This window comes from Pelagicoccus sp. SDUM812003, from assembly GCF_031127815.1.
In the GTDB taxonomy this organism is placed as follows: Bacteria; Verrucomicrobiota; Verrucomicrobiia; order Opitutales; family Opitutaceae; genus Pelagicoccus.
The window spans coordinates 1-115343 of record NZ_JARXHY010000002.1; the positions used below are offsets into that span (position 1 = coordinate 1).

Here is a 115343-nt window from a genome sequence, read left to right on the forward strand (position 1 = left end):
ACCCAGATGACTTGATATACAAAAGTCGTGAACTCCTTTATATTATTAACTTGCAGTGCCTTCTCATGGAAGTCGGTCCATACAACTCGGGCCAATCGCCCGAGTTGTGGCAGCAGCAAGGACATATCTCCACAACTTCCAGCACAACGGTTTCTGTGCTATCGCGTATGACCTTCACGTTCGACGAAAAATGAATGAACGAAAGATAACCGCAGGAACCCAGATTTTGTTTGGTTCCCCAGCAAAGCCGATTGGCAAAGTTATGGTTGACGAGATTCGACAAGTCATCAACCAAACCGAGGGAATCCATGAGGCGTATTTACCACAGTGTTACATTCTTGGCGACGAAGAAGCGTCACAGGTGTTGGTACTCGGATTGAAGAAAAGTTACGATGTCAAAGAAGTATTAGAAGAGTCGGGGCCTAAGATTCAGATGCTTTTCGGAGAAGGACGTTTTCTAGACATTCTACCTTTCAGATACGGTTCAGTTCCACCCGAAGCCAAACAGGTTATTTGCGTCGAACCTAAAGAGGAAAAAGAGAAGAAATGGTGGGAAATATGGAAATAAAAAGAAAGTCGAACAAGTCGTTCGATACAACTCGGGCCAAGCGCCCCGAGTTGTGGACGCAGCAAGTTGAAATCTACCATTACTCTTTCTCTACGGGCCTCTAGGCCCTCGCGTATCAGATCGACCTTATACAAAAATAGAAAAATGACAACAAGCGTAATGCTAGCCTTCCTGGCTACTTCAGCAATTCTCGCAGTAACTCCCGGTCCCGACAATCTGTTTGTCATGTCTCAAGCTGCCATGCATGGAAGAAAATCTGGAATAGTCGTTACTCTAGGACTATGTACTGGACTAATCGTACATAGCATAGCCGTGGCGCTCGGGATCGCCGTGATATTTCAGACATCTGCTACTGCGTTCACAGCCCTAAAAATTTTCGGAGGTGTTTACCTGCTCTATCTCGCCTGGAAAGCGTTCAAATCCTCAGAACACCGCATGAAGGATGAAATGAAGCCTTCAGCAACAACAAAGACACTATATATTCGTGGCATAGTCATGAATATCACAAACCCAAAGGTTTCGATATTTTTTCTAGCGTTTCTACCACAGTTCACAGACCCGAGCAGAGGAAGCGTTTCACTCCAGGTGTTAGCTTTAGGAGCACTATTCATAGTGGCTACATTCATTATCTTTGGAACCATTTCTACCCTATCGGGGCTACTCCATGAAATATTTAAAAAATCAGAGCGCGCTCAAAAGTTTATAAATCGTATTGCTGGATTTGTATTCGTTGGACTCGCAGCAAAACTTGTCACAGCAAAACAATAAAATGGTCTAGCCAGTCGTCTCATAAAACTCCTGCCAGCGCTCCGCGCAGACCTGCTCTTATGGCTTATATGCTAGATATTTAATCTAAATATAAAATTCGATGAAACACGAAACCGTAAAAGTACAGTGCTCCACACCTACCCCAGGTAAGAAGCCCACACGAATCCTGAAATGGAAATACGAAAGTATTTCCGCCGCGATCATCAAAATCCTAAGCGCGAGGGCCAACTCTGGAGTCAGGTTTTCGGAGCTCTCTGGTCTAGTCGAGAATCTGATAGGCGATGAAGTGATGAAGGAGCTTGGCTCCGCAAGCTGGTACACAACAACGGTGAAGCTAGATTTGGAAGCCAAAGGGATAGTGCAGAGGGTACCGGGATCATCACCACAGGTGATCAAATTGAGCGATAAAGCCAGTCGTGGGCCACAACGGGCAATATAAAAACTAAGAAGGAATCCAACCAAGGAAGAAAGAAGCCTGCCCTAACTAGTCATTCCATCGATTTCCGGACGACGCTTCGCGCTGACTACGCGTATGGCTTCCAAATTCGAAGAATTATGACAAAATATACCGGTACAGCGATGGTGGCGTATCTCGCAGTCACACTACTTCCCTTTTGCTGGTGCCTCACTTCTGGCTATGTTTCAGATCATTCTGAATTGCCGGAAGGGCTTAGTTCGGTTGAGAAACTATTTCTTGGCAAGTGGGCGGGCAGCAAGGAAAGACTAAAATGGGAGATTGATCGAAAGCCTGACAGGTCGTTCGAAATCGTTATGGAAGAAGTCGATCCAACGGACCCGAGTGTCACCTACCATAATTACGCCACAGGTGAATGGAGCGTGAGAGGAGATTCATACTACTGCGAATGGAAACACTGGGTTGGTGACGAAGGAGACTTCAGCGGCATCATGATCGAAAAAGTCGCAGAAGTGATGGACGACCGAGTCGTGACAGTCAGCGACGGCGGATCGAAGAACACCGAGTTGAGAGTGGAGTTTTTTCAGATGCCAGGCTGGAGCTTGAAGAAGGAATGAGCACGAATCAGTCAGTCCATACAAAATCCAGCCAGCGCTCCGTGTTTGCCGACTCGCGTGAACTCCATGAGGCCTTCGCATCCAAAACGTGATTGTAAGATGAATACAATACTTAAAGCCTCTAGTGTCATCATCCTCGTGATTCATGGCACGATTCACTTGCTTGGTTTCGTCAAGGCGTTTGAATACGCTGAGTTGAAAGAACTTAATCTCCCTGTCACCAAAAAACAGGGATTGGTATGGCTACTGACATTTGTCATCTTTCTCCTTTCAGCGACACTCTTGGTATTGAATCTTGAAATCTGGAAGCTCTCTGCCCTTTTCGCGGCATTGCTATCACAGATTGTGATCCTTACTTCTTGGGCTGACGCGAAATTCGGATCGATCATCAATGTCTTGGTTGTCATCCTTCTAGGCCTGACTTTTCTTTTCTAGAAAGTCATTGCTACGATCACAATTCGCAAAGCTGATTGGAGAGCTAGAGCAAAAATAGAGAATCAGACATTCACAACTTTACAAAAACGAATTGAGAAAGTAAGCGTCCAACGCGTTCCAGACTAATTTTTCAGGTCACATCCTTCGTCTTTCAGTTCATTCGGTGGAGGCCGTTTCGAGGACACTTCGATGTTGTGTTGTCGATGAAGGGTAAAACGCAACTGACGCTACCGATGAGAATGCTCGCAAACCAAGACAGGTCGTGTATGCCAGTTGGTGCGGCCTGAGACGAAGGGGAATGATGAATACGGTTTTTGTAGCGCTAGCGGCTCTTTGCTGGGGTCTGTCAGGCGGCATTGCAGCAATGCTAATGTCCCGCGGTTGGGATGCGTTCGTAGTCGCTCTACTTCGCGCTTCGATCGGACTTCTTTTCTTCGTCGTATGGCTGACGCTACGGCCATCCGAAAACGGCATGAAAGACCTCCGCCTCTGGGGTTGGTCGGCAATGGCCGGCGTAGGGGTTGCAGGCAACTTCGCATTCTATTTCCTTAGCATATCGGAAGGGAGCGTCGCAGTAGCGTCTACCCTCATGTACTGCGCCCCAGTCTTCGTTTTCCTCGTTTCTTTCGCCCTTAAGCTGGAGCGTCCAACACCGATCAAATGGGCTTCTATAGGCATTGTAATCTTTGGGATCGTATTGCTCACGCGCGTCTACAGTATCTCGCCAGAGGAGTTGTCACTTCTAGGCGCGGGCGCCGGACTGCTTTCAGGGCTTTCTTACGCTGTCTTCATTCTTAGTTTCAAGTTCGCTTCATCGCACGGCAGCGCCCAAGCGATTCTCACAATCGCATTCTCGGTAGTGGTCGTAACCCTCTTTGGGCCAGCGGAGGGAAATCGACTCCTCGTCGCATTCAGTTCTGCAAATTGGATTCTATTCGTAGCTCTGGGGACGCTTGGGGCGGGCGTATCGTTTATTCTCTATGTCGTCGGGCTCAAGCGAACCGCGCCATCCGTAGCCTCGATAGTCGCCACGATAGAGCCAATTTCCGCGTCAGTATTTGGGGTGCTGATTCTGAATGAAAACCTGACCAGACCGCAGATCGTCGGCATGATCCTCATTCTAGCAGCGGTTACCAGCTTGAGCGGGCGTTCGGGTTCACGATCCAACTAGCGCTGTTCCAGATAGCTCCTCGTCATGAAAATCCGGATACAATATCTCCAAGAACAAACACACAGTCGTGCTACTGCTCGATCGATCCATTCGCCCAAGGAACGACTGCCTAAGCCTATTCCCAGCCCATAAGATCGGAGAGAAATGCGGTCAGCTCCGCAGCATTGATGCGTGACTGGGCGCGATTCGGATGATATGAGGCTCCAAATCCGACGGAACCCTGAGCGGAAAGCTCGAGGAAGCTGATTCGATCCGGGGCGATCGGTGTTATCTTGGCGAGCACGCTTTCCAAAGCTGCTCTCAGCTCAGGGTGGTTGTTCATCGGTCCCTGAAGCACGACAAGTTGAGCATCGTCGTAGCGTTCAAGAACCTTCGCCGCGAAATCCACATAGGACGAAACAAAACGCTCAGCATCGACCCCTGTGGTGCTAAAATCGTTGGTTCCCAGATTTATGCAAACGACATCTGGTACGAATCTTTCGAAATCCCATTGGTAGCGATCATTTAGGTAAAAGGTATTTGGATACACGTCAGGCATCGTATTCTCGCTACCTTCTCTCGGGCCATCGTAGTTTCTCACCATGCCGATTCCGGAGCGCGATACCACGAGGAAATCCGCATCAAGCGCCCGCGCTGTCAAACCGCTGTACCCCAGCGAGAAGTTTTCCGTGGACGCCTTGAATGGCTCGCTCGGGTCATCCACTTCCACTCCGTATCCGCAGGTGATCGAGTCGCCGATAAACTCGATCTTCCGGTCGTTCTGGGAGCCCCATTCCAGAGCCTCCCCGCCCGCTGGCAGTAGGAAACCACCGAAACGGGTCAACCCGAGGAAGCACTCGGTGATGCGCATAATCTCCACGGTGTGTTCGCCGGGGGCAAGCCCTTCGGCGATAAGGTAGCGTCCATCCTCGCTATCGAGTCGAAACTTAGGCTGACGCTCGCCGTCGACCCAGGCTTGAGCGTAATTCTCACCAGAGTCATCGTCGATCAGGACCGTTAGGGAGGTACCCTCAAAGCGCAGACGCGCTCTCGCTCCACTGTATCCCACGAGCACTCTGCCCTCATCGTCAACTTCCCATCTACCGCTGTATTCGATTTTGGGATCCGTAGCGGAAAGCCGTATCGGCTGTTGCGCATTCGCCATTTCGAGATGGGCGCAAGACTGCCCCATCACAAGGAGGGCAACCGCTAGCGAAAGCGCGTAGAGTGGTCTTAAAGTCATCAGCTAAAGAAGGTCGGGGTTCTTGAGTCTCGATGTATTGAGACGAGCGCCGAGAACGTTTGCAATCAGAAGATTGTAAGATATTTTGGATACTATTTGAGATTTTTCATGGAAAACGCAATCCGGAGGAGCTACCCGCACGCGACTCTCTCCGAAGTCACGGAGCTTACTTGAACTGTATCGCGGCGGAAACCGGAGTCATTCCCTCCGCTTCCACAATCAAAGTGGCGATTCCTTTCGCCTCTGGTTTTCCCCGCACGATAGCAAGGCATAGGCCATTGAAAGCCTCTCGTTCCGTCGATTGAAACTCGACCATACTCGTCGGGTCGCCGTTGTCGGTCGCCACGATCTCCGCGGGACCTTCGATGCTGAAACTCAGCGGAGTCTTAGCGTTTCGCACGAAGTTTCCATGCTCATCGTGGACGCTTACCGAAACGAACGATAGGTCTTCGCCATCTCCTTCGATGATCGCTCTGTCCGCTTTCACCTTAAGAAGCGCGGGCTGACCGGTTGTCTTGACCTCCGCGCTCGCCCATTTTTCGCCGTTCTTGTAGCTGATCACTTTCAATTCGCCTGGCTCGTAGACGACATCATCCCATCGCAGTCGGTATTCGAACTCGCCTTTGATCTTTCGGCCTAGGGATCGACCATTGAGAAAAAGCTCCGCTTCGTCTCCCGAAGTGAACACGTGCACCGGCGTGACCTCTCCTTCGCGACCACGCCAGTTCCAGTGCGGCAGAATGTGGGCCATCGGGTAGTCCGGCCGCCAATACGACTGATAGAGATAGAATCGATCCTTCTTGAAGCCAGCCAGATCGATGACGCCGAAGTAGGAGCTTCGAGCCGAATAGTAGGGCGTCGGCTCGCCGAGGTAGTCCCAGCCGCTCCATACGAAGCCGCCGCCGACGTAAGGATGCCTGTCGAGCGACCGGAAAACCTTGTCGGCGGAGGATCCAAACTGCGCGGTATAGAGCTCGTACGAGCTAACGTGAGCGGTTTGCGGATCGCCCCCCGCCCCATCGGCGACTGGAGCGCTGAATCCTTCAGCGACGGGAAACAGGTACTCGCCACGCGAGCTCACAGCAGCCGCGTTTTCGCTGCTGACAATCAACTTATCCGGATACTTGTCATGAAAGTCAGGATACAGCGGCGGCGTATTGATCCCTTTCAGGTGGGCGTAAGCGGGTGCGTTGCGAATGCCCTCCCCCTGGTAGTTCAAGGTTATGGAGTCCATCACTGCCGTGATCGGCATATGCGGCTTGGCGAAGTTGAACGAAGCAGCGGTCGGACGAGTCGGATCCTCCTGCTTGGTGATTTCGTGCAGTCGCTGCGCCACAGCGGCGCCGTCTTCGCCGGTATATTGCTCGCCTACTTCGTTTCCGATGCTCCACATGATGACCGACGGATGATTTCGGTCTCGGCGCAGGAATGCCCGCAGATCTGGCTCGGACCAATCGGGAAAGATCAGATGAAAGTCGAGAGGGGTTTTCTTGCGTTCCCAGACGTCGTAGATCTCGTTGATCACGAGGATTCCCATGCGATCGCACAGCTCCAGCAACTCGCGGGCTGGTGGGTTGTGCGCCATGCGCACCGCGTTGCAGCCGAGCTCCTGCAGCGTTTCGAGTTGGCGTTCGGCCGCTCGCACGTTGAACGCCGCCCCGAGCGCCCCCAAATCATGGTGCTGGTTGACGCCCTTGAATTCGACTGGCTCTCCATTGATGAAAAAACCTTTCCTGCCATCGAATTCGATACTCCGAATGCCAAAAGGCGTCTCATAGCGATCCACCATCTTCTTCCCATCTTTTACCGTGGTGATCGCCAGATAGCGGTTGGGGCTTTGCGTGGCGTACGGTCCCCAGAGACGCGGGTTTTCTATATCTACGAATCCCTGCACGGTTTGAGACCCACCCGCACCGATTTGCACTTCCAAGGAGGGAAACATGGCGACCGCATCGCCCTCCGCGCGACCCATGCCGTCCAAAGCGTAGAGCGCGGTCTCTACCTTGGCTTTGGCGGACCTCTGGGAATCGTTTTCCAATACGACCTCCAGCTCTACCCTGGCCTTGGCGTGGGAGACCTCAGGAGTGGTCACATAGGTGCCCCAGTGAGCCACGTGCAGGGGGGCTGTCTTGGTGAGCCAGACATTTCGATAGATGCCGCCTCCAGGGTACCAGCGCGAGGAATGTGGAGGATTGTCGATGCGAATCGCCAGCTGGTTTGCCCCGCCGAAATTGACATAAGGTGTAAGGTCGAGTCGAAACGAGGCGTAACCATAAGGCCACCCGCCGACGAGCTCACCGTTTAGCCAGACCATGGCGTAGGACATGGCTCCGTCGATATCGAGGAAGATCCTTTTGCTTTCGTCGGAAGCCGGAATCTCCAAGTCCTTGCGGTACCAAGCGACTCCGGGACTGGGCAAGCGCCCCATACCGCCGCCGACAGGCGCCTCGTCTCCCTCCATGAATGGTCCTTTGATCGCCCAATCATGCGGCAGCGTGACCTTCTCCCACGAGCTGTCGTCAAATCCATCCTGGACGAACGGAAATTCGCTCCCCGGGCTCTTTCCGGTCGGTCGGGCGTGTCGTTGCTTCGGGTCCGAGATAAACGGATTCGCTGAGGGAAGGATCCACTCCTTTAGCACCGGCTGCTTCGCCTCCACCCCTATCGCTTCGGTCGGCTCGGCATCAGCCTGCTTTCCGTCCTCCGTTTCGGTCACCTCGGGTCGAACGTCGTAAATGAGCCTATCCGATTCCTCCACGGAATCGTACTTCATGAATCGCCAATCGGCGTTGATCGAGATCCGTTCTCGCGGCGAGTCGACTGGAGAGCTCGCCTCCAGCCAGGAGATCGAAACAATCGGCAGAAAGCACGATACGAGAAAAAACAACGCAGTAGAAAAACGCTTCATAATGCAAGGGGGGGTAATTGGGGGCAGGTGATCGAGTACCAGGAAAAACCATCGTTTCCTGTAGAATGAAACAAAGCTAGGTCAAAGAACCTTCAGAGCTGCTCGAAAGCTGGGGAATCTCAAGAAACCACAAACTCGCTGCGGCGTCCTTCGATTTGAAGGGAGGCGCGACTAGACGTTGACCAACGGGCTTTGAAAGACAGCCAACTCCCGCCGCGCCGCTGCCAGCGAGGGGGGGACGATCAGTGCGGGCAACGATCGACCTACGGAGCTCGCCCAGCTGACGCTGGACCGAGGAAGCTTGGAGATAGCTCGCCAGCATGCAGGGCCCACTTGTCCACCACCACGCCGGAATCGACCAAAATGAGCCTCAGCCGATGATCTCCCGCTTCCTCGATGGTCACCTGGCAACGAAGGCCTGCTGCTCCCGCGAGCACTTCATCGCTCCAGTTTCCTTCCTTCGAGGTGCGGTTCACGCTCAGAAGACGCGGCTCGCCATCGTCGATCTGCAGACCCAGCCGGAGGCTAGCTCCTTCCTTGACCGGAAAGGTGGGCACGAGGTCGACATAAAAGGTGTATTCGCCCGATTTAGACACATCGAAGGCGTATTCGACGTACGGAGCGTTTCGCAGCTCATCCTCCTTGCGAAGGCTCTGCCACGAGACCGGAAATCCGGAAATGGAGCTGCCCGAGCGCCCTAGCCCATGAATCACTCGCCAACTGGCCGACTGGACGTTGCCTGATGCGTCAAAGGATTCCGCCTCGCGTTGCACCTCCGGTCGCGTCGACTCATCGGATCGAGCGCCGCGGATCGGCAAGGCGGCCCGCGTTCGCTCGCTAATTTCGCCAGCTGCCACCAACGAGGGTTCGGGCAGAATCACGGGCGACAATCGGTAGGAGCGCCACATGTTGTCGGCGGGTTCCTCCGCCATCATGAAACGCCATTTTCCACCAGCGATCTCTTCGTTGAAAAAGCGGGTCAACTCGTTCAGCTCCGCATCCGCGTCGCGAGCCAAGCGGCCATGAATCCTCGCCGCCTCAGGATCCGCGTTGAAGAGCCTGCCGTATTGCTCCGCGTGGAAATATCGACGGTTCGCCAAGGCCGAGGCCTTGATCGGATACTCCACCAGCTGGAAGTACGCGTCTCGGTTGTCATGGTCCACGTTCGATTTTGCTTCCTCGCACTTGGCCACCATGGCATCGAAGGCGCTCAATCGGTCGCGGATTTCGGACTCCGTCAAAGGGCTCCCCTGAGCTCGTCGATGAGGCAACCACCATTGCAGGTGCTCGGGCTTCCTGCGGAAATTTAGCTCGTAGTAGTCCTCCAACGCTGCGGCGATCAATTCGCTCTGAGCGTTTCCAAAGGTTTGCTCAGACCAATCGGAGAGGAAGTCGGGCAACGTATCCAGATTCCAACGATCGATATCCCAGGCCATCTGCAGGAAAAGGTCCATGCCGATTTCGCCCGGTTTGATATCGCCTACGTTGGCGATCCAATACTCCTGAGCCCCGAGACGATAAGCCTTGTTCATCTCCTCCCAAACCAATGCGGGCGGTATGCTGTATAGCCAGAGATACGCCATGGGCGAGCCGAGATAGGACAAGTGGTAGTAAACGCCCGACCCTCCGCTCCGCATACGTTCCGCATCGTTGGGAAATCTGCGTATGTATCCATGATTATCATCCGGCCACACGATAGTCACGTCATCCGGCACCTCCAATCCCGCCTGATAAAGCTCTAGAACCTCCTTGTAAGGGGTGAACACCTGCGGCACGTCCTCGACGTTCCGATCCACGTGCTTCTGCAAGAGCTGGCGCTGGTCCTCGATGATCCGCTGCAGAAGGGCTACCTTATCCTCAACGCTCTCTCCAGCGGTGATACCGGAATCGTGGATGCCGCGCATCCCAAGCGTATAAACGTTCTCGTAGCCGCCATTCTCCTTGAGTCGCTCTTCCCAGTAGGCCGAAACGCCTTCTCGGTTTGTCGCGTAGTTGTAGTCCCCTTTAGGGGCGGTCCATTCGGTAACGTTGTTTCGCAGCATGGGCTCCGCGTGAGAGGAGGACATCACGATGGCGTAGCGATCCGCTACGACCTTGTTTTCCGGATACAAGTTGAAGGCCTTCGTTACTTCGTGCATCGCCGGCCAGAGCGTGTTCGCTTTCAGGCGAAGCATCAGCTCGAACACGCGCTCGTAGGTTTTCGGTCCTATATCCCCTAGCTCCTTTTCGAAGTTGCGGCTCGCCCAAGGATGAAGCCCCCAGTCTTCGTCGTTGATAAAAATACCTCTGTACTTGACCGATGGCGGACCGAATCGACGCACGCCCTTCCGTATCCAAATTTCACTCATCTGCCGAGGAGCAACGTCGGCCCACCAGTACCAAGGGGAAACGCCGATCGCTCGGCTGAGCTCATACAGTCCATAGGCTGTGCCTCGTCGATCGCTTCCCACCACTGCGAGCCCGTTTTCAACTCCCTTTTCCGGCTGATCGATCGAGACGATAAGAAACGACTCCCACGCTCCATCGAGCTCGCTCACATCGATTTTCCCCGCTTCCTTCAGCGCATCGATAACTGGAGAACGCCCCAAGGTGCCTACGTACAATACGGCGTTCGCACGCTGGGCTCCGGTTTCGGTCCGCAACGCCACCCCCGACACGCGACGGACGTCTTGGGCGAAATCGCGCGCCGCGATCGAAACCACCTCCGCATCCTCATCGGAATACGCCAGCAGGGCGCTCTGATTGGCTGCTACCAAAGGGAACGCGTCGTCGGTTTCCGTATCGGAAACCCACTCGGCCCCATTCGCGGAGGGGTAAAAAAGCGCGAGGCCGGCGAGCAGCAAGCATGCGAAAACGACTGGGGTGCGAGACAAGATGAAGCGATTTAGCATAGCGGGATCAGGAGTAGAGCCCAAGCCCACCTGTATCGCTGGCGATTGTCAGACGTTTTCCCCTCTTCCAGTAAGGTTTTTTACAAATCGGAGAAGAGCAACGACGGGCGCAATCGAGCCACTAGATCTCTACTCGGCAGAAATGACGATCTGACCTGCGGCAAGATCGTCACCAGTCGCCTTGAGCACGATTTCGCCCTGGCCGCCCGTGCTTTGCACGATGACTTGAGCCAAGCCATTGAAGGCCTTTCGACGGTACTGCTCAGGCTCGGTCATCACCCCGATAAAAGCTGGCGGGAAACTTGCCACGTTCTCACGCTCGCTCCATTCGCGGAATGGCTTCGCCTCGAGGCGCAACACGTTTCCTGTGTCCAACAAACCGATACCGCGCAAATCGAGGTCCACGGTGGCCTGCTCTCGGCTCGCTCCTTCGTAGAGCGTTTCACCATTGAGCACGGCTCGCTGATCCTGCCCGATCGCGGAGATCAGCAGTCGGGCGCTCTGATTGCCTGCCAAGTCGGGTCGGTCGAATCGCGTTTCGTAGACTACGGGCTGATCTGTCACCGAAGCGGCGGGAGCCTCCCAGCCTCCCAGTGAAATCATGGACGCTTCGGGCACGAACCGATCGGGCTCGTGAGAGGAGGGATTTCCATTTCCGACGCCGATGATCTCCCCCGGTCCGTCAACCTCGAACCAAGCCATATTGTCGGCGACCGGCACGATGTCTCCCCTTTCATCGATGATGCGGACCTCGATCACTGCGAGGTCTTTGCCGTCCGCCGTAATGGTGGAGCGATCCGCGACCAGCTCGAGCGCCGCAGGCTCGCCAGTCGTGCGGCGTAGGGTTTCTTCAACCGCTTCTCCATCTCGATAGCCGACCGCTTTCAATTCGCCGGGTTCGTAAGTGACCTCCCATGCGAGATGATCGTTAAGCGGCATTTTCTTTCGTCCTTGGGATTCCCCGTTCACGAAGAGCTCCACCTCGTCATAGTTCGAGTGAGCCCGCACTTCGATGCTCTCACCCTCGCGTCCCGGCCAGTTCCAATGCGGAAAAATGTGCAGAACCGGTTCATCCGACCACCACGCCTTCAGGTAGAAATAACCATCCTTCGGGAATCCGCAGTTGTCCAGAATGCCGAACTGCGAGAGGACCGCTGGCCACTCGTAAGGCGTCGGCTCACCGCGATAGTCGAATCCCGTCCAGAAAAACACCCCAGCGGTGTAGTCGCGCTCCGCGTAAAATCGCCAGCCAAGCTCGGCGTTTCCACCTGAGGACCCATCTTCCTTTGGCGGCTGGTGGGCCAGGCTCGCGTCTTCGACGTAGATGCCTCGCGTCTGCTGCGTAGTCGTTTCTTCAGTACCGATGATGATCTGCTTGGGGTACTCGCGGTGCTGCTTGTCGACATCGCCATGGCGAATGTAGTTGACCCCCATGGCTTCGACCGCGGTCGAAATTCCGCCCCACCCTCCGCTGATCGCAGCGGTGATCGGGCGCGTAGGATCAAGTCGCTGGGCGAAATCCTGCATGCGCTGGGTGATACGGGCTCCGAGAATGTTACCCTCGATCGCCCATTCCTCGTTTCCGATGGACCATACGATCACGCTGGGATGGTTGCGACCGCGCAGGATCAAGTGCTCGAGCTGCTCCAGGTGGTATTCGTTGATGCCCATCAGTCGCGTCTCATCGATCACCAGCATGCCTAGGCGATCACAGGCCTTGAGGAGTTCCGGCGAAGCATGGTGATGGGAAACTCGATACGCGTTGCTTCCCATTTCCTTGAGTTTGAGGATACGAAAATCCTGCATGGCGTCGGGCAAAGCGGCCCCGATTCCAGCGTGGTCATGGTGGTTGTTCGTTCCTTTTAGCTTCACAGAGCGGCCGTTGAGGAAGAAGCCTTCATCGGGATCGAAACGTATTTCACGCACGCCAAAGGTCGTCTCGTAGCGATCGAACAATTTCCCGGACTCGTCCAAGACCTCAGTGACAAGCGTATAGAGATGCGGTGTATCCAAATCCCAAAGACGGGGTTTCGTAAGGGAGAGCGTATCCGAAATCGTCGTCGTCTCTCCCGCGGCGAGCGTCTCCTTGCCGGACTTGGCGCGAGCGACTTCCTTTCCAGAAGCATCGAGGATAGACTGGCTCACCCGAAAACGCTTGTCGTCAAAATACTCGTTCTCGATCGTGGTCTCCACGGAAACGGTGGCCTTCGAACCGCGAAGCTCAGTCGTCACATAAGTCCCGTAGCGGGCAACGTGCAGCGGATCGGTTTTCAGCAGATAGGCATGGCGATATATGCCCGCGCCCTCGTAGTACCAACCCTCTTCCATGCTGGCGTCGGCCCGCACGGCGACGACGTTTTTTCCGCCGTAGTTCAGGTATTCGCTGATATCGTAGCTCTGAGAAACGAAGCCGCTCGGCTCCTGCCCCACGAAAAACCCGTTAACGAAGACCGCTGCATTGCGATAGATCCCACCGAATTCGATGCGTATCCGCTTTCCAAGGTCGTCTTGGGAAATGTCGATCTCTCGGCGGTACCAACCGACGCTGCTTTCCGGAAAACCGGGCCCCACCGTCTTGAAGCCATGGCTGTAGCTCGCCGAGGCATCGAACCCCATCTCGACCGCCCAGTCGTGCGGCAGGTCGAGCGTGCGCCAAGCGCGATCGTCGAAAGCGGGATCCGCTGGACCATCGCCATATCCGGTCTTCGCCAGATATGAAAAGTAGCCCTTCGCATGGCCGAAATCCTGATCCCTGTCGGTGGCGTGGCCTAGGGCGAATCGCCATCCATCATCGATTTGCATGCGAACGCGTTCCGCGAAAACGGAAGATTGGCCAAACAGGAAGCAGAGCAGCGCAAGACTGCCAACGAGAGAGCGATAGGAATTCATGGAATCGGGGTTAACGATAAATCACAAACCATGGCAGTTGTGAAGCTGAGTCAACGTCAGCGCCCAAGCCGTCACTAATTGCGTACGGGCTTAGCAGCTTTTGCGTATTCGCCTGCAGGCCGACTTCAGGCTACGGTCCGCCGTTGATAGCGACTCTTGCATTCTCCGAGGTCTCGAAAGTCTTCAGATAGTCATGCCAATCTTCTGCGTTCTCGAAATCGCTGTGTCGCTCCCAGGCGAAGCCGAAGGCGAACTCAAGATCCCGTCCGTCGAGCTTCGCTGTCAGGAGGGAATCGCCGTGCTCGGTAGCCTGCTTCTGATAGCGCACCGAACCCGCCTCGTAACCGGAGATCAGACGTACGCCGGTCGCCAGCCAGTAGCCATCCATACTGTCCCACAAGGAAAGGGCTTCTCCACCCGTGGTGATGCTGGCATTTTGAGCTTGTGCCACCAATCCGACCGAAACCTCCATTTCATCGAGGACCTCTTCGTCGCCCTGAAAATGCGAGCGGGCCTGGCAGAGGTAGGAACCTTCCTCCAAGTAGATCGTCTTGAACTCGCGCAGGTTTCGGCCGTCGATATCGTATTCATACTCTAGCGACAGCGAAAGGTAGCCTGGCTCGGTGTTTTTGACATGCACTGCCTTGTAGACGTTCGCGGTATAGAAGTCGCCTCTGAACCACACTCCGGTGCCTCCACAGCCACGCGAGGCGCCGACCTTGAAGGCATCGTAGCCTTCGCCCGAGTCTTGGTGGTAGCTGCCCTCTCCGGCAAATTCCATTTCGTACCACTTTCTGACAATCGGTTCGGAAACGCGCTTGGTCCATACGTCGATGCCGCTGTCTTCCGTCGATTCGCGAAGAGCCGGCCCATAGGCGCGGAAGGCAATCTTGTCGTTTTCCCAAGCCACGTCATCGGCTCGTCGCGGGACGATGTAGGCTCCGACGGGGCGGTTCAGCTTTCCAGAATCCACGATCTTCTGGGCCTCGCCATAGAGTTCGCTGATGGTTTTTTTCGGTTTGGCTCCCAGGGCTTTGAGAATCTCCGAACCAGCCAGCAATACCGCGCCGGCGCCATAGGCCTGAGTATCCTCCGCCGAAATGTTGTCACGCGGGTCGAAACCAACTGGTTGCACGTAGCCCACCATGCCCGAACTTTGGATACGCGTCTTCAAGCCGTTCCAACCGTTGACCACGTTCGGCCAGTAGGTCTCGCGGTCAAGCAGTCCACGGTTGATTCCCCAAGCTAGACCGTAGACGAAAAATCCAGTGCCGCTCGCCTCGCCAGTTTTCACTTGCTGCGGGTCTCGCAAGCTCGGTCTCCACAACCCGTCCGGTTGCTGCGCCGCGACAACACCTTCGGTCATCTCCAGAAAGAGGTTTTCATAAAACGGATAGGAAAGATCGTCTTCAGGCAGTACGTCGAGAAGCAAGGCAAGTCCGCCATACACCCAACCGTTTCCGCGACTCCAGAAGATCTTCTTGCCACGTTCAGTGCGCTGATCAATGAAGCGCGAATCCCTGAAAAAGAGCTTTTCCTCAGGATCCCAGAGCTCGTCGTACGTCACACGATACTCGTAGTCCATAAAACGTAGATACTTCTCATCGCCGGTGATCTTCCACAAGCGCGCCAGCGTGGGCGGCGACATGTATAGGGCATCGCACCAAGTCCATCGATCCACAATGCGATCGTCCCACTCGCCTTCGCCAAACCAGCGTTCCTCCTGCAGCGGATTCGCGACCACGAAATCCAGCACATTCTGGCTCGGCTGCATACGATATGCCTTGTCCGTATCCATCATATAGATATCCAGCCAAGCGTGGCCGACCGCGTGGTCATCGGCGTGATACGGGCGATTGGAGAGGGTCCAGCCCGCTCGTTCGCCGTAGTCGATCACGTGGGCCAAATACTTGGGGTCGCCGGTAGCGTTTGAAAGAGCCAGAAGGCCATCGTAATAGGGAGCTTGGTGCCACCAACGGATGCCTAGCCACTCCACGGGATTCTCCAGATGCCAGTCGGCGGTCTTGAGCAGCGTTTTTTCGACCTGCTGCCTCTTGAGATCGGGCGCGGCGTTAGCAAACGAGCAAAGAGCGAATAAGGCGGTGGTTGCGAAAACGCATTTTTTCAAATCCATAACAACTTTAGGGTATGAGGGGTTAAGGTGGCCTAAGCCTGCCGATGTGGGACGTGGAGGCCAGCAAATCCGGCCCATTCGACGTGAATCTTACCGTTCGAAAACGAAAAACGACTTCTACCTGGCTTAGCGGCCCATCCAACCACCATCCACAACCAGGACTTCTCCGTTCACGTAGCTCGCCGCCTCGCTGCAGAGGAAAACGGTGGGCCCCTTGAAGTCCTCAGGTTCTCCCCAGCGGCCCGCCGGGATGCGCTTCAATATAGCCTCGCCACGCTCCGGGTCGTCCCGCAGCGCCTCGGTATTGTCCGTAGCGATATAGCCGGGAGCGATGGCGTTCACGTTCACGCCCTTGGACGCCCATTCGTTGGAAAGAGCTTTCGCCAGCTGTCCGATCGCGCCTTTGCTGGCTGCGTATCCAGGAACCATGATTCCTCCCTGAAACGTAAGTAGTGACGCGGTGAATACGATTTTTCCGCTCCCGCGCTCGACCATTCCACGACCAATCTCTCGCGAAAGATACCACTGAGCGTTGAGATTCACATTGATAACCTTGTCCCAGTCGTCATCTGGGTGCTCCGCTGCGGGAGCCCGGCGGATCGTTCCAGCGTTGTTGATCAGGATGTCCGGCACGCCTTGTTCTTCGACCACCTTGGCGGCGAAGGATTTCACTGCAGCCATCTCGCTGAAGTCGCATTGGTACGCGACGAACGATCGACCCAGAGCCTTGACCGCCTTTTCGATATCGCTCCCCTCTGCTTCGAGACTCTGCGATACCCCGATAATATCCGCTCCCGCCTCGGCAAGCGCTTCCGCCATACCGAAGCCGATACCGCGTTTGCAGCCCGTGACGAGAGCCGTTTTTCCTTTCAGTGAAAATCGATCTGCGATGCTCATTTTTTCCTCCTTGGAATCTGGATACGGCCAGGAACCCTCTGAAGGAAGGGACTCCCTGCCGAACCTCTGCACTCTTGGCGATGCGATCAGGCACGCGCTGACGCGCGAACCGACGCACAAGCGATACCATGCTATGCGCCCAAGAACGCGGCAACCCCTTTCTTTGAGAGAAGCCTGTCGGATGACGCTTACAGTATGAAAGCTCGCCCCGCCGAGCTCCGGCTACCCTAGAGCGCCACCAGCAGCGCCGGCGCTACCGATCGCGCCGGGATCGGCTCCGGTTCGAACGCGATCCTCTAGAAGCCCCAAAGAATCGAGACGGCGGTCGGGCGAAAACTAAATGATGAATTCGATTCTCTCGATAGTCCCTTCTCGTCGAAAGACAGAGGCGCTTCTGTCGCTGTCCAAGGTAGCCCCCTCGACCTCATCTGTCGCGCCATCCGACGCGAATACCTTGACCATTCGTCGACCGCTTCTGGTGACGATGAAAAGGCACTGGCAGAGCGTCAGAGCAAACGAACCTGCCGGTATCGTCACACTGCGCGAGCTGCCATTTGCTGCGACGTACGTGAACTCCGTTGGTTCAGAGAGAAAATCGTCCTCCCGCAGCAGCTCGGGCTTGCAGGAGATGCGTCCCTCTTCCAAGGCGATTCCCAATTCGCGCCATCGGACCAGCAAGTCCTCCTTCACCTGCCCGGTCATTCCCGGCTGCTGAGCTCCGGCATGGCGTGGCGTGTGCGAATAGGCGTCGATGGGAAAGGCTCCGTAGGCTCGAGCGGACTTGTCCAACCCAAGTCCCGCCTGCGTTTCGTAGTAGGCATCCTTTAGGCGCCGATAGGCGCCGCCGTCAGCCTGGTCGGCGAAGCGTTGGCAATTCTCCTGCAGGGCGAGGATAAGCTTGGAAACCATGTGCCAATAGATGCTGCCCAGCCCTTCGTAGGCGAAGAAGGTGCCAGAGCGGCCGAGGAACCGTCGATGATCGAACGCCTCCTCGAATACCGAGACGCAATCTTCGATCTCCTGCGCCTCGAACGATACATCCTCCTCGCCCTTCAGCGCCGCCAAGGCCTCCCTCAAGTCCGCGCTGTTGCGAAACCTTCCGTTGAAGCGAAAGTCTCCGTTCGTATCCTTTTTCAAGATACGTTTCTCTCCATCTTCCGCGAGCTGCCTCAGCAATCGGCTTTTCGACACCTGCTCCGGTGAAAGTCGATTCTTCTCCAAAAAGCGAGGTAGTTGCCTGTCTGGATACAGCATGTAGCTGCGAACGTCCTCGCGATACAGGGCGCTTTTTCTGAGACAATGCGCCAAACGATCCACTTGATCCAAGGTCAAGCGTCCCGAACTAAGCATGGCTACTTGCCCCTCCAGCATTTCCGGCAGCTCCTCGATCGCGGCCTCCTGCGCGGCTGCGTCAAAGGAAAGCAAGCGATAGGACTGGGCCAAGCCATCGTCCCTCAGAGCTCCGTCGATGCTGGCCGCCAGGAATCGCTTCGCGATCGAGAGGTAGTTTGAAATATAGTCGAATGCGAACCGCTGTCGTTCCGCGGAAAACGACTTTCCGTAAAGCTCGGATCGGAAGGCGCTGGAGCTTTCTCCCAACTCACGCATCAGAGCGAAGCGGCGCTTCGCATCGAAGCCTTTGTCCAGGTCGGTGGCGTACGCCTCGAAAATGCGCGACTGGGAAGCCAGCTGTTCGGCGAGCAAAGCGTTCAGTTGGCAGCCGTCTTCAGGTCTTCTACCCTCAAGCAGCCCTTCGAGGAAGTTCACGTAGCGATAGGTGTAGCAGAGCGTGACCACCGACACGCCGTAGCCCACCAGAGCATTGTTGGCATCGTTCCACTCCGGCCGCTGAGTATTCATCCATATGCCGCCGTCGGGTATGAAATTCGAGAGTTTCGCAAGCAAAGGAGCCAGCAGCTTCTCCAGTAGCGTGGCTGAGACCACATGGCCATTCGCGTCTCTGAGCAGCTTGCCGTCAGACCCGATCGTATCCGCGAGCGATAGCAGTTCCTCCGCCGCCTCCTCGTCGTAGTCCACCGTCGAGCGCGGATCGGCGAGGATCTGCTCGAAGCTGCGAATCTTGTAAGGGACATGCGCATACACGTAGGACTCGTCGCCGAAATTCCTAGCCAATTCCCCTGGGAAGAACTTTTCGGACGCTTCGAGCAGCTTGAGCAGGTATACCACCTGATGGTCTCCCCAGTACCCGATATTCGACCAGGGCTCGTCCGGTTCGATCACCTCCCAGTCAAACCCGTCCCTCGTGACGCGATACGGATTGTATCCATCCGCTGTCGACACGTTGAGAAAGCGCGATATCATGCCCTTGAGGTATCCGGGAAACGAATACCCTAGCGGCTCCCAGTTCTGAAAGATATCGCGCCAGTTTCCCTGATAGGAGAGGATCGGGTTTCCGTCTTCGTCCTCGGTATTGATTGAGAATCGATTCCACGGCCGGCTCGGATCTCCATGCCTGCGGCTGAAGCTCAGCGGCAAATACTCTCGCCCGATACGCGTCAGGTCGTCGGAACGCTGCCCTTCCAGCCAGTTTCGCAAGGCGAACAGCGAGCAGCGATCGCCTAATTCGCTCAGGGACTCGCGCACTTCCGTCCAGAGATTGCGATTGCAGTGGAGCAGGTGCTTTTCGAAGTCGGCAACCGAGATTTCGTATCCACCATCGAATACGCCGCCCCTCATGATGTTGAACAACGCGTTGGACTGGTGACGCAAATCGCGCAAGGCGTTTCCGCTTTTCTGCAGGCCATCCGCTCTCGCGATCTTCTTCACCAAAGCTCGGGCGTTGCGCTCGATATCGTCGTCAACCGCCTGAGCAGCGAGTTCGCCCGTAGCCAATCGCCTACGCAAGGCCTCGATGGCGCAAGCGTCCTGATTGATGTCGGTCACGATTTTCCATTCTCGCGAACCTTTGCCAGAAAGCTCGAAACTCCGCTCCTGCAGGAAGGCGCAGCGTCGCCCGCGGATGTCCGCCTCGGCCTGCAGGCTCCTCCCTTCCCGAAAGGCGCGAAGCTGCTCGCTGCACAGCAGCGTTTTCGCCCCATCCCGCTGCGGACTCCAAGCGACCGTAGCTTTGAGCCCTTCGCTCGGCTCGGCCTTGTCAGTAGGAATCGAACTCAAATAGTAGACGCCTATGCCCGCATCCTCGATCCACTCGCCCTTCTTGTAGGCGTCCGCGAGGTTGCTGAACTGATTGACGAAAGCCTGATCGAGGCCGTAGGGCAGCAGGTTCTGGAGTCCATCGAGCACGCGCAGTCTCCTCCGCTGAGAGCCGAGGTTCTCCAGCACGGCGCTGCGAACGAAACCGAACCTGGGGCTGAACGTCCATTCGTAGATGAAGCGAAGCTCGAACTCGCCATGCGTCTCCTCGAATCGCGCTTTGGTGCCGAGACCGTTCTTGTAGAGGTTTCGCTGTATCCCGCTTTCCGATACAATCGAAGCGAACGGCTCCCAGAGCGCCGATTTTCCGCTCTCGTCGACCTGGATGGCGGTCACACTGCCCGTCACGTTCCACGTGTCGAAAAGCTTGTCCTGAGTGACATAGGGGAACAAGGCATTGTCGGGGTCGCGTCGCCCCGCCGTCACCGAACCGTTGCTGCCCAGGAACATCCACTGATCGGACGAACTGACGAGATTCATCAGAAACGGCGGCATTTGATCAACCTTTTCGATCAGATAAAAGCGCTCCCCACCAATGTCTCGGAAGGGTCCGCTGGGAGACGGATTGTTCGCTTCGGCCAGCTCGGCCTGATCGCGATCTCGGATGCTTGTTGTAATCACGGGCATGGAAAATTCGGGGTTAGCAAGCGGAGAGCGACCTCTCCTTGAACATCGGCCACCCTCTTTTAAGATGCACTTTGATGCAATCCTAAAATGAAGAGAAATCGCCCGCCTCTTCGTGCCCAACGAGCGGCGAGCGAGTTTTTCCCTGTGAACGCTTCAGTCTAGCCGCCTCCAGGAGGGCCAGCCAGGAGCAGCTTCACTTTTTGATCTTGGTCAGCTTGGAGCCTTCTAGGGAGAGGTTGTACATGAGGCCCTTGTTGCCGAAAACGAACGCCACCACGGGCTCGTTGATGGTCTTGGTATCGATTTCGCCGCCCGCCCCGATATTGGCGATGGCTACGCTGCCGTCGACGCCCACTTCCCATCCTTCGCTGTTGCGAAAGGCGTTCAACGCGGCCTTGTCCAGGAAGAGCAGGATCTGTCGTCGGCTCTGCACGCCGAGCTGAAATCCGATCGAAGCGCTGGCGGTGCTGTAGTATTCGACCTTCTTGCCGTCGATGATCAAGGCGCCCTCGCCATATTCGCCGCCGATGCCAATCCCGGCCTTGCCTACGCTTGGAAAAACGAGCATCGCCTCCGCGTCCTTGGCCAGCTTTTTGCCGGCGCTGGTGTGTTCATAGAATTCCTCGATCGCTTCGTCGATCTTGGCGTCGAGCACCCGTTTCTTGGCGGCGAAGGTCGAGCTTACCAGCGATAGAGCGAGAAAAGCGCAGAGTGCGGAGGTGATCGTTTTCATTGTCGATATCTGTTTCATGTTGTTGATGGGAGGCTATCTAGGCGAAAGGTCAATGACCGGAGAAACGCGGGTTTGATCCCAATTACGCTTCCGAGCAAGCCCACAGGTGAAACCGGTCACCATCCGAGCGACGACTTGCTCGTCGTGGGCTGCGCCTCAGCGCTCGCATTCGGACAACGTCACCTGGCGGCGCAACTCCAGCCCTCCACGTGAAAACAGGCGCCTTCACCTACGCCAGCTAGAGAGCGTCCCTATCCTGCGGTCGCTGGAAAACGAAGAAGGGAGGCCTTCCAACAGACCTCCCTTCAAGATATTGTCCTATTGCTAAACTGCTTAATTCACGTTCGTAATGATGAGGCTGCTCGGAACCGCTGGCGCGGAAGCGTCCGCTGGCCAATCCTGGATAGCCCCGATGATTTCGAACTTGTCGAACACCGCGGTGGATACGCTGCTGGAGCCGCCAGCGAGAGCTAGACCGACGAAATACGGTTCGCCCAGTTCGACGCTGTCGGAGGCGAGCTCCGTCCACGTGCTTCCATCTGCCGAGCCAAAGAGCGTCACGTTCGAGCCTACCCGCTTCATGCGCAGGTAGCTGTAGGAAGAACCTGCCGCGTCGAGCGTCTGCGCGTTCGTCTGCCCTGCTCTACTCTCCCGCGACCGGTATTCGATCGATCCATCCGCGGCGACCAGCAAGGAGCTTTGGACGGAGCGTCCGTAGAGAGCGGAGCGCAGCATGATGCCGGCTACCGTTTCGCCAGAAGCCGCGTCGAGCGAGGCGAGACGGACTCGTACATCGACATCTCCCGACACCAGGGCGTGATAGTAGCGATGAGAATCAGAGATTCCGCCAATCACCCCGAGGTCGTCCGTCACCGTGAAGCTGTCGCTGGCAAGGTCGTAGCTGACCGAACCATTGGGGGAGCTATGGTCCGTCGACACGTCACGCATGCCATCCACGAGCTGCGAATCGGTTGGAGCCGAGCCCACGTTGATGACCTGAGAATCCGTGGAGGTGGCATCGTTGCCCGCCGCTTGAGCGACCGCGGCGAGCGTGCGGGCGCCTTCGGAAGCGGTCACGCTGATCGCGAACGGAGCGTCGGAAGAGCTGCCTACCGCCTCGCCATCGAGCGTGTAGCTCACGCTGGAGAACTTGGAAAGATCGGAAGAGCTGATGCTGACCTCGAACGCTTCGCCGCTGCGAGCTCCGTTTCCAACAAACGACACGGCCAGGTCGATCGCTGGCGCCACGTACTCATTGACCAAAACCGACATCTGGGAAATGGAAACATCCTCCCCGTCGTCAACGCTCACGGTGATGATCGCGGTACCGGACTGGTTGGCCAAAGGGGTGATGGTCAAGGTGCGCGTCGATCCCGTTCCTTCCAGAACAAGTCCGCTGCTGTCAACCACAGTTGTATTATCCGAATGAATACTTACAATCAGATCGCCTACTTCAGATTCGACATCGCCGATCGTGAACGAAATCGGTCCGTAGGTTTCGTTTTCCTCGATCGTGATGTCGCTCAACGCGCTCACGGTCGGGGCTAGATTGTCGTAGAAGGTCGCTACATTGGTAAAGCCGGAGTTGCCGAATTCATTGTAGGCGTTCACTCGATACGCGTAGCTCGTGCCAGACTCGACATTCGAATCCACGAACACGGCGACGTCCGCCTCGGTAGTGCCGATCAGCGACCAATCGCCGCCTTCGACGGATCGCTCCACATTGAAGCCGCTTTCATTGTCTGAATTGTCGGTCCACGAAAGCTGCGCCTGGAGGGCGAACGCGGAACTGGTAAGTGCGCCCAGCGCTAGCGAGGCAGCAGCAAGCCCGCGCCCCAGCCGTCTGCCGGCGGAGCCGAGGGTGAAACATTCGCGCGGCTCTTCATAGCCCGTACGCGAATAAAAGGGTCCAAGAACTGAATTTTGCATGACCCCCGAAAACGGGGGCACGCCAATATACTGGAGGCAATTTCGTAAACTTGAAGTCTAGCCCCGATCACGCGTGAGGATCTTCCACAGTAGGCATTGTCATTACTATGACTCGATCCCTTGAGGCATATTCCCCAGTCTCCCCTTCAGCGCCTTCTCCCTCCCTCTCCTAGGTTCGAAGCCAGCAAACGAACGATCCGTTCCGTATCATTCCAACCGATACATGAGTCCGTAATGGATTTCCCGAACACTCTCGCCACGCCATCCCTTAGGCCCTGTTGACCCTCGACCAGATTGCTTTCCAGCATGAGACCTGCGATGCCTCCCTGTCCCGCCGCAAACTGCTGAGCGACGGCTTGGGCGACACCCTCCTGTCGACGGTGGTCCTTGGCGGAGTTTCCATGCGAGCAGTCGACCACTACCGGACGCTGCAGGTCGGGGCGACGCGCGGCTTCAACCGTTTGGTTGACACAGGATTGGTGGAAGTTGGGCCCGGAGCTACCGCCGCGCAAAATGACGTGTGTGGCGGGATTTCCGGAAGACTGCAACCAGCAGGGCATCCCTCGATCGCTCACGCCGAAATAGCTGTGCGGCTGAGCAGCCGACAATACCGCGTTCAAAGCCGATTTCGGGTCTCCGTCCATGCCGTTTTTCATGCCGATCGGCATGGTCATGCTACTGGCCATTTCTCGATGCAACTGGGATTCCACCGTGCGCGAGCCGATCGAGCCGTAGCTGATCGCATCTTCAAGATAGGGCGCCAGCATGGGGTTAAGAAACTCCGTGGCGCATCCGACTCCACTGTCCGCGAGGTGCGTCAACAGCCGACGCGCCATCGAAAGGCCGTCCATCGCTGGGCCCCTCTCTGCTCCCATCAGCGGGTCGTAGATCAAGCCCTTCCATCCCAGCACGCTGCGCGGCTTCTCGAAATAGCACCGCATCACCAGCAGCACGCGATCGCTCACCTCCTCCGCCAGCTTCCCGAGCTTCTCCGCATAAACAACCGCTGCGTCCACGTCATCGATCGAGCAGGGACCGCTCACCACGAGCAGTCGATCTCGGTCTCGGCCGCTCAGAATATTCGCGATTTGGGATCGGGTCCGCTCGACTTGAGCCCGCGCTGCTTCGCTCAGCGGTATGTCTCGTCTCAGTCTGGATGGCGATACGAGCTCGACCGGCGGCGGAGTGGCGAGGCGTTTCGCTTCGACGGCGGACGATCGTTCCTCCGCGGCGTTGGGTGCAATGTCACATTTCATGGTAGGGATGGTTTGTCTTGATACGTTAGAGGGAGATGGAAACGCGAAAAGCCCTGGGATTCACAGTGAATACCCAGGGCTTTTCGCGTCGAAATCGATGTGTTGGTTTTAACTACACGCTCTTACGCTCCTGGGCCTTTCCAGAAGTAATAAAACCAAAAATAGCTGAAGGACGCGGAACGCATAGATGAGCTCCACTAAGCGCCTCGCACCTCGCGAGGTCAAGCCTTCAGCGCGCCCCGCCCACCTACGCAGGGCTCCGAAAATCGCCTAGGGCCAGCGCGGTTTCCCCGAGCGAATCCGCAGCGCGAGCCGCTTTCTCCGTTGCCAAACCCGTTTCCTAAGATTCTCATCCCCAACGCGTATGACGGAAAAGCGACTCTATCTGCACACCTCCAACCGAGCGGAAAACCTCGCTCGGAGGATCGTCGAAGTCGCCTCGGAATCCCCGCTTCCCTCCCTTCTCTCGCGCGAAACCGTCATGACCCTCAATCCCGGTATCGCCCGGTGGCTGCAATTCGAGATCGCCAAGCGGACCGGTGTCTCCTTCAGCTGGGACTTCCCCTTGCCCGGAAAGCTTTTCCGGCGCCTGCTCGAGGGATTCGCTCCTGGCTTCGACGCCCTCGGAGCGTTTCCCGAAGCGCTCGCTCGCTGGCACCTTTGCGATCTGCTTTCGAATCTGGAGGACCAGCCGCGCTTCGCCACTTTGCGGGCCTACTGCCAAAGCCCCTCCCCCATCCGGCGCCTCGGCCTAGCGGGCCGCCTCGCCAAACTCTACGACGAGTACCTGGTCTACCGTCCCGACGAGCTGGTCAAATGGGAGGACGAGCCCCAGCATCGCCACTGGCAGGCGGAACTGTGGCGGCGCCTGCTCAAGCGCATCTACCCGCAGGCGGAAACGCCTCCGCATATCGCCCGCATCTGGAGTCGCCTCAGTCGCGGAGCCAATCCCATCGCTCCCCAGATTTGGCCGGAGCGTCTCTTCCTGTTCGGCATATCCTCTCTCGCTCCACTGTATCTAGATTTCTTGGACAAGGTTTCTCAGCGCATCCCGGTCCACATCTTTCTCCTGCAGCCGTCCGACCTCTACTGGGCTGACCTGAAAACCAGCAAGGACATGCAGCGCATCGTGCAGCGCGCCGCGAGCCAGAGTGACGATTCCTGGGGCATCGACCCTGCGGACTGGCTTTTCGAAACCGGCAACCCGCTGCTACCGGCTCTCGGAAAACAAGGGCAGATGTTCCTCGACCTTCTCATCGACCGAGACCCCATACAGGACGACAGCCAATTCAGCGAACCGGAGTCCGTCAGCCAACTGACCGCCCTCCAGTCGGATCTCTTCACGATCACTCGTCGCTCGGCGCCCTCTGGAGACCAACCCTATCCAGCCTACGACGGCACCCTGCAGATCCATCGCTGCACGACCAAGCGGCGCGAAGTAGAAACGCTATGGGACTACCTCGTGCATCGTCTCGACAGCTCTCCGGACCTTCACCCTGGCGATATCATGGTGATGGCGCCGGACATCAACCAGTATCGCTCCCACATCGACGCCGTTTTCAAAAGCAAACGCGGCACGTCATTGGATATTCCCTACAGTATCGCCGACGCCCCGAATCGCATCCATTCGAGCTTGCTGTCCGGTCTAGCCGATATCCTCAGATCCAGCTCCGAGGAGGCAAGCTCTCGCTCCATCCTCTCCCTATTGGAAACGCCATTGCTTCGCGAGGCCTTCTCGTTCTCCGACATCGATATCGAGAGCATCGAATTTTGGATACGCGAGCTTGGCATTACTTGGGGATGGGACGCCCAGGACCGGCAGAGCCACCACGCTTTCGGCACCGATCTGGGCACTTGGAAGGAGCTGGAGCAGCGCCTCGTCAGCGGGCTCTTTTTCGGAAACGAACAAGCGCTGCCGAACGCCTATCTCTCCTACAACGAACTCGAGGCGGACCTTCGCGACACCGCGGGCCGCTTCACCGAATGCCTGTGTCTGCTGCGAACATTCAGGGAGGGCTACTGGCAAACCCGGGGCATTTCAGGCTGGCAGCAGCGACTCCTCTCCCACCTGGAAAACCTGAGAACTCCGCTCGAGAGCTGGGAGCAGCAGTATCGCGAGGCGGTCGCCTTGATCCGCGAGGCCCTGCCCGACCTGGATTCCGTTTTCGCAACCGGAGCCGAGGCCTACCAAGCGGTTCTGGAAAAAATCGAAAACGCTCCTTCCAGCGGCGGCTACCTTAGCGGTGGAGTGACCTTCTGCTCCTTGAAGCCGATGCGTTCCATCCCGAGCGACACCGTCTGCGTGATCGGGCTCAACCGCCTCGACTTTCCGAAAAGAAATACGCGGCTGAGCTTCGATCTGCTCGCCCAGGCGCCGCGCAAGGGCGATCGCAATTCCAGAGAGGAATATCGCCAGTTCTTTCTCGAAACCATTCTCTCCGCCCGATCCCAGCTTTATCTGAGCTACCTCGGCCTGTCCTCCAGCAGCGACACGGTTCGCGAACCCTCCGTAGTTTTGGAGGAACTACAGGCCTACCTCAAGGAGGCCATGAGCGATCAGGACTTCAAATCCATCCATTTCACGCAAAAACGGCAGTCCTACGATCGGGACTACTTCACTTCGGACCGCCTCTACACCTACGACGCCGATCGCGCCAAGCTGGCTGCCGAACTCCACTCGCCGCAAGCTGAAACCGCCCCTGCGCCGACAAATTCAGCCCCCCGCGAGCTGGACGAGCCAATCGAGCTCGAGGAGCTAATTTCCTTCTTCAAAGACCCCGCTCGCTATTTCGTTTCCAAGGTCAGTCAAGCCCGGCTCAATCGCATCGAGGATCCGCTACCAGAACACGATAAACTGCGCGAAACCGCGCTCGACGCCTATCTGATCAGAGATTTCTTCGCGGAGCGCCTATCCGCCGGCGAATCGATCGACGACTCATCGCTGGCCCGCTTCGCGAGTCGCAAGCGCCTTCCTCCGGGCCTTCTTCAAAAGCCAGTCTTTACAGAGGAGCTCGAACTGGCCCAGCGGGCCGCTGCAGCGCTCGATCCATGCCCAGCTCCCCCGAGCCTGCGCCTGCTACTCCTTGAACGCTCTGCCTTGAGCGGAAGAGTCCAGCTCGATGCTAAAAGCGGCGAACAGCTCCTCATTTTCAGCGGCGAAATGAAAGCGGGTAGAGTCATTGAAACCTGGATACGCCACCTTTTCGCCCGTGCCACCGAAAAGGACTTTTGCGGTCGCACCCTTGCCGTTTCTCTCAAGAGCCTCTCCACCACTGGCAATATCCGCTTCCTCCCAGTCGATCATGCGAAAGACGTTCTCGAACAACTGATCGCTCTTTACTTGAAGGCGCATTCAGCGCCCCTACCGCTCTTTCCAGAAGAAAGCTATCAGAGTTTCAAACGTGTATCCAAAGATAGTGACGCGAAAAGCGAGGCCTTTGAGGACGCCTTTCTGGCCGATTTCTCCAGCCGACTGGAAAAGGTCCAGCAAGGCAGCAAGAGCGACTGGGGGGCGGACTGGAGCGACTTCGACAAAGCCTGCTTTGGCGAGGAATTTCTGCCAGATCGCAAGGCCGCGGAAACCGCCATACGGATCTGGAAACCGGTTTTCCAAGCGATGGAGACTTTCAAACTGTGAACCACGGTAGCCAACGATGATTGAACTCTCCCCAGGAACGACATTGATCGAGGCGAGCGCTGGTACCGGAAAAACCTATACGCTTTGCCGAATCGCTTTGCAGCTCACGGTGCAAAAAGGCGTCACTCTCGATCGAATTCTCGCTGTCACCTTCACCGAAGCGGCTACCGAAGAGCTCGCCAGCCGGTTCCACGAGCTTTATCAAACCTGTCTCCGAGAATTGGAGACAGGAAAGCTGGAAGAGGAAATCCTTCTCGAACTCGCAGCTTGCGGCGACTTCGATCGCGAACAAGCCATCCGAGCATTGCGTTTCAGTCTGGACGTCTTCGACGAGGCGCCGATCTCGACCATTCACAGTTTTTGCAAACGCGCTCTCGACCTCATTTCGCTGGAAACGAAATCCCCGCTGGATGCGGAACTGGTTCCCGTCGAAAAGCCGCTCATCGATCGATTGCGGTCCGAATACATTCGCGAACGCGTTCTCGAATCTTCGCTCGCTCTCAGCCTAGCCCTTCCGAGTCAGCGCGACTTTTCCGAAAAGCTGGAGGAAATCGGGAGATGGAGCTCCAGCCATCCGAGTTCGAAGCTTCATCCAACCCCGCCACCTGTCGATATCGCTGGCCTGGACAGACGGGTCGAAGCCTTGCCCGGAGCCGTGCAAGAGCTGCTCGCTCGAGCCGACGCCCTCGGGCCTTCGCTGAAAAAGAACTCGCGCGTCGCGAAGCAGCTCGTCGCCTCGGACAGCTCGCTATCCCTGATCGCGAAGCGCGGCTACCTGCTGCCCAGCGATTTGGCTGCCCTGAAGGACTTGGGCAGCGACACCTGGTCCAAGGCGCTGAACAAGTCCGGACAAGGATTGGAGCCACCTTCCGCTTTCGCTCTGATCGACGTAATCAACGATCAACTACAGAATGCGTTTTCGTCATTGGCATTTCACTACGGTAGCTGGCTACGACAGCAGCTCGAAGAAGCCAAGCAGCGAGCGAACATCATCACCTTCAATGATTTGCTCCACTCGCTGCACCGCGCCCTGAAAAGCGATGAACATGGGACTGTCGCAGATCTGATCGGGTCCCGATACGACGCTGTTCTGATCGACGAGTTTCAGGATACCGACATCGTGCAGCTCGAGATCGCAAAAACGCTGTTCGGCGACGGCAAGCACTACCTCTTTTACATCGGCGACCCGAAACAATCGATCTACCGCTTCCGTGGGGCCGACATCTACGCCTATTTCAGCGGAGCCCAAAGCGATTCCGGCAAAAAGCTCACCCTAGCGAAAAACTACCGCTCGGATCCGAAGTTGATCGATGCGGTCAACCATCTCTTCACCCAGGCCCGCGCCGGTTTCGTCGATGAACGAATCGTCTACACACCGGTGCAAGCGGGGAAAACCGACACCAGCTGCCCGTTTCGGTCCACCTCCCCCTTTCACATCGAGCATCTGATGCTCGAAGGGGATCCCAACAAAGCGCCAGGCCGGCAGGAGTACGCCAAAGCCCTCGCCGAGCGCGCCGCCGAAGACTTCTCCGTTCGCCTCAACGCGGATCCCGATCTCCGAGCGAACCAGGTCGCGTTTCTCGTGAACAGTCACAAGGAAGCGGATACGCTAGCTATTGCCCTGAACAGACGCGGCATTTCTTGCTCGATTCGCTCGGAGCGTGGCGTGTTCAAGAGCGAGGAAGCGGAGATCATGAAGCAGCTTCTCGCGTCCCTATCTTCGCCCTCGAGAATCAGCTTGAAAAAAGGGCTTGTCGCCACGATCAGCCTCTCCGTCGTGGTCGACAAGCTGGTCGACGAATCGGTTCAGGCTAGCCTCGCTCCATTCTTTGAATACATTTCCGAATGGTCAAACAACTGGGAAAACGCGAACTTCGACGTCTCCTTTCGCAGACTGCTCTCGCTCCTGCCTTCCTTCATCGCTACATCAAATCATGGGCAATGGGAGCGGCGACTCGCGAACTTGCACCACCTCGCCGAACACCTTTCGGAGACTCATAGCGCCGACCGCCTTAGCCCGCTAGCTCTGCTAAACTGGCTGGAAAGGGAGAGCCAATCGGAGTCAAGCGACCGCGACGACTCGCAAGTCCGCTTGGTATCCGATCAAGGCAAGCCGCAAATCATCACCATCCACAAGAGCAAAGGCCTGCAGTTTCCGCTCGTCATCCTGCCCTTCATCGGACTGCGACGTCTGCGACGAGATCCGCGACTGGAGAGCTATCACAACGAAGATGGTTCGCTCGTCCTGGATATGGACATACAGAGCGACGAAAACCGGCTTGCCGCCGCTCGCAGGGAGAGCCTGGCCGAGGACATCCGACTGATCTACGTCGCTTTGACGCGAGCGGAGCATGAGAATATTCTCTACCTCTGCCCGGAGGAGATCTCTGCCCATGCTCGGGTTCTCAGTTCCAGTTTCGCCCAGTTCCTTCTCGGTGATGAAGATGCGACCAGTGAGAACCTAGCGGCGTTCCTTCAAACGCTCGCCCAGCGCTCAGAAGGGGCTCTGAGCTACGGCCAATCGCCCCTTTTCGAAACGGAAACCACCGTTTGCGATAGGAGTTTCGATGGAAGTTTCGCCTCGTTCAAGGAGAGACTTCCCGTATCGATTAAGCAGATACCCTCCCCTCATCGCGTGCTGAGCTTTTCAGCCATCAGCAAGTTCGCCCACCGAGAGTTGGAGTCCAGCTACGGGCTTTCGCAAGCATCCGAAAGCAAGAACGACGAACCGAACGAAGAAACGGAAGACGATCTCGATGATCCCGTAGTCCCTGTCGAGGAAACGAATCGCGGCCCGAGCATCTTCACCTTGCCCAAAGGGGTTCGAGCAGGGGATCTGCTTCACCTGATTTTAGAGCGATACGACTTCTCTCAACCCGAAACCCTCGCCAGGGTCACTGAATCGGTTTTCGATGAATTGAATTTCCAGCCCCGGTCCTACGACGCGATCGTGGCCACCCAGATCGGCATCGTCACCCAGACCGAGCTTCCGTCTCCCTTCGGGGCCTTTCGCCTCGCGGATATCGCTCCCAGCCAGCGTTTAGCGGAGCTTGAGTTTTCGTATCCAGTATCCGGTGACATTCTTAAATCGATCGGCCAGGCGCTTTCCGGCGAAGATCGAGGTCTCATACCGGAAACGTGGGCGAAGCGCCTTTCGACCATCGACATGCCATTGATCGCCTCTATGCTTCGAGGATTCATCGACCTGGTTTTCGAACGCGAAGGACGCCTCTACATTCTCGACTGGAAAAGCAACTACCTTGGCGATCATCCCCAAAGCTACGATGAAACCGCCATGCGGGAGGCGATGGCGGAGCACGACTACTTCCTGCAATACCTGCTCTACTGCGTGGCGCTGAAGCGCTATCTCAGTTGGAAGTTTCCAGAGGACAGTTTCACCGATCGCTTTGGAGGAGTGTACTACCTGTTCGTTCGCGGCATGTCGCTTGGCAAGCAGACAGGCATCTACTTCGATCGACCGCCTCACTCGCTGCTCGACGCTCTCGACACGGCGCTGACCATGCCCGATCCTCAAACGCTAGCCAAATGATCACCGAGCTCCCTGCCAGTTTAAGCTTTTTAAACGACGCCCCCTTCGCCGCCTCGGATCGCATGCTCGCCTTCCACCTGAAAAGCGTTTGGTCGGAGACGGAGCCCATGATCCTGATCGCCTCCGCCCTAGCCAACCTTGCTCTGCGCGAGGGAAACGCCTATCTGGACCTGAAAACCAGGCCGGAATCCCTGGACATTGTCCCTTCGCTCAAGTGGCCGACCAATGAGGAATGGGCGGAGCTATTCAAACGCAGTCAAGTCGTCGACTCCGACTCCGGCGAACGCGGCCTGCCTTTGGTATTCGTCGCTCCAGATTCCTTGTATTTGAACAAGTACTACGCTTACGAAAAAGAGCTAGCATCGATCATCATCGAGCGAACCCGAGCGACGTTTCCCGAATCCGTTCAGACCTCGCAAGCCAGCGGACAGCTGAGTTTCGACGCTCTCATGGGCGTCGCCGATCCTTCCGAGCGAGGAAAGCCGCGCCCCGACCCAGTCGAACGAGCTCTTACGCGTCCGTTCTACGTTATCACTGGCGGACCTGGCACCGGAAAAACCACCCTAGCTCTCCGCTACCTCAACCGGCTGATGGATAGCTGGGACAAGCCCATCCCTCCTTTTTTCGCGACCGTCGCCCCAACGGGCAAAGCCGCCGCTCGTCTGGCGGAATCCTTGGCCAACGGTGTCGACCGACTTCAACTCGAAGACGAAAGGAAGCAGCTGCTACGAGGAATACCTTGCCTGACAATCCACCGGCTGCTGGGGCCCTTGCCGCACCGGGCCAGCTTTCGACGCGACGCTCGCAACCCGATCCATCAAGATGCCATCGTGATCGATGAAAGCAGCATGATCGACCTGCCCTTGATGCTCAAGCTACTGCAGGCCACGCCCAAGTCCTGCCGGATTCTGCTGCTTGGCGACAAGGATCAGCTCGCCAGCGTCAATGTCGGCTCGGTTCTCGCCGACATCCTGAAGGCAGGGGAAGACATACATTCGCCTTTGAGAAACAGCATCGAGCGTCTGACCAGGACGTATCGATTCAGCGAGGACAGCGCTATCTATCGCTTGTGCACGTTTGCCCAGAGCGGCGATTCGGAGGGCTTCGAAGCCCTGTTGACTCAGCCGCCCGAAGACCTGGAGTTCCATCCGATGTCAGCCGATGGAGCGCGTCTGCCACAAGCTGCCACCCAGTCGGCTCTGCAGCGCCACCAGGCCCTCCTCAACGAGCCGAGCGCGGAAGCGGCCCTCGCGCGGTTGACCGACGCCATCACCTTGACCCCAACCCGCCAAGGCTCCTTCGGTTCCATGCGCTTCAATCAAACCGTCGAGCGAGCGATCCGCGAGCGCGACCAGCTATCCCCGTTCGAACCCATCAACGCGTTCCCCATCATCGTATTGGAAAACAACTACGAACTGGAACTCTTCAACGGCGACCTTGGCATCGTGTGGCTGGAAGGCGAGGAAGGCGCGGCTTACGCGTATTTCGCTGGCAGCGACGGGTCGACGCGCCGTTTTCGACTCAGCGAGCTTCCTCGGCACGAGGCGGCATTCGCTCTGACCATCCACAAGAGCCAGGGGTCGGAGTTCGAGCACGTCACCTGCCTTTTCGGTCCCGGAGAAAGCCAGCTCCATACCCGGGAGCTCCTCTACACTGCGTTCAGCCGAGCCAAAACCAAACTCACCCTCTTCGGCGATCTGGAGCGCCTCAGCGACAGCATCCAGCGATCCGCAAAACGGGCCACACGGCTGGCTGAACTGATCAACCGCCGCGCCCCTTGAGCGACATCGCTCGCGGCCCGGGAGATTCCCTGAGTTTCCGCTTTACCCGAAAAGGCAATGCGCTCTATCTGAAGGGCGTGCTCGTCAAGAAGACCATTGAATCCCAGGAAATAAAGGAGGCTATCGACCGCATGGCGAAAGCGATCGCGGACGCCCATCCCAAGCCGGACAATCTTGTGCTGGCAGGCATCGCCAACGGGGGCATTCCACTCTGCTCGCTGCTGGAAAACGCCTTGTCGCGGCGCTTCGGCACCTCCGTGCCAAAGGCGGTCATCGACATATCGTTTCACCGCGACGACATCGGGCACCACCCCATCACCAAAGAAGTGCAAGCCACCCACATGGCCACCGACCCGGAAGACTCCACCATTATCCTGGTGGACGACGTTTTCTTTTCCGGGCGCACGGTGCGAGCCGCCATAGCGGAGGTCCTCACGATCGGTCGTCCCTACCAGGTGGAGCTGGCGGTTTTGGTCGATCGGGGAAACCGTCGACTGCCCTTCGCCGCCAACTACACCGGCCTGGTCGTGCCTACGACTCCCGCAGAAAAGGTCGAAGTGAACCTCGACCTCGACGCGTTCGAAAACTCCAAGATAGAAATCCTCGACGCCTAGTCCGCCAACGACTCCCGCAAGCCCACACTCCTTCGTCTCTCACATGCCCTGGAATCGCAAAGACCTCATCACCATCGAGGAGCTCTCGGTCGACGAGATCAACACCCTCTTCGAAACCGCCGACGCCTTCAAAAAGGTGCTCGGACGCAAAACCGCCAAGACGCCTGCCCTGCGCGGCAAGCACGTGGTCAACCTCTTCTTCGAGCCCAGCACCCGCACCCGAGTCGCCTTCGAAATGGCGGCAAAACGGCTCAGCGCCGACGTCACCTCGCTGGACATGAAAACCAGCAGCGCCACCAAGGGCGAGACCCTGCGCGACACGGTGGAAAACATTCGAGCCCTCGCCGCGGATATCATCATCATCCGCCATTCCGCACCTGGCTCCGCTGGCTACATCGCCAAGATCCTGGACATCCCGGTGCTCAACGCGGGCGACGGAGCCCACGAGCATCCCACGCAAGCCCTTCTCGACTGCTTCACCCTGCGGGAAAAGTTCGGCTCGCTGGAGGGGCGCAAGATCGCCATCCTGGGGGACATTCTCTACAGCCGCGTAGCCCGCTCCAACATCTGGGCTATGAAGAAGCTGGGAGCGGAAGTCACACTGGTCGGCCCATCGACGTTGGTCCCTCACGAGTTCGAGCAATTCGGCGTGCACGTCTCCCACAATCTGAAATCCGCCTTAGCCGACAAAGACGCTGTCATGCTCCTTCGAATACAGCACGAACGGCAAAACGCCTCCGCGTTCCCGTCCTTGAACGAATACACCAGCATGTTCGGCCTGAACAAGGAGCGCCTCGCTTGGCTGAAGAAGGATGCCATCATCATGCATCCTGGCCCCATCAATCGCGGGGTGGAGATCGACTCCGAGCTGGCGGACTCCGAGCAATCCGTGATCTTGGAACAGGTCACCAACGGCCTCGCCGTCCGCATGGCGGGCCTCTACCTCTGCAACGGAGGGTCGGCCGAAGCAGTTGTCACCAAATAGAAACTACACCAAACTTCCTAAAACCCGTCACCATCTACCGCCTCACTCTCCCATGCCCGCCACCTGGATAAAAAACGGCCGCATCATTGACCCGAAAAACAACCGCGACGAAACAGGCGATCTGTTCATCGTCGACGGTAAAATCTCCGCTCGTCCCGCTCAGGACATTTTGGATACGGCGGAGGTCATCGACGCCAGCGGTCTGGTTGTTTGCCCTGGCTTGGTCGACCTGCACGTGCACTTTCGCGTCCCGGGACAGAGCCACAAGGAAACCATCCGCAGCGGCACCTCAGCCGCGGCTGCGGGAGGCTTCACCAGCGTGGTCTGCATGCCGAACACCAGCCCTGCTGTGGACTCGGCTGGGACCGTGCAGCTGATCAAGGACGTGGTGCATCGCGAAGCGGTGGTAAACGTGTTCCCCACCGGAACCATAACCGTAGGGCGAGAAGGCGAAGCCCTGGCGCCCACGGGCTCGCTGGCGAGCTCCGGCATCGTCGCCATCACCGACGGAGGCAAGTGCGTGCAAAACGCCGGCCTGATGCGTCGAGCGGTACAGTACGCGCACATGTTCGACATCCCAGTGATCGACCATTGCCAGGACTACAGCCTCTCGGGCGACGGGGTGATGAACGAAGGACTTGTATCCGCAAAGCTGGGACTGCGCGGTCTGCCCAAGGCTGCAGAGGATATGATCGTCTCCCGCGACGTCATCCTCTCCACCCACACCGGAGCTCACATCCACCTGCAGCATGTCAGCTCCAAGACCGCAGTGGAGATCATCCGACGCGCCAAAGCTCGCGGCATCAACGTCACCGCTGAGGTCACGCCACACCACATCTCGCTCACCGACGCGGAAGTGGAAAGCTTCAACACCAATTTCAAAATGAACCCGCCCCTGCGCAGCGAGGAAGATCGAATCGCCCTGCTGCAAGCTCTGGAGGACGGAACCATCGATTGCATCGCCACCGGACACGCTCCCCACACCGACTACGAGAAGGACGTCGAATTCGACTACGCTCCCTTCGGCGTCATCGGTCTGGAAACCGCCCTCAGCCTCACGCTCGCCCAGCTGTACCGCAGCGAGCGCCTCTCCCTCATCGGAGCCTTGTCCCTGCTCACCCATCGACCAGCGGAAATCCTGAAACTGAAGAAGGGCACATTGAGCGAGGGGGCCGACGCGGACGTCACTCTTTTCGATCTCGACGAAACCTGGGTGCCGCAGGACAAGAAGTTCTTCAGCAAATCGAGCAACTCGCCCTGGATCGGGCAGGAGCTCACGGGCAAGGTCAAGACCACTATCGTCGCAGGTCGCGTCGTCTTCGACGGTACCCGCATCCTCGCTGACTAGAGAGAGCTTCGTCCGGCGCGGCGGAGCGGACGAGCCCAGAGCTCTCGCTTGGCCTCTTTGCTCCGCTTGAGTCTCAGCTCGCCACCGTCGGCGCCCATGGCGAAAGTTCCTCGGAATCCTCGCTGGCAGGTTTGCTCTCGGGCGCTTCTCTATCCGGCGGAGCGAAGGGATGGCCCACCCCCCGCAGCAGGTGCTGAGCGTCCTCGATTCCCGCCTCCGCAAATCGAACCAGCTGTTCCAGCACCTCCTTCTTGAGCGGTTCATAGTTCGCCATTTTCCCCGGCTCCCGCGTCAATAGAATCTCGCCCAGCAGCACGGTGGGCTTGACGAGACTGGCTCTAAATAGGGGTACCAGATGTTCCACAGCGGCGCCCACGTCGCGATCCACCCCTGTGCCGTTGAGCAGGTAGAGGGAGTAGTAGTACTGAGCCGAGTTTGCGCCAGCTTCCGCAGCGACCTTCATCCATTGGGCGCGCTGTCGGTCGCTCTGCGGTACCTTGTCCCCGGTAGCGTAGAGACGGCTAAGTCTGAAAGCCGCCTTGGCCTTGTGTTTGACCGGACCGCCCTGCTTGTCGCAGTCCTTCACGATGTCCCGGTAGAGCTTGACCGCCTTTTTCGGGTTAGCCTTTTTCAGATCGTCGTTGAGGTAGAGCTCCGCCAAGAGAAAACGCCCCAGAAACAGATGCGTCTTTTCAAAGAGCTTAGCCAATTCGAAAGCGATTTCCGGATCGTAGCCCACCCAACCGTCTTCGGCCGCGAGCTCCGCGGATAGCAGCACCGCCTCGTAGTCCCATGGCAGGAAGTCAACGACCGCCGAAACGAGCTCCGCATCCATGATCTCCTGTCTCATATTCGTTTGATTGACGAATCCCTGATTCAGATAGGTCATGATCCAGTGATAGGCCTTCAAGTTGCTCTGAGGCACCCCAACGCCGTATCGATAGAAGATAGCGATCTCCTTCATCGACGAACGGTCTCCAAACTCCGCCGACTTCTCCATCCAATACGCGAGCTCGACAGGATCTCCCGTCAGCTTCTTCAGATCGTAATGTTCGATCAACCAGGTGAGAGCCCGTTTGTATCCTTTTTCTCCCGACAGGGTCAAGCGTCTCATCCCCTCTTCCACATTCGTCTCCACCGAAGTGCCAGCCATCAAGCGTATGCCTATGTTGTAGTTAGCCACCGGGTCGCCATCGTCAGCCGAAAGGTGATACAGCTCGAACGCCCGGCCGACGTCCTTTTCTACCCCATCCCCTTCGACCAGGAAGTTTGCCAGGTTGTTGGCGGCCGCCGTACTCCCCAAGGCCACGCTGCGTTCGTAGTACTCCACCGCCCGCTCGGGACTCTTTTCCACCCCTTCACCGAGGTCATAGATCCACCCCAGACGGAAGATCGCGTTGGCGTTGTCCTTTCGGGCCGCCTTCTGCAGCCACGGGAGAGCGCGCTCTATGTCCTGCTCGCCATCGCGGCCCTCGTAGTGATGCTGGCCGCACTCGTATTCAGCTCTGTGATACCCTGCTTGCGCCGCTTTGAGGTATTGCTTGTAGAGCTTCTTCGGATTCTCGATTTTCTTAACGCCCCATCCCGAAGCGGATCGCTTGGTCTGGGCGTATACCGCCCGCGCATCGGATTGATCCGGCCAGGCGCTTAGCAGCGCCAAATCCTGATCGAAGGTCATCATCTTCGGCTCCCAATCCCCATCCAAAAGCAGTTGGGCGGAGAACACGCCTCCATCCGCGACTCGTTTCAAGTAGCGATCAGCCAGCGACCGATCGAGCTCCAAAAATGGATGCATATAGCAGAGAATGCCGAAATCCAGCTGGGCCAACCAATTTCCCTCTGCCGCGGCGGACTGCAGCCAACGAGCGGCTTCCGTTTCATCCTTCTCGCACCCGAGCCCCAGAGCCAGCAGTCGCCCCAAATGGGCTTGCGCATTCGAATTGCCCTCCTCCGCGGCCATGCGAAAGAGAGAGACCGCCAAGCTCGGGTCATAGCTTTCCTCCCCCTCCTCGAGCAGTTCCAGAGCAAACTGAGTCTGCAAATCGAGAATGTATTTCGAAAACAGCTTGCCCGCCTCCTCGGCGTCCTTGCGCAAATCCTCCTTCACGACCGGGTCCAATAGCTCGATCATGAGCGATTCAAACTCTCTTCGCATCGTATCCATGGATTGGAGTTCCACTAGCTCGAAGAATCGACGCGAAGCCTCCATGTCCCTTTCGACAAAGCGTCCTCTCGCGTATTCGATCGCCAGATACACGCTAGCCTGCATCGAACCGGTGTTGGCCGCTGTCTCCAGCAACCGCACGCCCTTTTCGATGTCGGGAGCGCCTCCCTCTCCCTCGACCAGAAGCCAGCCCAGGAGATAACACGCCTCAGACCGTACCGACCGCTCTACCGAGTAGTCCTGCAAGGGGATTGGGAAACGCCAGTCGCGCTCCGTCAAATGCGCGAGCAGCTGGCGCGCTTTCGACCTGTCGCGTCGCATTCCCTCTCCGCTGACGCAAAGCTGGGCGTAGGCCAGCATGGCGACGGGATACCGTTGCTCCGAGGCGGACTCCAACCATTGGACCGCGCGCTTCACGTTTCGTCTCAACCCCATGCCCTGCTGAAAGAATACACCCAGCGCGTGCTGAGATTGCGGGTGCCCCTCGACCGCTAGCCTCTTGATGATCCTAGTGGCCTCCTTGATCGCCCCAGCGTTCAGGTTTTGGATCGCCGCAGCGAATTGCTCCTCCCAATCTTGCATCGCCACCGCCACGCTGGATTCGAACGCTTCGTCGTCGTAAGCCACCTGCGCCTGGAGCGAAACTCCGAACATAAGCGCCAACAGAACGAGAAGATACAGATGTCCCTTAACCATGTTTACGTAGAAAAGAGGGCGACGGGCGTTCTGGGCAAACCAAATCATCCCGCCGGAAAGCCGCTCCGTCCCTTGCTCCACGACCGTCGGGGGGCCGTGAAATCCGCCGAACGCTCCGCGTCGATCGCTCTAACGGGTTTCGCCTACGGGCTTAGGCGGTCCCTTGTCTGGGCGTTTTCCAACATGAATTCCATGCGGCGCTGATCGCGCTCGCGCTCGGACATCTGGCGATCCGCGAAGGCCGCGAGCTGCTCTTCGGTCAGCACCCCGGCCACCGAATCGAGAATGGCGGTTTCCTTAGCGGTCCGCTCCGCGAAATAAAGATCAACCTCGCTGCGACTCAGCGACGCCATGTCGCGACCGCGTCGCTCGCTGAGATCGTTGGTGTAGGCATACATCTGGTCGAGCCGCTGCAGCTCCTGCACCAGGAACTTGCTCTGCTTCTTGGTGAGCGGCGCATCGGTGTAGCTGAGGCTTGTCTCCAATCGCTCCACTTCCTCGCGGTAGGGAAGACTCTCGGAATAATCCTTCAGATCCTCCGCCCGCTCCTCGCCCAGCAGGGCCACGATCTCTTCGTCCAGCAGCTCGCGGCGCCGCTTGCGCTCGGCCTCCAGAGCCTCGGGATCCGCATCGCCACCCGGCGCGAAGGACCGCATGCGCATTTCCCAGTTCACCACCCCGCGCTCCGCCATGAGAACCCGCAGCGTCTCCAGGTCTTCCGGGCTCAGGTCCAAGCCCTTGAAAAACTCCGCGAAGCGCTCGTCCACACGAGCCATACGCTGCTCGATCATGTCGGCCCTCATTTGAGGATCGTCGAAGGCGGACCGCATGCGCTCCATACGCTCGCGGCGGCGCTCCCGCCATTCGCTTTCGCGACTTTGCTCGTTTTGCCCGAGCCGCTCGCTTTCCTGAGCGAGAACCGATGACGCGGGAGAGCCCGTCGCGTCTTCGTCCGCCCGGGCAGCCTGCTGGCGGGCTGAACCGGCTGACTGAATGCCATTGCCGAGGCTTTCCGAAGAGGATTCGAAACGGGACCGCAGCCTGCTGTTTTCCAACTGTAGAAAAGTGGCGTAGCCGATCGCGGCGATGAGAGAGACCGATAGGATGAGCGTGGAGGAGCGCATGATGAACCGTCGCTGAAAACGCCCGAACGCGTCGGGCCCTTGAACACCAACAACTACGTACGCCGAGCCGTTTCGGATGCAAGCGCGCCGCGTCGCTCGAACGCGCATTCACCGCGTCCAATAACGCCTTGCCAAAGCGAAACTTCCTTTCGATCCTCCCGGCTTGTCTTTCCCTGGATCTACTCAATGAGCGACATTTCCTCAAAAGCAAACGACCCGCAGCACATCGGAATCATCATGGATGGCAATGGTCGCTGGGCCAAGCAGCGCGGCTACTCCCGTCCCGCGGGACACAAGGAGGGAGCCAAGACGACCCGCAAGATCATCGACGCCTGTCAGGATTTGGGGATCAAGTACCTCACCCTCTACGCCTTTTCCGCCGAAAACTGGAATCGGCCCGACGTGGAAGTCCGGGCCCTGATGGAGCTGTTGGAGTTCTTTCTCAGCCGCGAAACCAAGACCCTCATCAAGCAACGCGTGCGCCTGCACGCCATCGGCCGCATCGAGGAGTTGCCCGAACGTGCCCGCAAAGCCCTGCAAAAGGCCATCGACGCCACCGCGGAGTTCGACGAATGGCACCTGGTGCTGGCCCTCAACTACAGCTCCCGAAACGAGGTGCTCGACGCGGTCAGGTCCCTCGCCAAAGCAGCCGCGGCGGGAGAGGTCGATCCGGATTCTCTTGAATGGGGCGACGTCAGCCAGCATCTTTACACCGCGGGCCTGCCCGACCCAGATCTGATCATCCGCACTTCCGGCGAGACCCGCATAAGCAATTTTCTTCTCATGCAGAGTGCCTATTCGGAATTCTACTTCACTGACGTGCTCTGGCCGGATTTCGACAGGGAACAGCTGGAAAAGGCCATCGCCACCTATCGCTGCCGTGAGCGACGATTTGGCAAAACCGGCGAGCAGTTGTCTCATCCCGCTGCCAGCACCTGATCCCCAATGGTCCGCTCGCTCTCAGTCTTCAGTCTTCAGACCCCCGCCTAGCTCGTGGCAAAACGCATTTTCAGCACGCTTCTCCTTTGGGCCATCGTCATCGGCCTGCTTTACTTCTTCGGTCCGGAAACCGCCGTCTGGCTCATCGCCTTGGTCAGCGCCGGCACTCAGTACGAGCTCTACGGCTTGATGGAAAAAATGGGGCGCCGCCCCTTCAAGACCTTCGGCACGGTGCACGGCACCATCATGATCCTCGGCCCCTTCTACGCGAACAAGCTGGTCTCGCACCCCGTCGAGGGATTGCAGGCGGGCATCATCGCGGTGACCATCGTGGCCTGCTGCCTGCGCATCCTGGTTCATCGCGAGGTGGCGGAGCGCATCGAGACCTTGGGCGCCACTCTGGTCGGCTTGATCTACGTGCCGTTCATGCTGACCTTCATGGCCCGACTGCTCACCCTGCCGGGCCAGGATCGCATGGACGAGGGCCTGATGCTGATCCTCTGGCTGATCGTCACCGCGAAGTTTTGCGACGTGGGAGCCCTGCTCTTCGGCAAGGCCTTCGGGCGGCACAAGATGTCCCCCAACACCAGTCCGGGGAAGACCTGGGAAGGGGCCATCGGGGGCTGTCTCGTTTCCGTGGGGCTCGGCTACGCCTTCGTTTCGATCGCCGGCGGGGCCTTCCCCAGCTTCTTCACCCCGCTCTGGGCCGCGGTGTTCGCCCTGCCGATCGCCATCTTGTCCATCATCTCCGACTTGGTGGAGAGCATGATGAAACGCTCGGCCAAGCAGAAGGACTCGGGAAACTTCATCCCCGGCATCGGCGGAGCCTTCGATCTGAGCGACTCCCTCATCCTCACCTCTCCCACCGCCTTCCTGCTGCTCGGTCTGCTCAAGTAACCCCCACCAGTCCTCCAAGATCACTCTCTCATGAACGTAGTTCTCCTCGGAGCCACCGGATCCATCGGCGACAGCACCCTGAAGGTCATCCGAAAACACCGCGATCGGCTGAACCTGGTCGGCATCGCGGCCAACCGCAACGCCGAGAAACTCGCCTCCATCGCCCGGGAGTTCTCCGTGCCGCATATCGGATTGTTCGACGAAACCGCCTTCGGAGAGGCCAAGCGATCCGGCGTCTTCCCTCGCCAGGCCAGCTTGCATCGCGGGCTGGATGGACTGAGGGAGCTCGCCAGCATTGCAGAAGCCGACGCCGTCCTAGTGGCGGTGGTGGGCACGCACGGACTGCTGCCGGCCTTGAGCGCTTTGGAAGCCGGCAAGACCCTAGCCATCGCGTCGAAGGAAATTCTGGTCCTGGCCGGCAAGTTCATCATGGACGCGGCCCGTCGGTCCGGAAGCCGCATCCTGCCCGTGGACAGCGAACACAACGCCCTCTTCCAGTGCCTCGACGGCTCTCCAAACCGCCACGTGGAAAAGCTCATCCTCACCGCGTCCGGAGGCAGTTTCCGAGATCTGCCAGTGGAGGAGCTGCCCTTCGTGACCGTGAAGCAGGCTCTCCAGCATCCCAATTGGGACATGGGCCCGAAGGTCACCATCGATGCCGCCACCATGGCGAACAAAGGCTTGGAGATGATCGAAGCCCGCTGGCTGTTCGACATGAAGGCCAGCCAGATCGACGCGGTAGTGCACCCTCAGAGCATCATCCACTCCATGGCCCAGTTCATCGACGGCTCGGTCCTGGCCCAGCTTTGCCCGCCGGACATGACCTTCGCCATCCAGCATTGCCTACTCTATCCGGATCGCGGTCCCGGCGTTATGGAGCCGCTGGACTTCACCAAGGCGATGCAGCTCGACTTCTCGCCGCCCGATCTGAAGCGCTATCCCTGCCTCGGCCTCGCTCGGCAAGCCATGCAGGCTGGCGGCGTGGCCACCGGCGTCTTCAACGCGGCCAACGAAATCGCCGTGCAGGCCTTCGTGCAGGGAAAGGTAAGGTTTATCGAAATCGCGACGATCATTGAGAAAACCCTCCAGTCGATCGAAACTGTCGAACCCGGCTCGCTCGAAGAAGTCTTGAGCTACGACCAGTTGGCTCGCGAAAACGCGAACCGGTTCGTCGCCGAAATCGCCGGCAGGGCCAAGTCGTTCACTTGATCGCGGGCACGCCCTAGGGTTTCGACCGATGAACCGCTGAGCAAGGTTGCCATCCGCGCGCTTTACGCTAGCCATCTCCACGCTTTTCCTAACAACCCTTTCACCGAATGAATTTTCCCGATCTACTCGACAAAGGCTGGGGCGCCCTGATGGTGGTCCTCTTCTTCGGAGGCTCCATCTTCGTGCACGAGCTGGGCCACTTCCTGGCCGCCAAATGGCGCGGGCTGCACATCGATCGCTTCTCCATCGGCTTCGGACCGAAAATCGTCAGCTGGACCCGCGGCAGCGTGGAATACCGACTCTCCTGGTTCCCGCTGGGCGGCTACGTGGCCCTGCCGCAATTGGCCGACATGCGCGGCATCGAAGGCGATTCCTCAGTCGACTACAAGGCCCTGCCACGCATTGGCTACCTGGACAAGGTCATCGTGGCCTCCGCAGGGGCCGTCTTCAACGTGATCTTCGCTTTCCTGCTGGCCAGCTTGCTCTTCTTCACCGGACGCCCTACCGCGGAGGATCGAGCGTCCACCGAAATCGGTTTCCTCAGCGAGACCCTGGTCAACAAGGACGGCGAGACCGTGCCCGCCCCAGCCTACTCCGCCGGCTTGCGCGTCGGAGACCAGATCGTAGCCATCGACGGCGAACCGGTGCTCGACTGGGACGATATCCAAGCAGGCATCGCCCTGAGCAGCGGCGTCACCGTTTCGGGCGATCGCGTGATCGACTTCGAAGTCCTGCGCGGCGACCAGCGGCTCAACTTCGCCGTGCAGCCCATCATCTCCGAGGACTACAAGCTGCGACAGGTCGGCATGCTCCCTGGCTACACGGTCATGGTGAAATCCCTTTTTCCGAATTCTCCCGCCGTGAAGGCGGGGGTGGAGCCTGGCGACGTGCTAGTAGCGCTTGACGGAAATCCGGTGCGCAGCCCCGCGTTCTACCGCACCTACATTTCCGACAAGAAGGATCAGGAAGTCGCGCTCACCGTGCAGCGTGGGGACGAGATCATTGAGACCAAACTGGTGCCCGAGGAGGTGCAGGTCTGGAAAAACGGCGGCACCGCTACGCTGACCGGCATCTACGAATTCGACAAGAAACGCGGTCTGATCTACCAGACTCCGGTCGAACAAATGGTCGAGGTCGTCACTACGACCTGGACCAACCTTCAGGCTCTTATTCACAAGAATTCCGACATCGGCATCAGCCACATGAGCGGTCCGGCCGGCATCATCCGCGTGATCTACAACGCCTCGCAGTACGACATGCTGAACACGCTCTGGATCGTGGTCTTCATCAACGTGAGCCTCGCCATCTTCAACATGATGCCGATCCCGGTGCTCGACGGCGGCCACATCGTGTTCGCCACCATTTCCAAGCTGCGACGCAACCCGATCAATCCCAACATCATCGCGTCGATCCAAGGCAGTTTCATGCTGCTGCTCTTCAGCATGATCATCTACGTCTCCTTCTTCGACATCAGTCGTTGGATTTCCGAGACCACCGAAGTCAACGAAATCCGAGACCAACGTATCGCTCCGGTATTCGGCCAAGATGATTCCACTACCGCTGCAAGCGGCGAAACCCAAGACGCTACACCAGAGCAATGAGCTCGTATTGCCTTTCTCGCTACGAAACGCGACGGCGCTTGAGCCGGGAAGTAAACGTGGGCTCGGTCCCCGTCGGCGGCAGCCAGCCAATTCGTATCCAGTCCATGACCACGACCTTGACCCAAGACGTCGAGGCCACCGTCAAGCAGGCCATCGCCCTAGCGGAAGTCGGCTGCGAAATCGTGCGCGTCACCGCTCCGAACAAGACGGCCGCCAAGGCGCTGAAGGATATTCGCGCCCAGTTCAGCGCCGCTGGCTTCGCTCATGTTCCGCTGGTGGCGGATATCCATTTTCTGCCAGCTGCCGCCATGGAAGCGGTGGAGCACGTGGAAAAGGTGCGCGTCAACCCAGGCAACTACGCGGACAAGAAGAAATTCGCCGTGCTCGAGTATACGGATGCTGAATACGAATCCGAGCTGCAGCGACTCTACGAGTCCTTTTCGCCTTTGGTCAAGCGAGCCAAGCAGCTTGGTCGCTCCCTGCGCATCGGCACCAACCATGGCTCGCTATCGGACCGTATCATGAATCGCTACGGCGACACGCCTCTTGGCATGGTGGAGTCCGCCCTGGAGTTTCTCCGAATCGCGGAATCGCATGGATTTCACGATATGATTCTCTCCATGAAAGCCAGCAATCCGAAGGTGATGATCGAAGCCTATCGCCTGCTGGTTGTTCACATGGAAAAGGAGAACATGAGCTACCCGCTCCACCTGGGCGTCACCGAGGCGGGCGACGGCGAGGACGGGCGCATCAAGTCCGCCATCGGCATCGGCAGCCTGCTCATGGACGGACTTGGCGATACCATTCGCGTCTCCCTGACCGAGGATCCAGTCTACGAGATCCCCGTCGCTCAGGCCCTTGCCGAAAAGGTCATGAAAAACTGGGTACAGGAATCGCCAAAAGCCATTGAACCCAGACCTGACGATCACGACTCGATCGATCCGTTCCACTTCGAACGTCGTTCGGTAGAGACGATTTCCTTGGGAAACGCGGCAACTCTCGGTAGCGATCAGCCGCCGACTGTGATCACCCCCATCAAGCATCCAATTTCCGAATACGTGACCATCGCCGCGGAGGCGAAAACCTCGCGCCCCAAGCTCGGCGACGCCAAGCTGGAGGGACTGCTGGTGAAAGCGAACACTCTGGACGATCTGCAATTCGTAGCGCCGCTTTGCGAAGGCATCAGCGGCGCAGCGGAGTTCGTCGTACTCGAGCTGGACCCCGAGCTTGCCCTGGACGAAGTCTCTCTGGCCTTGCCAAATCACCCGCTCCCCTTGGCTATCGTACGAGACTTCGGGGACGAAGACTACAACGACTACAAGCAGTTCGTGCACCTCTGCGGACAGTTTAAAATCCGTCCCATCATCGCAGTCTCGCCCGCGGTGAGCGACGGCATTCTTTCCGAGCCAAGCCCCGATACCATCATCACCCTGCGCGGCGACATATCGTCATCCGCATCGGAACATCAGGCCGGAAAGTACCGGCAGCTTGCGGAGCGTCTGAAACGCTGGAAGAACGCATCCCCGATCTGGATACGCAACGTGAAGTCGGCTTCCACAGCTACGTCGGACAAAGCCTCCTCTCCTTTCCTCTCCAAACTCCTCGACGCCAGCATCCTCACCGGCAGCCTCCTCTGCGATGGGCTCGGCGACATGGTCAGCATCGAGAGCGACGACGACCTGATTCGTTCCACGCGGCTCGCCTACAACGTGCTGCAGGGCGCTGGCTCGCGCATCACGCGAACCGAATTCGTCGCCTGCCCGAGCTGCGGGCGCACGTTGTTCGATTTGCAAACCACCACGCAACGCATTCGCTCCAAGACCGGCCACCTGAAAGGCGTTAAGATCGCCATCATGGGCTGTATCGTAAACGGACCGGGCGAAATGGCGGACGCGGATTTCGGATACGTAGGCGGAGCCCCTGGCAAGATCAATCTGTACGTGGGCAAGGAATGCGTGAAATACAACATCCCGCAAGCCGAGGCGGACGAGCGCCTGATCGACTTGATCCGCGAGCACGGCAAATGGAGCGACCCTAAGGAAGCGGTTCACATCTAAATCGCGCTCCAGAGCCCACTAGCTCGCACCAAAGCGATCGCCTCACCCTCTCAGCCCTGCCTTAGGAAACGCTGCGCCACCGGTACTCGCGCTTGCCAGCCGGAGCTGTTTTGGCAAAGTCTCGGCATGCCCACTGACACCGCGATTACTATCAGGCCTGCAAACCTCGCTTCGGAGCGCGATCGATCGGCACTAGTGTCCTTGCTCGATGAATACTGCAAAGACGTCATGGGCGGCGGTTCTCCACTACCGAAAAACGCGAGGATGCACCTTTGCGACGCCCTTGCCGAGCGCTCCAACGCATTCGTTTTTCTCGCCTTCGCCGACGAGTCACCCGCGGGCATCGCCATCTGCTTCGAGGGTTTCTCCACCTTCGCCTGCAAGCCGCTGATGAATCTCCACGACTTCGCGGTTCACCCTCGCTTTCGCGGGCAAGGCATCGCTCACCGCCTGCTGCTGGCGGTAGAGGAGCTCGCCCGTGGTCGAGGCTGCTGCAAGCTGACGCTGGAAGTGCTGGAAGGCAATCAACGCGCCCAGAAGGTGTATCGCGAATTTGGATTCGCCGGCTACGAGCTCGATCCAAAAATGGGAAGAGCCCTTTTCTTCGACAAGAAACTTTAGCCCATGCCTAACGTGTTCGCCCCTCGTCCACTTCATCACTTCCCTCCAGAATCAGACGCCCTCAAGCTCAAGCGCTACACCTTGTCCGCAGCCACCGCCACCATCGACTGCTCCGCGTACGAGGAGCGGCTGAAGATCGTGCTCAGCTCAAAAGGCATCGACTGGGAAACCACCCCCGCATTCGTCATTTTCCACGAGGGCGTCGCCCTTCGCTATCTGGTTCTCTGCTGGTGGGGAAACGACAACGAGCTCTTCCTCGATGTCTCCGTCGAAGAACAGGGCAAATGGATTTCCGCGGGCGATCGCTACTCCTTTTGCTTGTGGGACATGGAGGTCATGTGGCACGAGCGAAACGCGTTTATCAAACACCTGTATTCAGGCGTCCATGACATAGACGCCTATCGAGCCGACCTCTTGGGAAAAGCGATCGCAAGCTAACGAGCGAGCGGAGAGGTCAGCCCGTTTCCTATTCTTTCACGAAATCGTTGAGGCAGGTTTCGATCAGCGTCATCATCTTGCGAGCCGAATCGCTCAGGTAACGGTCCGGGTGATGCACCATGGAAATCTCGCGATCCAGCTTGACCCCGTGGATGTAGCGATAGCAGAGCGATTCGTCCAAAGAGCCCAGAACGGCCATTTTCGGCAGCAGGGTCACCCCAAGCCCCTTGCCTACCAGCTTTAGGATGGTGTCGATCTGAGCGCTTTCGAATTGGGATCGAGGCTGATTCTCGCGCTTCGAGTAGAATTCGCTGATCTGCCGCCCGGCGCAGTGGATTTGGCTGAGAGGGAGAAAAGGCTCCTTGAGGGCGTCGTCCATGCTGATCTTGCCTTTTCGCGAAAGTCGATGGTCGGACGGCATCACCAGAACGAAGGGTTCGCGCGCCACCACCTTGACCATCAGACTGGCGATCTCCACCGGAGTGGACATCAGAGCGAAGTCCAGACTGCCGTCAAGGATCCGATCCAGCAGCCCTTCGGTGAAATTCTCTTCCATGCGAAACGGAGGAATGTCATCGCGATCCGCATGGCTCACCACGTACGGGATGAGGTAGGGAGCGATGGTCAAGGTAGCCCCGAACTGAGCCACACCACCGGAAACCACTTCGTCGCGCAGCTCGTCGATGGCGCTTTGATGCAACAGAAGCAGGTTCTCCGCCTTGGAAAGCAAGCGCTCGCCTAGTCCCGTGAGCACGATCTTGCGCCCTTGTCGGTGAAACAGCGGCCCCCCGAGAGCCCCCTCCAGCTTCTGGATCTGCATGCTCAATGCCGGCTGAGAAACGCGACACTCCTCCGCCGCCCGCGTGAAGTTTCGATGCTTGGACACCGCTACGAAATACCTAAGCTGCTGCAATTCCATAAATACGCCTTATCGAAATCATATATTTTATATATTTCAACTATCTTCCGTTAGCTGGTAGATTCGTATCCATCAAACAAGACAGCGATCACAAGCGGTCTCCTTGAATCCTCATCAAACCAAGCAAAACCACCCATCTTCTATGGCAAAAATCAATCAATCCATCCCTGACTTCGAAGCGCAGGCTTTCCACAACGGAGAGTTTATCACCGTCTCCTCCGAGGACGTGAAAGGCAAGTGGGCCGTTTTCTGCTTCTATCCGGCAGACTTCACCTTCGTCTGCCCGACCGAGCTGGGCGACTTGGCGGACCACTACGCCGAGCTCAAGGAACTGGGCGTCGAGGTCTACTCGGTGTCAACCGACACCCACTTCGTTCACAAGGCATGGCACGATGCCTCCGAAACCATCGGAAAGATCAGCTTCCCGATGATCGGCGACCCCACGGGCAAGATCACCCGCGGCTTCGACATCATGATCGAGGAGGAAGGCCTGGCCCTCCGCGGCACCTTCGTGGTCGACCCGGAAGGCAAGATCAAGGTGATGGAAATCCACGATCTCGGCATTGGCCGTTCCGCTTCCGATCTGGTGCGCAAGGTCAAGGCCGCCCAGTACGTCGCTGCGAACGATGGCGAAGTCTGCCCTGCGAAGTGGCAGCCAGGCGAAGAAACGCTCAAGCCAAGCCTCGATCTCGTGGGCAAGATCTAGTCACGCTTCCATTTCTCATCCCCTTCGCTTCAACTGGCGAAGGGGATTTTTATCCCCGCCTCCGCCTTTCGCTGCGCGTTCGTCCTCGAGCAGCTTAGACATGCGCTCCGCCAAGCCATCGCACTCTCGAAAACCACATATCGCTTTTTTCGATACAATCTCGAATTCCCTCATGAAGCTTAGCCCGGAAATCGTTTCCACTCTCAAGGCCTACGCCGAAAAACTCACCCGAACGGTGCAGTTCAAGCTGTTCGACGGCAGCCATCCCAAGCGGCCGGAACTGGTGGATCTGCTGGTGCAGGTCACCTCGCTCTCCGACAAGCTGGAGCTCATCTACAGCGAGACCGGTTTCAACGTGCGCGAAGGTCTCACCTTCGAACTGCTTGCCGATGGCGAGACCACCGGCATTCGCTTCTCCGGCATCCCGGGCGGACACGAGTTCAACTCCTTCGTCTTGGCCTTCCTGCAAGCTGGCGGCATCCCGGTCAAACTCGACGAAGGCGTGCAGCAGCAGGTTCGCGCCATCGACGTGCCCCTGAGCTTCGAAGTCTTCGTTTCCCTCGATTGCCACAACTGCCCGGATGTGGTGCAGACGCTCAACCAGTTCAGCGTCATCAATCCAAAGATCTCCTGCGAGATGATCGACGGCGGCAATCACGTGAAACTGGCTGAGGAGCGCAACGTGCAGGGCGTGCCTACGGTCTTTCTCAACAAGAAGCCGTTCTCCAGCGGAAAGATAAGCGCCGCGGAAATCCTCTCCAAAATCGCCGACATCGCCACCATCGCCCCGGTCAAGCTTGCCGCGGACGAGACCCTTTACGACGTAGCCGTCGTGGGCGGAGGACCTGCTGCTGCAGCGGCGGCCATCTACACCGCCCGCAAAGGGCTAAAGGTGCTCATGCTCGCCGAAAAGATCGGCGGTCAGGTCAACGATACCATGGGTATCGAAAATCTTATCGGAACTGCCAAAACGACGGGACCAGAGCTATCTCGAAACCTGCGCTCCCATATCGCTGACTACTCCATAAAGACGCGTGAGGACGTGCGGGTGGCCGCGGTGAGCCAACTTGATGGAAGCCCTCACTGGCAGTTGAAGCTCGCCACGGGCGAGCAGCTCAAGTCCAAGACCGTGATCATCGCGACAGGAGCCAAGTGGCGCGAGCTGGGCGTCCCTGGCGAGAAGGAAAACGTAGGAAACGGCGTCGCCTACTGCCCGCACTGCGACGGTCCATTTTTCAAGGGCAAGGACGTCGTGGTGGTCGGCGGGGGCAATTCCGGCGTGGAAGCGGCCCTCGATCTTTCCGGCATCGTCAAGTCCGTCACGGTGGTGGAGTTTCTGGATACGCTAAAAGCGGACAAGGTATTGGCCGATCAACTACAGAAGACTAAAAACGCCACCATCATCACCGGCGCCGCCACCGAGAGCATCGAAGCGGATGCCAAAGGCGTCAAAGGCCTGAAGATCAAGAACCGCGAGACAGGCGAATCTCGTTTCCTGCCAACCGAGGGCGTATTCGTGCAAATCGGCCTAGCTCCTAACAGCGCCTTGGTGAAGGGCCTGGTCGAAACCAACCGATTCGGCGAAATCGTAGTCAGCCCACGCTGCGAAACGAATCAGGCCGGCATCTACGCATGCGGCGACGTCACAACCGTGCCGTTCAAGCAGATCATCGTATCCATGGGCGAAGGAGCCAAAGCAGGTCTGGCCGCCTTCGAGTACCTGCTGAAGAGCTCCAGCAACGTCGAAAACTAGGCCCACATCGGCCAAACCCAACGACGCGAACGTCGAGCGCAGCCTCTCCCGGAGCTGCGCTTTTTCGCGTTCCAGCCCCACGCGCCAGCGCCCGCGCCGCTGTGGAAACGAAAGTCCGCGCCTTCAAAGGCATTGGCGCTTCGTCTGCTCGATGACGCGAACACCACAGCCAGCCGGAGCTCCGAGTCGAAGCACTCCTGCCCGTTTCCACAGACCGAGCGAGGTTTCTAACGAAATTGTAATCAAACAAATGTTTGAAATGTTAGTTTAAGAGAGTATCTCTTCAGCCAAGATGTCTAAGACGGAAACGAGAGAACGCATACTTCTGGCGGCTGTTGACCAGTTCGCGGAACGGGGCTTCCAACGCGTCACCGTTTCATCCATCTGCCAACAGGCAAAGGCAAACGTCGCTCTGGTGAACTATTACTTCGGCTCCAAGCAAAGGCTCTATCGAGAAGCGCTCAGGACGGCCTTCGAGGTCGCCGAACGCCAGTATCCAATTCGTGGATCCGTCCCCTCACGATCAATTCGATCGAGCGAGCAGCAGTTGAAAACGTTCATGAACGCGGTCATCAGACGAGCCTTCGATACAGGGCCCGCTGGCAAGTTCGACCGGATGCTGGCGCATGAGACGACCCGCGAAACGGAGGCCGAGGATTTCATCGTGAAGGAAGTCTTCGAACTGCAGGGCAAAGCGCTGAGACGCGTCCTGCAAACGCTTCTCGGGACGCGTTCCAGAGAGCGTATCGCCCAGGCCCACCTCAATATCGCGGCGCTGTGCGTCTTCCCGAAACTGGTTTCACCCCTGCGAAAAATGCGTTTCCCCACACCTCCTACCGATCGACAGCTTTCCTCCTACATTCGACGCCAAACCGATTTCGCCTTGGCCGGTCTTGCAACGCTCAAATCCTAGCCCAGCACGCTTTACGATGTCCCGCCTCCTTCCAAATCTACCGCTGCTTCTCCCCGCCCTTTTTCTGGGAGCCTGCTTCAGTCCTTCCCAGTGGAGCGAAAAGGAGCCCCTTCCGCTGCCCGATTCCTATCAATCCGGCGCGACGACGGAGCTCGAAATCGCCCAATCGCTTCTGCACCTTTTCGATACGCCCGAACTCGACCGCGTGGTGGAGCTTGCCTTGGAGAACAATCCAAGCCTATCCGGCGCCATGGCGCGGTTCGAAGAGGCCGGCTTCCTGCTGACGCAAACCCGCTCGCGCCTTTTCCCTTCGCTTGACGGCGGAGCGAGCGCCCGCCGCGACGACCCAGCTGGATTCGGCGCCTCGGATACGTATTCAGTTTCTCTTGACGCTAGCTGGGAGGTAGATGTCTGGGGAAGGTTGAGGGCGAATGCCAACGCCAGTCGGGCCGATCTCGCCGCATCGGAGGCCGACTTTCACTACGCTCGTCAATCTCTGGTCGCTCAGGTCATGCAAGCATGGTTTTCGCTGGTCGCTGCAGAAAAACTGACCGAGCTCGACCAGCGCCGAGTGAATTCCTTCACCACCACCGAGCAGCTCGTCAGCAGGCGATTCGATCTCGGAGAAGCAAGCTACAGCGAATTGAACCTGGCTCGCACCGACTTGGAAAACGCCAAGGCCGACCTCGAATCCAGTCTCAGTCTGCGCGATCAGCGGGCCCGACAATTGAACGCCCTCGCTGGGCAGTACCCAAACGCTTCCTACGGTTCGCGCCTGAGCTGGCCCCAGCTCGACAGAACTGTCTCCCCGGATCTTCCTTCGGAGCTCCTTGCCGCTCGACCCGATATTCAGGCCGCCTTCGCTCGCATAAGAGCCGCCGACGCTCGCGTATCCGTTTCTCAGGCGGACCTGCTCCCCTCCCTCCGTCTCACCGGAACTGGAGGAAGGACTAGTTCCGAGCTCTCCGACCTGAAAAGCTCGGCCTTCGACTCGTGGAACGCCCTCGCGAACGTCTCCATGACCCTCTTCGACGCAGGCAACCGAACAGCCGCTATCGGAGCGGCTCGCAAGCGGGCCGAACAGGCATTCTTCAACTATCAATCCGTAGTGCTCAACGCCCTACGGGAAGTCGAAAACGCTTTGAGCTCCGAGGGTTACCTCGAAAGTGAGGAATCCGCTCGCCTCGCAGCTCTGGAAGCAGCCAACAACGCTCTCGACAGAGTCCAGCGCGAGTATGAATCCGGACTCACTACGCTTCTCACTCTTTTGGAAACGCAAAGACGCGTATTCAATACGGAACGACAAACGATCAACCTTAGAGCCTCGCGCTTAAGCAACCGCGTCAACCTCGCCCTCGCCCTCGGCAAAGCGTTTTAACCCACCACCTTCCTTCCGCTAGCAATGAAACTATCTCGACAAATCATCAATATAGTCGGCGCTCCCATCGTGCTCCTAGCCTGCATCACGATCGCCATCCTCATGGTGAAGTCCCGCGAAGCTCCGCCTACCTTTCCCCGCCAGGAAGCGGTGGCCACCGTCAATACCACGCTGAGCGAACCGACCAACGTACGCCCTGAAATCAAGACCTACGGGACCACGCAAACCTACCTGAGCACCAGCATTTCCAGCCAGGTAAACGGTGAGCTGGTGGAACTTTCTCCGAGTTTCGAAGTGGGCAAATCCGTCAAGTCCGGAGAGTGGCTGGCTAAAATCAATCCCGCCGACTTCGAAGCGGCGCTCGCCAACCGTCAGTCGGCCCTGGCGGCGGCTCGACAGGCCCTGGCGGAGGAGGAAACGCGGTCCCGCCTCGCAAAAGAGGATTGGCTCGCCGCGAATCGACCGCTTGACGAAGCGAGCGATCTGACGCTGCGCGTACCTCAGCTCGAATCAGCCCAAGCTGCTCTGGCTTCGGCCCAAGCCGCAGTGCAGCAGGCTAAAACCGACCTGCAACGGGCCACCATCCGGGCGCCCTTCGATGCCATTATCGAGAGCCGGGAAAGCAGTCCCGGCGATATCGTGACGCGTGGTTCCACTCTCGGCTCCCTTCTGGCTCGCGAGAAGATCGAAGTGCGGCTTCCCTTGACCCCGCAGCAGGCTAGCCGCCTCACGCTGCCTCGATTCGGAGCCACTCTGGATGCCACCCTCACCACTCCCACGCTTCCAGGCGCCACCTGGCACGCAACCATCAACCGGACAGAGCCGTCCGTCGATCCGAAGAATCAGAGCGTCTACGTGATCGGAGAAATCCTCGATCCCTTCGAAGATCGCGACTCCTTTCTTCCGGTGGGGGCATTCGTCAATGCGAACATAACAGGGAAGGAAATAAACGATGTTCACCGCTTGCCTGAATCGGCCGTAGTGGACGACGCGTTCATCTGGGTCGTCAGCCCTGAGCAGACAATCAGAAAGCAACCGATCGAGATCGCCTTCAGTCAGGACGGCCTCATCCTCGCTCGCATCGAGGATCCTGTATATGAACTGCCACTACAGGTGCTCACCTTGCCTCTGGCTTCCTTCAAGGAAGGCCAAAAGGTCAATCCTCAAGTCAAAGAGGGAAGAAACTAGGACGCGAACCATCCAAGCGCATTTTACATGGCTGAAGACCCGATCAAAAAACACCCCATCATCGCCTGGTTCGCTGAAAACTCGGTCGTATCCAATATCCTGATGTTCGTCATATTGGGATGGGGCATTTCCACCGCGATCAGCATCCGCAAAGAGGCGTTCCCTAACTTCGAAGCGGATTCTGTGACCATTCGCGTGCCCTTCAATGGGGGAGTGCCCGAGGACGTGGAACGCGGAGTCGCCATCAAAATCGAAGAAGCGCTGCAAAGCGTGGACGGCATCGACCGGATACGCTCCACCTCCACGAGCGGAGGGGCGACCGTGACCGTCGAGGCGATCGAGGACTATCCGCTCACGCGCCTCTTCAACGACATAAAGGTACAGGTCGACGCCATCTCCACCTTCCCAGGCGAGGCCGAAAAACCGATCATAATCGAAAACAAGTCGCGCAGCTCCGTGATGTGGATCGACGTGCATGGAGAAGTATCCGAGCAGGTTTTGAAGGAAACCGCTCGCAGCGTGCGCGACGAGCTCCTGAAGCTCCCGGACGTCAATCAAGTGACGACGTATGGAGATCGCGACTACGAAATCTCCATCGAACTCTCGGAAACCAAGCTCCGCGCCTACGACCTGACGTTTGACGAGGTCGCTTCAGCGATCCGCAACAACTCCGTCGATCTTTCGGGAGGCACCCTGCGCTCCAACCGAGGCGACATTTCCCTGCGATCGCGAGCGCAAGCCTACAACGCGAAGGACTTTTCCAAGATCCCACTTCGAACCAACGCGGATGGCACTCGTATCCATCTCGAGGATGTGGCCGAAATCCGAGACGGCTTCGTCGATCAGAACTATCTCAACCGCTTCGATGGCAGCCCCACCGTCAGCTTGCAGGTGACGACAGACGGCGACAAGGACATCATCAAGGCGTCCACCCAAGTGAAGGATCTGATCGACAGCTACGAGCAGCAATTTTCCCTGCCGGATGGCGTGACGCTAACCTACTGGAACGACGGTTCGGAATCCATCCGATCTCGACTTAACCTTCTCACGAAAAACGGCCTGCAAGGCGTCGCCCTGGTCCTGCTTTCCCTCAGTCTCTTTCTCAATTTCCGCCTCGCCGCCTGGGTGGCCGTCGGCATACCGGTCTCGATCTCCGGCGCCTTGATCCTATTCGATCTGCCAGGCATCGACATCTCGCTAAATCTCATCACGGCGTTCTCCTTCATCATCGTTCTCGGCATCATCGTCGACGACGCGATCGTTCTGGGCGAATCAATCTACTCGGAAAAGGAATCCCAGAAACACCCTGACCATCCCGACGCCGCCATCCGCGCCACGGTCCGAGGCGTATCCAAAGTCTTGACACCCGCCACCTTCGGCGTGCTCACCACCATCGCGGCATTCTTCCCGCTCACTCAAGTTTCGGGACGCATGGGAAACGTCTTTGGACAAATCGCCACCGGCGTGATCTTCTGCCTGATCTTTTCGCTGATCGAGTCGAAGCTCATCCTTCCCTCGCACTTGGCCCATATCGACGTGCACAAGACACCGAAGAACCCGATTGGCCGCTTCTGGCTCTGGTTCCAATCCCTTTTCGCCAAAGGTCTCAGCGCCTTCATCCAAAAGGTCTACAAACCGAGCCTCAGGCTCGCTATCGATTTTCGATACATCACCCTTGCTTCGTTCGTCGGTCTCCTATTCGTCATCGGAGCGCTGCTCCCATCGGGCATGCTTCGATTCGTCTTTTTCCCTGATATTTTCCAGGACAACGTATCGGCAAACCTGACACTAGAGGAAGGCTTGCCTGTCTCCCACTTGCACGAAAACACGCTGCGTATCGCGGAGGCGCTCCACATGGTCAACGAGCGCATCGAGGCCGAAACCGGTGATCGGGTCGTCCGACACATACAGATTTCAGCTAGTTCGAACACAGGGTCAGCCGTATCCGCTAGCTTGATACCTTCCGAAGAAAGGGAGATTTCTTCAGGCGAGATCGTAAACCGGTGGCGAGCCGCTGTTGGGCAGGTCGCCGGGGCCAAGGCCCTTACGTTCAGCGGGCGCGCCGGTCCTCCAGGGCAAGGGCTATCCATCCAGCTGGAGAGCAAAAGCCTCGATGCCTTGCGCGAAGGAGCCGAAGCCATGAAGCAGGCGGTCGCCCGATACGCCGGCGTTTACGACGTGAAGGATAGCTTCACCTCTGGACGCCCCGAGATTCAAGTGGAGCTCACGCCAGCCGGTCAGGCCTCGGGCTTCTCTCGCCGCGACCTTGCCAACGCGGTACGGTCCGCCTTCTACGGCATCGAAGCCCAACGCATCCAGCGAGGACGCGACGAGGTGAAGGCAATGGTTCGCTATCCAGAGGAGGAACGCACGCAGCTCGACACGCTGCGCGAGATGCGTGTACGCCTGCAGGACGGCACTGCGGTACCGATCTCCATCGTCGCCACCACCAAGTTCGGGGAATCGCTGGCGGCTATCGAGCGAGCAGACTACAATCGCATCGTATCGGTGAGCGCCGAAGTGGACAAAACCGTTTCATCCGGCGACGAGGTTCTGGCCAACTTAGCGGCTGATTTCTTTCCCACCTTCCGAGCGCAGCATCCCGAGGTCGCCATCTCTCTGCGCGGCGAAGCGGAGCAGCGCATGAGGTCGCTCGGCTCCTTGCGCACCGGTTTGATGGTTTCCATCCTGCTCATCTACATCCTGCTCGCCATCCCGCTCAAGTCCTACCTCAAGCCGCTGTTCATCATGTCGGTCATTCCCTTCGGCATCATCGGCGCACTGCTCGGTCATTTCATCGTGGGCATATCCGTATCCATTTTGTCACTATTCGGCCTGCTCGCCCTTTCGGGCATCGTAGTCAACGATTCCCTTGTCTTGATCGCTCGCATAGACGACCTGCGCAGCGAGGGACTGAGCATGCGGGAGGCCATCACGGAGGCGGGTCCACAGCGCTTCCGAGCGATTCTTCTCACGACACTGACCACGTTCATCGGACTGGTGCCCATCCTGCTCGAACCGAGCGTGCAAGCGCAGTTTCTTAAGCCGATGGCGGTTTCGGTGGGCTTCGGCGTAGTGTTCGCCACCACCATCACCCTGATCCTTCTTCCAGTGCTTCTCATCACCTTCGACGAGACTCTCGGCTCGTCCTTCCGGTACTATCGCGATCTGATGAAGCGAAAGCTCTGAGTGCCGTTCGAAGCGCCTTCGCCTCTCTATAGTTAGAATGACCTTGCCCGGGATGAGTAGGCCTTGCTCCCTTTACCTGGGGCCGCTATAGCGTATCTTGCCCGCTGAAATCGCTATGTACCCAGAAACCCCTTCCTTTCACGCACATCATTCCCCGATGGGCGCCCTTTCCTCCTTCACTTGCGGAGCCCGTGACGCCAAGGGCGGCATGGGGATAGCCCTGCCCGGCCCCTACCAAGGCGGCATCACCATCGGCTACATCGATGAAAGAAACACCCTGCGAGCCCTGCCCTTTTTCGAAGGCAGCGACTCGTCCGAATCGGAACGCTACGTGCAGGGCGCGGAGGGAACTTCCGGAAGGCTTGGCGTGATCCAAGACTATACACGCGAATACCTTTGGGCTACCGACCGCATCCAGACTCCAGAGCTGGATTTCGAGATCGCCACTCCTTTCTTCCCCCTGCCCGACCCCGAGCAAGCAAGCCCCGAAGAACTGGCGTTCGCCTGCTGCCCTGCAGTCCACCTGACTCTGCGTTTCAAAAACGCGGGACAGACCCCCTGGCGCGGCGTGTTCGCTCTGCAGATCGACAATCGCTGGAGCAGTCTCGGTCAACAGACCCATGGCAGCCTGATCGGAGCCACCTCGCAAAACCGCATAGGCTTCGCCACCCGGCACCCGATGGCTCGCTCCTTCATCGATTTCGACCCCATCTCCGCGATCAACCGCAAGCACAGCACGCCCGAGTTTCTCCTCGGTCCGACCGCTGGACTCGAGATCGACGTGCCCCCCGGCGAAGAGGTCGAACTGCCCATCGTCCTAGGCTTTTTCGAGGGTGGAGACGCGACCTACAACCGACAGACCATCTATTACTACCGACGACATTTCGGCAGTCTGTCACAAGTTCTTCAATACGGGATCGAGAACCGCGAACGCTATCTGGAGCAGGCTAGTCGGCGCGACCTCGAGCTCTCGCAGGCCTCTCTCAACGAAGAGCAGAAGTTCCTCATCGCTCACGCCACCCGCAGCTACTACGGATCGACTCAGTGGCTCTGGGACGGAATGAAAAGCGTCTGGGTGGTCAACGAAGGCGAATACCTGATGATGAACACCTTCGATCTCACGGTGGACATGCTCTTCTTCGAGATGCGCTTCAATCCTTGGACCGTGCGCAACGTGCTGGAACAGTTCGTACAGAGCTACTCCTTCTACGACGAGGTTTTCGATCCCCAAAAACCGGATACATTGCATCCTGGAGGGATTTCGTTCACCCATGACATGGGGGTGATGAACCATTGGAGCCCTGCCACGCGGAGTTCCTACGAGGTCGGCGGACTAGACCGGGCCTGCTTCTCCCATATGACCTGCGAACAGCTGACCAACTGGGTGCTTTGCGCGGGAATCTATCTCTCTCAAACCGACGATCAGGAGTTTCTGCGACGCTACCGCGGCGTTCTCATCGAGTGCTTCCGCTCCCTGCAGAATCGGGACCACTACGATCCCGAGAAACGCAACGGCATCATGAGCTTGGAATCCTCCCGCACCGAGGGCGGTGGCGAAATCACAACCTACGATTCGCTTGACCATTCGCTCGGCCAGAGCCGGGAAAACATCTACCTTGGCGGCAAGATGTGGGCCAGCTACCTGACCCTGCAATCCCTCTTCGAGCGATGCGAACTTAGCTCGCTGGCTCGAGAAGCCGAGGCGGCGGCCCAGCTCGCGTCCGCGACCTTAGCTTCCGGATACGACGAATCCCTTGGCTACATTCCAGCCGTTCTCGATGGCAAGAATACCAGCGCCATTATACCGGCCATCGAAGCGCTGGCCTACCCTTACCTCATGGGACTCGAGGATGCGGTGCAAGAGAACGGGCCTTACGGCTACTACATTCGCACCCTGAAAAAGCATTTCTCCAACATTTTGAATACGGATTTCTGCCTCTACGAGGATGGCGGGTGGAAACTCTCCTCCTCGGCGGACAACTCCTGGATGTCCAAGATCAACCTCTGCCAATTCGTGGCTCGAAAGGTTCTCGGATTCGACTTTGGCGAAGACCAGCTCAAGGCCGATCGCGCCCACGCTCGCTGGGAGCGAGAAGGGTCTCGGCTTTCCGCTTGCTCCGATCAGTTCCGATCTGGCGTGGCCCATGGCAGCCTCTACTACCCGCGCATCGTCACCAACATTCTTTGGCTCGGGGAATGATCCAGCACCGCCAGTTCCTCAAGGCTGGCGAGTTCTTCCCGAGCCGCTAGCCGTTTCGCCTAGCGGCAATCGCCCCATCGCGACCAGCGAAGCGAGCACCAGGACCCCTCCAACCACGATGCCAAGGCCTATCGTTTCCTCTTCGATGAATAGAGCGGATTCGATCACCCCGCACAACGGGATCAGAAACCGGTAGGCGGAAAGCACGTTTACGCTGTAACGCTCGATCAGGCGATTCCAAAGCGTGAAGGCGGTCGCTGAAAGGAAGGACAGGTACAGAATAGGCCAAATCGCATCGAAATGAATGTCCTTCCAGAAACCACTCCAACCCGACGCCCCGGTCACGTACAGCATGCCCCCTCCGATGAACAGCGACAGAGCGGTCACGGTCCGGCTTCCAAATTCGGCGGAAACCAACTTCAGTCCAATGGCGCCCAAGGCGCCCGACAACGCCGCCAGCAAGAACATGGCCGAGCCAAGCAAAACCTGGCCGCTGCCCGCGCCAGGAGCGTAAACGGCTATGGCGATTCCAACCGAACACGCCAGCAAGACCAGCCAGTGCCTTCCGGTAGGCTTCGGCGTCTTTAGAAAAACAGGAGCCAGCACGACCCATAGAAAGCTGCCCGAACTCCCCAGCAATGCGCCAAGGGTACCGCTGGATATGCTCAACGCATAATAGAAAAACAAATACTGAAAATACGTTTGTCCGAGGATAACCCAAACAAGCTTGCCTTTTGGCGCTTCGCGAATCGTCGCCAGTACGGAATGACGACAAAACGGCATAATGAAGAGGCCAGCCAAAGTGAAACGTACTCCCGCGAAGGCCATGCGCTCCCCGAAACCCTCGATCGCCAAACTCTCGTAGCTCAGCTTGATAACGGGAAAGGCGCTGCCCCACAGGGCCGCGCATAGCGTCACCTGCAGATAGAAGCTCCATGGAAGTCGTTGCATAAGCCGCCGCAGCTAAGCCAATCCCGAGCGCGAGGCAATCCGCAAAATCCGATCGCATAAGACGATTGGGAAAATGCAGATTCGCGAAGCGCCGCCACGTTTCGTCTCGTCCGCCCGTCGTCTCCTTCGCGCCGCGAACCGCAGCCAGAACTCGGCGTTCGTCCAGAAACCGAAAAGGCAGCCCGCGATGGGCTGCCTTCGCACTACAAACGAGAATAGATTCGACCTGCGCCGAAGCAACTATCGCTTCTTGCTTTTTCCGGGATGGTCGTCGCCTTTGTGATGGCCGTACTTGCGCCCTTTGCCCCGATCGTGGCTACGCTTTTCAGCAAGTTTGACGGCGCGCTCGAAGTCGCGATCTGAAATGTCGAACTTCCACACCGCGTCTCCCAAACCGTCGGGCACCTCGACGAGATCGGTGCTGTCCGGGTGCTGCACCGCGACCACGAATTCGAACGGATTGACTGGATTGAAGATCATGCCAGTCGCTTCCGAGCCATCGACACGGATGCTCATGAAATGGTCGAGCGATTCCGCCACCCCATCGTTGTCCACGTCACGGGCGAACCAGATATCCCCGCCGATGTCGCTATTGTTAGGAGCATCCTCGATGATGTAGATGTTTCCGATAGCGTCCTGGGCAAGGTTGTCAGGCGAGTTGAGCTCGCCCGTGGTGCCCGCGTAGCCAACGTTTTTCAGTGTATCCGCGCTAGCCAATACACCGACCTTGACCTTGGAATCGCTCAGGATCTCGAAGGAGTAAACTTTCTTTTCCGAAGTGACCGCGATGTAAAGCACCTCGTTGCCATTTGCCAGACGACTAACTTCCATGTCTTCAGGACGGCCGTACGGGGTGGCGCCGACATCGTCAGCCGCGGGACGTCCACCGCGCGTCACGTCGCTGCTACGCGGGTCGTTCGTCGGACCGTTGCGAAACGGGTCCGTGATGCCCGGCAGGACATTTCCACTACGATCCGTCAGCGGGACCCAAGTCGCCAATCCCGTGCGAACCGCGTTTTCGTTGGATGGATCGTTCCAAAGGTCGGCCGCAACACCTTGGTAGTCGTCGACCTTAAGCGCAAAGGTTTGGCCGCGAGTGTAGTCGCCTGGACGGCTCATGACGAACTTGTAAATAGAACCGGAGTTCCACTCGTCGATGTAGTAGATCACTCGTTTGTCCTGCTCGCTGAAGTTGATGCCTTCGTGAGCGACGTTCGCGATGCTATTGAGTTCGCGCGTCTCCACGTCCTCCGGAGCGGCAAACGGATTGAGCACCTCGATCACGCGGCCTTCAGCTGTCCATTCCTCCGCGAGGAACAACGTGCCATTGGGCGTGAATCGGCAAGGATCGAAGGCCCCATAGTCGTTCGACCAGTTCCCCTGAGCGCCTCCCCAGTCACCTTGGAAAATGACCTCCGTCGATCTGGCTTCGATGTCGTGGCGGGAAACGCCTGCCCCGAACGCCGTCTCGTGCGGGATGAAGAGGAAGGAGCCGGTATCATCGTATGCCATCATGTCGAACATCGAGGAGTTGTTTCCGATCGGCACGCGCACAACCGACTGAAGCGGGCTGAGCACCGCGTCCTCGACTTCGCGCAGGCTCACGATGTTGAACTGGGAAATGCCACTGGGAGTCACCCACGGCTCCATGAGCTCTTCGAGGTCGTTTGGAGCAACGACAGGAGCGGACTCCGTCAAAGGCTCGAACCAAATGTCGGATCCGCCCGCGTGGGAGGAGCTGGTGAAGGCCGAAGCGGCGCACAGAGACAGGAAGCCGGCGCGCACGTACGCCGTCTTTTTCGATGAGTTATTCATACGATGGGAATGATTGGATTAGTTGATAGGCGAGCGCTCGGTCGCCAAAACCGGCCTTGGCCGAGCAAAAAAAGTCAAAGCGTCTCGTCGTTTCGGCATCAACCCTCAAGAGGATTTATGTCGTTACATTTTCAATACATTGTGACACTCAGGCTTCGAAAGCTCGAGTCCAGCGCAAATCGTCACCTGCTTGTTGCTTGAGAATCGGAATCGTCGCGTTTTCGTGAATTTGTAACAGAAGAGTGGTCGCAATTTCTATATAAAAGCGCCTTTCCCTCGTTCTGTATTCACTTTCCAACGCCAAGAAACCCGTATTCGCGCCTGACCATGAAACGTTCCGCTTGCCCTCTTCTCCCTGCCCTCTGCCTCGCGTCATGCCTTTTTCTCTCCCCGAGCGTAGCCTCCACCGACTCTCAAGATCCGTACGAGCGTCTGATACAGATGTTGCGTAGCTCGGGCGACGTCATTCCACCCAAGCTGCAGGGGCATCCGGTGGCCAACCTCTACAACCGCGAAGCGATCGTGCCACCTCAGTGCTACACGCGCACCGAAGGCTATTTCAACCCCTGCTACGTCTGCCACCAGGAGGAGATTCCGGATCGGGAGAACACCATGAACGACGATGACTTGCAAGCCGACTACAGTTTCAGCGACCTCGGCAAAACGAATCATTGGAAGAACCTCTTCGAAGACCGGAGCGAACGCACGGCATCGATCTCCGACGAGGAAATTCTCGCCTATATCAACGATGACAACTACAGCGAATTGGCCGATCGGCTAGTGGTCAGTCGCTTTGAAGGCTGGATCCCCGATCTCGACAACCTGCAGGAAGGCGCGGCTGCGTTCGACGAAAACGGCTTCGCTCGCGACGGCAGCGCTTGGGTCGCCTACAACTACAAGCCGGTGCCCAGCACCTTCTGGCCGACAAACGGATCGACCGACGATGTGATGATCCGCCTCCCGGAGCCCTTTCGCATGACTGATGCCAACCAGTATTCACGCGACGTATACATTGCGAACCTATCGATACTCGAAGCGAATATCAAAGGAGCAACCGAGATCGAAACCTTGCCCATCGACGAAGCCGTGGTCGGAGCAGACCTCGATTCCGATGGACAGCTTTCCATAGCCCATCGTATCAACAATCTAGATACATTCGTAGGCATGGCAAGAGACCACTACCTAGAGAAGCACCTATACCCGCAAGGGACCGAGTTTCTACATACGGTGCGCTACCTGGGAGTCGAATCGGATGGCAGCATCGGCCCGTCGCGACGCATCAAAGAGGTTCGCTATATGAAGAAGTGGCAAGCGTACAACAAGCGCATCTACCAGCGGCGCTACCAGCTGGAGGGCTTCGAGAAGGAGGCTGGGAACCTGCCCGGCTACCACAACCTGGGCGATTGGGGACTGGACAACGGCACCGGCTGGTCCGTGCAAGGGTTTATCGAGGGACCGCACGGGCGGCTCCGAGCGAGCACCTACGAGGAAAACCTTTTCTGCATGGGCTGCCACAATTCCATTGGCTCCACTATCGACAAGACCTTCAGCTTCGCGCGCAAGATCGACGGCCCGCTGGGCTGGAAGTACATCGATCTCAAAGGCATGAAGGACGCGCCCACGCTCGGAGAGGCTCAAGGCGAATACCTGACCTATCTGGAACGCGTCGGCGGAGGCAGCGAATTTCGTAACAACCCGGAGATGGCAGCCCGTTGGTTCACCTCGGACGGGCAAATGGACCGAGCGAAGGTCGAGGCGGCAGCGGACGTATACGAGCTGGTGACTCCATCCGTGGAACGAGCTCTCCTGCTCAACAAGGCCTACAAGACCATCGTGGAAGATCAGGACTACATTTACGGTCGCGACGCCACGGTGACGCCGCCACGAAACGTCTACAGCGAGATTGACAACGAGCGCACGCCGACGCTGCCCAACGATCGCATTTTCCCGTGGAACATACTGCTGGACTGGCAGCATGCGCCCGAGCTGTCGGCGAGCAATCCCTAGGAGAGGCCGAAGCGGGATCGATCGAGGACTTTTTGCGATTGCTCGCCAAAAGTTCCACCGTATTGTCCAAAACGTGATCCATCGCCTTCTGTCCTTTTGCTCTATCGGCGTCCTCGCGCTGCTCCTAAGCTCCTGCGAGACGACTACGGACTACGGCTACTTCGTCGATCGTTTCGATGATGACGCCATCGTGCTCATGTATCGATTGATGGACGAAGCGGTTGCTCGGGGAGACTACGAAGAGTATATCAGCTTCTTCGCTCCTGGCTTCACCCAGGTCGACAAGTCGGACGCAAACCAACCTGCGTACTACGGGCACGAGTTTTTCGATCAGGTAGAGGAGATTTTCAATACGACCTCCATGTTGGAGATCCGCACCGTGGTTATGGACATCGAGTACACGGTGCCGGGATCCGAAGCGCTCGTCACCGTGCAGGAGGAGGAAAAGCGTATCCAATACGGAAACACGCAGCACTTCACAAGCCTCTACGAGATGCAGCTTGGTTTCGAAGACGGCTGGATTTTCATAAACCGATCCGAACGCACTGCGTTTCAGGTGATCGACGAATAGGTAGCCACGAGACTAGACGGCCCTCCTCCTACCCCGGCCGCCTAGCCCGTGTCTTCGATCGAGGGGCTTCTCGCCCCACGCATACTACCTAAACTGCATAAAGCCTTCGCACGCTTTCGCGGTCCTCGAAATGGAGCGAGAGCTCCATCACCGTCATTCCCTCCCTGGCGTTCGGATCCACGGCTCGCTGCAAGGAATCAAGCACCAGAAAAAACAGGTTCTCGCTCCAAATCCCCTTTCGACCCTTCCGGGAAACGGACATCAGCTCCATCAACGCTCCGTTGAGCTCGTCTAGCCGGTACCGCTCCAGAATCCCGTCCTCATGAATCGCGTCGAAAATGTCGTCCAGACGCAGCAGGGCTTTCTTGAAGCGCCTCTCCGCCAGATACGCGTGGTAGAGCTCGCGGCCGAAGGGCACCACGTCGGAGTTGCCGAGCTCGTCGTACACGACGTACTTCTTGCGACCGCTACGGTGGCGACTGCTCCACGAGCGCTCGTCGATGCGACTGTGCCGCATGTAGCTCTCGAAGGACGCTTCCGAAAAGAAGCGGCGGCCGGACGCGTAATAGCGATCCGAGAAATACTGGCGAAAGCTTTGGCTGATCAGATCCTCCAGCTCGTCGTCGTACGCGAGAAACACCTTGCTGAAAGCCCGCGGGCTGTAGCGCACGGTATACTTCAGCGAGAAACGGGACGGCGTTTTGTCAGCGAATTCCAAATACAGTTCATCCGCCATGAGCTCGGCGCTTTCGCAGATGCCAAGCTGCTCCGCGAATCGCAAGTAGTCAGCCAGCTCGCCCCATCGCGGCGTATCGTCCTCTTGCATCACTCGATAGTCGGTCGCCAAATCGAGAATTTCCGGACCGAAGAAATCGGCGTTCTCGCCTTCGGCATCCCCGACCAAAGCCTCCGCCTGGGCTCTCAAGTTGTAGGCGGTAGTGGTCAGCTCCTTCAGGCCGTATCCACTTTTGTAGCGCGTTTCCAATGCGGTTTTCGAATCGTAGAGAAACACTGCTCCGTTTCCTTGATTCTGAATGCGCGAGTTTTCGACTTGGCTGGCCCGGCAAAGGCATTCCTTGCCCCACCCAAAGACGTGCAGTCGCAAGTTTCGACAGTCCACCAGGCTGCGATGAAACTGGCCCGAGTGGGTTTTGAGATAGGGTTCGCGAAAGGCTTGCAGCGCGGGACGGAAGTTTCCTTTGATGCACTCCTCGTAGAGCCCACGGCCCTCTTCGCTGCGAAGATCGAGCTCGATATCTAGGATGCAATCGCTGGAGCGGCGGCGGGCGTAACTCGCCGAAAGGGATAGCTCCAACTTGCGAGCGAAGCCGTTCTCCAATTCGACGGCGAGCTGCGAACGGAATCCGAGCAAAGCCTTAGCCGCCTGCCTGGCTCGCCGAAACGTCGCCGGGTCCGCCAACTCCGTCTCCGCTAGATCGAACACCCGGCGTGAAAGGTCGCCGAGCTCCCCAGCCATCAAGAGCTTGAAGTCGCTGGGAGACGACAGGGAGCTGAGGCGGTTGACCAATCCATCCACATCGAGGCGTTGGTCGACGCTTTTTAAGTAGCTTCTAATTCCGCGAAAAGAACCCGCTTCGCTGACGATTTCCTTTAGCTTGCCCAGGCGTTTGCGAAGATCGAAAAGGCTCTTAGCGTCGCTGACGACCCCAACCAGCGGTTCCCCGAGGACAATTTCGATCAGATCCCATGTATCCTCGTCTTCGATACGTTTCAAAAACATTTCCGCATCGCTCCCGACCAGCGAATCGATTTTCTCCACCAGAGCCTCACCCTTTGCTAGTCCGGCTTGGGCCACCTCCAAAAGACGCCGATCCGCCTCTCCCTCAAACTCCTTCAATTCCACCAACACCCGTTCGCTCAGCCCCTGCAACGCTTCGTAAGACTTGCTAGCTAGCACGTTCTCGTAGAACGACTCCGCCAAGGCGCCCAATTGCTCTCCGTACCGGGCTTTGAGCATTCCCATAGCATCCGACCAGCTATCGCAGCGCGAGATCGCCTCCAACCAGCGCAGGGCGGTGTCAAGATTGACCCCGAGCAAGGCTCCGAGCAAGCGATTCGGGTCCCTGCCAAGCCCTTCCACCTTGATGCCCGCGTTGATGTCCAAGCCACCGGCACCTTCGAAGGAGCGACTCCGCGATCGTCGAGCCTGCAGTCGCGCCCAGCCGCCTTCGCTGCCTTTTCGCGAGCAGATTTCGAAAACTCCGCCCAAGCGACAGGACGCGGCGAGCGAAGCACCCACATTGACGCGGTATTGAAATTCCGGATTCAGACCTTGAATATCCACGGATCGCGATCCTCGCGTTTCATAACCAGCTTGGGCCGTCCCCCAAAGTTCGAGATTGCTCCGTATTCCAATTCCCGATACGCTTCCATCTTGCAGCGTTTCGGGATCCAAAGCGCTTTGCAACGGCCAGCGTAGCCCACTGAAGAACGAGCTCAACGCCTCCCTTGCGGGCATCGTTTTATCGAAAGCAAGACAGTGGAAGAAGTGAAAGGCATTTTCGCTATCCATGCCGCCCCTTCCTTTGAAGTAGGCGCCTACGGGAGACGCCACATCGGCGGTGAGGCCACCATCGCCAGAGATTTCCAGCGCCAGAATCGCTTGCTTGTCGAAATCGATCTCTCCGTCCATCTGGCCTGTGAGCGATCCCTCCAAACCAGACTCCTCGCAAACGACGTACAAGCGCTTCACCAGTTCGGCGGATCCGCTCAACTGCAGATTGAGCGGACTGGTGGCGCCTCCCAGTCGAACCTCCTTCGTCGAATCGTCGATCCGAAAGGTTCCGAGCTCCAGCAGCGAGCAGTCCGTTTCGAAAGGCTCATCGGTCAGCAGCAGGCGTTTTAGAAGGTCGGAGTTGAAATCGACTTCAAGCGGGGCATCGAGAATCGATTGTCTCCGTTCAGAGAGCGTCAGGTCACTACTCATGGAAGAGGGTTGGATTGGAATAGGGTTGAAGGGACACACCCAACCAACCGGCAGCAGGCGGGCAGTCGCCACTGAAGCAAGTCAGCGTTTCGGGCACGCCTGTCGGATCGGAGCGTTGGATGAATTACAAGAGGAGCCCGAACGCCCGCGAAGGACAATCAAGCCAAAAGAATTAGACAGGCGATCACCCTATTCAGGATTCGGCAAAGCGCAAGGTTGGGCGAGCCAAGGCTCTAGGCTATAGTTCGCTCGCTAATTTTCAGTTTACCGATCATATGCTCCGCTAATAAGAACGACTTCGAAACGCCAGCCACTCCCCATGACAGTCACTACCATCGAAGAAGCCTTGGATTTCGTGCAAGATCAGGGCATCTGCACCCTCTTCAGTTCCAAAGACCGAAAGATCACCAGCTTATGGGAGGCGGTGGACCTCCCGGAAAACGACGGACGGACCAAATGGGGACAAAGGGTCGAAGCGATCTGGGCCTGGAAAAACGAGCTGCCCGCCTGCTACCCGGATCTAGTGTTCTACGGAAAAATCCGCGGCGGCGTGGCCGCGCTGATGTCGATGGACTATCTGAGGGAAACGCACTACCCCACTCACCATCTCCCGGTAGATCACTGCCCGCCGCTGGCCCGCGACGTCTACGAGATCGTTCGGCTCAATCCCTGCGAAACCGCCGAGCTAAGGTGCGAGGCCATGGAGTCCTGCCACTGCAGCAAAAGCCAGTTCGACACCGCTCTCAAGAAGCTGCAGATCACCCTCAACATCGCGCGCACCAACGAGCCCGATGTGGAAAACGATCTGTGGCTTCCGTTTCTGGAACTGTATCCAGATTTCGAATAATGCCGTCGGCGAGGCGTACCAGCTCTCGCGGATGCTGGCGCGGGACCGGCTGCGGACCCGCACCGAACGTTCAATCACTCTCCTACGAACTCGCTTCCGCGTCCTTGAGCTGAGCGTTGGCCGCCACTTCGATGCCCTTGACCTGTTCATCCTGGCCGTCCGACGAATACAGCCATTTCAGGAAGCCACCAATGTCGCCCACGATCAGGTTGCCTACCGGCACCAGGAACAACGTGATGAAGGTAGCAAAGATGATTCCCCACCCAAGCGATACCGCCATGGGAATGAGAAACTGAGCCTGGCGACTGCTTTCGAACATCAAAGGCAGCAGCCCCGCGAATGTCGTCAACGACGTAAGCAGAATGGGACGAAACCGCTTCACTCCGGCCAAACGCACCGCATCCGCGAGCGACATGCCTTCCTTGCGTCGCTGGTTGATGAAGTCCACCATGACCAGACTGTCGTTCACCACTACTCCCGAGAGGGCCAGCATGCCGAGTATCGACATCATGGTTACATTGCTCACGGGACTGGAATCCCATTGAAGGATCGTCGTGTAGATGAAGTTCATCAGGTCGTGTCCCATCACCGCGCCCACCACGCCGAACGGGATAGCGGTCATCACGATAAATGGCTGGATGTAGCTCTTGAACGGAATGGCCAGCAGCACGTAGATGACCACCAGCACCAAGTAGATGCCATTCATCAGCTCCCGGTTGTTGTCCCGGGTCTGGGCCGCATTTCCTTGTAGAGTGAAACGCATGCCCGAATAGCCGCTTACCAGCTCCGGCAGGAATTCCGTTTCCAGCTCCATCTGGATCGCTTCCTCGTCGATATCCGTCTCGTCGCCTGCTGCGGTCACGCGAATGATGCGATTGCGGTCGAAACGCTGGATAGAGGGCAAGCTTTTGCCGGGAATGATCTTGGCCACTTCTTCGAAGGGCACCTCCGTGCCATCTTGAGTACGGATCATCATGCTGTGCAACGCCGCTAGCGATCTGCGCTCGCTTTCTGGATACCGGACCATCACCCGCACGTCGTCGCGCCCACGCTGGATACGCTGCGCCTCCGCTCCATAAAAGGCTTGCCGAACCTGGGAAGCCAATTGGCGCGCATTCACCCCGAGCAACGACGCTTGGGGCTTGAGCTCGAGCTCGAGCTCCTCGGTAGCCCGCTGAAACGTGTCCTGGATGTCGTAGAGGCCGCTGTAGGTCGCGAGCTTCTTCTGCAAGGCCTTGGAGGCTTCCACCAGTTCGTCGATGCGTGGACCCTCAAGCTGCACGTTCACCGCATCGCCGCCTCCCCAGGAAAACGCGATATCCAGCGTCTCGGCTTCCGGCACCGGCCCTACCAATTGCCTCAATCTCATTGAAATCTCCCGACTTCCGATGGCCAGGCCGCTCTCGGATTCCGGCACCAATTCGATAACGACTTCCCCTTGTTCCGGCACGCCGGCGATCGAACGCCAGCTGCTGAACGGGCGACCGCCGGCGGTCGCGAAAATGTGGTCGATCACGTCCACGCCGTTCTCCTGCTTCATTTGCTCTCGCAAGGTGAAGGCCGCCTGCTCGATGCGATCGACCACCTCCTTGGTCTTCTCAAACGAGGTTCCGATCGGCATATGCAAGGTCGCCGTGACCGAGTCCTGAGGAATGCGCGGGAAAGTGGTGTACGGCATATGGCCCGCCATGAAGCGAGCGACGAAGATCCCGAGCAAACCGAGGAAGATGGCCAGCACCGCGTAGCGATAGCGCAAGGCCACTTCCAACGCGGGTCGGTAGAACTTTTCCACGAAACGTTCCAGACCGGTGGCGAAACCTCTTTGGAAGCGGGTGAGGATGTTTTTCTTGGCCGTATTCTGGTTGTTGATGGGACGGCAGTGCTTCAAGTGCGCCGGCAATATCAGTTTCGATTCGATCAGCGAAAAGATCAGAACGGGAATGACGACGAAGGGGATCTGCTTAAAAATGTTTCCTCGCCAGCCGGTCATGTTAACCAGCGGATAAAAAGCGGCGATGGTGGTAAGCACGCCAAAGACAACAGGGATCGCCACTTCCTGAGTGCCTTTGATGGTGGCGGTCAGGGAATCCTCGCCTTGCTGCATGCGCTGATAGACGTTTTCCCCGGTCACGATCGCATCGTCCACCACGATACCCAGCACCAATATAAAGGCGAAAAGCGTGATGAGATTGAGCGAAATCCCCATGTACGGCAGCAGGAAAAACGCTCCCGAAAACGCGATCGGAATGCCAAGGGCGACCCAAAACGCCAACGACGGACGGAGAAACAAGGACAGCACTCCGACAACCAGCACGTATCCAAAAATCGCGCTGCCCTTCAAGGTGTTCAACCGATCGGCGATGCGCTGCGAATCGTCACGCCAATAGGACAACGAAATGCCCTCGGGCAGCTCCTTCTGCTTGTTCAGAAGGTAGTCCTTAACCGCGGATCCGAGCTCCAGAATGTTTTGCGATCCAACGCGATAGACGTCGATGGCGATCGACCGCTTGCCGTCGAACCGGGAAATGATAGGCGTCTCGTCGAAACCGTCGCTCACGTGGGCGATTTCGCCTAGCTTGATCTTGGTGCCGTCGGATCGCGTGAAGGCCACGATGTCCGCGAACTCCTCCTGCGTGTAGGCCTGCTGCGTGGTTCTCAGCATCACGTCACCGCCTTCGGTCCGAATTCTCCCTGCTGAAAGATCCAAAGAATGGGTACGGATGGCGTTGGTGATGTCGTCAAACGTCAAGCCATGCTCGCGTAGTGACCGTTCGGATATCTCTACCGCAATCTCGTAGGGGCGTGTCGCTTTCAGGGAGGCGATCGTGATGCCCGGGATCCCGGTGATCTCGTCGCGAATCTCCTCTCCTAGCCGCTTGAGCTCCATCTCGCTAAGCTCGCCGGATACCACCACCGTGATCACGCGCTCGCGAAATTCCGGCATCGATACGCTCGGTCGCTCCGCTTCCACCGGGAGCGTGCGGATGGAGTCCACCCGGTTTTTGATCTTATCCAGAGCGTCCGACATGCTGTAGCCTTCCTCGATCTCCAGATTCACGCTGCCGGAGCTGGAGGTCGCGGTGCTGGTCATCTCCTTGATGCCCTCCACGTCGTAGAGCGCCTCTTCGAGTCGCGTGATGATGGCCTGCTCGACCTCACGCGGGGTCGATCCTGGATACGGCACGTTTACCGAAATGTTGCGCGATGGATAGTCCGGATGCTCTCTGAGCACGATGACATTGAAGGCGGAATAGATGCCGACCGACACGATGGCGAACATCAGCAGATTTGCCGCGACGCTGTTTTTGGTGAACCACTCGATTAGCTTATGCATGGTGAACGTCTCCCTCGGGTTCGTTTAGCTCTGAGGTTGCGCCCTACCGTCACGCGGCGGCATGGTTTCACCATTGGCGCTGGCCCATTCGCTGATCTGTCGCATCAAGGGGCCCATCTTCGACCAGTCGTTGCTGCTCTTAGCCTGGACCAAACGATCTCTCAGGTCTGCGGGCAGTTTCTCGCCGAGCGCCGACATCACGGAATCCGCATAGGTCCCGCCGGCGGCGGTCGCCCCGCCTGATGGCCGGGTGTGGGCGTAAGCGGAGGCCGGCGTATTCGCGTTTTCCATATTCGCCGTCACCTCCCAGCCTTCGAGAGCGTAGGGAACGTCGGTCAAACACAGCAGCTCGCCAGGCCGTAAACCGCTTTTGACGATGATGCTCTCCTTGTCCTCCCAGATCGTCTCCACGTCTCGGCGATCAAGATTGCTTTTTTCGTTCACCACAAGCACGTAGCTATTTTCTCGATACAGCTTGCGCGGGATCACGACCACGTCTTCGAGCACGGTGCCCTCGATTTCGGCCTCGACGAACGTGCCCACTTTCAACGGAGGCCGACCCGGGACCGATTTCCCGTAGGGGTCCTGGATTTGGGCGACCACAAAGAGCTGTCGAGTACGCGTATCGACCGCTCCTTCAGAGCGAATCACGCGACCTTCCCACGAATAGACATTGCCTCCGACCGACGATTTCAGAGTGACCAAAGGTCCATTTTCGATCGACGGATTCGAGCCTCGGTAAATCGAAGGCAGGTCGAGGAATCCCATCTGCGAAGCGGTCAAGGGAAGCCTCACCTCCGCATAGTCCACCGCGTAGATTCGAGCGAGTTCGTTTCCTGTGGATACGAATTGTCCGACGTCCACGCTCTTGGTGAGAACGCGTCCGGCGTAGGGAGCCCGCACCTCGGTACGCTCGAGGTTGAGCTTGGCCGTTTCGACGCGGGCCTTCGCGGACGCCACTGCCGCATTCGCTTGTCGCAATTGCGGCTCCCTCAAGGTCAGCTCCGTCGCTTCCATTCCCGGGTTGAGGCGATCCCAGTCGCGTCGGGCCTGATCGTAGCGAGCCGTTTCCTGCATGAAGGTCAGTTCGGCCTGGGCCAGCTGAGCCTCCGCAACCGTCAGCTCCGTCAGGTAATCTCGGTCATCGATCTTCAGCAGCACTTCTCCTTCCTCGAAAAACGCGCCTTCCTGGAAGTTGGGAGCGATGCTCACGATACGACCGCGAACCTCTGGGATAAGGGAGCTCTCGGTGCGCGCTTTCACCGTACCCTGCGAGTGAAGCGTCACCGTGTAGTCCTGAGCTTGTAGTGGACGCACCACTACTTCTGGATTGGGAGCTTGAAAGCGTTGCCGCTGCGGCTCCTCCTTGCTGGCCATTATGAAATAGATGATAGCCCCGGAAAAAAGCAGAATGCCGATAGGAAGAGTGATTTGTAGAAGGCGTTTCATGAGAAAAGTGTTTTGGTGATGTCGAAAGCTAAATGAAATAAAGGCGTTTGGTTTTCAGGAGCTAGGCTTCGAACCCGCCTCCCAACGCGAGGTACAGATCGATGCGGCTTTGTATCCGCTGATTGGCTACCTGTATGAAGGATCGCTGCGCCGTGATGGAACGACGTACCGAGTCGAGCACCGTGGTGATGTCGGTCAATCCGCTGGCGTATTCCGACCAGGCGAGCTTCTCCGCTTCGATGGACTCCTCCGCAGCGACGCGAAGGTATTCATAGTCCTCCCGATAGGAGCTTTGATTGGAAAGGGCGTTCTCGACCTCGCGGAACGCGGTCAACACCGTTTGCGAATAGGCAGCTACGTTTTGCTCGTAGGTCGCTCGGGCTCTCTGGTAGTTCGCCTTGAGGCGTCCCCCTTGAAACAGGGTTTGAGCCACGCCCAGCGATTGCGACCAGATCCGCTTTTCCACGAAATCGAAAATCTCGTCCAGGTCGGAGCTACTGGTGCCGCGACTGAGATTGAGGTCGAGGCTGGGCAGGCGAGCCTTGCTTTCCTCGAACTTTCGCTGCTCCGCCGCAGCCAAACGCCTCTCCGCTGCGACGATGTCCGGACGCCTCAGGAGCAGTTCGGAAGGGATGCCCTCCGGCATTTCCGCGCGGATGCCGGGAAGCTCCGACGCCAGCTCGAGCTCGTTTTTCGGATAGCGGCCAAGTATCGTCTCCAAATTACGAATGGCCGCGTCGCGGCTGCGGCGACGCTGCTCCAAGGAACTGCGGCTTGAAGCGAGGTTTGCCCGAACCAACCGAACGTCCAGAGCGCGGGCGATGCCGCTGGCGAAATTTTCCTCCACGATGCGCGAGCTTTCCACGAGGGCTTCCAGAATCCGTTTCTCCAGCTCGAGCTGCTGGTCCGCCTCGATAGCCGCGTACCAGGCCTTGGCCGTGCGGGCCGCGAGGGAAAGACGGGCGGATCGGTAGTCCGCCAACGCGGCCTCCTGGTCGGCCAGCTCGGCTCGATACCCGTTGCGCAGCTTGCCCCAGAGATCGATCTCCCAACTGAAGCGTCCCGTCAGGCCATAGGTCTCGGCGGTCGGAGTCTGCTGAATGCCCGACGCGGAGCCTCGGCGGCTCTTGCTGCCGTTTCCACTGAGGTTGAGCGACGGCCAGATTTCGGATTTGCCGGCGTTGGCGCTGGCCAAAGCGGCGTCCAATCGAGCGGCCGCCACCTTGAGATCTAAATTGTAGCGCAGGGCTTCCTCGATCAGTCCGCTCAGCAGCGGGTCGTCGAAATCCTCCATCCAGCCGCTCGGCTCGAAGGAAGCGACCGCCTCGCTTTGTCCGGAGCTGGAAAAATCGTCCGGCACTTCCACCAGCAAACTTTCCGTCCGCGGCGGGGGCGTGGTCATGCAGGCGCTCAGCGAGAAGGCCAGAACCGCAAGGACGGCGGCTTTGGCGTACGGTCGTTGAGCGCCGTTGTCATCGTGTTGTTCGGGAGGAATGGAGGACCGGGAGGCCATGCAGATGATGAGGACAAACAGCTATAGACTAGTAGACGTGGGACGCTTCGAACTCGGCCCCGTTTCCGAGCCAGAGCGAGAGCTCCCCGACACGCAACGGTTACAAAGCCGACTTGAATGTTCCATAGTTAGAAATTGAGCTAATTTTTTCCGCTTCGGGACTGAGCCTGCGCAATCAGCGAGCGAGCAGCCCTATGAAATAAATCAGCGCCGATAGCAAAAACCGCGCGATGCGCGCTTGCCAAGCCATAAAACAAACGTTTGATTCACATTTTCTCAAATGACGGAGACGCAACTCAAACTCATCGAGGCGGCAGAGGTGGAATTCGCGGAGCGTGGCTTCGACGGCTCTTCGGTGCGGGCCATCACCGGCCGGGCGAAAGCCAACATCGCGGCCATCAACTACCACTTCGGTTCCAAGGAGGCGCTTTTTCTGGAAATGGTGCGGCATCGCATCAGCCCGGTGAACGAACTTCGCCTCGACCTGCTCAAGAACGAGCAGGCCAAGCTGGGCTCGAGACCGGTTCCCGTCGAGCGCATCATCGACATCCTGATCCGACCGTTGATCGTCGGCTTCGGCACCGGCGAGTACGGCTCCGCCCACTTCGTGCGAGCCATGGCCCGTGGTCTGGCCGAGCATCAGCACTTCATGGTGGAAATGCAGCGCGAGGTGCTGGCCGAGCTTTTCCGAAGCTTCAAGCATGCCCTCTCCAGCTGCTTTCCCGAGCAACCGCAGGACTTCGCCGAATGCGCCTTCCATTTCCTTTCCTGCTCCTTGAGCGGACTCATGATGCAAACGCACCACGCCCCATCCAGTTCCGACCAGGTTTCCCGCCAGAGCCTCGAGCTCTACGCCGACAATTTCATCGCCTACGTCACTGGAGGGCTCTGCAACCTAGCCCGAGTCTACCAGCCCGCGCCGCTCGCCTAGCCCTTCGCCTACGCCGATAAATGAAGCTCCCTCTGCACACCGCTTCGTCTTTCGCCCTGGTCTCCCTCCTCCTGGTTTCATGCGCGTCCGCACCCCCTTCCGCAGACCCACAGAAAGCGCTGGCGCCGCTGACGCCGGAGCGATGGAGCCAGCCGACTGAGGCCGAGCCAAGCCGTCACTGGATCGACGATTTTCAGGACGAGCGACTTGGGCAGCTCATCGAAGAGGCGTTTCAGAACAACTTCGGCCTCGAGTCGGCCCGTGAACTGGTCAACGCCTCGGCGGCGGCGGCGCGAATCCGCAACGCCGCCCGACTCCCCTCCCTCGGCGTCGGCCTGCAATCCTCGGACGGGAAAAGCATCGCAAGCTTCGACCCCTTGACCTCGATCGAAAGCGAACGCCATGCCCTCAGTCTCAACGCCCGCTGGGAGATTGACCTCTGGAATCGTTTGGGAAACCGCTATCAGGCATCGCGGGTAGAGTACGAAGCCAGCCGATACGAATTCGAGGCTTTCAAGCTTTCTCTTGCCGGCCAGATCGCCAAAGCATGGTTTGACGCCATCGAGCTCAAGCAACAGCTCCAGCTTGCCCGAGCGACCGCGCAAAGCTATCAGAGCAATCTGAACTCCTTGGAAAACCGCTACCGACGCGGCCTGGTGGACGCCTTCGATTTGCGACTGACTAGAGCCCAAACCGCTGGCGCTCGCGCCTCGGCGACCAGCCGTCTCAACCAAGCGGATACAGCGCTTCGCTTTCTGGAAACCCTACTGGGACGCTACCCGTCTGCAGAGCTGGAAACCACTGCCGACTTGCCTGAGCTCAGCGTAACTCCCGGAGCCTCCATTCCCGCTCAAACCCTTTCCCAACGGCCGGATCTGCTGGCTCAGCAGCTCCGAGTGGAGGCCGCGCTGAAGCTGGCTCAAGCCGCAGAGCGAAACTGGCTGCCGAACATCGCGCTCACCGCCAGCGACGGCACGCTATCGAACGATTTCAGCCAACTGCTCGATAGCGACTTCTCCGTCTGGTCGATCGTCGGCGAGGCCAGCGCGGCGCTTTTCCAATCCGGGGCCCTGAAGGCGGAACGCCAGCAGCTTAACGCGAGCCAACTGTCGCAACTTTCCCAATACAAGGAAACCGCGTTGCAGGCCTTTCGCGAAGTCGAAACCGCTCTGCGAGCCGAGCGCGACCTGAAGGATCTACAGAGGGAGACGGAAACCTTGGCAGCGGAGAGCGGGAAAGCCGAAGATCAGGCTTGGAGTCTCTACGAGCGCGGCCTCATCGATATCTCCGCAGCGCTCGACGCCCAGCGGCGCTCCTTCGAAGCTCAGAGTCAGCTCATATCCATTCGCAACCGGCGACTGCAAAACCGAATCGATCTTCATCTCGCATTAGGAGGCGACTTCTAGCCATGGAACCGAATCAAGAACCATCACCACCACCCCACGCCAGTGAGGCCCCTCCTGAGACGGAGTCGGAGCAACGCCCACCGTTTTTCAAGTGGCTGGCCCTCTACGTCGCGCCGCCGATCCTCATCCTACTGCTTTTCCTCATGATCTTCGGCTACGTGGCTAAAACCTTTCAACCCGAGATCGCGGAAAAGGTCCAGCCTCGCGTCCTCCCCACGGTGAACGTGATTTCCGTGGAGCCAAGCTCGATAAGGGTGGAGGTCAGCAGTCAGGGCACCGTTTCCGCCCGCACCACGACCACGCTTGTATCCGAAGTGTCGGGACGCGTGGAAAGCATTTCACCCGCCCTCTTCGCCGGCGGATTCTTCCGAAAAGGCGAGCAGCTGGCCCGCATCGAAAACACCGATTACCTAGCTGGCCTCGCGGCCGCCGAAAGCCGACTCGCCGAAGCGAATCTTGTTTTTCAGCAGGAAAAAGCGCTCGCGGAGCAAGCCAAACAGGACTGGGAGGATATGGGAAATCTCGGCCAACCCGACCCGCTGGTACTGCGCCAACCGCAACTCGAACGCGCCCAAGCCGCTCTCGACGCCGCTCAGGCAGCGGTGGAAACCGCTCGTCGCGACCTCGATCGCACCATCATTCGGGCTCCCTACGACGGACGCGTGATGGAAAAACGCATCGACCTCGGCCAATTCCTGATCGCCCGCAGCAGCCCCATCGCCACCATCTACTCCGTAGACGTAGCCGAAATCCAACTACCGATCTCGCTCAACGACACTCGTTTTCTGCACCTACCAGAAAGCTACAGCGACGCCGAACAATCATACGAAAGCAAACCGACCGTTACCATCGAAGCGAGCTACGGCGGCCGCTCCTACCAATGGAATGGCGTCATCGATCGGGCGGAGGGAAACATCGATCCTCAGACGCGATTGCTCAACGTAGTGGCTCAGGTCGAAAGCCCGTATCAAAAGGATGGTGACACCCCCCCCTTGAAAGTGGGCACCTTCGTCACCGCTACCATCCACGGCAAGACTTTGCCCGAGGCTTTCGTCTTACCGAGAAAAGCCCTCCGCGAAAACGACACCGTCTACGTCGTCACCGATGAGAATCGCATCGAGATTCGTCCCGTCACCGTGTATCAGAAAAAGAGCGACATGGTGATCCTCTCGGAAGGCCTCACGGCCGGAGAACGCGTGTGTCTGACGCCGATGCAGTTCGTCGTCGACGACATGGAAGTGGAAATCGAAGGCGAATCAGCGAGCGACGCCGTCGATTCGAATACGGAAGCTACCAGCTAGCGGCCTGCGGCGAACATCAATACGAGAGAGAGAAAATGATTGCCTGGTTTACTCGCAACGGCGTCGCCGCCAACTTGACCATGCTGGTGCTGGTGGTCGCTGGCATCTGGTCGGCCTTCACCACCAAGGTCGAGCTCTTCCCTCAGTTTTCACTCGATATGGTCACCGTTCGGGTGCCCTTCCTGGGAGCTTCGCCGGAGGAGGTGGAAGAGCTGGTGGTGGTGCGCATCGAAGAGGCCCTGCAAGGGGTCAACGGCATCAAGGAAATCAATTCCGTGGCCTCGGAAGGATACGGATCGGTGACCGCGACGGTCGAAAAAGGATACGATGTCTCCAAACTCAAGGACGACATAAAAACCCGTGTGGACGCGATCCCGAGCTTCCCCGCGAACACCGAACGCCCCATCGTAGAGGAAATCCTGATACAAAAGGAAGTCATCCGCATCGCGGTCTACGGCGACGCCGACGAAGCGGACATCAAACACATCGCGAATCGGGTACGCGACGAGCTCACCCAAATGCCGGAAATAAGCCAGGTATCCGTCGAGGGAGTGCGGCCGTACGAAGTGTCCATCGAGGTGTCGGAAGACGCGTTGCGCAACTACAACCTGACCTTCAATCAAGTCGTGGCCGCGGTGCGCGCCAACTCTCTTGACTTGCCCGGTGGGACCATCAAGTCCGATGGCGGCGAAATCCTGCTTCGCACCAAGGAACAAGCGTATCGCGGGCCGGACTTCGAAAAGATCGTGCTGCTGACCAATCCCGCTGGGGGACAGGTCACGCTGGACGATGTGGCCACCATCAAGGACGGCTTCGCGGATACGGACATCAGAACCCTTTTCAACGGCAAGCCGGCGGCCACCGTTTTAGTGAAGGAAGTCGGTGACGAAAACCCGCTTAAGATTTCCGAACGGGTCTACGAATACGTGGAGGAGGCTCAGGCGGAGTGGGTTCCCGACGGCGTGCAATTGGAGGCGTGGAGCGATACGTCGTACTATTTGCAAGGCCGCATCGACATGCTGCTCGAGAATGGAAAAATCGGCTTCGTTCTAGTGCTGATCTCCCTGGCCATCTTTCTGCGTCCGAGTCTAGCCCTCTTCGTAGCTCTCGGCATCCCTGTCAGCTTTCTGGCCACGCTCGCCATCGCTCCGCTCATTGGCATCACGATCAATCTGCTGTCTCTGTTCGCCTTCATTCTCGTGCTGGGCATCGTGGTCGATGACGCCATCGTGGTCGGCGAAAGCGTCTTCACGGAATTCCAAAAGCGCGGCCCTGGCACGGAAGCCTCCATCATCGGCACCAAACGGGTGTCCACCCCCGTGACCTTCGCGGTGATCACTACTATGGTAGCGTTTGTACCCATTTTTCTACTACCAGGGATGATGGGGAAATTCATGGGCGTGATCCCATTCGTAGTGATACCGACATTGGCCTTTTCGCTGGTTCAGAGCAAACTGGTTCTACCCTACCATCTCACCCTTTGCCACGTGGGCGACAAGACGGGCCGGTCGAAACTCAATCTGTTTTCCCGATTTCAGCGCCGCATCTCCGATGGACTGGAACGCTTCATCGAAAACATCTACCAGCCCGTCCTTCGCGTCGCTCTGCGCTTCCGCTACTACACGGTCGTCGTATTCACCGTCTTCCTACTGATCGCTTTGGCCCTTCCCGTCACCGGCATCATCCGTTTCGTTTTCTTCCCTTCCGTACCGTCCGACTACGTCTTTGTCGGCCTCACCATGGTGGAAGGCACGCCAAGCTCGGAAACGCAAAAGGCTCTCGGCAAGATCGAAAGCGCCCTCGAGACGATTCGTCAGGAAGATATCGATGCAGGGAAGATCGATCCGGTGAAAAACAAAGGCGTCTTTCTCGGATTCGCGGGCGCCACTGGCGATCCCGGCGCGGCAGGCGGTTTCAGCACCGGAAGCAATCTCGGGCAGATCATCCTTGAACTTGCGAAAAGCGAGTTGCGCGATTCCAACGCCACCGAACTCGTGGAGCGCTGGCGGGCCATGGTGGGCGAACTGCCGGGCGCCAAGCGGCTCAATTTCAACGCCAGCGCCAGCGGTCCTGTGGGGCTGCCGGTGGACATTCGCCTGACAGGGCGCGACTTCACGCGCCTCAAGGCGGCCTCCCTGGAGATCCAGGACAGGCTCAAGGACGTGGATGGGCTTTTCGACGTGCACGATTCGTATCCGGAGGGCAAGCGCGAGCTCAAGATTCGCCTGAAAGACAACGCCAGAGCCCTCGGCCTGAACGCCGCGGACCTGGGAAGCCAGATTCGCAGCGCCTTCTACGGAGCGGAGGTGCAGCGCGTGCAGCGCGACAAGGAAGACGTCAAGGTGATGGTGCGCTACCCGAAGGAGCAGCGCGACACGCTCGAAGCCTTGGAGAGCATGCGCATCGTAGCCCCGAACGGAGCTCGCATCCCCATCCACGAAGTCGCCGAAATCGAAGTCGGGGCTGGCTACCCCTCCATCACCCGCATCGATCGAAATCGCGTGGTGAGCATCCAAGCCGACTCCAACAAGGCCGTCATTTCCACCGACGAAGTGCGCCAGATCGTTTACGAAGAAATCCTGCCCGAGGTCCTGCAAAGCTATCCGGACATCATTCCCGTGCTCGGCGGAGAGGCCAAGGACCTGGCGGAGGCTCGGCCGGTCATGCTGGGCGGAGCGGTCATGGTGCTGGTGCTCATCTATGCCCTGCTTGCCATCCCGTTCAAAAGCTACCTGCAGCCCATGATCGTCATTTCCGTCATACCCTTTGGCATCGCAGGCGCCATCTTCGGTCACCTTTACGGTCCACAAGGCCACGGATTTCAGGACCTGAGCATGCTGTCCTTCCTCGGCATCATCGCCATGGCGGGCGTAGTGGTGAACGATTCGCTCGTGTTGGTTGAACGCGTCAACAGCCTTCGCGAAGCGGGAAACAGTCTGCTCTCATCCGTCCGGATGGGCGGCATGCAGCGCTTTCGGGCAATCCTGCTCACCTCGGTGACCACATTCGTCGGCTTGATCCCCATCCTGCACGAAACCAGCCTGCAAGCCCAGTTCCTGATACCGATGGCCACGTCGCTGGCCTTCGGCGTGCTGTTCGCCACCCTGATCACCCTCTTCCTGGTGCCCTGCGCCTATCTGATCCTCGAAGACGCCAAGCGTATCCTCTCCGCCTGGTGGAGAGGTCTGAGAGGAGGTTTCGCAGGGTAACATCGCCTCCCGAGTGGCACGCGCCACTTCTTCCCCTGCCGAGCTCGCATTTCCGCTCGACCTGTGCTTATGTAAGAGAAGCGTTTGGCGCAGCACTCTTATGTGCAGTGTCGTATACGGAAGATCCCAAGTTGCCCGGTCCTGTCGTCGCTGCTCGACCACTGGCTTCCTACCCCAGCAAACCCTAAACTCAATTCGCTAGAAACCAGAATGAACAAGCCTCGAGTTCTCATGAAGGATGTCGCCAAGGAGGCAGGCGTCCACCAGACCACCGTATCGCTCGCCCTCCGCAACCACCCGAGCTTGCCCAAGTCCACCCGCGAGCGCATCCAGAAGCTAGCCAACGAGATGGGCTATCGGCCCGATCCCGCTCTCTCCGCTCTGGTAGCCTACCGGCAAGCGACCAAGAATCAGCCTAGCGAGCAGGTGATCGCTTGGATCATCAACGTGAAGGACCCGCGTCGGGTGTCCGAGCAGCACGTGCACCGGCAGCTCATGGAAGGAGCCACCAAGCGGGCCCAGGAGCTCGGGTACAAGCTGGACGTCTTCTGGTACGGGAAGGAGTACAAGGACAGCAAATCCCTCAACCGAGTCCTCAAGGCCCGCGGCATACAAGGCGTCATCTTCGGGGCGTTCGATCACCACGACGACGAGCCGTTCGAGCTGGAATGGGACCTGTTTTCCGTGGTCAAGATCAACCCGCTGCCCCGCTTGCTCTCCTTCGACTGCATCCTTTGCAACCAGATCGACGCCGTGCGCAAGGCCCTTTCCGAAGCGAGCCGCCTCGGCTTGAAGCGCATCGGACTGGCGGTTTCCGAATTCGAGGAGATCAACAAGCACTTCACCTTCGCTGCCGGGTTCTACACTCACCGGCGCCTCACCGACCAGCAGAACTGGATCGAGCCACACTATTTCAAACACGGTCCAGACTACGCGGAAGACGTCATCCCCGACGCCATCGAATGGGCCAAGGCAAACAAGCTGGAAGTCGTCATGAGCAACTGGAACAACATGGATATCGTAGCCAAGGCGGTGACCGAGAGCGGCTGGGACTGCCGGTTCATTCCGCTCGACGCCGACGACCGCACCAAAATCTACGGAGGCATCAACCAGGATCACCGCGAATCCGGACGACGCGCCGTCGACATGGCGGTTGGTCACATCAAGACCTTCCGCCGCGGCCCGGAAAGCAGCCCCTCCACTACGCTCATCACTCCCAAGCTCATCCCGCTGCCAGACACCAACCCCATCGCCGCCGAACTCGGCAAGGAGCAGCTGGCCGAAACCTGACAGAGCCTCGTCTACCAGCAGCGGTTGCCCGTATGCACAGCCGACGCGGCGTCCCTGGAAACGCAGCGTCGGTTTTTTTTCGAAAGCTGAACAACCACCGCACGTTGTTCAAACCCACTCCAAAGCCATTCTGAACAAGCAACATAGACGAAACGACCGCTCAATGAAGCAATTCATGAGGGTTGTTAATAATTCATATGTTGTTCGTTTATACTTGAAACGCAGCTTAAGGGCACTACAAGTTGTTCTTATGTCATTCAATTCCGATTCAGCAACTGGTTTCAAGATCGGCACCGCCGCCAAGATGGCAGGGATTTCCCCCAACACCATTCGCACTTGGATGCGTCGCGACTATTTCAGCACCTCGATCGAAACCTCCTCTGGCGAACACCTCCTCAGCAGCGAGGACATGAAGCGCCTGAAAACGCTGAAGTCCCTCGTGGACCTTGGCGACACCATCGGGCGCATCGCTCGCCTCAACGACGAGGCCCTGGAGGCGCGTTTGGAGGAGCTTCGCAGCAACAGCTCCCCCGACTACTCCAACGACGTGCCCTCGCTGGCGGACCTGCACGCCGCCTTCGTTCGGTCCCCGCAGAGCACGCGACTGAACATCGCTAGCTCCTTCTTCTGGAACACCTCCGAGTTACACGCGGTGGAGGATCTTGAGGAGCACTGTAGGGAAAAGAAGGATACAGCGATCGCCTTGGTCGACTACCAGAACGGCAATCCGCTGGAAACCCAGCAGATCGTGGCCTTCGCCTTCAAGCACCCTGAAGTGCCGGTAGTGGTCATCTTCGACTTCATGCAGCGCTCCTCGCTCAAGGAGCTCTCCAACGCCGGCGTCCATCTGCTTCGCTGGCCCATCAACACCATCATGCTGGAGCGCTACCTTTACGGCCTGCTGCCCATGCTGGGCAAGCGCCCGTCCCCTGACGCCTCGCTGGCGTCCCCTCCAGACAAGTTGCTGACGGAGTCGCAGCTGACTCGGCTCTCCGAGTCCGATCCGACTCTGGAGTGCGAATGTCCTCGCCACGTCAGCTCCATCGTCTCCAGCCTCAGCGCCTTCGAGGAATACAGCAAGAACTGCGTCATCACCTCGCCTCAGGACAAGGCACTGCACGATTTCCTTCATCGGGAAACGGCTCGCGCTCGCCACATCATGGAACTGGCGCTCATCCGGGTTTGCCGTGAAGACGGCATCGAAATTCCGCCTGCCTAAGACCACAACCACCATCCAGAGCCAATAGGGACTCGCAACATACAGGGAGAGGAAAATGAAGCTTGCCGTCATCGGGACAGGCATAGCGGGCATGGCCTGCGCCTATTTTCTCAGAGATCGCTTCGACGAAGTGGTCGTGTACGAGAAAAACGACTACGTCGGAGGACACACGAATACCGTGTATGTCGACGAGGAAGGCCGCAAGGTGCCCATCGACACGGGGTTCATGGTCTACAACGACCGGACCTACCCAAACCTCATCCAATTCTTCGATCGCCTTGGCATCGTGCCTAAGAACACTTCCATGTCTTTCAGCGTGAACCATCGGGATGAGGCGTTCGAAGCGAGCTTCAGCGATCTGAAAACCTTCTTCCCCAGCCTGGGCTCGTTCGCGAACCCTTCGCGCTACCGTCTCCTCGCGGGATTGAAGCGACTCTTCGAACGCGCCCACGCCTTCATCGACCAGAATCCTTCTCACACCGTCAGTCTAAAGCAGTTCGTGCGTGAACAGCGGATACCGACGATCGTGACCGAAAAGTTCCTCCTGCCCATGACGGCCGCCATCTGGTCCACCCCACACCTTCGCATGCTGGACTACCCAGCGGCCACGCTCTTTCGCTTCCTTTCCAATCATGGGATGCTGGGCTTCGGCGACCAGTTTCAGTGGAAGACGCTCGTAGGAGGCAGCCAGCAGTACAAATCGAAGATCCTGCAAGCCATCGGAGATCGCATCACCACCTCGAATGGAGCCGTGCAAGTCACGCAAAACGAGAAATCCGTAGACATCCTCGATAGCCGCGGCGAGCGAAAGACTTTCGACAAAGCCATCCTCGCTTCCCACGCCGACGAAAGTCTCGCCCTGCTGAAGAACCCGAGCGAGCTGCAGAGCAATCTGCTAAGCCGCTTCCACTACAACCGAAATCCAGTCAGCCTGCACACCGATCCGACGGTGATGCCGCGCATGCGACGAGCCTGGGCGTCGTGGAACTATCGATACGAAAGAATGGAGGGCGAACTCGTCGGATCGACGCACTACTGGATGAACAACCTGCAGGGCGTGAGCAATCGAAACAACTACTTCGTCAGCGTCGACTACAAGGGAGCGCTGGACGAATCGAAGGTGCTCTGGCGCAAGACCTACCACCACCCGCGATTCGACGAGCAGGCCATCGCCGCTCAGCGAGACCTGCCACAGCTCAACGAGAACGGACCGCTGTACTTCTGCGGCAGCTACTTCAAATACGGTTTCCACGAGGACGCGTTCACCTCCGCTCTCCACGTCTCGCAAAAACTCAACCACGGAAAGGACCCGCTGCCATGAATTCCTGCCTGTATCGCTGCCGTCTGATGCACAATCGCATCCGCCCCAAGCGACACCGCTTCACCTACCCGTGCTTCATCTTTTCCATCGATCTCGACGAGCTCGATACGCTTAACCGTTCTCTCTCACTGTTCAGCAACGAAGGGCGAAACGTGTATTCGCTTCGCCATACGGATCACCTGCAGTTCGGCGCCGACAGCATAAAGGAGAACCTCGTTCGCTACTTGAGAGAGAACGGAAAAGCGGAGCCCGTCGGCCAAGTACGCCTGATAACCAACCTACGAACCTTTGGCCACGTCTTCAATCCGGTTTCGTTCTACTTCGTATCCACCCCGTCAGGACAACCGCTCTGCTCCGTGGCCGAGGTGGCGAACACCTTCAACGAACAAAAGCTCTACCTGCTGGATCGAAGCGAAAACAAGCGCTATCGCCAAAGTCAGGCCAAACATTTCTACGTATCGCCCTACTCCGAACTGGATACAGACTTCCACTTCGACCTCAACGTGCCCAGCGAACGCCTCCGACTGATCATCACCGAAAGCGACCAAGCCGGCATCTTTTTCAGCAGCATGCTGCATGGCGAGAAACGAGAGCTCAGCGACGGCAGCTTAGCCGCCAACACCCTGCGCTTCCCCTTCATCACCCTCAAAATCATCGCCGCCATCCACTGGCAGGCCGCCCGTCTCTACCTGAAACGCGTGCCTCACTTCGCAAAGAAATCGCGCCCAGACCTGCAAACGGACACGCGCCCCTATCTCAACCCATCAAAACGATCCGCGTAACAACACCATGAACGTGAAAAGCCTTATACTCGACTTCCTCGAAAACACTCACTACGGCGAGGTGCAGATCGCCTTGCCGGACGGCGAGCAGCGCCTCGTCGGCGAGCCAAACGGCTCTCCTCCGGTTGAGCTGCGGATTCTCGACGAGACCTTTTTCCAGAGGGTGGCCTTCAAAGGCGATATCGGACTGGGCGAAAGCTACATCGAAGGCGAGTGGGAAGCGAGCGATCCAGCGGAGCTCATCGCGTGGTTCATCCGAAACAAGGACTCTCTGATGAGCAAACGCTTCCAGTGGGCGATGCCGATCGTATCGAAGCTCTTCGCCTTCCAGGAGAGGTTTCTGCATCGCAAAAACGCTAACACCCGCAGCGGAAGCCGCCGAAACATCGAGGCCCACTACGATCTGGGAAACGATTTCTACGAGCTCTTTCTCGACGAGACCATGACCTACTCGTCCGCCTACTTCGCCGAGGAGTCCATGACGCTCGCCGATGGGCAGCGCGAGAAGTACGACCGCATCTGCCGCAAGCTCAACCTCTCCCCTACCGACCGCGTACTGGAAATCGGCTGCGGATGGGGTGGATTCGCATGCTACGCAGCGAAACGCTACGGCTGCTACGTCACCGGCATCACCCTCTCGCCCAGCCAGTTCGACTACGCTGAGGCAAGGGTCAGACAGGAAGGTCTGCAGGACCGCGTCGAGATACAGCAGATCGACTACCGCGATGTGACTGGCAGCTTCGACAAAGTGGCGTCCATCGAAATGATCGAGGCAGTCGGGCACGAGCACCTACCAACCTACTTGAAGGCCATCGACTCTCTGCTGACGCCGGACGGACTGGCCTGTATCCAGATCATAATGTCAGCCGACCATCGCTACGACGCCTATTGCCGCGAATCTGACTTCATCCGCAAACACATCTTTCCCGGATCCCACCTACCTTCGATCGGCTCGCTTTTCGAAGCCAAGGAAGACGCCGATCTCAACGCCTACCATCTCGAGACATTCGGACTGCATTACGCGGAAACGCTCAGGCGATGGAAGCGGCGCTTCGAAGCGAACTGGCCAAAGATCGCCAACCTCGGATTCACGGAACGGTTTCGCCGAAAATGGCGCCTCTACTTCGACTACTGCACCGCCGGTTTCGAGGAACGCCACATCAATCTGGCCCAAGTCGTCCTAGGTCGCATGAATTGCCAGAGCTACTCCTACGAGCTCGCCGAACAGGAGGAGCGGAGGTCCGGTCCGAGCGCCTTCACCGAGCAAACGACCTTAAACGCCGCCAACGCATGAATCCCTTCATCGCAGCCTTTCTCACGCTCCTGGCGCTGATGCTGGCTTTCGCCGCCACCTGGCTGGTCGCCGTTCGCATCGGCAAATGGGCTATCGTCGATCCGATCTGGAGCTTCAGCGTCGGATTCAACGCAGTCGTATTCGCATTGTTCCTACAAGGAGCGTTTTCCCTTTCCACCGGGATCATCTGCGCCGTAGCCCTGCTCTACTCGATTCGTCTGGGCGGTCATCTGCTCAAGCGGACTCTCGCTCATGACGAAGACGATCCGCGCTACGTAGAATTCGCTCGGGAATGGGGAGAGAAGGCGAAGCCACGCATGCTGCTCTTCTATCAGTTTCAGGCCCTCGGCAGCTTCGCTCTGTGCTTGCCGCTGTTCGTGGCCATCGCCGCGCCGACCTCGGTAGTCAGCGTCTGGACCCTGCTAGGACTGGCCTGGTGCCTGCTATCCATCGCTGGCGAAGCCCTCTCGGACTGGCAGCTCGCGAGCTTCAAGAAGCGAAACAACGACCCGAAGAAGGTCTGCCGCAAAGGGCTTTGGCGCTACTCCCGCCACCCGAACTACTTTTTCCAATGGGCCTTTTGGCTCGGTTTGATTCCGCTCAGCGTCAATTCGCCGCTTTGGTGGATTTCGCTGATCAGCCCCGCCCTGATGCTCCACTTTTTGCTCAACGTCACTGGCATTCCGCCCACCGAGAAGCGGTCTTTGGAAAGCAAAGGCGACGCCTATCGAGACTACCAGAAGGAAACGAGCGCCTTTTTCCCCCTTCCGCCTAAACGCAACCAAACCGCCTAACACGTCATTTTACCATGAATACAATTGCCCTCGCAGAAAACGGCGTACTGCCGACCTGGCTCGTACGCTTCGGAATCCGATCGCTCGTACGGAAGCGCTTGCGCGACGAATCGGAATCCTATCAGGAAAAGAAGAGCCGCCTGATCAACCAGCTTCGCGACAGCGTCATCGCCATCGAGACCGATGCCGCCAACGAGCAGCACTACGAAGTACCTGCCGACTTCTACAAGATCGCCCTCGGCGATCGACTCAAGTACAGCTGCTGCTACTGGCCCGCTGAGGTAGAGAACCTCGACCAGGCCGAGCTCGCGTCTCTGAAACAGATCGCGGAGCGGGCCCAGCTCGAGGATGGACAGCGCCTTCTCGAACTCGGCTGCGGCTGGGGTTCGTTCACACTCTGGGCCGCCGAGACCTTCCCCAACTCGGAAATCGTCGGCGTATCCAACTCGAAAGGACAGAAGGCCCATATCGAAGGTGAAGCCCGACTTCGCGGCCTGACCAACATCCGGATCATCACCGCGGATATGAACCATTTTCAAACCGACGAGCGCTTCGATCGCATCGTCTCCGTGGAGATGTTCGAACACATGCGCAACTATCCGCAGCTCTTCTCCCGCATCCACGACTGGTTGGACGATGACGGGAAGCTCTTCGTGCATGTGTTCTCGCACCGGCAGGTCGCCTACTTCTTCGAGGACCAGGACGACGACGACTGGATGGCTCGCCATTTCTTCACCGGCGGCATCATGCCTTCGCACGACCTGCTGCCGCAAGTCTGCGCTCCCTTCGCCCTCGAGAACTCCTGGCAGCTCGACGGGACCCACTACCAAAAGACTGCGGACGCGTGGCTGGAGAACATGGACCGGAACACGAAGGCGATTCGAGCGGTCATGAGCTCGACCTACGGAGCTGGCGACGCAGACGTCTGGCGTCAGCGCTGGCGCATGTTTATGATGGCATGCTCCGAGCTATTTGGATTCAAAGATGGAAAGGAGTGGGGCGTGTCGCACTACCTTTTCAAGAAATAGCCATTCGACCGCTGACCTGATCCAAACAATTCACATGTGGCTCATCATTCTGTTTTTTATCGCCCACTGGTACCTGAGCGTGTTCGCCCAGAGCTTTTTTCTGCATCGCTACGCGGCGCACGGCATGTTTCGCATGTCGCGCTTCTGGTTCCGCTTCTTCTACCTGTTCACCTGGATATCGCAGGGCTCGTCCTTTCTCAATCCTCGGGCCTACGCCATCCTGCACATGGAGCACCACAAGCATAGCGACACCGAGCACGACCCGCACTCGCCTCATTTCTTCGAAGACGTCATCTCCATGATGCTCAACACCAAGCGGGTCTATCAGGATATCCTAGCAGGCAAATACGACAACCGTCCGGATATCGCCATCAAGGACTATCCGAGTTGGCCCATGGTCGATCGCATCGGGGATAGCTGGGCCACCCGAATCGGATTCGCCATCCTCTACACGGGCTTCTACCTGACCTTCGCTCCTCACCCGGCCTGGTTCGCGCTCCTGCCGGTGCATTTCCTCATGGGCCCGGTGCACGGAGCCTTCGTGAATTGGTGCGGCCACAAGTACGGCTATGCCAACTTCGACAATGGCGACCACTCCCGCAACACCTTCGTTTGGGACCTCTTCTTCGTCGGGGAGTGCTTTCAGAACAATCACCACCGCTACCCGCGCCGAGCCAATTTCGCCAAGCGCTGGTTCGAGATCGACGTGACCTATCCGGTCATCAAGGCCCTCGATCTGGTGGGCATCATCAAGCTGAAAACCTGAGCCCGATCGCACTTGCCCGTCCCGAACGCGACGGCGCCACGAATTCGGACTGTCAGTCGAATTCGAATCCGTCGGGCGAAACGCTCGGCCCTCCCTCGGTTCGGCTAGACGTTGACCCGCACGCTTAACAATTAATTACAAGGTGTTCTTTATTTAGGAGTTGTCAGCAAAACGGTTTTCCGGAATAGGTCATCTGCCCGTAAACAAAGGGTTTCAGGATGAATGTATTGGTAATCAACTGCGGAAGCTCCTCACTAAAATTCTCAGTCGTTGAGACCGAATCCGGCAAGGATCTGGCCAAGGGATTGTTTGACCGACTGGGCAGCAAGACTCCGGGATACAAGCTGAAGAACGTTGAACGTTCCACGGAGGCCGAAGGCTCGCTCGGCGAGGGAGAAGCCCACGAGCAGGCTCTCGACTTGCTGGCTCGCTTCCTCAATCAGCCGGAAAACGACAATCTGGTGGTCACCGCGGTCGGCCACCGCATGGTGCATGGGGGCGAAAAGTTCACGGGAGCCGCCTTGATCAATGACGAGACCCTAGCCGCTGTGGAAAGCTGCTCCGCTCTGGCCCCGCTGCACAACCCATCCAACCTGCTGGGCGTGCGCAAGTCGCTCGAGCACTTCACCGATCTTCCTCAAGTGGCCGTCTTCGACACCGCGTTTCACCAGACCCTAAGCAAGGAAGCCTACCTCTACCCCATCCCGCTCGAGCTTTATCGCGAACATGGCATTCGCCGCTATGGATTCCATGGCTCCAGCCACAAGTACGTGACCTCCGAGGCGGCCCGCATTCTGGGCAAGCCTCTGGCCGAAACCAACATCATCACCATCCACCTCGGAAACGGCTGCAGCGCTGCCGCTATCGAAAACGGCAGGAGCGTGGACACCACCATGGGGCTCACCCCGCTGGAAGGACTGGTCATGGGAACGCGCTCCGGCGACCTCGATCCGGGCATCATCTTCCACCTCTACCGGTCCCTCGGCATGTCCATGGAGGAGATCGACGCCACCCTGAATAAGAAAAGCGGCCTGCTGGGACTCTCGGAACTCTCCAACGACATGCGCGAGCTTCGCCAGGCCGCCGCGGACGGAAACGAAAATGCCAAGCTCGCGCTGGCGGTATTCGAGCGGCGCCTCGCCAAATCGGTCGCCTCTCTTCGAGCCAGCATGAGCAAGCTCGACGCCATCGTCTTCACTGGCGGCATCGGCGAAAACGACGCCGTAACCCGCTCCGCCGCCTTGCGTCAGCTGGCGTTCCTAGGTATAGAGATGGACGCCGACGCCAACCAGAGCGCCGGGCGTGGCAAAAACGGATTTATCAGCACTGAATCATCAAAGGTAAAAGCGATCGTCATCCCGACCAACGAGGAGCTGATGATCGCTCGCGAAACAGCGCAACATATCGCAGACTAAAGCTATGAACCACGTATTCCTCACGGTTCCCACCGGAGCGCGAGTCGGACTATCCACCGTATCCATCGGTCTAGTACGAGCTCTTGAACGACAGGGGGTCAGAGTCGGTTTCTTCAAGCCCATCGCCCAACCTATGAGCGGCGACGACAGCTCCGAGGACCGCTCCACTCAATTCATCCGCTCCGCCACTACCATCGAGCCCCCAGAGCCTTTTTCACTAGCCGAGGCGCGTCAGTACCTCAGCGAGGAAAAGATCGAGCTCCTGCTCGAGAACATCGTGCGTCGCTTGGAGGAAGCAGCCCAGGACCTCGACGTGATCATCGTGGAGGGCCTGCTGCAAACCGACAAGTTCCCCATGGGCGCCAAGCTCAACCAGAAGCTGGCCCAAACCCTTTCCGCCCAGCTGATCCTCGTATCAGCCCTCGGGAATCGCGACCTCGAAAACCTCAATCGCGAAATCGAACTCGCTGTATCCGAATTCAAAGGACGAGTCGCCGGCTCCGTCATCAACAAGGCAGACCTCACCGTCGCCCGCGAGAGCATACATTTCGACGGCATCAGCCTGGACGGCCTGTCCAAGTACTTGGTCGACAAGTGCCCGGTATTCGAGCACGAGCAGATTCCGCTGATCGGCTTGATCCCCCACGACCAGAAGCTGCTGGCTCCTCGCGTTTCCGACGTGGCCAAGCTCGTCGAAGCGAAGGTCATCAACGAGGGCGACATGAATAGCCGCCGCGTTTTCAAAATAGAACTCTGCGCCCGCAACGTGCCCAACATGCTTCACACCCTGAAGACGGGCAATCTGTTGGTCACTCCCTCGGATCGCACCGATATCATTCTCGCCGCGTCCATGGCATCGCTAAACGGGGCTCGTCTCGCTGGATTGATTCTCACCAGCAACCAGACCCCGGACGAGCGCATCTACAAGCTTTGCAAGCTCGCTTGGGACACGGGACTTCCCGTGCTGCAGGTCGACAAGACTTCCTTCGAAACCGCTCGTGTGCTGCACGAGATGAACCTCGAGATCGCGACCGACGACTACGAGCGCATCAATCAGGCCATGGATACGGTAGCGGTCTGCGTAAACAGCGAATGGATACGCGGTACCTTGAGCTCGCACGTCAAGCGTCAGCTTTCTCCACCGGCCTTTCGCCATATGCTCACCCGCACGGCTCGCTCCAAGCGCAAGCGCATCGTGCTTCCCGAGGGCGACGAGCCGCGCACCATTCAAGCCGCGGTGGCTTGTGTGGAGCGCGATATCGCGGGCTGCGTTCTGCTCGCCGACCCGGACAACGTACGCATCAAGGCCGACGCCATGGGAATCACCCTACCGCCGACTTTGGAAATCATCAATCCTGACGACATTCGCGAAAACTACGTCGAGTCCCTGGTCGATATGCGACGCCACAAGAACATGACGGAAAAGATCGCTCGCGACCACTTGAGCGATTCCGTGGTTCTCGGCACCATGATGCTGGCCCACGACGAGGTCGACGGTTTGGTTTCCGGAGCTGTTCACTCGTCGGCGAACACCGTTCGGCCCGCCATGCAGCTGATCAAGACTCGCCCTTCCGCCAAGATCGCGTCGTCCATCTTTTTCATGTGTCTTCCGGATCAGGTCCTCGTCTACGGCGACTGCGCCATCAACCCGGACCCGAACGCGGAAGAGCTAGCCGACATCGCCATCCAGTCCGTGGACTCCGCGATCGCCTTCGGCATCGATCCCATGGTGGCCATGATCAGCTACAGCACCTTGGGCTCCGGAGCAGGCAAGGATGTGGACAAGGTGATCGAAGCCACACGCATCGTGAAGGAGCTTCGCCCCGACATCACCATCGACGGTCCGCTGCAGTACGACGCCGCAGCCATCGCAGACGTGGCCAAAACCAAGGCCCCGGACAGCCCGGTCGCAGGCAAGGCGAACGTATTCATCTTCCCCGATCTGAATACCGGAAACACCGTTTACAAGGCGGTGCAGCGCTCCGCGAACGTAGTGTCCATCGGCCCGATGCTGCAAGGCCTCAGGAAACCGGTCAACGACCTGTCGCGCGGCGCCTTGGTGGACGACATCATCTACACGATCGCCTTGACCGCCATTCAGGCTCAGCAAAACGACTAGAGTCGGTCCGACGACGACGGTTTTTTCACAAACGCTTCGACCTCTTCGCAGGCCGGAGCGTTTTTTTTCGTCCTGACCGACGGTGGTCGCTAGATCGCGAAGTTCAGCTCCACCATACGATGCTCCATGGCGTAGCGGGTGATCGAGGCCACGTTGTGCAGGTTCAGCTTTCGCATCATGCTGCAACGGTGGTTGTCCACCGTCTTCACGCTCAGCCCCAGAATGGCGGCGATGTCCTTGTTGCTGTTTCCGTTGGCGATCATGATCAGCACCTCGCGCTCGCGATCCGTCAGACTGTCCTGCGGCGACTCGGCATGCTGCGGTTCGGAAACGACCTTTCGAATGACCTCCGTGATGTTGAAACCGAAAAAGCACCCGCCATCAGCCACGATTCGAAGCGAGTTGAGCAGCTCCGAAAGGGTGACGGACTTCTCGATGTAGCCATGGGCGCCCGCCTTGAGCGTCTCCTTCACGATGATCGGACTGCGCTCGTCGGAGAAGATCACGAATCGCGACTCCGGCAGCTCCCGCTTCAAGCGACGAATGAGCTCCGGCCCGCTATGCGTTTTCAATCGAGCCTCCGTCACGATCACGTCCGGCTTGAGCTCGGAAATCTCCTCGAGCGCCTTGGCGCCGTCGCCACTCTCGCCGATAACGCTGTAGTCACGACGGTCTAACACTTCAGCAAGCATCTGCCGTATCGACGCCTGACTATCCACTAGGTAAAAGGTTTTCATGGAAAAAGGATGAAACGAAAGGGACGCTCTTGAGAATGGGACGCAGGAGCGTTTTACCCTGAATTTAGGGTTAAACACGTAGTATACGCCCTGACAAGATGAATAGCTTCAATTAGGAACCACATTTTTTGAAAATTTGCACAAGCTAAATACTCATCCCGTAAAATCCGTTGGGCGAGCGCCCGACGCAGGTTACGTACCAACGGGGCCTTCAATCGCTGCCAATGCTCACTTTGCGTTGATTTCGCGGGTCGTCTCGTTGAGTCGCTCCATCAATAGGGATTGACCCGCGTCCTTTGGGCCGTTCCCTTGCCCCCTCTTCCGCAGGACCGCCTGTCAACGACGATCGGCCCAAGCCGGTCGAGCAACGCCTTATCGCATGAACAGCACTTTTAGAGAGAATTGGATATCAAACCTACCGAGGGACCTTCTTGCCGGCACCGTGGTAGCGTTGGCCCTCATACCGGAGGCGATCGCCTTTTCCATCATCGCCGGCGTGGATCCCAAAGTCGGGCTCTACGCCTCCTTCTGCATCGCAGTGGTGACCGCCTTCGCCGGAGGCCGGCCGGGCATGATCTCCGCCGCCACCGGAGCCATGGCTCTGCTGATGACCGACCTGATCAAGGATCACGGCGTGCAGTACCTCTTCGCGGCCACTTTGCTCACCGGCGTGCTCCAGCTGATCGCGGGCTATTTCAAGCTGGGCGATTCCTTGAGGTTCGTTTCCCGATCCGTGATGACCGGCTTCGTCAACGCCCTGGCGATCCTCATCTTCATGGCCCAGCTCCCGGAATTCGTGGGACAGGGCTGGAGCATGTACGCCATGGTGGCGGGCGGCCTGGCCATCATCTATCTGCTGCCGCGCCTTACCAAGAGCGTTCCTTCGCCGCTGGTCTGCATCGTCGTCCTGACCGTGATCGCGGCCTTCTTCGGCCTGGACCATCTGCGCACGGTGGGCGACATGGGCGAACTGCCCTCCGCGTTTCCTCCGTTTCTGATGCCGGACGTTCCCTTCACGCTCGAAACCCTGTTCATCATCCTGCCCTACTCGATTCCTCTGGCGGTGGTCGGTCTGCTGGAGTCGCTGATGACCGCCACCATCGTGGACGGCTTGACCGACTCCGAGAGCGACAAGAATCGCGAATGCAAGGGTCAAGGACTGGCCAACGTAGTGACCGGCTTCTTTGGCGGCATGGCCGGCTGCGCCATGATCGGCCAGAGCGTCATCAACGTGAAGTCCGGCGGGCGCGGGCGCTTGTCCACGCTTTGGGCGGGCATCTTCCTCTTGATCCTCATCCTGCTGCTGGACGAGTGGGTCAGCATGATTCCCATGGCCGCATTGGTCGCCGTCATGATCATGGTTTCCATCGGTACCTTCAGCTGGAGCTCGATCAAAAACCTGAAAACCCACCCCAAGTTCACCTCCTTCGTCATGTTGGCCACGGTGGGCGTGGTGGTCTACACCCATAACCTTGCCTACGGAGTGCTGGTGGGCGTCATCCTCTGCGCCCTCTCCTTCGCTCACAAGGTGGCTCAGCTGGTTTCCATCACCTCCAAGCGCGAATCCGGCAGTCGCGAGCGAACCTACATCGTCGAGGGCCAGCTCTTCTTCGTATCCGCCTCCAACTTCTCCAACGCCTTCGATTTCTCGGAGGTGCTCGAGCGGGTGGTGATCGATGTCAGCCGGGCCCACTTCTGGGACTTGTCCGCCGTGACAGCGCTCGACAAAGTGGTTCTCAAGTTCCGCCGCGAAGGAGCGGAAGTGGAAATCCTTGGCCTGAACGAAGCAAGCGCTACCATCGTCGGAAAGCTCGCAGTGCACGACAAGCCAGGAGCTCCCGAATCCCTCGACAGCCATTAGTCTCCCCAGAAAACCATAGCCAACCGCCCACTTCTCATGAAAACCGTTCTCTGCTTCACCGACGGATCCCCCTACGCCCAAAGCGTCTACGACCACAGCGTCTGGGCAGTCAATCAGCTCCAGACCGACCTCCGCATCGTGCATACCCTCAACCCGCACCGAGAGCGAGCCAGCTTGGCGGACCTCAGCGGCAGCATCGGTCCGGAAGCCTACGACTCGCTGATGAACGATCTGGTCGCCTTCGATCGCGAGCGGGCTCGGCTCGCCCAAGTGAAGGGCGAAGCCATCCTCAGCGAAGCGAGCCGCCACGTGAAGGAAAAGGGCATCCAAGGTGTGGATACGGAGCTGAGGCACGGACTCTTCGTCGACGTGCTGGAGGACATCCAGCAAAACGTGGATTTGATCGTAATTGGAAAACGGGGACAAAACGCGGCGATCGAAATGAAGCATCTCGGGGTGAATATCGAGCGCACCTTGCGGGTGGCCAAGTGCCCGGTCCTGGTGGCCTCGCGCGCCTTCAAGCCGATACGGCGCTGCTTGCTGGCCTTCGATGGCGGTCCGAGCTCCCTCAAGGCCCTGGAGTTCATCGCCACCCATCCCCTCTTGAGGGATGTGGAGATCGACCTGCTTCTCGTGGGCAAGGACGACGATCGCCACCGCAACGAAATCAACGACGCCACCGAGCGGCTGAGAGACGCGGGCTTCGTGGCCAAAGGCGAAATCCGCGAAGGCGAGCCCGCTCGGATCATCACCGACAAAGTGGAAAACTACGCCTACGACATGCTCGCCATGGGGGCCTACGGCCATTCTCGAGCGAAGCGGCTTCTCATCGGCAGCACCACCGCCACCCTGACCCGCGACTGCCACGTGCCGATCCTCATGTTCCGCTAGCCTGCCGACTCGCTCCGGGTCTCAGCGCAGCGAAATCGAGTCCGAGCAGGGAAACGCCTCGGGCGCCGGTCGCGTCACCGCCCCAGTGGCGGCCCACTCGGCGCCGCGCAGAAACGTTTCGACGAATCCGACGCAGCGCAGCGACTCCGGCGCTTCGGTCCGATCGAAATGCACGTGTCCAAGCGTCGTGTGAAACACCCGCCCCTTGCCGTATTCGATGGCCATCAGCACCGGCTCGTTTTCGCCCGTGCCGCCTTCAACCTCATCCGGATCCGCTCGCGAGGTGGCCAGTACCGTGACGTTCCGAGCCGGACCGCGCAGCTGACTGTAGAGTTCGTCCGTGGCGTGCAGCCATCGCTGCGGCAAGCCCCGCAACACCGGATGCTCCTCGGCGCGGCTCTCGATTTCGAAGGCGTAGGGCGGCGGATGCGTCGCGGCGCCCGGCCTTGAGTCGAGCTCCATTTTCCCGTTTCGCCATCGGATCATGGACCCGTCCTTCTCGTCGCGCCCGCCCCAGCCTCCGACCGCGATCATCTCGTTGAAGGCCGGCCAGTCAGGAAAGGCGTTGTTGGTGGAGTGAAAAACGACCAGGCCTCCTCCCTCCTCCATGTAGGTTTCAAACGCCTTGCGCGTCTCTATCGGCCACGCCTCGCCCTCGTAATCGAGCACGACCACGTCATAGGCGCCCCAATCCGGCGCAAAGCCCCGCATCGATTCGCCTGCAGCCGGGCTTTCCAGATAGGTGACCCGAAAGCGATCCTCCTGCTCGAGCAGTGACCGGAGGTAGCGGCTGCTCACCGGCCAATTATGCCATTCGCCACTTTGGCCGGTCAAAAGAAGAAGGGAGAGAGGTCTTGTCATGGGCTCGCTGGGAAAAGTCTGAAACAGAATCGCTAAAGCTGGCGACTGGTCACTATGGCCGCAATCCGCTCGGCGCGGCAACTCGCGAGCGCCGTTTTCCGTTCTTCCAATAGAAAGCCGACCGCGTCCGCTGGTCGATTCTCACTTGCCTTTCACGGAAATTCGCTTCGCCTTTTTGCCTTGCGACGCCGCAACCCCCTCCGTTAATCACCCGCATCTTAACCATGTCTGAAAAAACTCCTCTCGTCGGCATCATCATGGGCAGCAACTCCGACTGGCCCACCATGCAAGAAGCAGCCAAGATTCTCGAATCCTTTGGCGTGCCTTTCGAAGCTCAGGTCGTGAGCGCCCATCGCACTCCGGAAAAGATGTACGACTACGCCAAAGGAGCCAAACAGCGCGGTCTTAAGTGCATCATCGCCGGAGCAGGAGGAGCGGCTCACCTGCCGGGCATGGTTTCGGCCCTGACCACTCTTCCCGTGCTTGGGGTGCCGGTGCAATCCAAGGCCCTAAAAGGCATGGACTCGCTGCTATCCATCGCCCAGATGCCCGGCGGCATTCCCACCGCCACTTTCGCTATCGGCTCCGCGGGCGCCAAAAACGCGGGACTCTACGCCGTGTCGATCCTGGCCCTTTCCGACGACAATCTCGCCGAGCGGCTCGAATCCTACCGAGACGACCTCAAGGCCAAAGTGGAAGCGATGGAGCTGTCATGATCGAGCCCGGAGCGACTATCGGAATCCTTGGCGGCGGCCAGCTCGGCCGCATGACGGGACAGGCGGCCAGGGCCCTGGGCTACGGCTTCGTGGTCTACGAGCCTCAGGAAAACTGTCCCGCTGGACACGTGGCGGATATGGAAATCAACGCCGACTACGCCGACGAATCCGCTTTGCAACTGCTGGCGGACGCGGCGGATGTCGTCACCTACGAGTTCGAAAACGTGCCCAGCGAAGCGACGCACTATCTCGGGCGACACCGGAAGCTGCATCCGCGTCCTGAGATTTTGCATACATGCCAGAATCGCGAGAGGGAGAAGACATTTCTTCGCGACAGCGGCATTCCCTGCGCTCCCTTCGCCATCGTGGATTCCGAAGAGGATCTCGCAGCGGCCTTGGAGAAGATCGGCACACCTTGCGTGCTCAAGACGGCAGCCTTCGGCTACGACGGAAAAGGACAGCTGAAAATCGACGACGATTCTCCAAACGTATCCGAAATCTGGAAACAGTTCGGCAAGCATCGGGCGGTTCTGGAAGGCTGGATGGATTTCGAAATGGAAATCTCGGTCATGGTCGCTGCCAACGAACAGGGCGAAATCGCCACCTTTCCCATCGCCGAAAACATACATACCAACCACATTCTCGACTACTCGATCGTTCCCGCCCGCATCTCGAAGGATCTGAGCGAACGAGCCGAAGAGCTGGCGAAGGAAGTCGCCCGCAAGCTGGGGCTGGTCGGTCTGCTCGGCGTGGAGCTGTTCGTGCTCAAGGACGGCGCCCTAGCGGTGAACGAGCTGGCCCCGCGCCCTCACAATTCCGGGCACTACACCATAGACGCCTGCGTCACCAGCCAATTCGAGCAATTCGTGCGGGCGGTCTGCGGCTTGCCGCTGGGCTCGACGGAGCTGCTGCGCCCCGTGGTGATGGTCAACATTCTAGGCGACGCCTGGCAAGGACGCACACCGGACTGGTCCTCGCTGCTCCGCCACCCGCAGGCCAAACTGCACCTCTACGGCAAGAAGCAGGCCCGCGTCGGTCGCAAGATGGGCCACTTCTGCGTGCTGGCCGACTCCGTAGACGAGGCCTTCGCCCTCGCACGCGAATTGAAGTCGAGCCTCTAGCCGGACGATAAACAAGGATCGCCGCCGGGAGCGCGGGACTCCGCCCCTAAAGCGAAGCGAAACAAAAAAGGACGCCTCCAGCAAAGAGGCGTCCACGAGAAAAACAGAATGGTTCAGTTGGCTAGAAGGCCCAGCGAGCGCTCAAGGAGAACGACGCGTCCTCGCTCTCGGTGTTGTAGCCCAAGGCGATCTCCCCGTTGAAGCTGTCGGTGAACCAGTGGTTGTACCCTACGTCGAAGCTCACGCCGAAGTCCCCGAAGTCTTCGCTGTCCAAATAAGAAATCGAAGTGGTGAGGTTGGAGTTTTCAGCGAGCTCGTATTCAGTTCCCACTGACACGCCGTACACCAGGTCGCTCACGTTTGGAGACCACCAGTAGCCAGTTTCAGCCTGGAAATAGCCCAAAACCGGGGCGATGTATACCTTGGTCAAACTGCCTTGAGATACTGGTGCGTAGAAGGTCACGTCGATCACCGCCGTTTCCACGATGCCTTCCTCGTCGCGACCCAGCTCGATCGCGAGATCCAGCATGTCCGCCTTGATCGGCATATTATAGGCGAGTCCGAAGCCGAAGTCGTCGAAATCGCTATCGGTGGCTACGCCGACTTCGAGGTAGCGCTTGCCGAGGAGGCCTTCCGAGTGGGCGAGCGTGGCGCACGCCAGGAACGTTGAGACGCCAGCGATCAATCTGCAGTATTTGTTCATGGATAGTTTGGGTTTGATAAGTAGAACTGAAGAAATTCGCCCTACCGCAGAACAGGCAACCGCCTCCTTGTCAACACCTATGCAATTCAACGCTATTTTTTTAGGTAATTCCCTGATTCCACGGTGGTACGCCAGGCGCCGTTCCGATTCGCGAGTCGATCTCGAGTCCAAGTTTCCCCTTTCCACTTAACCGATCCCTCTCCACGCTGCCCGGCTTCATGTCATTTCCTCTCGAGCCCGCCAAAGCCCTCAACGATCCCGACGCCCTTCTGGAGCGCTTTCTCGACTACGTCACCGAGAAAGGCATCGAGCTCTACCCTGCTCAGGAGGAGGCCATCCTGGAGATCTTCGCTGGCAAGAACCTGATCCTCAATACGCCGACCGGTTCCGGCAAGTCGCTGGTCGCGGCAGCGATGCACTTCTATTCGGCCTCCCTGGGTCGGAGATCGGTCTACACCTGCCCCATCAAGGCCTTGGTAAACGAGAAGTTTCTCTCGCTTTGCCGAGACTTCGGCCCGGAAAACGTCGGCATGATGACCGGAGACGCTTCGGTCAACCGCGACGCTCCTATCCTGTGCTGCACCGCGGAGATCCTCTCCAACATCGCCTTGCGTGACGGTCCCCTGGCCAAGGTGAACGACGTCATCATGGACGAATTCCACTACTACTCCGACCACGAGAGAGGCGTCGCCTGGCAGGTCCCCCTGCTCACCCTGCCGCATTGCCAGTTTCTGCTCATATCCGCCACCTTGGGCGATACCGCGTTCTTCTCCCGCGGCTTGGAGGATCTCACCGCCAGAGAATGCGTCACCGTATCCAGCAAACAACGACCGGTTCCGCTGGAGTTCGACTATCGCGAGGCGACCTTGGTCGAAGCCCTCGACAAGCTGGAAAAGGAAAACAAGCTGCCTGTCTACATCGTGCACTTCACCCAGAAGGCGGCCTCCGACACCGCGCAGAATCTCCTGAGCCTCAACGTCTGCACCAAGGAGGAGAAAGCTCTCATCAAAGAGGAGCTCCAAGGCGTGGAATTCACTAGCCCCTTCGGCAAGGAAATCAAAAAATGCCTGCAAAGCGGCATCGGCTTGCACCACGCTGGCTTGCTGCCTAAGTACCGCGTGCTGGTGGAAAAGTTCGCCCAGAAGGGCATGCTGAAGTTCATCTGCGGCACCGATACCCTAGGCGTCGGCGTAAACGTGCCCATCCGGACCGTGCTCTTCACCCAACTCTGCAAATACGGCGGGCGCAAGACCTCCATCCTCAGCGCTCGAGATTTCCATCAGATATCCGGACGCGCTGGCAGAAAAGGGTATGACGACGTTGGATACGTCGTTTCACTCGCCCCTGAACACGTGGTGGAGAACAAGAGAGCCGAAGCCAAAGCCGGCGACGACAACAAGAAGAAGCGAAAGCTGGTTAAGAAAAAGCCGCCCGCTCGCGGCTACGTGCAGTGGGACGAAGAAACCTATCTCAAGCTGCAAACCTCGCCCGCGGAACCCTTGGAATCCCAGTTCAAAGTCTCCCATGGCATGCTGCTCAACGTGCTCAGCCGCCAAGGAGACGGCTGCCGTGCCATGCGCCAGCTCGTCTCCGACAGCCACGAAACCGAAGCCGCCAAAAAGAAGCATCGTCGCAAGGCCTTCCAGCTGTTTCGTGCCCTGGTGGAGCGAAACATCATCGAGATTTCTCCACCCGACGAGCCTGGTCGAAAACTGCGGGTGAACGTCGAGCTGCAGGACGACTTTTCCCTCAACCAAACGCTATCGCTGTATTGCATCGACGCCCTCGCCCTCCTGAACCGCGACGACCCGGACTACGCCCTCAAGCTGCTCAGCCTCGCGGAATCCATCCTGGAGAATCCCGACGCCATCCTGCGTCGCCAGCTCGACAAGCTGAAGACCGACGCGGTCGCGGAAATGAAGGCCGCCGGGATAGAGTACGAGGAACGTATGGAAAAACTGGAACAGCTGGAGCATCCCAAGCCGGAGGCCGAGTTCATCTACGAGACCTTCAACGCCTTCGCCACCGAGCACCCTTGGGTGGGATCGGAAAACATAAAGCCGAAATCCATCGCCCGAGAGATGTTCGAGCGCTATAGCAACTTCAGCGACTACGTGAAGCTCTACGGGCTCCAGCGAGCCGAAGGCCTGCTGCTTCGCCATCTGACAAACGTCTACCGCGTATTGGACAATACCATACCGCCAAGCTTCCGAGACGACCAAGTCGACGAGATCATCATCTACCTGGAGCACCTGCTGCGTCACGTCGATTCCAGCCTGATCGACGAATGGGAACGCATGCGTGATCCCGACTACCAGTCCGACGCCGCCGCGGCGGACTCTCTGCCCGAATCGACACGCGCCGCCGACATCACACGCGATCGCAAGGCGTTCACCAAACGGATTCGCGACGAGCTCTTCCAGTTCATTCGCCTTCTCGCTAGCAAGAGCTATCAGGAACTCGACAAGCGCTACGACTTGCCCCCCCTGTTTCAAAGCGATTCCGACGACGCCCCGAAATGGTGCGACGTCGAACTGGAGCGACACATGGAACCCTACTATGCATCCAGGTCGTGGATACGCCTGGATCCTGCCGCCCGAGCCTTCGAGCACACCCATATCGACGAGTCCGACGACCGATCCCAGTGGACCGTGAGCCAAACCCTCATCGACTCCGAAGATCTCAACGACTGGTCGCTTGATATCACCGTGGACCTACCCGCCTCCAAAGATCAGCAAAAGGTGGTGTTCGCTTTGAAATCTCTCGCTCCGATCGCCTAAGGCCGCATTCTTCCCTCCCAAGCATTTCGACCTGTGACGAACGATCTCATCTACACTTCCTACGACGAATTCGACGCCGACTACCTCGAGGCCCTTATCCAGGAGGTCGACGCCCTCGCCCAAGAGCATCGCTGGTGGCGCCAGCCCATCGCGGTCGCAGCTCATCCTAGGAATCCGTCACTCCTTCATGGATACACGAAACTGATGCATCGCTATATCGATGGCGATGGAGCAGCTCCGCGCAAGCTCGACTATCGCGAGGATACGCTCATGGGCATGGTCGACTACTTGACCATCGTTGAAATGCTCACCTTGCTGAGCAAGGAGCACGAGTTCACATGGGAGCTGTTTCAGCCCGCCGAGCCTCGCCCCAAGCTCATCGGCCGCATCGAGGACGGCGAGCTCGATGCGAAGATCATCGACTTCCTACTCCCGGAAATCAACGCTCTGGAAATCACCGATCGCGAGCTGGAAGACCAAGCGCTGCACGAACGCATTCGGGCGAAATACTTCGGATCAAAATAGTCGCTCCCTGCTCCCTCACGGAACACGATGCCGTCCCGCTTCTCCTCATCGCTCTCGCTCGTTGCCGCAATCATCGCGCTTGCGACTTCCGGGGCGCTGCGGGCCGAGGAAGGAGATCTTTCCCACGAAGCCCTCTTCGCACCGAACAAGACGTTTCCGTACTTCGAAAGCTGCGGCGAGCTGTATCCAAATCCTCCGAGCGTTTTCGACGCTCGAAACGCGGCCTTTCTCGCCCAGTGCAGCATGTTGATCTATGTGAAAGAGCCGGACTTCATCGAAGAAACCCTCGCCAATGCAGGCTTTCCGAAGGTCCGCTTTTTCGAGGCTGAGGGCACCTACGCGTTTTTGGCGGAAAACGAAACGCAGCGCGTTCTGGTCTTTCGCGGCACCGAGACGGGCGACCGGGTCGACTATTGGACTGACGCCCAGATCCTGCAGATCGACTTCGGACCTATCGCCAAAGGAAAGGCCCACGCCGGATTCGCGCGGGCCCTGCAGGCGGTTTTTCTGGACATCGAAGCCGCAGCCAGCGAGCGGGAATCATCCAGCGACGCAAGCGCCTCGGAGAAAAAACGATTCTGGGTCGCCGGACACAGTCTAGGGGCCGCTTTGGCGACCCTTTTCGCCATACAGAGCCCAGACCGACTCGAAGCGGTGTACGCCATCGGCAGTCCGCGTTGCCTGAACGCCAAGCTCGCCAAGCACGCGGAAAAGTCGCTTCCAGTGTATCGAGTGATCAATGACAACGACATCGTGCCGCGCGTGCCTGCTCGCCCCTTGTACCGGCATGTCGGGTCGAGCTACCTGATCACCTCCGACCGCGAGCTGCTGGTCGACCCGCCAATGCTCGAAAAATGGGAACAGCGTTTTCGAGGACACAAAGCCTACCTCAAGACGCTCTTCGAAGAGAATTGGAGCCGCAGCGATTTCAACGCCATACCCTCGGATTCCTTCGCCGACCACTCCCCTCGGCTCTATGTCGAGGCCCTCATCGCTCTCTCGCAGCAAGGCGACGCGGACGGTTGAGGATTTCGCCCTGCGAGCAAAGTTGTCCAATTCGGGAATAAACGCCAGGGCCTCGGCCTCTCTTTTGGCATGCGCTCCGTCCTATCCCATTGGCGAAAGCTGTTGCTCGCCGGTTCGCTCGTCATCCTGGCGGGATGCTCCGCGGTTCCGGTTTACCAGCAGCGGCTCGTTTCGAAACCCAGCATGGTCTTCTCAGACTCGCTGGTGGAAAACGCTCCCGCCCCCCTGACCACCCAAATCGAGCCAGGCTCCGCCACCTCCGGGGGTGCCCAAGCCACGGGCTGCTCCGCTTGCCGATGACGCGCCGCGCCCCAGGCTTGCTTCCTCTCGGCCTTCTCGTCGGACTTTTCGGATGCGTCCTTGCGCCGACGAGCCATGCCGTAGACGCTGCCGAAGTCGCCTTCCAGCGGCTCGAAAGCGAGCTCTTTCACGTGTCGTACGCCTCGATACAGGCCTCGCAGCAACTGGGAAAATGGAGCGGCCAAGCCACCTACAGCATCAGCCGCTTCGAGGTGGAGTTCGTCCCAGCCCCTTTCGACTTTCTTGGCAGCGAGACCGAGCTGGACGAATGGGCCCACTCGCTGGCGTTGAGCCTTTCGCGTCCCATCAGCGAGACGCTTTCCATGGAGTGGGATTTCGCAGGGCGCGACGGGTTTTCCAACTATCGTAGCGTTTGGCTGGATACCTATTTCGCTCAGCACTTCGGGCCGCTGGAGGGCGTGCCGGGGCACGAGCTTTATCAGGAGGTCACGCCAAGCGCCCTCAGCGCCACTGGCGGTTTGCGATGGCAGTACCTGCCGGCCAGCGGTATGGTCACGCTGTCCCTGACCCAGGTGCAAGAAGAGGTGTCCCCTGGCTACGAAATCGATTTCGACGGGATCCGACGCAGCGAGCTCGTCTTGGCCACCACCGCCATGAGTCTGGTCGCGGAAAACGTGCTCTCGCCGCGCCTTCGGTCCCGTCTGGCTCTCACCGCCAGCGATACCTCCGCCCGCCAGACCCGTTACTCCGCCGAGTTCGCCCTCAACGCCGCTCTCGCCGAAAAATGGGTCTGGCGCAACACGCTGGGCGGTTCCAGGGAGGATCCGCAGTTCGACGCCTACTTCTTCGACACTGCGGTAGAATACCAGGTCGGCGAGCGTCTCTCCCTCTACCTCAAGGCCCGTCGCTACCGAGACACTGGCGAAATCGAAAACGCCCTTCTCTTCAGCACCGCCGCCCCGGGCCTGCGAAACGATTCCATCGGCGGCGGGCTTCGCCTAGTAACGGAAAACTGGAGCTGCCACCTGTCCGCGACCCACTCGCGCAGCGACTACGAGCAGCGACCCGGCAATACGGATTTCTTCCAAAACCTCTACCGCGACGACGATTGGCTCAGTCTGCAGCTCGCGGTTTCGAAGGCCTTCTAGATCATGCCTAGACACCGCATCCAGACTCCGTCTCGCACTCGCTTCGCGAAAAAGGAAATCACACTCGCGGCCCTGCTGTCCTGTCTCCTGTTTCTCGCTACCGCGCAAGCTCAGCAATACCAAACGGGCGACATCGTCAGCGACTTCACCCTAGTGGACAGAGCCACCGGCGCGACGGTTTCGCTCTACGATTTCGAAGGTCAGATCGTCTTTCTGGAGTGGTTCGCCTACTGGTGCCCCTTTTGCCAGGCCGCGGCGGAAGACATTCACTCTGGCATCGTCACCCACTACGGCACCAGCGACGGTCGCAATCCTCACGGGGCTCCAGTGACGCACATCGGTCTCAACCTGCAGGCCGGGGCGGAGGAGCTCAGCCAAGAGTTTATCGACAGCTACGGACTCGGTTTGGTGCTCAACGACTTCGATCGCGGCGTCGCTTCGCGCTTCCAGCCATCCGACCAGCCGATCTTCGCAATCATCAACGGGGTGGCCAACTCGCCCTCCCACCAACAATGGGAGCTCCTCTACTCGCGCCTCGGCTACGGCGATCTCAGCCAACCCGTCGACACCTTCCGTCAAGTCATCGACAGCGTGCAGGTTGGCTCCTCCTCCGAGCCGCCGACCATCGACACGCCACCCGAGCCAGGCCGCGTTGGCGAAGGCTCCACCTTCTCCTTTCGCGTAGAAATCCATCCCTCCAACGGCGTGAGCTACCAATGGTACAAGGATGGCTCGCCCCTCGACGGAGCCACGGAAAACGAATTGCGTTTCCCAGCCGCCGGGCTCGACGACAGCGGCTCCTATCACGTGGTGGCCAGCAATGCCGCGGGCGAAGTCTCGAGCGAACCCGTCGCCTTCCAAGTCGCCCAAACGCTTTCTGGATTTCTCGGGCGCAGCGGGCTTCCCGCGGAGCAGCGCCTGCCTGGCGCCGATCCCGATGGCGATGGCTTCGCCAACCTTTTCGAGTTTCTGGCCCAGACCGAGCCCGATTTCGCCGGTTCGCGGCCCTCGTTGATCATTCGTCCCGCCAGGGGAGAGGGCTCGTCCGGGGACGAACTGCGCCTCTCGTTCCCCCTAGGCGACAACACCATCGGCTACCAACTGCAGGTCGAATTGTCCGAATCGCCTCGATTCGATCAGGTCCTCAGCACTCTGAGCTTCGAGGCGGAGCCGAACGGAAACCGCCAGAGCGCCACCGCTCCGTTAGCGGGTGGAACGCTCTTCGCCCGGCTGACGGCATCGCCCGTGGAGCCCTCCCAGTAGGGACATTTTCACGGCCACGGCCCGGCAGCCGGAAAAATTGCCCGCGCTTTCCACGATTTCGAATCGCAATTTCGAAAGGCTTGGCGTTTGCTGTCCCTCGACATCGCGCTCCGGAGTTCACTTGCCGGGCCGCGACGCAACGAGTAAACCCCTCGCAACCAATCCAGCACGCTTCGTTCAAATGACCGCATTCGCCCGTCTCGCCGCCTCCCTTATCGCCTGCCTCTTCGTGGCCTCGCTCGCTCCAGCGCAAGAGGCGAGCCTGCAGCAGTTCGGTCCCTACGTGGCCCTCGCCCGCGACGCCAACATCGTCAAAGATGTCAAAGTGGAGGAAAACGGCCGCATCTACCTGCTGCTCAATCCCGATTTCAAGGAGAAGGAAATCACGCTCAAGAACTCCTCGTCCCTGAAGTCCGGATACAGAAAGTGGTTCAATGGCGAGTACGAGCTCATCTCCCCGGCCAACCAAGGCAAAGCGCCCAACGAATACACCGATTGGGTCGAGACCACCGGAAACTACATCGAATACTACATGGATGGAAATCTCATCCTCCACCTCGCCAAGAAATCCGTCCACAAGCCCTAACGCCGCCTCATCGCCCATTCGCTTCCCCCCCAAAGGAGGTTCGCCCGCTTCGCCCCTCGGCGGTCCGGCTCGAATATTCTCCAAATCGCGCTTGCGCTTTCGCGAAAAACTGATTCTTCACAGCGGCAAAACTCGCGCTTCATCGTTCACGACAAGGGGAAGGCGAGCTCGCGATTTGCCGCTTACGCTTTCGTTTCCCATATAAAATGTCCAAAGACCACCCGACGACTATCGGCTGGAAGGAGTCTATAGATTTGCCCGAGTGGGGCATCATCGATATCACAGCAAAAGCTGATACCGGCGCCAGACGATCCGCCATCGATGTCGAACGCATCGTCGAACTCCCCGATGGACGCGTCCAGTTCGATGTCGCCGCCGATAGGCGCACAGGTCAGCTGCGCCGCACCATCGTGGCCGATATCGCGCACCAGACCCATGTGCGTTCCAGCAACGGGCAGCAGCACGAGCGCTACTTCGTCACCACCTCGGTACGCGTCGGTGACGTGACCAAGGAGATCGAACTCAGCCTCAGCAATCGCCGCCACATGCAATGCCGCATGCTGCTCGGCCGAAAAGCTCTTGAGGAGGATTTTCTGGTCGATTGCTCCAGCTCCTTCCTCACCCGCCCCAATCGAAAACCAAAACTCAAGCGCGGCTAGCCAGCGCGAACTCGAGAGGCGGCAGGCCGCTAGAAACCACACCGCTTTCTCTTAACCATCCAACCACACTTTCAGATGCAACAACTCAAGATTGGCATCCTCTCCCGCGGACCCCGCCTCTACAGCACTCGTCGCCTACGAGAAGCCGCCGAACAGCGCGGCCACAAGGTGAAGGTCCTCAACACCATGAAGTTCGGCATGTACATCGAAGCTGGACGACCGGACCTCACCTACTATGGCAAGCAGATCAGCCACTACGACGCGGTTATCCCGCGTATCGGCACTTCCATTACGTTCTACGGAACCGCCCTCGTCAGACAATTCGAGCAGATCGGTACCTATTGCTTGAATACAGCCGATGCCATCATGGCCTCGCGCGACAAGCTGGCGTCCATGCAGGAGCTTTCCAGCCACAACATCGGCATCGCGGAAACCGCGTTCGTCTACGAACAGAAGGACATTCTGCACGCCATCCAAGCCATGGGCGGCGCTCCTGTCGTCATCAAGCTGCTCTCCGGCACGCAAGGCATCGGCGTCATCCTAGCGGAGAGCAACAAGGTCGCGGAAGCGATCATCGAAACCCTCTCCAGCGTGAAGCAGAACGTGCTGGTGCAGAAGTTCGTATCCGAATCCAAAGGACGTGACATTCGAGCCTTCGTAGTCGGCGATCGCGTGGTCGCCGCCATGCGACGCACCGCGGCCGGCCAGGAGTTTCGCAGCAACGTGCATCGGGGCGGAGCGACCCAAGCGGTCGACCTGGATCCCGAATACGAGCGCACGGCGGTTCGAGCCGCACAGATCCTCAACCTGCACGTGGCAGGCGTCGACATGCTCGAGGGCAAGGACGGACCAGTTATCATGGAGGTAAACTCCTCGCCCGGCCTCGAAGGCATCGAAAAAGCGAGCGGAGTCGACATCGCCACCGAGATCGTCAAGTACCTAGAAGAGCAGATCCGCTTCGGAAACTTCGACGTGCGGGAGCGCCTTTCCCTCACCAAAGGCTACTCCGTGACCGAATTCACGGTGGAGCCCAACGCTCAGATCGCTGGGAAGACCATTTCCGAATCCGGGCTTCGCGAGCGGGATATCGTTATCCTGCGCATCGTGCGCGGGCCCGACCATATCGCCAACCCCAAGGGCACTCGGATCATCGAAGCCGGCGATTCGCTGCTCTGCTACGGGCTGAAAAGCGCATTGCAAAGCCACCTGCCTACCTTGGTTCGACCAAAACGTCGCAAAAAGAAAAAGAAGCCCGCTAGCGAGGGCTCCACCGCCGCCACCGACCATCCGTCTCCGAATGAAGAGAAGAACGCTTAGAATCGGCGGAGTCACCATCCGCCCGGGAGAAACCAAGGACATCGGCCTGAGGCTCTCCGAGACCTACACGGGCGATCTGGTACGCATGCCGGTGCGCGTCATTCGAGCCAAGAAGCCGGGTCCGCGCGTGTTCGTGACCGCCGCCATCCACGGCGACGAGATCAATGGCACCGGCATCATTCACGACTTTCTCTTCGGCGACACCTGCGAGATCGAAAAGGGAGCCCTCATTCTCGTACCGGTGGTGAACGTGCTGGGCTTCGAGAACAACCAGCGCTACCTGCCGGACCGTCGCGACCTGAATCGCAGTTTCCCCGGGGCTCCTCGCGGCAGCATGGCCTCGCGCATCGCTCACACCCTGATGAGCGAAATCACCGCGAATTGCGACTTCGGCATCGACCTGCACTCCGCCGCCTTCCAGCGCACCAACTTTCCCAACGTGCGAGCGGATCTCGCCAACCTGGAGATCCGCAAGCTGGCTCGGGCTTTCGGCTGCGCCCTTGTCATCGACGGAAAAGGACCGCTGGGATCCTTTCGTCGCGAATGCGCCCGGGCCGGCTGCCCCACCATCATCCTCGAAGCAGGCGAGCCGTGGAAGATCGAGCCCAGCGTGCTCCAGATCGGCGTGCAAGGCATCCGCAACGTGCTCATCCACCTAGGAATGCTGGCTGGCAAGGTCACCCCACCGCCCTATCAGGCCATCATCCGCAAGACGCAATGGGTCCGCGCCACGGTGGGAGGCATTCTGAAGTTTCACATCAGTCCCGGCGAATTCGTAACGGAAAACCAGCCTATCGCCACCAACTACAGCATTCTTGGCATGGAGCAGAACATCATCACCAGCCCCACCAACGGCATCGCCATCGGCATGGCCACCATGCCAGCGGTCAAGCCGGGCGAGCCGGTATGCCACATCGCCACGCTCTCCTCCCAGCAGATCCGGCGCTACCAAGCTCAACTTGAAAAAGCCAAGGAACACGCCTACGTCCAAGCTCAGACGGATCTCGCCACCAACATGGATGTCGTAACGTCGCCTGAATGAATCGGCGCTAACTTTGCTATACACCACCCGCGCCTCTCAGCGCACCGACATGAATACCAACGCTCCACGACCGAACTTCTCGATCGTCGCCCAACCGACCGAATCAACTTGCGGTCCGACCTGCCTCTACGCAGTGTATCGACACCTTGGCGACAATTCCTCGCTCGAAGAAGTCATCGACACCATTCCGGAAAATCCGGACGGTGGCACCTACTCCGTCATCCTCGCCAACCATGCTCTCCAACGCGGATACAAAGCCACCATCTACAGCTACAACCTTCGCGTGTTCGATCCCACATGGAGGCAACTGAGCCGAGAGGATTTGAAGGAAAAGCTGCGCCAGCGCCTCTCCCAGCTCACCAGCAAGCGCGGACGCGCAAACCTCAGCGCCTACATCGCGTTTCTGGAACTCGGCGGCACGGTGCGACAGGACGAACTCACCACCGATCTGCTGCAATCGCTTCTGCTGCAAAATCACCCCATCATCGCCGGGCTGAACTCGACCCATCTCTACCGCAACGCGCGCGTGAAACGATCGGGCAAGGACGACGACGTGCACGGCGAGGTCGAAGGCCATTTCGTAACGCTTTTTGGATACAACGCGGATTCCCGCGAAGTCCATGTAGCGGATCCTTACCGAAAGAATCCGCTTTCCGACACGCATCTCTACTCGGTCGATGTCCAGCGCCTGATCAACGCCATCATGCTCGGCATCGTCACCTACGACGCCAACCTGCTCGTCATCGAAGCCCCTACTCCCACAAAAAGCTAGCCCCGCTTTCCAATCATGAAAAACGGCACTTCCTTCGTCGACTCACCTTTTCGCATCGTTGTCGACTCACTTTCAAAAATCCCAGAACGCTTTCAATCGCTTCCGATCATCACCTCGAGCGTGTATCTATCTACCGAATACGCTGAGCGAAAGCGTCTCAAGATCGTCAACCTCTGCTCTCATCGCAAGGCCCTTTCGACCAGCTACTACGTCTCCTTGCTCGCTGATGCCAGAGATCACCGAGCCATCCCGGAAGCGAAGACGCTGCATCAACTCGAGAGCAAGCTGCTGATCCGAGACGCCATCCGCGAACACGACGATCTGATCCAGTCCTCCTTCCGACGCCTGCTGGCCTCGCACTTCACCCTCAGCGTCTACTTCGGAAAAAACCTGGCCAAATCCTACGACAAGCTCGCTAAGCGGCTATACGCGCTCTTCCCTTGCCCTCTGGTTCAGTACCAGTTCCACAAGAAGGACGGCAAATGGAAGCTCAAGGAAGTCGTGCAGCTGGGCCTGCACCAGACCCCAGAGGAGCACCACGACTTCATTAAGGAACAGCTCGACTCCATGCTGCACAAGCGCTGGCGCCGCGACAATCCGAACAAGACCTATCGCTACGAAATCGCCATTTTGGTGAACGAGCAGGAGGCGAACTCCCCCTCGGATGCAGGCGCTTTGGCCAAGTTCTGCAAAGCGGCCCAGACGCTCGACATGCGAGCGGAAATCATTTCGCCGCGCGACCTGCCGCGCCTGATGGAGTTCGACGCCTTGTTCATGCGCGAAACCACCCGACTGGACAATCACACCATACGCTTCTCCCTCAAGGCCGAACGCTCCGGCATGGTGGTCATCGACGATCCCGAATCCATCCGCCGCTGCTGCAACAAGGTCTACCTGGCCGAACTGCTCAGGACCCGCAACATCCCGACACCTCGATCGACCCTGATCACCCGACGCAACCTCCAGGAAGTCGCTCCGACCTTCAGCTTTCCGCTAGTGGTTAAAATCCCCGACGGCTCCTTCTCCATCGGCGTGCACAAGGTGAAGAGCGAGGAGGAGCTGCTCACGCTCTGCAAGGAGCTGCTCGGCACCTCCAGCATCCTCATCGCCCAGGAATTCGTGCCGACGGAATTCGACTGGCGCATCGGCATCATCGACGGAAGACCCTTGTACGCCTGCCGCTACTACATGAGCAAAGGGCACTGGCAGATCTACAATCACGCGGTAAAGGGAGCCGACTCGACAGGCGACAGCAACGGAGTGCCGATCGATCAAGTTCCCGCTGTGGTGCTGGATACCGCTCTCAAAGCCTCCTCGCTCATCGGAAAGGGCCTCTACGGCGTGGACATCAAGCAAAGCGGCGACACCGCCATGGTGATCGAAGTGAACGACAATCCCAGCATCGACGCTGGCGTGGAGGACGAGCTCATCGGAGACGAGCTCTACCTCGCCATCATGAACACCTTTTTGAAGCGTCTCGAAGCGAAGCGAGAACGCGCCTCTCAACAGAATGAACCATCCTCATAACTGCTCACACGACCAGACTTCAAATGATCACCACTGACCGTCCAACCTTGTCCCTCTTCCAAGCCTTCGGCATCGAGTTAGAGTACATGATCGTCGATCGCGACAGCCTTCGCCCCCGTCCCATCGCCGAATCCATCCTGCTCGATGCGGACGGAAACACCGTTCAGGAAGTCTCGCTCGGATCGATCGACGTTTCCAACGAGCTCGCCACCCACGTGCTCGAGTTCAAGACAGCCGCTCCCACCAGCGACTTGGAGAAACTGGAAAACGATTTCGCGGCAGCGATCACGGAGATGAACAAGCGGCTCGCCACGCAGAACGCCATGCTGGCGCCCGGCGGCATGCACCCGTTCATGAATCCGGAGATCGAAGGGCGCACCTGGAGCAAGGGCGACCGCACCATCTACGAGACCTACGATCGCATCTTCTCCTGCAAGAGCCACGGCTGGTTCAATCTTCAGAGCTGCCACATCAATCTGCCCTTCGCCAACGAGCAGGAGTTCGCTCGTCTGCACGCCGCGATCATCCTCATCCTGCCGTACTTGCCCGCCCTCTGCGCAAGCAGCCCGTTCATCGAAGGGGAGCATCGTGGATCTTTGGATACGCGCATACTCGTCTACAAAAACAACCAGATCAAGGTCCCGGAAATCATCGGCTCCATCATTCCAGAGCCGGTTTTCTCCTACGCGGAATACCA

At 58.3% G+C, this 115343-nt stretch carries 82 protein-coding genes (1 of these 82 running past the window's edge); 59 read left to right on the plus strand and 23 right to left on the minus strand.

What is annotated here, in order from left to right:
* Positions 1 to 190 precede the first annotated feature (190 nt).
* The 6 genes from QEH54_RS02335 (at position 191) to QEH54_RS02360 (ending at position 3974) form a co-directional block, all read left to right on the plus strand.
* Positions 191 to 568: an enhanced serine sensitivity protein SseB C-terminal domain-containing protein gene (locus QEH54_RS02335; RefSeq protein ID WP_309017009.1), complete on the plus strand. Its 378-nt coding sequence runs from the start codon at positions 191 to 193 to the stop codon at positions 566 to 568.
* A gap of 144 nt (positions 569 to 712) precedes the next feature.
* Positions 713 to 1336 carry a LysE family translocator gene (locus tag QEH54_RS02340; protein ID WP_309017010.1) on the plus strand — a complete coding sequence of 208 codons (624 nt, stop codon included), beginning with the start codon at positions 713 to 715 and terminating at the stop codon, positions 1334 to 1336.
* 100 nt (positions 1337 to 1436) lie between these two features.
* On the plus strand, positions 1437 to 1775 hold the full coding sequence (locus QEH54_RS02345; RefSeq protein ID WP_309017011.1) for a hypothetical protein: 339 nt from the start codon (positions 1437 to 1439) through the stop codon (positions 1773 to 1775).
* A 116-nt stretch (positions 1776 to 1891) separates the two neighbouring features.
* Positions 1892 to 2368 (plus strand): hypothetical protein, encoded by a 477-nt coding sequence (locus tag QEH54_RS02350; protein WP_309017012.1) that lies wholly within the window; start codon positions 1892 to 1894, stop codon positions 2366 to 2368.
* 99 nt (positions 2369 to 2467) lie between these two features.
* Positions 2468 to 2803 carry a hypothetical protein gene (locus QEH54_RS02355; protein WP_309017013.1) on the plus strand — a complete coding sequence of 112 codons (336 nt, stop codon included), beginning with the start codon at positions 2468 to 2470 and terminating at the stop codon, positions 2801 to 2803.
* 301 nt (positions 2804 to 3104) lie between these two features.
* Complete coding sequence (locus QEH54_RS02360) at positions 3105 to 3974, plus strand: DMT family transporter (protein ID WP_309017415.1); 870 nt, start codon at positions 3105 to 3107, stop codon at positions 3972 to 3974.
* A gap of 115 nt (positions 3975 to 4089) precedes the next feature.
* On the opposite strand, the gene QEH54_RS02365 is transcribed toward QEH54_RS02360, so the two are convergent.
* From QEH54_RS02365 to QEH54_RS02410, 10 genes are all read right to left on the minus strand, one after another.
* Entirely contained in the window at positions 4090 to 5196 is a 1107-nt protein-coding gene (locus QEH54_RS02365) for an SGNH/GDSL hydrolase family protein (protein WP_309017014.1), read from the minus strand.
* Between the two features lie 166 nt (positions 5197 to 5362).
* Positions 5363 to 8104 carry a beta-galactosidase GalB gene (gene galB, locus QEH54_RS02370; protein WP_309017015.1) on the minus strand — a complete coding sequence of 914 codons (2742 nt, stop codon included), beginning with the start codon at positions 8102 to 8104 and terminating at the stop codon, positions 5363 to 5365.
* A gap of 263 nt (positions 8105 to 8367) precedes the next feature.
* Entirely contained in the window at positions 8368 to 10995 is a 2628-nt protein-coding gene (locus tag QEH54_RS02375; RefSeq protein WP_309017016.1) for a glycosyl hydrolase 115 family protein, read from the minus strand.
* A gap of 129 nt (positions 10996 to 11124) precedes the next feature.
* Positions 11125 to 13884 (minus strand): beta-galactosidase GalA, encoded by a 2760-nt coding sequence (galA, locus tag QEH54_RS02380; protein WP_309017017.1) that lies wholly within the window; start codon positions 13882 to 13884, stop codon positions 11125 to 11127.
* Positions 13885 to 14014: 130 nt separating this feature from the next.
* Entirely contained in the window at positions 14015 to 16018 is a 2004-nt protein-coding gene (locus tag QEH54_RS02385) for a glycoside hydrolase family 88 protein (protein WP_309017018.1), read from the minus strand.
* Between the two features lie 126 nt (positions 16019 to 16144).
* A complete protein-coding gene (locus QEH54_RS02390) occupies positions 16145 to 16909 on the minus strand; it encodes an SDR family oxidoreductase (protein ID WP_309017416.1) in 765 nt (254 codons plus the stop codon).
* 342 nt (positions 16910 to 17251) lie between these two features.
* Positions 17252 to 20716, minus strand: a complete 3465-nt coding sequence (locus tag QEH54_RS02395; protein ID WP_309017019.1) for a hypothetical protein — start codon at positions 20714 to 20716, stop codon at positions 17252 to 17254.
* Between the two features lie 193 nt (positions 20717 to 20909).
* The gene (locus QEH54_RS02400; RefSeq protein ID WP_309017020.1) at positions 20910 to 21449 is read right to left on the minus strand and encodes a YSC84-related protein; all 540 of its coding nucleotides are present in this window, start codon (positions 21447 to 21449) and stop codon (positions 20910 to 20912) included.
* Between the two features lie 333 nt (positions 21450 to 21782).
* Positions 21783 to 23378 (minus strand): hypothetical protein, encoded by a 1596-nt coding sequence (locus QEH54_RS02405; protein ID WP_309017021.1) that lies wholly within the window; start codon positions 23376 to 23378, stop codon positions 21783 to 21785.
* Positions 23379 to 23524: 146 nt separating this feature from the next.
* Complete coding sequence (locus QEH54_RS02410; protein ID WP_309017022.1) at positions 23525 to 24634, minus strand: 3-deoxy-7-phosphoheptulonate synthase; 1110 nt, start codon at positions 24632 to 24634, stop codon at positions 23525 to 23527.
* A gap of 364 nt (positions 24635 to 24998) precedes the next feature.
* Here QEH54_RS02410 and recC point away from each other — a divergent pair, with 364 nt between their 5' ends.
* From recC to QEH54_RS02440, 6 genes are read left to right on the plus strand one after another with little or no spacing between them, the layout of a single operon-like run.
* Positions 24999 to 28271: an exodeoxyribonuclease V subunit gamma gene (recC, locus tag QEH54_RS02415; RefSeq protein ID WP_309017023.1), complete on the plus strand. Its 3273-nt coding sequence runs from the start codon at positions 24999 to 25001 to the stop codon at positions 28269 to 28271.
* 16 nt (positions 28272 to 28287) lie between these two features.
* Entirely contained in the window at positions 28288 to 31821 is a 3534-nt protein-coding gene (locus QEH54_RS02420) for a UvrD-helicase domain-containing protein (RefSeq protein WP_309017024.1), read from the plus strand.
* On the plus strand, positions 31818 to 33602 hold the full coding sequence (gene recD, locus QEH54_RS02425; RefSeq protein WP_309017025.1) for an exodeoxyribonuclease V subunit alpha: 1785 nt from the start codon (positions 31818 to 31820) through the stop codon (positions 33600 to 33602). Before QEH54_RS02420 ends, recD begins: the two co-directional genes overlap by 4 nt.
* Positions 33599 to 34216 carry a bifunctional pyr operon transcriptional regulator/uracil phosphoribosyltransferase PyrR gene (gene pyrR / locus QEH54_RS02430; RefSeq protein ID WP_309017026.1) on the plus strand — a complete coding sequence of 206 codons (618 nt, stop codon included), beginning with the start codon at positions 33599 to 33601 and terminating at the stop codon, positions 34214 to 34216. The genes recD and pyrR overlap by 4 nt, the downstream gene beginning before the upstream one ends.
* 43 nt (positions 34217 to 34259) lie before the next feature.
* Positions 34260 to 35201 (plus strand): aspartate carbamoyltransferase catalytic subunit, encoded by a 942-nt coding sequence (locus tag QEH54_RS02435; RefSeq protein ID WP_309017027.1) that lies wholly within the window; start codon positions 34260 to 34262, stop codon positions 35199 to 35201.
* A gap of 52 nt (positions 35202 to 35253) precedes the next feature.
* Positions 35254 to 36549 (plus strand): dihydroorotase, encoded by a 1296-nt coding sequence (locus tag QEH54_RS02440; RefSeq protein WP_309017028.1) that lies wholly within the window; start codon positions 35254 to 35256, stop codon positions 36547 to 36549.
* A 73-nt stretch (positions 36550 to 36622) separates the two neighbouring features.
* Here QEH54_RS02440 and QEH54_RS02445 read toward each other — a convergent pair whose 3' ends face one another.
* Positions 36623 to 39409, minus strand: a complete 2787-nt coding sequence (locus QEH54_RS02445) for a hypothetical protein (protein WP_309017029.1) — start codon at positions 39407 to 39409, stop codon at positions 36623 to 36625.
* Positions 39410 to 39552: 143 nt separating this feature from the next.
* On the minus strand, positions 39553 to 40533 hold the full coding sequence (locus QEH54_RS02450) for a hypothetical protein (protein WP_309017030.1): 981 nt from the start codon (positions 40531 to 40533) through the stop codon (positions 39553 to 39555).
* Positions 40534 to 40719: 186 nt separating this feature from the next.
* Between QEH54_RS02450 and QEH54_RS02455 the strand changes: the two genes are divergently transcribed.
* The 7 genes from QEH54_RS02455 to QEH54_RS02485 all read left to right on the plus strand — a co-directional run bounded on the left by QEH54_RS02455 (position 40720) and on the right by QEH54_RS02485 (position 48295).
* Positions 40720 to 41472, plus strand: a complete 753-nt coding sequence (locus tag QEH54_RS02455) for an isoprenyl transferase (RefSeq protein WP_309017031.1) — start codon at positions 40720 to 40722, stop codon at positions 41470 to 41472.
* A 54-nt stretch (positions 41473 to 41526) separates the two neighbouring features.
* Entirely contained in the window at positions 41527 to 42369 is an 843-nt protein-coding gene (locus QEH54_RS02460) for a phosphatidate cytidylyltransferase (protein ID WP_309017032.1), read from the plus strand.
* Between the two features lie 30 nt (positions 42370 to 42399).
* A complete protein-coding gene (gene dxr, locus QEH54_RS02465; protein ID WP_309017033.1) occupies positions 42400 to 43578 on the plus strand; it encodes a 1-deoxy-D-xylulose-5-phosphate reductoisomerase in 1179 nt (392 codons plus the stop codon).
* A 107-nt stretch (positions 43579 to 43685) separates the two neighbouring features.
* Positions 43686 to 45179 carry an RIP metalloprotease RseP gene (gene rseP, locus QEH54_RS02470; protein ID WP_309017034.1) on the plus strand — a complete coding sequence of 498 codons (1494 nt, stop codon included), beginning with the start codon at positions 43686 to 43688 and terminating at the stop codon, positions 45177 to 45179.
* Complete coding sequence (gene ispG, locus QEH54_RS02475; RefSeq protein WP_309017035.1) at positions 45176 to 47236, plus strand: (E)-4-hydroxy-3-methylbut-2-enyl-diphosphate synthase; 2061 nt, start codon at positions 45176 to 45178, stop codon at positions 47234 to 47236. Before rseP ends, ispG begins: the two co-directional genes overlap by 4 nt.
* Before the next feature lie 126 nt (positions 47237 to 47362).
* Positions 47363 to 47857: a GNAT family N-acetyltransferase gene (locus tag QEH54_RS02480; RefSeq protein WP_309017036.1), complete on the plus strand. Its 495-nt coding sequence runs from the start codon at positions 47363 to 47365 to the stop codon at positions 47855 to 47857.
* Positions 47858 to 47860: 3 nt separating this feature from the next.
* Positions 47861 to 48295 (plus strand): hypothetical protein, encoded by a 435-nt coding sequence (locus tag QEH54_RS02485; RefSeq protein WP_309017037.1) that lies wholly within the window; start codon positions 47861 to 47863, stop codon positions 48293 to 48295.
* A 28-nt stretch (positions 48296 to 48323) separates the two neighbouring features.
* Here QEH54_RS02485 and QEH54_RS02490 read toward each other — a convergent pair whose 3' ends face one another.
* The gene (locus tag QEH54_RS02490) at positions 48324 to 49214 is read right to left on the minus strand and encodes a LysR family transcriptional regulator (RefSeq protein ID WP_309017038.1); all 891 of its coding nucleotides are present in this window, start codon (positions 49212 to 49214) and stop codon (positions 48324 to 48326) included.
* 142 nt (positions 49215 to 49356) lie between these two features.
* Here QEH54_RS02490 and ahpC point away from each other — a divergent pair, with 142 nt between their 5' ends.
* From ahpC to QEH54_RS02525, 7 genes are all read left to right on the plus strand, one after another.
* Positions 49357 to 49920 (plus strand): alkyl hydroperoxide reductase subunit C, encoded by a 564-nt coding sequence (ahpC, locus tag QEH54_RS02495; protein WP_309017039.1) that lies wholly within the window; start codon positions 49357 to 49359, stop codon positions 49918 to 49920.
* A gap of 172 nt (positions 49921 to 50092) precedes the next feature.
* Positions 50093 to 51673, plus strand: coding sequence for an alkyl hydroperoxide reductase subunit F (ahpF, locus tag QEH54_RS02500; RefSeq protein ID WP_309017040.1), 1581 nt, complete (start codon positions 50093 to 50095; stop codon positions 51671 to 51673).
* Positions 51674 to 51965: 292 nt separating this feature from the next.
* Positions 51966 to 52586 carry a TetR family transcriptional regulator gene (locus QEH54_RS02505; protein WP_309017041.1) on the plus strand — a complete coding sequence of 207 codons (621 nt, stop codon included), beginning with the start codon at positions 51966 to 51968 and terminating at the stop codon, positions 52584 to 52586.
* A gap of 16 nt (positions 52587 to 52602) precedes the next feature.
* Positions 52603 to 53964 carry an efflux transporter outer membrane subunit gene (locus QEH54_RS02510; RefSeq protein ID WP_309017042.1) on the plus strand — a complete coding sequence of 454 codons (1362 nt, stop codon included), beginning with the start codon at positions 52603 to 52605 and terminating at the stop codon, positions 53962 to 53964.
* 24 nt (positions 53965 to 53988) lie between these two features.
* Positions 53989 to 55152: an efflux RND transporter periplasmic adaptor subunit gene (locus QEH54_RS02515; RefSeq protein WP_309017043.1), complete on the plus strand. Its 1164-nt coding sequence runs from the start codon at positions 53989 to 53991 to the stop codon at positions 55150 to 55152.
* A 27-nt stretch (positions 55153 to 55179) separates the two neighbouring features.
* Entirely contained in the window at positions 55180 to 58341 is a 3162-nt protein-coding gene (locus QEH54_RS02520) for an efflux RND transporter permease subunit (RefSeq protein ID WP_309017044.1), read from the plus strand.
* A 157-nt stretch (positions 58342 to 58498) separates the two neighbouring features.
* The gene (locus tag QEH54_RS02525; protein ID WP_309017045.1) at positions 58499 to 60541 is read left to right on the plus strand and encodes a glycoside hydrolase family 52 protein; all 2043 of its coding nucleotides are present in this window, start codon (positions 58499 to 58501) and stop codon (positions 60539 to 60541) included.
* A gap of 18 nt (positions 60542 to 60559) precedes the next feature.
* On the opposite strand, the gene QEH54_RS02530 is transcribed toward QEH54_RS02525, so the two are convergent.
* Both QEH54_RS02530 and QEH54_RS02535 read right to left on the minus strand, forming a co-directional pair.
* Complete coding sequence (locus tag QEH54_RS02530; RefSeq protein ID WP_309017046.1) at positions 60560 to 61492, minus strand: DMT family transporter; 933 nt, start codon at positions 61490 to 61492, stop codon at positions 60560 to 60562.
* A gap of 240 nt (positions 61493 to 61732) precedes the next feature.
* Entirely contained in the window at positions 61733 to 63307 is a 1575-nt protein-coding gene (locus QEH54_RS02535; protein WP_309017047.1) for an alkaline phosphatase PhoX, read from the minus strand.
* A gap of 327 nt (positions 63308 to 63634) precedes the next feature.
* Between QEH54_RS02535 and QEH54_RS02540 the strand changes: the two genes are divergently transcribed.
* Together QEH54_RS02540 and QEH54_RS02545 are read left to right on the plus strand one after the other, a co-directional pair.
* Complete coding sequence (locus QEH54_RS02540) at positions 63635 to 65314, plus strand: hypothetical protein (RefSeq protein ID WP_309017048.1); 1680 nt, start codon at positions 63635 to 63637, stop codon at positions 65312 to 65314.
* 73 nt (positions 65315 to 65387) lie between these two features.
* Complete coding sequence (locus tag QEH54_RS02545) at positions 65388 to 65885, plus strand: hypothetical protein (RefSeq protein ID WP_309017049.1); 498 nt, start codon at positions 65388 to 65390, stop codon at positions 65883 to 65885.
* Positions 65886 to 65973: 88 nt separating this feature from the next.
* On the opposite strand, the gene QEH54_RS02550 is transcribed toward QEH54_RS02545, so the two are convergent.
* Positions 65974 to 68832 carry a hypothetical protein gene (locus QEH54_RS02550; RefSeq protein ID WP_309017050.1) on the minus strand — a complete coding sequence of 953 codons (2859 nt, stop codon included), beginning with the start codon at positions 68830 to 68832 and terminating at the stop codon, positions 65974 to 65976.
* A gap of 319 nt (positions 68833 to 69151) precedes the next feature.
* Between QEH54_RS02550 and QEH54_RS02555 the strand changes: the two genes are divergently transcribed.
* Complete coding sequence (locus QEH54_RS02555; RefSeq protein WP_309017051.1) at positions 69152 to 69679, plus strand: hypothetical protein; 528 nt, start codon at positions 69152 to 69154, stop codon at positions 69677 to 69679.
* Positions 69680 to 69761: 82 nt separating this feature from the next.
* Here QEH54_RS02555 and QEH54_RS02560 read toward each other — a convergent pair whose 3' ends face one another.
* The 3 genes from QEH54_RS02560 to QEH54_RS02570 all read right to left on the minus strand — a co-directional run bounded on the left by QEH54_RS02560 (position 69762) and on the right by QEH54_RS02570 (position 75975).
* Positions 69762 to 73013, minus strand: a complete 3252-nt coding sequence (locus QEH54_RS02560) for an efflux RND transporter permease subunit (RefSeq protein WP_309017052.1) — start codon at positions 73011 to 73013, stop codon at positions 69762 to 69764.
* 24 nt (positions 73014 to 73037) lie between these two features.
* Positions 73038 to 74462, minus strand: a complete 1425-nt coding sequence (locus tag QEH54_RS02565; RefSeq protein WP_309017053.1) for an efflux RND transporter periplasmic adaptor subunit — start codon at positions 74460 to 74462, stop codon at positions 73038 to 73040.
* A 61-nt stretch (positions 74463 to 74523) separates the two neighbouring features.
* Entirely contained in the window at positions 74524 to 75975 is a 1452-nt protein-coding gene (locus QEH54_RS02570; RefSeq protein WP_309017054.1) for a TolC family protein, read from the minus strand.
* Positions 75976 to 76255: 280 nt separating this feature from the next.
* On the opposite strand from QEH54_RS02570, the gene QEH54_RS02575 reads away from it, so the two are divergent.
* From QEH54_RS02575 to pta, 14 genes are all read left to right on the plus strand, one after another.
* Positions 76256 to 76906: a TetR/AcrR family transcriptional regulator gene (locus QEH54_RS02575; RefSeq protein ID WP_309017055.1), complete on the plus strand. Its 651-nt coding sequence runs from the start codon at positions 76256 to 76258 to the stop codon at positions 76904 to 76906.
* A 20-nt stretch (positions 76907 to 76926) separates the two neighbouring features.
* On the plus strand, positions 76927 to 78312 hold the full coding sequence (locus QEH54_RS02580) for an efflux transporter outer membrane subunit (RefSeq protein WP_309017056.1): 1386 nt from the start codon (positions 76927 to 76929) through the stop codon (positions 78310 to 78312).
* A gap of 2 nt (positions 78313 to 78314) precedes the next feature.
* Entirely contained in the window at positions 78315 to 79613 is a 1299-nt protein-coding gene (locus QEH54_RS02585) for an efflux RND transporter periplasmic adaptor subunit (protein WP_309017057.1), read from the plus strand.
* Positions 79614 to 79648: 35 nt separating this feature from the next.
* Positions 79649 to 82822 (plus strand): efflux RND transporter permease subunit, encoded by a 3174-nt coding sequence (locus tag QEH54_RS02590; protein ID WP_309017058.1) that lies wholly within the window; start codon positions 79649 to 79651, stop codon positions 82820 to 82822.
* A gap of 210 nt (positions 82823 to 83032) precedes the next feature.
* Positions 83033 to 84112 (plus strand): LacI family DNA-binding transcriptional regulator, encoded by a 1080-nt coding sequence (locus QEH54_RS02595; protein WP_309017059.1) that lies wholly within the window; start codon positions 83033 to 83035, stop codon positions 84110 to 84112.
* 250 nt (positions 84113 to 84362) lie between these two features.
* Positions 84363 to 85331, plus strand: a complete 969-nt coding sequence (locus tag QEH54_RS02600) for a MerR family transcriptional regulator (protein WP_309017060.1) — start codon at positions 84363 to 84365, stop codon at positions 85329 to 85331.
* Between the two features lie 55 nt (positions 85332 to 85386).
* Positions 85387 to 86652 carry an FAD-dependent oxidoreductase gene (locus tag QEH54_RS02605; RefSeq protein WP_309017061.1) on the plus strand — a complete coding sequence of 422 codons (1266 nt, stop codon included), beginning with the start codon at positions 85387 to 85389 and terminating at the stop codon, positions 86650 to 86652.
* Entirely contained in the window at positions 86649 to 87434 is a 786-nt protein-coding gene (locus tag QEH54_RS02610) for a DUF1365 domain-containing protein (RefSeq protein WP_309017062.1), read from the plus strand. Before QEH54_RS02605 ends, QEH54_RS02610 begins: the two co-directional genes overlap by 4 nt.
* A 13-nt stretch (positions 87435 to 87447) precedes the next feature.
* Positions 87448 to 88728 carry a cyclopropane-fatty-acyl-phospholipid synthase family protein gene (locus tag QEH54_RS02615; protein WP_309017063.1) on the plus strand — a complete coding sequence of 427 codons (1281 nt, stop codon included), beginning with the start codon at positions 87448 to 87450 and terminating at the stop codon, positions 88726 to 88728.
* Positions 88725 to 89522, plus strand: coding sequence for a DUF1295 domain-containing protein (locus QEH54_RS02620; RefSeq protein WP_309017064.1), 798 nt, complete (start codon positions 88725 to 88727; stop codon positions 89520 to 89522). The genes QEH54_RS02615 and QEH54_RS02620 overlap by 4 nt, the downstream gene beginning before the upstream one ends.
* 14 nt (positions 89523 to 89536) lie before the next feature.
* Positions 89537 to 90550, plus strand: coding sequence for a cyclopropane-fatty-acyl-phospholipid synthase family protein (locus tag QEH54_RS02625; protein ID WP_309017065.1), 1014 nt, complete (start codon positions 89537 to 89539; stop codon positions 90548 to 90550).
* A gap of 34 nt (positions 90551 to 90584) precedes the next feature.
* A complete protein-coding gene (locus QEH54_RS02630) occupies positions 90585 to 91316 on the plus strand; it encodes an acyl-CoA desaturase (protein ID WP_309017066.1) in 732 nt (243 codons plus the stop codon).
* A 218-nt stretch (positions 91317 to 91534) separates the two neighbouring features.
* Complete coding sequence (locus tag QEH54_RS02635) at positions 91535 to 92731, plus strand: acetate kinase (protein ID WP_309017067.1); 1197 nt, start codon at positions 91535 to 91537, stop codon at positions 92729 to 92731.
* Between the two features lie 4 nt (positions 92732 to 92735).
* A complete protein-coding gene (pta, locus tag QEH54_RS02640; RefSeq protein WP_309017068.1) occupies positions 92736 to 94850 on the plus strand; it encodes a phosphate acetyltransferase in 2115 nt (704 codons plus the stop codon).
* 89 nt (positions 94851 to 94939) lie between these two features.
* Here pta and QEH54_RS02645 read toward each other — a convergent pair whose 3' ends face one another.
* Positions 94940 to 95587: a response regulator transcription factor gene (locus QEH54_RS02645; protein ID WP_309017069.1), complete on the minus strand. Its 648-nt coding sequence runs from the start codon at positions 95585 to 95587 to the stop codon at positions 94940 to 94942.
* A 379-nt stretch (positions 95588 to 95966) separates the two neighbouring features.
* Here QEH54_RS02645 and QEH54_RS02650 point away from each other — a divergent pair, with 379 nt between their 5' ends.
* A complete protein-coding gene (locus tag QEH54_RS02650) occupies positions 95967 to 97448 on the plus strand; it encodes a SulP family inorganic anion transporter (RefSeq protein WP_309017070.1) in 1482 nt (493 codons plus the stop codon).
* A gap of 36 nt (positions 97449 to 97484) precedes the next feature.
* Positions 97485 to 98339: a universal stress protein gene (locus QEH54_RS02655; RefSeq protein WP_309017071.1), complete on the plus strand. Its 855-nt coding sequence runs from the start codon at positions 97485 to 97487 to the stop codon at positions 98337 to 98339.
* Between the two features lie 21 nt (positions 98340 to 98360).
* On the opposite strand, the gene QEH54_RS02660 is transcribed toward QEH54_RS02655, so the two are convergent.
* Complete coding sequence (locus tag QEH54_RS02660) at positions 98361 to 99200, minus strand: ThuA domain-containing protein (RefSeq protein ID WP_309017072.1); 840 nt, start codon at positions 99198 to 99200, stop codon at positions 98361 to 98363.
* Between the two features lie 224 nt (positions 99201 to 99424).
* Here QEH54_RS02660 and purE point away from each other — a divergent pair, with 224 nt between their 5' ends.
* Together purE and QEH54_RS02670 are read left to right on the plus strand one after the other, a co-directional pair.
* On the plus strand, positions 99425 to 99916 hold the full coding sequence (purE, locus tag QEH54_RS02665) for a 5-(carboxyamino)imidazole ribonucleotide mutase (protein ID WP_309017073.1): 492 nt from the start codon (positions 99425 to 99427) through the stop codon (positions 99914 to 99916).
* Positions 99913 to 101037, plus strand: a complete 1125-nt coding sequence (locus QEH54_RS02670) for a 5-(carboxyamino)imidazole ribonucleotide synthase (protein ID WP_309017074.1) — start codon at positions 99913 to 99915, stop codon at positions 101035 to 101037. Before purE ends, QEH54_RS02670 begins: the two co-directional genes overlap by 4 nt.
* A 121-nt stretch (positions 101038 to 101158) precedes the next feature.
* Here QEH54_RS02670 and QEH54_RS02675 read toward each other — a convergent pair whose 3' ends face one another.
* A complete protein-coding gene (locus QEH54_RS02675; RefSeq protein WP_309017075.1) occupies positions 101159 to 101740 on the minus strand; it encodes a hypothetical protein in 582 nt (193 codons plus the stop codon).
* Positions 101741 to 101958: 218 nt separating this feature from the next.
* On the opposite strand from QEH54_RS02675, the gene QEH54_RS02680 reads away from it, so the two are divergent.
* The 3 genes from QEH54_RS02680 to QEH54_RS02690 are packed head-to-tail and all read left to right on the plus strand — an operon-like array spanning position 101959 to position 106071.
* Positions 101959 to 104520, plus strand: a complete 2562-nt coding sequence (locus tag QEH54_RS02680; RefSeq protein ID WP_309017076.1) for a DUF3516 domain-containing protein — start codon at positions 101959 to 101961, stop codon at positions 104518 to 104520.
* A gap of 33 nt (positions 104521 to 104553) precedes the next feature.
* The gene (locus QEH54_RS02685) at positions 104554 to 105045 is read left to right on the plus strand and encodes a hypothetical protein (RefSeq protein ID WP_309017077.1); all 492 of its coding nucleotides are present in this window, start codon (positions 104554 to 104556) and stop codon (positions 105043 to 105045) included.
* 27 nt (positions 105046 to 105072) lie between these two features.
* Positions 105073 to 106071, plus strand: a complete 999-nt coding sequence (locus QEH54_RS02690; protein ID WP_309017078.1) for a lipase family protein — start codon at positions 105073 to 105075, stop codon at positions 106069 to 106071.
* Positions 106072 to 106223: 152 nt separating this feature from the next.
* Here QEH54_RS02690 and QEH54_RS02695 read toward each other — a convergent pair whose 3' ends face one another.
* Positions 106224 to 106502, minus strand: coding sequence for a hypothetical protein (locus tag QEH54_RS02695; RefSeq protein WP_309017079.1), 279 nt, complete (start codon positions 106500 to 106502; stop codon positions 106224 to 106226).
* Between QEH54_RS02695 and QEH54_RS02700 the strand changes: the two genes are divergently transcribed.
* From QEH54_RS02700 to QEH54_RS02740, 9 genes are all read left to right on the plus strand, one after another.
* Positions 106503 to 107480, plus strand: coding sequence for a hypothetical protein (locus QEH54_RS02700; RefSeq protein ID WP_309017080.1), 978 nt, complete (start codon positions 106503 to 106505; stop codon positions 107478 to 107480).
* A 3-nt stretch (positions 107481 to 107483) separates the two neighbouring features.
* Entirely contained in the window at positions 107484 to 108743 is a 1260-nt protein-coding gene (locus QEH54_RS02705; protein ID WP_309017081.1) for an immunoglobulin domain-containing protein, read from the plus strand.
* Positions 108744 to 108924: 181 nt separating this feature from the next.
* The gene (locus QEH54_RS02710; protein WP_309017082.1) at positions 108925 to 109329 is read left to right on the plus strand and encodes a hypothetical protein; all 405 of its coding nucleotides are present in this window, start codon (positions 108925 to 108927) and stop codon (positions 109327 to 109329) included.
* A gap of 206 nt (positions 109330 to 109535) precedes the next feature.
* On the plus strand, positions 109536 to 109988 hold the full coding sequence (locus QEH54_RS02715) for a RimK/LysX family protein (RefSeq protein WP_309017083.1): 453 nt from the start codon (positions 109536 to 109538) through the stop codon (positions 109986 to 109988).
* A gap of 75 nt (positions 109989 to 110063) precedes the next feature.
* Complete coding sequence (gene rimK / locus QEH54_RS02720; protein WP_309017084.1) at positions 110064 to 111305, plus strand: 30S ribosomal protein S6--L-glutamate ligase; 1242 nt, start codon at positions 110064 to 110066, stop codon at positions 111303 to 111305.
* Positions 111286 to 112347, plus strand: a complete 1062-nt coding sequence (locus tag QEH54_RS02725) for a succinylglutamate desuccinylase/aspartoacylase family protein (RefSeq protein ID WP_309017085.1) — start codon at positions 111286 to 111288, stop codon at positions 112345 to 112347. Before rimK ends, QEH54_RS02725 begins: the two co-directional genes overlap by 20 nt.
* Before the next feature lie 49 nt (positions 112348 to 112396).
* Entirely contained in the window at positions 112397 to 113119 is a 723-nt protein-coding gene (locus QEH54_RS02730; RefSeq protein ID WP_309017086.1) for a C39 family peptidase, read from the plus strand.
* Between the two features lie 15 nt (positions 113120 to 113134).
* Positions 113135 to 114646: a RimK family protein gene (locus QEH54_RS02735; RefSeq protein ID WP_309017087.1), complete on the plus strand. Its 1512-nt coding sequence runs from the start codon at positions 113135 to 113137 to the stop codon at positions 114644 to 114646.
* Between the two features lie 23 nt (positions 114647 to 114669).
* Positions 114670 to 115343 carry the 5' portion of a glutamate-cysteine ligase family protein gene (locus tag QEH54_RS02740; RefSeq protein ID WP_309017088.1) on the plus strand. It continues 583 nt past the right edge of the window, so only the first 674 of its 1257 coding nucleotides appear in the window; its start codon is at positions 114670 to 114672; its stop codon lies off the right edge, out of view.

Coding starts and splice junctions, on each gene's coding strand:
- QEH54_RS02520 (WP_309017044.1), top strand. CDS start 55,180: ATGGCTGAAGACCCGATCAAAAAACACCCCATCATCGCCTGGTTCGCT.
- QEH54_RS02715 (WP_309017083.1), top strand. CDS start 109,536: ATGTCCAAAGACCACCCGACGACTATCGGCTGGAAGGAGTCTATAGAT.
- QEH54_RS02455 (WP_309017031.1), top strand. CDS start 40,720: ATGAGCGACATTTCCTCAAAAGCAAACGACCCGCAGCACATCGGAATC.
- QEH54_RS02515 (WP_309017043.1), top strand. CDS start 53,989: ATGAAACTATCTCGACAAATCATCAATATAGTCGGCGCTCCCATCGTG.
- QEH54_RS02530 (WP_309017046.1), bottom strand. CDS start 61,492: ATGCAACGACTTCCATGGAGCTTCTATCTGCAGGTGACGCTATGCGCG.
- QEH54_RS02410 (WP_309017022.1), bottom strand. CDS start 24,634: ATGAAATGTGACATTGCACCCAACGCCGCGGAGGAACGATCGTCCGCC.
- QEH54_RS02385 (WP_309017018.1), bottom strand. CDS start 16,018: ATGGATTTGAAAAAATGCGTTTTCGCAACCACCGCCTTATTCGCTCTT.
- QEH54_RS02655 (WP_309017071.1), top strand. CDS start 97,485: ATGAAAACCGTTCTCTGCTTCACCGACGGATCCCCCTACGCCCAAAGC.
- QEH54_RS02725 (WP_309017085.1), top strand. CDS start 111,286: ATGAAGAGAAGAACGCTTAGAATCGGCGGAGTCACCATCCGCCCGGGA.
- QEH54_RS02650 (WP_309017070.1), top strand. CDS start 95,967: ATGAACAGCACTTTTAGAGAGAATTGGATATCAAACCTACCGAGGGAC.
- rseP (WP_309017034.1), top strand. CDS start 43,686: ATGAATTTTCCCGATCTACTCGACAAAGGCTGGGGCGCCCTGATGGTG.
- QEH54_RS02365 (WP_309017014.1), bottom strand. CDS start 5,196: ATGACTTTAAGACCACTCTACGCGCTTTCGCTAGCGGTTGCCCTCCTT.
- QEH54_RS02635 (WP_309017067.1), top strand. CDS start 91,535: ATGAATGTATTGGTAATCAACTGCGGAAGCTCCTCACTAAAATTCTCA.
- QEH54_RS02395 (WP_309017019.1), bottom strand. CDS start 20,716: ATGCCCGTGATTACAACAAGCATCCGAGATCGCGATCAGGCCGAGCTG.
- QEH54_RS02550 (WP_309017050.1), bottom strand. CDS start 68,832: ATGAGTAGTGACCTGACGCTCTCTGAACGGAGACAATCGATTCTCGAT.
- QEH54_RS02555 (WP_309017051.1), top strand. CDS start 69,152: ATGACAGTCACTACCATCGAAGAAGCCTTGGATTTCGTGCAAGATCAG.
- QEH54_RS02450 (WP_309017030.1), bottom strand. CDS start 40,533: ATGCGCTCCTCCACGCTCATCCTATCGGTCTCTCTCATCGCCGCGATC.
- pta (WP_309017068.1), top strand. CDS start 92,736: ATGAACCACGTATTCCTCACGGTTCCCACCGGAGCGCGAGTCGGACTA.
- QEH54_RS02680 (WP_309017076.1), top strand. CDS start 101,959: ATGTCATTTCCTCTCGAGCCCGCCAAAGCCCTCAACGATCCCGACGCC.
- QEH54_RS02670 (WP_309017074.1), top strand. CDS start 99,913: ATGATCGAGCCCGGAGCGACTATCGGAATCCTTGGCGGCGGCCAGCTC.
- QEH54_RS02355 (WP_309017013.1), top strand. CDS start 2,468: ATGAATACAATACTTAAAGCCTCTAGTGTCATCATCCTCGTGATTCAT.
- QEH54_RS02440 (WP_309017028.1), top strand. CDS start 35,254: ATGCCCGCCACCTGGATAAAAAACGGCCGCATCATTGACCCGAAAAAC.
- QEH54_RS02585 (WP_309017057.1), top strand. CDS start 78,315: ATGGAACCGAATCAAGAACCATCACCACCACCCCACGCCAGTGAGGCC.
- QEH54_RS02420 (WP_309017024.1), top strand. CDS start 28,288: ATGATTGAACTCTCCCCAGGAACGACATTGATCGAGGCGAGCGCTGGT.
- QEH54_RS02735 (WP_309017087.1), top strand. CDS start 113,135: ATGAAAAACGGCACTTCCTTCGTCGACTCACCTTTTCGCATCGTTGTC.
- QEH54_RS02660 (WP_309017072.1), bottom strand. CDS start 99,200: ATGACAAGACCTCTCTCCCTTCTTCTTTTGACCGGCCAAAGTGGCGAA.
- QEH54_RS02540 (WP_309017048.1), top strand. CDS start 63,635: ATGAAACGTTCCGCTTGCCCTCTTCTCCCTGCCCTCTGCCTCGCGTCA.
- QEH54_RS02565 (WP_309017053.1), bottom strand. CDS start 74,462: ATGAAACGCCTTCTACAAATCACTCTTCCTATCGGCATTCTGCTTTTT.
- QEH54_RS02340 (WP_309017010.1), top strand. CDS start 713: ATGACAACAAGCGTAATGCTAGCCTTCCTGGCTACTTCAGCAATTCTC.
- QEH54_RS02350 (WP_309017012.1), top strand. CDS start 1,892: ATGACAAAATATACCGGTACAGCGATGGTGGCGTATCTCGCAGTCACA.
- QEH54_RS02645 (WP_309017069.1), bottom strand. CDS start 95,587: ATGAAAACCTTTTACCTAGTGGATAGTCAGGCGTCGATACGGCAGATG.
- galB (WP_309017015.1), bottom strand. CDS start 8,104: ATGAAGCGTTTTTCTACTGCGTTGTTTTTTCTCGTATCGTGCTTTCTG.
- QEH54_RS02360 (WP_309017415.1), top strand. CDS start 3,105: ATGAATACGGTTTTTGTAGCGCTAGCGGCTCTTTGCTGGGGTCTGTCA.
- QEH54_RS02485 (WP_309017037.1), top strand. CDS start 47,861: ATGCCTAACGTGTTCGCCCCTCGTCCACTTCATCACTTCCCTCCAGAA.
- recD (WP_309017025.1), top strand. CDS start 31,818: ATGATCACCGAGCTCCCTGCCAGTTTAAGCTTTTTAAACGACGCCCCC.
- QEH54_RS02625 (WP_309017065.1), top strand. CDS start 89,537: ATGAATACAATTGCCCTCGCAGAAAACGGCGTACTGCCGACCTGGCTC.
- QEH54_RS02580 (WP_309017056.1), top strand. CDS start 76,927: ATGAAGCTCCCTCTGCACACCGCTTCGTCTTTCGCCCTGGTCTCCCTC.
- QEH54_RS02730 (WP_309017086.1), top strand. CDS start 112,397: ATGAATACCAACGCTCCACGACCGAACTTCTCGATCGTCGCCCAACCG.
- QEH54_RS02575 (WP_309017055.1), top strand. CDS start 76,256: ATGACGGAGACGCAACTCAAACTCATCGAGGCGGCAGAGGTGGAATTC.
- QEH54_RS02600 (WP_309017060.1), top strand. CDS start 84,363: ATGTCATTCAATTCCGATTCAGCAACTGGTTTCAAGATCGGCACCGCC.
- QEH54_RS02405 (WP_309017021.1), bottom strand. CDS start 23,378: ATGCAAAATTCAGTTCTTGGACCCTTTTATTCGCGTACGGGCTATGAA.
- QEH54_RS02535 (WP_309017047.1), bottom strand. CDS start 63,307: ATGAATAACTCATCGAAAAAGACGGCGTACGTGCGCGCCGGCTTCCTG.
- galA (WP_309017017.1), bottom strand. CDS start 13,884: ATGAATTCCTATCGCTCTCTCGTTGGCAGTCTTGCGCTGCTCTGCTTC.
- QEH54_RS02345 (WP_309017011.1), top strand. CDS start 1,437: ATGAAACACGAAACCGTAAAAGTACAGTGCTCCACACCTACCCCAGGT.
- QEH54_RS02710 (WP_309017082.1), top strand. CDS start 108,925: ATGACCGCATTCGCCCGTCTCGCCGCCTCCCTTATCGCCTGCCTCTTC.
- QEH54_RS02620 (WP_309017064.1), top strand. CDS start 88,725: ATGAATCCCTTCATCGCAGCCTTTCTCACGCTCCTGGCGCTGATGCTG.
- QEH54_RS02505 (WP_309017041.1), top strand. CDS start 51,966: ATGTCTAAGACGGAAACGAGAGAACGCATACTTCTGGCGGCTGTTGAC.
- QEH54_RS02445 (WP_309017029.1), bottom strand. CDS start 39,409: ATGGTTAAGGGACATCTGTATCTTCTCGTTCTGTTGGCGCTTATGTTC.
- QEH54_RS02595 (WP_309017059.1), top strand. CDS start 83,033: ATGAACAAGCCTCGAGTTCTCATGAAGGATGTCGCCAAGGAGGCAGGC.
- QEH54_RS02705 (WP_309017081.1), top strand. CDS start 107,484: ATGCCTAGACACCGCATCCAGACTCCGTCTCGCACTCGCTTCGCGAAA.
- rimK (WP_309017084.1), top strand. CDS start 110,064: ATGCAACAACTCAAGATTGGCATCCTCTCCCGCGGACCCCGCCTCTAC.
- QEH54_RS02630 (WP_309017066.1), top strand. CDS start 90,585: ATGTGGCTCATCATTCTGTTTTTTATCGCCCACTGGTACCTGAGCGTG.
- QEH54_RS02375 (WP_309017016.1), bottom strand. CDS start 10,995: ATGCTAAATCGCTTCATCTTGTCTCGCACCCCAGTCGTTTTCGCATGC.
- QEH54_RS02435 (WP_309017027.1), top strand. CDS start 34,260: ATGCCCTGGAATCGCAAAGACCTCATCACCATCGAGGAGCTCTCGGTC.
- QEH54_RS02675 (WP_309017075.1), bottom strand. CDS start 101,740: ATGAACAAATACTGCAGATTGATCGCTGGCGTCTCAACGTTCCTGGCG.
- QEH54_RS02510 (WP_309017042.1), top strand. CDS start 52,603: ATGTCCCGCCTCCTTCCAAATCTACCGCTGCTTCTCCCCGCCCTTTTT.
- purE (WP_309017073.1), top strand. CDS start 99,425: ATGTCTGAAAAAACTCCTCTCGTCGGCATCATCATGGGCAGCAACTCC.
- QEH54_RS02570 (WP_309017054.1), bottom strand. CDS start 75,975: ATGGCCTCCCGGTCCTCCATTCCTCCCGAACAACACGATGACAACGGC.
- QEH54_RS02335 (WP_309017009.1), top strand. CDS start 191: ATGAATGAACGAAAGATAACCGCAGGAACCCAGATTTTGTTTGGTTCC.
- QEH54_RS02480 (WP_309017036.1), top strand. CDS start 47,363: ATGCCCACTGACACCGCGATTACTATCAGGCCTGCAAACCTCGCTTCG.
- dxr (WP_309017033.1), top strand. CDS start 42,400: ATGAACGTAGTTCTCCTCGGAGCCACCGGATCCATCGGCGACAGCACC.
- ahpF (WP_309017040.1), top strand. CDS start 50,093: ATGAAGCTTAGCCCGGAAATCGTTTCCACTCTCAAGGCCTACGCCGAA.
- ahpC (WP_309017039.1), top strand. CDS start 49,357: ATGGCAAAAATCAATCAATCCATCCCTGACTTCGAAGCGCAGGCTTTC.
- QEH54_RS02400 (WP_309017020.1), bottom strand. CDS start 21,449: ATGAAAACGATCACCTCCGCACTCTGCGCTTTTCTCGCTCTATCGCTG.
- QEH54_RS02610 (WP_309017062.1), top strand. CDS start 86,649: ATGAATTCCTGCCTGTATCGCTGCCGTCTGATGCACAATCGCATCCGC.
- QEH54_RS02560 (WP_309017052.1), bottom strand. CDS start 73,013: ATGCATAAGCTAATCGAGTGGTTCACCAAAAACAGCGTCGCGGCAAAT.
- QEH54_RS02490 (WP_309017038.1), bottom strand. CDS start 49,214: ATGGAATTGCAGCAGCTTAGGTATTTCGTAGCGGTGTCCAAGCATCGA.
- QEH54_RS02690 (WP_309017078.1), top strand. CDS start 105,073: ATGCCGTCCCGCTTCTCCTCATCGCTCTCGCTCGTTGCCGCAATCATC.
- recC (WP_309017023.1), top strand. CDS start 24,999: ATGACGGAAAAGCGACTCTATCTGCACACCTCCAACCGAGCGGAAAAC.
- QEH54_RS02525 (WP_309017045.1), top strand. CDS start 58,499: ATGGGCGCCCTTTCCTCCTTCACTTGCGGAGCCCGTGACGCCAAGGGC.
- QEH54_RS02590 (WP_309017058.1), top strand. CDS start 79,649: ATGATTGCCTGGTTTACTCGCAACGGCGTCGCCGCCAACTTGACCATG.
- QEH54_RS02605 (WP_309017061.1), top strand. CDS start 85,387: ATGAAGCTTGCCGTCATCGGGACAGGCATAGCGGGCATGGCCTGCGCC.
- ispG (WP_309017035.1), top strand. CDS start 45,176: ATGAGCTCGTATTGCCTTTCTCGCTACGAAACGCGACGGCGCTTGAGC.